The sequence below is a fragment of the Pseudoflavonifractor sp. AF19-9AC genome (genome assembly GCF_003478995.1).
Taxonomy (GTDB): domain Bacteria; phylum Bacillota; class Clostridia; order Oscillospirales; family Oscillospiraceae; genus Lawsonibacter.
In genome coordinates, this window is record NZ_QUGI01000002.1 from 90,276 (window position 1) to 205,618 (window position 115,343).

Annotated in this window: 102 protein-coding genes and 1 other annotated feature (1 of these 103 only partly in view); of the genes, 51 read left to right on the top strand and 51 right to left on the bottom strand. The window is 59.1% G+C overall.

The genetic code is table 11. From position 1 onward, the window contains the following. Positions 1–16: 16 nt before the first annotated feature. Positions 17–763: a phosphoenolpyruvate-utilizing N-terminal domain-containing protein gene (locus tag DWX58_RS03300; RefSeq protein WP_118641586.1), complete on the bottom strand. Its 747-nt coding sequence runs from the start codon at positions 761–763 to the stop codon at positions 17–19. 355 nt (positions 764–1,118) lie between these two features. Here DWX58_RS03300 and DWX58_RS03305 point away from each other — a divergent pair, with 355 nt between their 5' ends. The 3 genes from DWX58_RS03305 to DWX58_RS03315 all read left to right on the top strand — a co-directional run bounded on the left by DWX58_RS03305 (position 1,119) and on the right by DWX58_RS03315 (position 5,178). Next, positions 1,119–2,303: a pyridoxal phosphate-dependent aminotransferase gene (locus DWX58_RS03305; protein ID WP_118641587.1), complete on the top strand. Its 1,185-nt coding sequence runs from the start codon at positions 1,119–1,121 to the stop codon at positions 2,301–2,303. A gap of 182 nt (positions 2,304–2,485) precedes the next feature. After that, positions 2,486–3,910, top strand: coding sequence for a pyruvate kinase (gene pyk / locus DWX58_RS03310; RefSeq protein WP_199648666.1), 1,425 nt, complete (start codon positions 2,486–2,488; stop codon positions 3,908–3,910). A 152-nt stretch (positions 3,911–4,062) separates the two neighbouring features. Further along, on the top strand, positions 4,063–5,178 hold the full coding sequence (locus tag DWX58_RS03315) for an SLC13 family permease (RefSeq protein WP_118641968.1): 1,116 nt from the start codon (positions 4,063–4,065) through the stop codon (positions 5,176–5,178). 74 nt (positions 5,179–5,252) lie between these two features. Here DWX58_RS03315 and DWX58_RS03320 read toward each other — a convergent pair whose 3' ends face one another. Beyond that, entirely contained in the window at positions 5,253–6,560 is a 1,308-nt protein-coding gene (locus DWX58_RS03320) for a Na+/H+ antiporter NhaC family protein (RefSeq protein WP_118641589.1), read from the bottom strand. Between the two features lie 715 nt (positions 6,561–7,275). Here DWX58_RS03320 and nhaC (DWX58_RS03325) point away from each other — a divergent pair. The 4 genes from nhaC (DWX58_RS03325) (at position 7,276) to DWX58_RS03340 (ending at position 12,087) form a co-directional block, all read left to right on the top strand. Continuing rightward, entirely contained in the window at positions 7,276–8,883 is a 1,608-nt protein-coding gene (nhaC, locus tag DWX58_RS03325) for a Na+/H+ antiporter NhaC (RefSeq protein WP_347559147.1), read from the top strand. A gap of 27 nt (positions 8,884–8,910) precedes the next feature. Next, positions 8,911–9,396 carry a hypothetical protein gene (locus tag DWX58_RS03330; RefSeq protein ID WP_118641591.1) on the top strand — a complete coding sequence of 162 codons (486 nt, stop codon included), beginning with the start codon at positions 8,911–8,913 and terminating at the stop codon, positions 9,394–9,396. A 199-nt stretch (positions 9,397–9,595) separates the two neighbouring features. Further along, positions 9,596–11,140, top strand: a complete 1,545-nt coding sequence (locus DWX58_RS03335) for a sodium:solute symporter (protein WP_118641592.1) — start codon at positions 9,596–9,598, stop codon at positions 11,138–11,140. Between the two features lie 95 nt (positions 11,141–11,235). Then, positions 11,236–12,087, top strand: coding sequence for an amidohydrolase family protein (locus DWX58_RS03340; RefSeq protein ID WP_118641593.1), 852 nt, complete (start codon positions 11,236–11,238; stop codon positions 12,085–12,087). A gap of 3 nt (positions 12,088–12,090) precedes the next feature. Here DWX58_RS03340 and DWX58_RS03345 read toward each other — a convergent pair whose 3' ends face one another. Further along, positions 12,091–15,135 carry an AAA family ATPase gene (locus DWX58_RS03345; RefSeq protein ID WP_158579199.1) on the bottom strand — a complete coding sequence of 1,015 codons (3,045 nt, stop codon included), beginning with the start codon at positions 15,133–15,135 and terminating at the stop codon, positions 12,091–12,093. Between the two features lie 290 nt (positions 15,136–15,425). On the opposite strand from DWX58_RS03345, the gene DWX58_RS03350 reads away from it, so the two are divergent. The 6 genes from DWX58_RS03350 (at position 15,426) to DWX58_RS03375 (ending at position 20,986) form a co-directional block, all read left to right on the top strand. Then, complete coding sequence (locus DWX58_RS03350; RefSeq protein WP_158579200.1) at positions 15,426–17,696, top strand: xanthine dehydrogenase family protein molybdopterin-binding subunit; 2,271 nt, start codon at positions 15,426–15,428, stop codon at positions 17,694–17,696. 1 nt (position 17,697) lies between these two features. After that, positions 17,698–18,168, top strand: a complete 471-nt coding sequence (locus tag DWX58_RS03355) for a (2Fe-2S)-binding protein (RefSeq protein WP_118641596.1) — start codon at positions 17,698–17,700, stop codon at positions 18,166–18,168. After that, a complete protein-coding gene (locus DWX58_RS03360; RefSeq protein WP_118641597.1) occupies positions 18,165–19,007 on the top strand; it encodes an FAD binding domain-containing protein in 843 nt (280 codons plus the stop codon). Before DWX58_RS03355 ends, DWX58_RS03360 begins: the two co-directional genes overlap by 4 nt. Before the next feature lie 318 nt (positions 19,008–19,325). Next, a complete protein-coding gene (locus DWX58_RS03365) occupies positions 19,326–19,724 on the top strand; it encodes a helix-turn-helix transcriptional regulator (protein ID WP_158579201.1) in 399 nt (132 codons plus the stop codon). A 22-nt stretch (positions 19,725–19,746) separates the two neighbouring features. Further along, positions 19,747–20,154 (top strand): hypothetical protein, encoded by a 408-nt coding sequence (locus tag DWX58_RS03370; protein ID WP_118641599.1) that lies wholly within the window; start codon positions 19,747–19,749, stop codon positions 20,152–20,154. 58 nt (positions 20,155–20,212) lie between these two features. Beyond that, on the top strand, positions 20,213–20,986 hold the full coding sequence (locus tag DWX58_RS03375) for a hypothetical protein (RefSeq protein ID WP_118641600.1): 774 nt from the start codon (positions 20,213–20,215) through the stop codon (positions 20,984–20,986). Positions 20,987–21,645: 659 nt separating this feature from the next. On the opposite strand, the gene ilvC is transcribed toward DWX58_RS03375, so the two are convergent. The 5 genes from ilvC to ilvB (DWX58_RS03405) all read right to left on the bottom strand — a co-directional run bounded on the left by ilvC (position 21,646) and on the right by ilvB (DWX58_RS03405) (position 27,139). Then, positions 21,646–22,665 (bottom strand): ketol-acid reductoisomerase, encoded by a 1,020-nt coding sequence (gene ilvC, locus DWX58_RS03385; protein ID WP_118641602.1) that lies wholly within the window; start codon positions 22,663–22,665, stop codon positions 21,646–21,648. Beyond that, complete coding sequence (gene ilvN, locus DWX58_RS03390; RefSeq protein ID WP_118641603.1) at positions 22,646–23,212, bottom strand: acetolactate synthase small subunit; 567 nt, start codon at positions 23,210–23,212, stop codon at positions 22,646–22,648. The genes ilvC and ilvN (DWX58_RS03390) overlap by 20 nt, the downstream gene beginning before the upstream one ends. Positions 23,213–23,224: 12 nt before the next feature. Continuing rightward, positions 23,225–24,928, bottom strand: coding sequence for a biosynthetic-type acetolactate synthase large subunit (gene ilvB / locus DWX58_RS03395; RefSeq protein WP_118641604.1), 1,704 nt, complete (start codon positions 24,926–24,928; stop codon positions 23,225–23,227). Between the two features lie 77 nt (positions 24,929–25,005). Continuing rightward, positions 25,006–25,491: an acetolactate synthase small subunit gene (ilvN, locus tag DWX58_RS03400; RefSeq protein ID WP_118641605.1), complete on the bottom strand. Its 486-nt coding sequence runs from the start codon at positions 25,489–25,491 to the stop codon at positions 25,006–25,008. Between the two features lie 16 nt (positions 25,492–25,507). After that, positions 25,508–27,139 carry a biosynthetic-type acetolactate synthase large subunit gene (ilvB, locus tag DWX58_RS03405; protein ID WP_118641606.1) on the bottom strand — a complete coding sequence of 544 codons (1,632 nt, stop codon included), beginning with the start codon at positions 27,137–27,139 and terminating at the stop codon, positions 25,508–25,510. Positions 27,140–27,202: 63 nt separating this feature from the next. After that, positions 27,203–27,434: a binding site (T-box leader), on the bottom strand. 434 nt (positions 27,435–27,868) lie between these two features. Here ilvB (DWX58_RS03405) and DWX58_RS03410 point away from each other — a divergent pair. Then, a complete protein-coding gene (locus DWX58_RS03410) occupies positions 27,869–30,712 on the top strand; it encodes an S-layer homology domain-containing protein (RefSeq protein WP_118641607.1) in 2,844 nt (947 codons plus the stop codon). Between the two features lie 57 nt (positions 30,713–30,769). Here DWX58_RS03410 and DWX58_RS03415 read toward each other — a convergent pair whose 3' ends face one another. Then, positions 30,770–31,219, bottom strand: a complete 450-nt coding sequence (locus tag DWX58_RS03415) for a hypothetical protein (protein WP_118641608.1) — start codon at positions 31,217–31,219, stop codon at positions 30,770–30,772. A 323-nt stretch (positions 31,220–31,542) separates the two neighbouring features. Between DWX58_RS03415 and DWX58_RS03420 the strand changes: the two genes are divergently transcribed. Further along, positions 31,543–32,394, top strand: coding sequence for an aldo/keto reductase (locus tag DWX58_RS03420; RefSeq protein WP_118641609.1), 852 nt, complete (start codon positions 31,543–31,545; stop codon positions 32,392–32,394). 83 nt (positions 32,395–32,477) lie between these two features. On the opposite strand, the gene DWX58_RS03425 is transcribed toward DWX58_RS03420, so the two are convergent. The 4 genes from DWX58_RS03425 to DWX58_RS03445 are packed head-to-tail and all read right to left on the bottom strand — an operon-like array spanning position 32,478 to position 38,808. Beyond that, positions 32,478–35,540: an efflux RND transporter permease subunit gene (locus DWX58_RS03425; protein WP_243093239.1), complete on the bottom strand. Its 3,063-nt coding sequence runs from the start codon at positions 35,538–35,540 to the stop codon at positions 32,478–32,480. 4 nt (positions 35,541–35,544) lie between these two features. Continuing rightward, complete coding sequence (locus tag DWX58_RS03430) at positions 35,545–36,723, bottom strand: efflux RND transporter periplasmic adaptor subunit (protein WP_118641610.1); 1,179 nt, start codon at positions 36,721–36,723, stop codon at positions 35,545–35,547. A gap of 19 nt (positions 36,724–36,742) precedes the next feature. Continuing rightward, on the bottom strand, positions 36,743–38,167 hold the full coding sequence (locus tag DWX58_RS03435) for a TolC family protein (protein WP_147382229.1): 1,425 nt from the start codon (positions 38,165–38,167) through the stop codon (positions 36,743–36,745). After that, positions 38,164–38,808, bottom strand: a complete 645-nt coding sequence (locus DWX58_RS03445) for a TetR/AcrR family transcriptional regulator (RefSeq protein WP_118641612.1) — start codon at positions 38,806–38,808, stop codon at positions 38,164–38,166. Before DWX58_RS03445 ends, DWX58_RS03435 begins: the two co-directional genes overlap by 4 nt. A 231-nt stretch (positions 38,809–39,039) precedes the next feature. Here DWX58_RS03445 and asnS point away from each other — a divergent pair, with 231 nt between their 5' ends. After that, the gene (asnS, locus tag DWX58_RS03450; RefSeq protein ID WP_118641613.1) at positions 39,040–40,434 is read left to right on the top strand and encodes an asparagine--tRNA ligase; all 1,395 of its coding nucleotides are present in this window, start codon (positions 39,040–39,042) and stop codon (positions 40,432–40,434) included. Between the two features lie 436 nt (positions 40,435–40,870). Continuing rightward, positions 40,871–41,107 (top strand): helix-turn-helix transcriptional regulator, encoded by a 237-nt coding sequence (locus DWX58_RS03455; RefSeq protein ID WP_118641614.1) that lies wholly within the window; start codon positions 40,871–40,873, stop codon positions 41,105–41,107. Positions 41,108–41,164: 57 nt separating this feature from the next. On the opposite strand, the gene DWX58_RS03460 is transcribed toward DWX58_RS03455, so the two are convergent. Continuing rightward, the gene (locus DWX58_RS03460) at positions 41,165–42,103 is read right to left on the bottom strand and encodes a D-2-hydroxyacid dehydrogenase (protein WP_118641615.1); all 939 of its coding nucleotides are present in this window, start codon (positions 42,101–42,103) and stop codon (positions 41,165–41,167) included. A 168-nt stretch (positions 42,104–42,271) separates the two neighbouring features. On the opposite strand from DWX58_RS03460, the gene recG reads away from it, so the two are divergent. From recG to mutY, 3 genes are all read left to right on the top strand, one after another. Then, positions 42,272–44,359, top strand: coding sequence for an ATP-dependent DNA helicase RecG (gene recG, locus DWX58_RS03465; protein ID WP_118641616.1), 2,088 nt, complete (start codon positions 42,272–42,274; stop codon positions 44,357–44,359). A 20-nt stretch (positions 44,360–44,379) separates the two neighbouring features. Beyond that, positions 44,380–44,832 (top strand): GNAT family N-acetyltransferase, encoded by a 453-nt coding sequence (locus DWX58_RS03470; protein ID WP_118641617.1) that lies wholly within the window; start codon positions 44,380–44,382, stop codon positions 44,830–44,832. A 435-nt stretch (positions 44,833–45,267) separates the two neighbouring features. Then, a complete protein-coding gene (mutY, locus tag DWX58_RS03475) occupies positions 45,268–46,311 on the top strand; it encodes an A/G-specific adenine glycosylase (RefSeq protein ID WP_118641618.1) in 1,044 nt (347 codons plus the stop codon). A 47-nt stretch (positions 46,312–46,358) separates the two neighbouring features. Here mutY and DWX58_RS03480 read toward each other — a convergent pair whose 3' ends face one another. Continuing rightward, the gene (locus DWX58_RS03480) at positions 46,359–47,276 is read right to left on the bottom strand and encodes a CorA family divalent cation transporter (RefSeq protein ID WP_118641619.1); all 918 of its coding nucleotides are present in this window, start codon (positions 47,274–47,276) and stop codon (positions 46,359–46,361) included. A 157-nt stretch (positions 47,277–47,433) separates the two neighbouring features. Between DWX58_RS03480 and DWX58_RS03485 the strand changes: the two genes are divergently transcribed. The 4 genes from DWX58_RS03485 (at position 47,434) to DWX58_RS03500 (ending at position 52,575) form a co-directional block, all read left to right on the top strand. Further along, positions 47,434–47,994 (top strand): prolyl-tRNA synthetase associated domain-containing protein, encoded by a 561-nt coding sequence (locus DWX58_RS03485; RefSeq protein ID WP_118641620.1) that lies wholly within the window; start codon positions 47,434–47,436, stop codon positions 47,992–47,994. Between the two features lie 31 nt (positions 47,995–48,025). Beyond that, complete coding sequence (locus tag DWX58_RS03490) at positions 48,026–49,864, top strand: RNA polymerase sigma factor (protein ID WP_158579202.1); 1,839 nt, start codon at positions 48,026–48,028, stop codon at positions 49,862–49,864. A 257-nt stretch (positions 49,865–50,121) separates the two neighbouring features. Continuing rightward, a complete protein-coding gene (locus tag DWX58_RS03495; RefSeq protein WP_118641622.1) occupies positions 50,122–51,048 on the top strand; it encodes a hypothetical protein in 927 nt (308 codons plus the stop codon). A 108-nt stretch (positions 51,049–51,156) separates the two neighbouring features. Then, complete coding sequence (locus DWX58_RS03500) at positions 51,157–52,575, top strand: hypothetical protein (RefSeq protein WP_118641623.1); 1,419 nt, start codon at positions 51,157–51,159, stop codon at positions 52,573–52,575. 90 nt (positions 52,576–52,665) lie between these two features. Here the strand turns inward: DWX58_RS03500 and mtaB are convergent, their stop codons facing one another. The 3 genes from mtaB to DWX58_RS03515 are packed head-to-tail and all read right to left on the bottom strand — an operon-like array spanning position 52,666 to position 55,790. Beyond that, a complete protein-coding gene (gene mtaB / locus DWX58_RS03505; protein ID WP_118641624.1) occupies positions 52,666–53,958 on the bottom strand; it encodes a tRNA (N(6)-L-threonylcarbamoyladenosine(37)-C(2))-methylthiotransferase MtaB in 1,293 nt (430 codons plus the stop codon). A gap of 9 nt (positions 53,959–53,967) precedes the next feature. Further along, on the bottom strand, positions 53,968–54,306 hold the full coding sequence (locus DWX58_RS03510; protein WP_118641625.1) for a cupin domain-containing protein: 339 nt from the start codon (positions 54,304–54,306) through the stop codon (positions 53,968–53,970). Next, on the bottom strand, positions 54,303–55,790 hold the full coding sequence (locus DWX58_RS03515) for an AAA family ATPase (protein WP_118641626.1): 1,488 nt from the start codon (positions 55,788–55,790) through the stop codon (positions 54,303–54,305). The genes DWX58_RS03510 and DWX58_RS03515 overlap by 4 nt, the downstream gene beginning before the upstream one ends. 225 nt (positions 55,791–56,015) lie before the next feature. On the opposite strand from DWX58_RS03515, the gene DWX58_RS15835 reads away from it, so the two are divergent. From DWX58_RS15835 to DWX58_RS03530, 3 genes are all read left to right on the top strand, one after another. After that, the gene (locus DWX58_RS15835; protein ID WP_199648667.1) at positions 56,016–57,122 is read left to right on the top strand and encodes an SH3 domain-containing protein; all 1,107 of its coding nucleotides are present in this window, start codon (positions 56,016–56,018) and stop codon (positions 57,120–57,122) included. Positions 57,123–57,292: 170 nt separating this feature from the next. Next, on the top strand, positions 57,293–57,667 hold the full coding sequence (locus DWX58_RS03525; protein ID WP_118641627.1) for a BlaI/MecI/CopY family transcriptional regulator: 375 nt from the start codon (positions 57,293–57,295) through the stop codon (positions 57,665–57,667). A gap of 1 nt (position 57,668) precedes the next feature. Beyond that, positions 57,669–60,152, top strand: coding sequence for a M56 family metallopeptidase (locus tag DWX58_RS03530; protein WP_118641628.1), 2,484 nt, complete (start codon positions 57,669–57,671; stop codon positions 60,150–60,152). Positions 60,153–60,294: 142 nt separating this feature from the next. Here the strand turns inward: DWX58_RS03530 and DWX58_RS03535 are convergent, their stop codons facing one another. Beyond that, positions 60,295–61,092: an SDR family oxidoreductase gene (locus DWX58_RS03535; protein ID WP_118641629.1), complete on the bottom strand. Its 798-nt coding sequence runs from the start codon at positions 61,090–61,092 to the stop codon at positions 60,295–60,297. Between the two features lie 268 nt (positions 61,093–61,360). Between DWX58_RS03535 and DWX58_RS03540 the strand changes: the two genes are divergently transcribed. Beyond that, the gene (locus tag DWX58_RS03540; RefSeq protein ID WP_118641630.1) at positions 61,361–63,280 is read left to right on the top strand and encodes an NAD(+) synthase; all 1,920 of its coding nucleotides are present in this window, start codon (positions 61,361–61,363) and stop codon (positions 63,278–63,280) included. Between the two features lie 108 nt (positions 63,281–63,388). Here DWX58_RS03540 and DWX58_RS03545 read toward each other — a convergent pair whose 3' ends face one another. Continuing rightward, positions 63,389–64,309, bottom strand: a complete 921-nt coding sequence (locus DWX58_RS03545) for a selenium metabolism-associated LysR family transcriptional regulator (protein WP_118641631.1) — start codon at positions 64,307–64,309, stop codon at positions 63,389–63,391. A 432-nt stretch (positions 64,310–64,741) separates the two neighbouring features. Between DWX58_RS03545 and DWX58_RS03550 the strand changes: the two genes are divergently transcribed. The 4 genes from DWX58_RS03550 (at position 64,742) to DWX58_RS03565 (ending at position 70,514) form a co-directional block, all read left to right on the top strand. Then, positions 64,742–65,197, top strand: coding sequence for a hypothetical protein (locus tag DWX58_RS03550; protein ID WP_118641632.1), 456 nt, complete (start codon positions 64,742–64,744; stop codon positions 65,195–65,197). 1 nt (position 65,198) lies between these two features. Then, positions 65,199–65,771: a hypothetical protein gene (locus tag DWX58_RS03555; protein WP_118641633.1), complete on the top strand. Its 573-nt coding sequence runs from the start codon at positions 65,199–65,201 to the stop codon at positions 65,769–65,771. Between the two features lie 157 nt (positions 65,772–65,928). Beyond that, complete coding sequence (gene nhaC / locus DWX58_RS03560; RefSeq protein ID WP_118641634.1) at positions 65,929–67,341, top strand: Na+/H+ antiporter NhaC; 1,413 nt, start codon at positions 65,929–65,931, stop codon at positions 67,339–67,341. Positions 67,342–67,925: 584 nt separating this feature from the next. Further along, on the top strand, positions 67,926–70,514 hold the full coding sequence (locus DWX58_RS03565; RefSeq protein ID WP_158579205.1) for an S-layer homology domain-containing protein: 2,589 nt from the start codon (positions 67,926–67,928) through the stop codon (positions 70,512–70,514). Positions 70,515–70,621: 107 nt separating this feature from the next. On the opposite strand, the gene DWX58_RS03570 is transcribed toward DWX58_RS03565, so the two are convergent. From DWX58_RS03570 to DWX58_RS03615, 10 genes are all read right to left on the bottom strand, one after another. Continuing rightward, the gene (locus tag DWX58_RS03570) at positions 70,622–71,032 is read right to left on the bottom strand and encodes a hypothetical protein (protein WP_118641636.1); all 411 of its coding nucleotides are present in this window, start codon (positions 71,030–71,032) and stop codon (positions 70,622–70,624) included. Positions 71,033–71,400: 368 nt separating this feature from the next. Then, a complete protein-coding gene (locus DWX58_RS03575; protein WP_118641637.1) occupies positions 71,401–73,128 on the bottom strand; it encodes a phospho-sugar mutase in 1,728 nt (575 codons plus the stop codon). 121 nt (positions 73,129–73,249) lie between these two features. Beyond that, the gene (locus DWX58_RS03580) at positions 73,250–73,666 is read right to left on the bottom strand and encodes a hypothetical protein (RefSeq protein ID WP_118641638.1); all 417 of its coding nucleotides are present in this window, start codon (positions 73,664–73,666) and stop codon (positions 73,250–73,252) included. Beyond that, complete coding sequence (locus tag DWX58_RS03585; protein ID WP_118641639.1) at positions 73,663–74,574, bottom strand: RluA family pseudouridine synthase; 912 nt, start codon at positions 74,572–74,574, stop codon at positions 73,663–73,665. The genes DWX58_RS03580 and DWX58_RS03585 overlap by 4 nt, the downstream gene beginning before the upstream one ends. Further along, positions 74,571–75,032, bottom strand: a complete 462-nt coding sequence (locus DWX58_RS03590; RefSeq protein ID WP_118641640.1) for a hypothetical protein — start codon at positions 75,030–75,032, stop codon at positions 74,571–74,573. The genes DWX58_RS03585 and DWX58_RS03590 overlap by 4 nt, the downstream gene beginning before the upstream one ends. A gap of 13 nt (positions 75,033–75,045) precedes the next feature. Further along, the gene (locus DWX58_RS03595; protein ID WP_118641641.1) at positions 75,046–75,471 is read right to left on the bottom strand and encodes a hypothetical protein; all 426 of its coding nucleotides are present in this window, start codon (positions 75,469–75,471) and stop codon (positions 75,046–75,048) included. 29 nt (positions 75,472–75,500) lie between these two features. Continuing rightward, positions 75,501–75,935, bottom strand: a complete 435-nt coding sequence (locus DWX58_RS03600) for a hypothetical protein (RefSeq protein WP_118641642.1) — start codon at positions 75,933–75,935, stop codon at positions 75,501–75,503. A gap of 20 nt (positions 75,936–75,955) precedes the next feature. Beyond that, a complete protein-coding gene (locus tag DWX58_RS03605) occupies positions 75,956–76,372 on the bottom strand; it encodes a hypothetical protein (RefSeq protein WP_118641643.1) in 417 nt (138 codons plus the stop codon). A gap of 71 nt (positions 76,373–76,443) precedes the next feature. After that, entirely contained in the window at positions 76,444–76,872 is a 429-nt protein-coding gene (locus DWX58_RS03610) for a hypothetical protein (protein WP_118641644.1), read from the bottom strand. Beyond that, positions 76,869–77,072, bottom strand: coding sequence for a helix-turn-helix transcriptional regulator (locus DWX58_RS03615; protein WP_118641645.1), 204 nt, complete (start codon positions 77,070–77,072; stop codon positions 76,869–76,871). The genes DWX58_RS03610 and DWX58_RS03615 overlap by 4 nt, the downstream gene beginning before the upstream one ends. A gap of 482 nt (positions 77,073–77,554) precedes the next feature. On the opposite strand from DWX58_RS03615, the gene hemW reads away from it, so the two are divergent. From hemW to rlmH, 4 genes are all read left to right on the top strand, one after another. Continuing rightward, positions 77,555–78,814 (top strand): radical SAM family heme chaperone HemW, encoded by a 1,260-nt coding sequence (gene hemW, locus DWX58_RS03620; RefSeq protein WP_118641646.1) that lies wholly within the window; start codon positions 77,555–77,557, stop codon positions 78,812–78,814. Positions 78,815–79,115: 301 nt separating this feature from the next. After that, positions 79,116–80,411, top strand: coding sequence for a UDP-N-acetylglucosamine 1-carboxyvinyltransferase (locus DWX58_RS03625; RefSeq protein WP_118641647.1), 1,296 nt, complete (start codon positions 79,116–79,118; stop codon positions 80,409–80,411). A gap of 137 nt (positions 80,412–80,548) precedes the next feature. Then, complete coding sequence (locus tag DWX58_RS03630) at positions 80,549–81,388, top strand: MBL fold metallo-hydrolase (protein WP_199648669.1); 840 nt, start codon at positions 80,549–80,551, stop codon at positions 81,386–81,388. Continuing rightward, the gene (gene rlmH, locus DWX58_RS03635) at positions 81,382–81,864 is read left to right on the top strand and encodes a 23S rRNA (pseudouridine(1915)-N(3))-methyltransferase RlmH (RefSeq protein ID WP_118641648.1); all 483 of its coding nucleotides are present in this window, start codon (positions 81,382–81,384) and stop codon (positions 81,862–81,864) included. Before DWX58_RS03630 ends, rlmH begins: the two co-directional genes overlap by 7 nt. Before the next feature lie 29 nt (positions 81,865–81,893). On the opposite strand, the gene DWX58_RS03640 is transcribed toward rlmH, so the two are convergent. From DWX58_RS03640 to DWX58_RS03665, 6 genes are all read right to left on the bottom strand, one after another. After that, on the bottom strand, positions 81,894–82,769 hold the full coding sequence (locus DWX58_RS03640) for a 4Fe-4S cluster-binding domain-containing protein (RefSeq protein WP_118641649.1): 876 nt from the start codon (positions 82,767–82,769) through the stop codon (positions 81,894–81,896). 104 nt (positions 82,770–82,873) lie between these two features. Continuing rightward, positions 82,874–84,232 (bottom strand): PFL family protein, encoded by a 1,359-nt coding sequence (locus tag DWX58_RS03645; protein WP_118641650.1) that lies wholly within the window; start codon positions 84,230–84,232, stop codon positions 82,874–82,876. Positions 84,233–84,486: 254 nt separating this feature from the next. Then, positions 84,487–84,756: an ACT domain-containing protein gene (locus DWX58_RS03650; protein ID WP_118641651.1), complete on the bottom strand. Its 270-nt coding sequence runs from the start codon at positions 84,754–84,756 to the stop codon at positions 84,487–84,489. A 42-nt stretch (positions 84,757–84,798) separates the two neighbouring features. Further along, positions 84,799–85,374 carry a 5'-deoxynucleotidase gene (yfbR, locus tag DWX58_RS03655; RefSeq protein ID WP_118641652.1) on the bottom strand — a complete coding sequence of 192 codons (576 nt, stop codon included), beginning with the start codon at positions 85,372–85,374 and terminating at the stop codon, positions 84,799–84,801. 129 nt (positions 85,375–85,503) lie between these two features. After that, positions 85,504–86,049, bottom strand: coding sequence for a helix-turn-helix transcriptional regulator (locus tag DWX58_RS03660; RefSeq protein ID WP_118641653.1), 546 nt, complete (start codon positions 86,047–86,049; stop codon positions 85,504–85,506). Continuing rightward, on the bottom strand, positions 86,046–86,681 hold the full coding sequence (locus tag DWX58_RS03665) for a helix-turn-helix transcriptional regulator (RefSeq protein WP_243093240.1): 636 nt from the start codon (positions 86,679–86,681) through the stop codon (positions 86,046–86,048). Before DWX58_RS03665 ends, DWX58_RS03660 begins: the two co-directional genes overlap by 4 nt. A 154-nt stretch (positions 86,682–86,835) precedes the next feature. On the opposite strand from DWX58_RS03665, the gene DWX58_RS03670 reads away from it, so the two are divergent. Then, positions 86,836–87,426, top strand: coding sequence for a TetR/AcrR family transcriptional regulator (locus DWX58_RS03670; protein WP_118641970.1), 591 nt, complete (start codon positions 86,836–86,838; stop codon positions 87,424–87,426). A 243-nt stretch (positions 87,427–87,669) separates the two neighbouring features. Further along, a complete protein-coding gene (locus tag DWX58_RS03675; RefSeq protein ID WP_118641655.1) occupies positions 87,670–89,202 on the top strand; it encodes a sodium/proline symporter in 1,533 nt (510 codons plus the stop codon). A gap of 57 nt (positions 89,203–89,259) precedes the next feature. On the opposite strand, the gene DWX58_RS03680 is transcribed toward DWX58_RS03675, so the two are convergent. The 4 genes from DWX58_RS03680 to DWX58_RS03695 are packed head-to-tail and all read right to left on the bottom strand — an operon-like array spanning position 89,260 to position 91,382. Continuing rightward, complete coding sequence (locus DWX58_RS03680; RefSeq protein ID WP_118641656.1) at positions 89,260–89,526, bottom strand: hypothetical protein; 267 nt, start codon at positions 89,524–89,526, stop codon at positions 89,260–89,262. A gap of 10 nt (positions 89,527–89,536) precedes the next feature. Next, entirely contained in the window at positions 89,537–90,301 is a 765-nt protein-coding gene (locus tag DWX58_RS03685) for a hypothetical protein (protein WP_118641657.1), read from the bottom strand. Next, complete coding sequence (locus DWX58_RS03690; protein ID WP_118641658.1) at positions 90,301–91,029, bottom strand: ABC transporter ATP-binding protein; 729 nt, start codon at positions 91,027–91,029, stop codon at positions 90,301–90,303. The genes DWX58_RS03685 and DWX58_RS03690 overlap by 1 nt, the downstream gene beginning before the upstream one ends. Then, positions 91,026–91,382, bottom strand: a complete 357-nt coding sequence (locus DWX58_RS03695; RefSeq protein WP_118641659.1) for a GntR family transcriptional regulator — start codon at positions 91,380–91,382, stop codon at positions 91,026–91,028. The genes DWX58_RS03690 and DWX58_RS03695 overlap by 4 nt, the downstream gene beginning before the upstream one ends. Before the next feature lie 213 nt (positions 91,383–91,595). On the opposite strand from DWX58_RS03695, the gene DWX58_RS03700 reads away from it, so the two are divergent. From DWX58_RS03700 to htpG, 3 genes are all read left to right on the top strand, one after another. Beyond that, a complete protein-coding gene (locus tag DWX58_RS03700) occupies positions 91,596–92,546 on the top strand; it encodes a substrate-binding domain-containing protein (RefSeq protein ID WP_118641660.1) in 951 nt (316 codons plus the stop codon). A 2-nt stretch (positions 92,547–92,548) separates the two neighbouring features. Further along, positions 92,549–93,874, top strand: coding sequence for a hypothetical protein (locus DWX58_RS03705; RefSeq protein ID WP_118641661.1), 1,326 nt, complete (start codon positions 92,549–92,551; stop codon positions 93,872–93,874). A 150-nt stretch (positions 93,875–94,024) separates the two neighbouring features. Next, complete coding sequence (gene htpG, locus DWX58_RS03710) at positions 94,025–95,941, top strand: molecular chaperone HtpG (RefSeq protein WP_118641662.1); 1,917 nt, start codon at positions 94,025–94,027, stop codon at positions 95,939–95,941. A gap of 54 nt (positions 95,942–95,995) precedes the next feature. On the opposite strand, the gene DWX58_RS03715 is transcribed toward htpG, so the two are convergent. Together DWX58_RS03715 and DWX58_RS03720 are read right to left on the bottom strand one after the other, a co-directional pair. Then, positions 95,996–96,436: a DUF3021 family protein gene (locus tag DWX58_RS03715; protein WP_118641663.1), complete on the bottom strand. Its 441-nt coding sequence runs from the start codon at positions 96,434–96,436 to the stop codon at positions 95,996–95,998. Positions 96,437–96,453: 17 nt separating this feature from the next. Next, positions 96,454–96,891: a LytTR family DNA-binding domain-containing protein gene (locus DWX58_RS03720; protein WP_118641664.1), complete on the bottom strand. Its 438-nt coding sequence runs from the start codon at positions 96,889–96,891 to the stop codon at positions 96,454–96,456. A gap of 103 nt (positions 96,892–96,994) precedes the next feature. On the opposite strand from DWX58_RS03720, the gene DWX58_RS03725 reads away from it, so the two are divergent. The 4 genes from DWX58_RS03725 (at position 96,995) to DWX58_RS03740 (ending at position 99,925) form a co-directional block, all read left to right on the top strand. After that, positions 96,995–97,804 carry a glycosyltransferase family 8 protein gene (locus DWX58_RS03725; RefSeq protein ID WP_118641665.1) on the top strand — a complete coding sequence of 270 codons (810 nt, stop codon included), beginning with the start codon at positions 96,995–96,997 and terminating at the stop codon, positions 97,802–97,804. A 112-nt stretch (positions 97,805–97,916) separates the two neighbouring features. Beyond that, positions 97,917–98,723, top strand: a complete 807-nt coding sequence (locus tag DWX58_RS03730) for a PHP domain-containing protein (protein ID WP_118641666.1) — start codon at positions 97,917–97,919, stop codon at positions 98,721–98,723. A 43-nt stretch (positions 98,724–98,766) separates the two neighbouring features. Then, on the top strand, positions 98,767–99,201 hold the full coding sequence (gene rpiB, locus DWX58_RS03735) for a ribose 5-phosphate isomerase B (RefSeq protein WP_118641667.1): 435 nt from the start codon (positions 98,767–98,769) through the stop codon (positions 99,199–99,201). 274 nt (positions 99,202–99,475) lie between these two features. Beyond that, positions 99,476–99,925 carry a hypothetical protein gene (locus DWX58_RS03740; protein ID WP_118641668.1) on the top strand — a complete coding sequence of 150 codons (450 nt, stop codon included), beginning with the start codon at positions 99,476–99,478 and terminating at the stop codon, positions 99,923–99,925. A 45-nt stretch (positions 99,926–99,970) separates the two neighbouring features. Here the strand turns inward: DWX58_RS03740 and DWX58_RS03745 are convergent, their stop codons facing one another. After that, positions 99,971–103,069, bottom strand: coding sequence for an S-layer homology domain-containing protein (locus tag DWX58_RS03745; protein ID WP_158579206.1), 3,099 nt, complete (start codon positions 103,067–103,069; stop codon positions 99,971–99,973). A 406-nt stretch (positions 103,070–103,475) separates the two neighbouring features. Beyond that, positions 103,476–104,417: a D-2-hydroxyacid dehydrogenase gene (locus tag DWX58_RS03750; protein WP_118641670.1), complete on the bottom strand. Its 942-nt coding sequence runs from the start codon at positions 104,415–104,417 to the stop codon at positions 103,476–103,478. Positions 104,418–104,636: 219 nt separating this feature from the next. On the opposite strand from DWX58_RS03750, the gene DWX58_RS03755 reads away from it, so the two are divergent. Beyond that, positions 104,637–105,563, top strand: coding sequence for a LysR family transcriptional regulator (locus DWX58_RS03755; protein WP_158579207.1), 927 nt, complete (start codon positions 104,637–104,639; stop codon positions 105,561–105,563). A gap of 288 nt (positions 105,564–105,851) precedes the next feature. After that, positions 105,852–106,139: a DUF6809 family protein gene (locus DWX58_RS03760; protein ID WP_118641672.1), complete on the top strand. Its 288-nt coding sequence runs from the start codon at positions 105,852–105,854 to the stop codon at positions 106,137–106,139. A 56-nt stretch (positions 106,140–106,195) separates the two neighbouring features. Here DWX58_RS03760 and DWX58_RS03765 read toward each other — a convergent pair whose 3' ends face one another. The 5 genes from DWX58_RS03765 to rsgA all read right to left on the bottom strand — a co-directional run bounded on the left by DWX58_RS03765 (position 106,196) and on the right by rsgA (position 111,620). Further along, positions 106,196–107,167, bottom strand: coding sequence for an S-layer homology domain-containing protein (locus DWX58_RS03765; protein ID WP_118641673.1), 972 nt, complete (start codon positions 107,165–107,167; stop codon positions 106,196–106,198). A 203-nt stretch (positions 107,168–107,370) separates the two neighbouring features. Beyond that, positions 107,371–107,919, bottom strand: a complete 549-nt coding sequence (locus DWX58_RS03770; RefSeq protein WP_118641674.1) for a GNAT family N-acetyltransferase — start codon at positions 107,917–107,919, stop codon at positions 107,371–107,373. Continuing rightward, positions 107,912–109,267: a hemolysin family protein gene (locus DWX58_RS03775; protein ID WP_243093241.1), complete on the bottom strand. Its 1,356-nt coding sequence runs from the start codon at positions 109,265–109,267 to the stop codon at positions 107,912–107,914. Before DWX58_RS03775 ends, DWX58_RS03770 begins: the two co-directional genes overlap by 8 nt. Before the next feature lie 623 nt (positions 109,268–109,890). Next, a complete protein-coding gene (locus DWX58_RS03780) occupies positions 109,891–110,619 on the bottom strand; it encodes an N-acetyltransferase (RefSeq protein ID WP_243093242.1) in 729 nt (242 codons plus the stop codon). Continuing rightward, a complete protein-coding gene (rsgA, locus tag DWX58_RS03785; protein WP_118641972.1) occupies positions 110,541–111,620 on the bottom strand; it encodes a ribosome small subunit-dependent GTPase A in 1,080 nt (359 codons plus the stop codon). The genes DWX58_RS03780 and rsgA overlap by 79 nt, the downstream gene beginning before the upstream one ends. A gap of 262 nt (positions 111,621–111,882) precedes the next feature. On the opposite strand from rsgA, the gene DWX58_RS03790 reads away from it, so the two are divergent. From DWX58_RS03790 to DWX58_RS15310, 4 genes are all read left to right on the top strand, one after another. Beyond that, on the top strand, positions 111,883–112,416 hold the full coding sequence (locus tag DWX58_RS03790) for a GNAT family N-acetyltransferase (RefSeq protein WP_243093243.1): 534 nt from the start codon (positions 111,883–111,885) through the stop codon (positions 112,414–112,416). A 17-nt stretch (positions 112,417–112,433) separates the two neighbouring features. After that, positions 112,434–112,904 (top strand): GNAT family N-acetyltransferase, encoded by a 471-nt coding sequence (locus DWX58_RS03795; RefSeq protein ID WP_118641676.1) that lies wholly within the window; start codon positions 112,434–112,436, stop codon positions 112,902–112,904. After that, the gene (locus DWX58_RS03800; protein ID WP_158579208.1) at positions 112,897–113,598 is read left to right on the top strand and encodes an MBL fold metallo-hydrolase; all 702 of its coding nucleotides are present in this window, start codon (positions 112,897–112,899) and stop codon (positions 113,596–113,598) included. The genes DWX58_RS03795 and DWX58_RS03800 overlap by 8 nt, the downstream gene beginning before the upstream one ends. 69 nt (positions 113,599–113,667) lie before the next feature. Continuing rightward, positions 113,668–113,853, top strand: a complete 186-nt coding sequence (locus tag DWX58_RS15310; RefSeq protein ID WP_243093244.1) for a hypothetical protein — start codon at positions 113,668–113,670, stop codon at positions 113,851–113,853. 8 nt (positions 113,854–113,861) lie between these two features. Here the strand turns inward: DWX58_RS15310 and DWX58_RS03810 are convergent, their stop codons facing one another. Beyond that, entirely contained in the window at positions 113,862–114,734 is an 873-nt protein-coding gene (locus DWX58_RS03810; RefSeq protein WP_118641678.1) for a hypothetical protein, read from the bottom strand. After that, positions 114,724–115,343 carry the 3' end of an RNA dependent RNA polymerase gene (locus DWX58_RS03815; RefSeq protein ID WP_243093245.1) on the bottom strand. The gene runs 2,410 nt beyond the window's last position, so only the last 620 of its 3,030 coding nucleotides appear in the window; its start codon lies beyond the right edge, outside the window — the gene reads right to left on this strand; its stop codon occupies positions 114,724–114,726. The genes DWX58_RS03810 and DWX58_RS03815 overlap by 11 nt, the downstream gene beginning before the upstream one ends.

The window sequence follows — 115,343 nt, forward strand, 5'->3', positions numbered from 1 at the left end:
TTATAGTATCCTTGAATCAGACACATCCCACCGGTTCTCCCCGTTCCTCCGGCAGCAGGCGACGGATTGTCTCCTCATCGGGGTCCAGGTAGAGACGGTGGCGGCTTCCGTCCAACAGCGCGGTATGTCCATCCCAGCGCTCATCCAGATCCACCTCCGCCATGGCGGGAATCCGGCAGGCCTGCAGCAGCTGGGCCGTGTGGCTGTCTACGCTGCCCTTCCGGGCCAAAATGCCCACCACCCGGCTCCGATCCAGCTCCATTACCTCGCTGGGCAGAAATTCCGTGGCCACCAGAATGGCCGGACCGTCCCGCAGGGGATCCAGCAGGTGCTCACCCCGCAGCCGCCAGATGACTCGATAGGTGATATCCCGGAAATCCACCGCCCGGGCCCGCATATAAAGGTTATCCATTTTGGAAAACGCAGCGGCCAGGCGTCCCCCGGTCTCCCACACCGCCCACTCCGCGCAGGTCTTCTCCTGGCGAATAATACGGGCCACCGACTGGACAAAATCGTTATCCTCCAGCATCATGGCATGGATGGCAAAAATGGATGCGGTCTCCTCTCCAATCACTTTGGCGGTTCGGTCGTACAGCGACGCCAGCTCCAGCACGGACAGCCGCTGGGCCTGTTCAAAGCGCTGAATCTCCTCCTCCGGATGGAGGGCAGGAAGGGGCTGGGGGGGCGGCGGAGCCAGACGGCAGAATTTCAGCCGGCCCAACACAGTCTGGTCCAATATGGACTTTCCATGGATCGTCTGCATCCAGTCACCTCCTGCTGTGGTCGCCTCTTTTGGTCCTGCGCATCCATACACCGGGTGCGCGTTGGTTTTTTATGATTATAACGGGCAAAATGAAAAATGTAAACCTTCGATTCTGCATTTTCAGTGAAAACCTGTGTAAAAGTTTTCGTTCCTTTTCCCGGGCCGGGGGTTTGTCTTTACTTCAAAAAAGCACTGTGCTATAATACAATTTGATCCATTCTTCCGGCGGCTTTTCTCCATTACGCCGGATTTTCCAGCGCTTTTTCCGGAACGCACCCGGATTTTATGTGCTTGTCCTGCTCCATGTCTATGCACAGGCGGGCGCTTTCATGACTATTTATGCAGGAGGTTCTTTATGGTTTCTGAACGTATGCTGGGACTGGGCACGGCCCGGTCTGTCATTCGCGAGCTGTTTGAGTACGGCAAGCAGCGCGCTGCCGTGGTGGGCCCTGAGAACGTGTTTGACTTCTCCATCGGCAACCCCAGCGTCCCCGCCCCCGACGCCATCAACGAGACGGCCATCCGGATTCTGAAGGAGCAGCCCGACCTTATCCACTGCTACACCAGCGCCCAGGGCGACGCCGCTGCCCGGCAGCGCTTCGCCGACTCCCTCAATCGCCGCTTTGGCTGTGACTATACCGCCGACAACTTCTACATCACCGTGGGCGCCGCCGCCTCTCTGTGCTGCGTGTTCAACGGTCTCTCCTGCCCCGGGGACGAGTTCATCGTGTTTGCCCCCTACTTTCCGGAATATAAGGTCTTCATTGAGGGCGCAGGCTCCAAGATGGTGCTGATTCCCCCGGAGATCGAGCACTTCCAGATCGACTTTGACGCCTTCGAGAAGGCCATCAGCCCCCACACCAAGGGCGTTGTGGTCAACTCCCCCAACAACCCCTCCGGCGTGGTCTATTCCAAGGAGACCCTGGAGAAGCTGGCCGCCATCCTCACCGCCAAGAGCCAGGAGTACGGTCACCCCATCTACCTCATCTCCGACGAGCCCTACCGGGAGATTGTCTTTGCCGGCTTTGAGGTCTCCTGGATTCCCCACATCTACAAGGATACCATCGTGTGCTACTCCTTCTCCAAGTCCCTGTCCCTGCCCGGCGAGCGTCTGGGCTATGTGCTGGTGCCCAGCTCCGTCACCGACTTCCGTGAGGTCTACGCCGCTGTGGCCGGTGCAGGCCGCTCCCTGGGCTATGTGAACGCCCCCAGCCTGTTCCAGCAGGTCACCTCCCTGTGCTGTGACATGACCAGCGACCTGGCGGTTTACGAGCGCAATTGTCAGCTGTTCACCTCCGCCCTGCGGGAGATGGGCTACCATGTGGCTCAGCCCGGCGGCGCCTTCTACCTCTTCCCCCGCACCCTGGAGCCCGACGACGTGGCCTTCAGCGAGCGGGCCAAGAAGGACTTTGATCTGCTGCTGGTGCCCGGCTCCGGCTTCGGTGCCCCCGGCCACGTGCGCATCGCCTACTGCGTGCAGACCGAGACCATCGAGCGCGCCCTGCCCAAGTTCCGCGCTCTGGCCGAGTCCTATCGGTAAAATCCACATCTGTTTTTTGTAAAAAGTGCGTTCAGGCTTACCTAGACGCACTTTTTTACTGATTTTTTTCGGATTCCGGTTTGATTTTCATGGATTTCACATCTATTCAAACCACCGGTTTTCCTGTATGATATGGCTGTAATGAGAGAAGCTAATACCAATTTCCCATAGGAGGAAATCTGATGATGAGAAAAACTAAGATTATTTGTACTCTGGGCCCCGCCGTCAACAATGAGAAAATGATCCGCAAGCTCATCCTCAACGGCATGAACGCAGCCCGCTTTAATTTTTCCCACGGTGACCATGAGGAGCACCTGGGTCGTCTGAATATGCTCAAGTCCATCCGGGACACTATGGGCTACCCCGTGGCCACCATTCTGGACACCAAGGGGCCCGAAATCCGCATCAAGTCCTTTGGCGTCAAGTCCATCACCCTGGAGGCTGGCGCTCTCTTCACCCTCACCACCCGGGAAGTGGAGGGAACCGGCGAGATCGTCTCCGTCACCTACCCCAAGCTCCACGAGGAGGTGGGCCCCGGCCAGGAGATTCTCATTGACGACGGCCTGGTGGCCATCCGGGTAGAGGAAATTCAGGGCCAGGATATCCTGTGCCGGGTGGAAAACGGAGGCTCCCTGTCCTCCAACAAATCCATCAATATCCCCGGCGTCCACATCCACCTGCCCGCTCTCACGGACAAGGACATCGCCGACATCCAGTTCGGTGTGGAAAATGACTTTGATTTCATTGCCGCCTCCTTTGTCCGCCGGGCAGCCGACGTAGAGGCTGTTCGGGACGTGCTCCACGCCTGCGGCGGCGATGACGTGCGCATCATTGCCAAAATTGAGAACCAGGAGGGCGTGGACAACATCGATGAGATCCTGGCCGCTGCCGACGGCATCATGGTGGCCCGGGGCGACCTGGGCGTGGAAATCCCCGCCGCCCGGGTGCCCATTCTCCAGAAGCAGATGATCCGCAAGGGTCTGCAGTCGGGCAAGCCGGTAATCACCGCCACCCAGATGCTGGACTCCATGATGCGCAACCCCCGTCCCACCCGGGCCGAGGTGTCCGATGTGGCCAATGCCGTCTTTGACGGAACCAGCTGCGTCATGCTCTCCGGCGAGACGGCCAACGGCAAGTACCCCATCGAGGCCCTCACCGCCATGGGCGAGATCGTGGAGGAGGCCGAGGGCTCCATCCACTACTGGCGCCAGTTCCAGAAGCAGCGCGTGGTCCCCGCCTCCAACATCAACGACGCCATCACCCACACCTGCTGCCTCACTGCCAAGGACCTGGACGCCAAGGCCATCCTGGCCGCCACCAACTCCGGCCGCACCGCCCGGAACATCTGCCGCTTCCGTCCCGCCTGCCCGGTGGCCGCCCTCACCATGCACGAGAAGGTGCGCCGCCAGCTGGCCATCAGCTGGGGCGTGGTGCCCTTCCTCACCGGAGAGGTCACCTCCACCGACCGTATCTTCTCCCTGTCCGCTGAGGTGGCCCTGAAAGAGGGCCTGGTGGAGAAGGGAGACACCGTGGTCATTACCGCCGGCGTCCCCCTGGGCAAGAGCGGTTCCACCAACCTCATCAAGGCTCAGATCATCGGCCAGTAAACTCTGGCTCTCCCTGCCCCCTCCGGGGTAACGGAATAAAAATCAGACGGCGGAAGCACTTCACCGTGCTCCCGCCGCTTGGGCGCCGTCTCTGAAGGGACGGCGCCTTAGCTGTGTGTTGTGAAATGAGAATATGGACGGTGTATCACGATATGTCATCCTTTATCCGCTTTCTGAAACAGGAGACGGTGCTGGTGGTAGCTTGGGTGCTGGCCCTGGCCTCCATGGCACTGGTGCCGCCGGACGGCTCTTACCTGGGTTACATAGATTTTGAAACATTGGGCCTGCTCTTCGCCCTCATGGCGGTGATGACCGGCCTGCGAGGGCTGGGCGTGTTCAGCCGGATGGGACGGATGGTGCTCTCCCATACCGGCTCCACCCAACAGCTGGAGAGTGTGCTGGTTTTCCTCCCCTTCTTTACCAGTATGGCAGTGACCAACGACGTGGCCCTCATCACCTTCGTTCCCTTCGCCCTGGAGGTGCTGGACCTGGTGGGCCAGCGGAATCGGATCATCCCCGTGGTCGCCCTTCAGACCATTGCCGCCAACCTGGGCAGCATGGCCACCCCCATCGGCAATCCCCAGAACCTATACCTCTATTCCCACTATGGTCTGCATCCGGCAGACTTTTTTCGCCTCATTTTTCCGCTGACCCTGGCCTCCGCCCTGCTGCTGGCACTCCTCCTCCTGCTGAACAAGTCCCGCCCCCTGGCTGCTGCCCCTCAACTGGAGGAGGAGAACTCCACCGGGCGGCAGTCCCTGCTTTGGGGCTACGGAGCGCTGTTTCTGCTCTGTCTGGGGTCGGTGGGCGGCCTCATCCCCGTGTGGCTTCCCTGTCTGGCCGTTCTGCTGTTTACCGCAGTCCTGGATCGAGGCGTGCTGCCCCGGGTGGACTACGCCCTGCTCTTGACCTTTGTGGGCTTTTTCCTCTTTGTGGGCAATCTGGGCCGCCTCCCCGCGTTCCGGTCCCTTCTTGAGCAGGTTCTTTACCACCACGAGGTGGTCTGCGCCATTCTTGCAAGCCAGGTCATCAGCAACGTTCCCGCCGCTCTGCTCCTCTCCGGCTTCACCGACCAGGGGCAGGCCCTGCTGGTGGGCACCAATCTGGGCGGTCTGGGCACGCTGATCGCCTCCATGGCCAGCCTGATCTCCTATAAATATGTGGTCCGGGCTCTGCCCGGCAAAAAGGGCCGGTATCTTTTGTGGTTCACCGCGGCCAACGTGCTGTTTCTGGTCATTCTGCTCCTACTTTACGGCTTACTGTTCTAATCCTCCAAATATTAAAAAGGGCTGCCCGCAACTTGGGGCAGCCCTTTTTACGCTTGGTTTATTAAAACAACGGCTTACAGGAACTGAGCCGCAACAATAGCAGCAATCATCAGAGGGATGTTGAAGTGCAGGAAGGTGGGCACGCAGGTATCCCAGATGTGATCGTGCTGGCCGTCAGCATTCAGACCGGACGTGGGGCCAAGAGTGGTGTCGGAAGCGGGGGAACCGGCATCGCCCAGAGCAGCAGCGGCGGACATCAGAATGATGGTAGCGGCAGGAGAGAAGCCAATCTGCTCACACAGAGGCACGAACAGAACGGCCAGAACAGGAACGGTACCGAAGGAGGTGCCGATGCCCATGGTAACCAGCAGGCCGATGAGGGTGATTACAGTGGCAGCGATCCACTTGTTGCCGCCCATGGCGTGGATACCGGCCTCAACCAGGGCCTCGACGCCGCCGGTGGCCTTCATAACCTCGGCGTAACCGCCGGCAATCAGCATCACGAAAGCAATGAGGCCCATGAGCTGGACACCGCCGGCCAGCTGGTCGTCAATCTGGTTCCACTTGATGGCGCCGAAGACGATCATGACCATGATGCCGGCCAGAGCGGACAGGGCCAGGTTCTGAGTGATGACCTGAACCACAACCACCACAACAGCGGCGGCCATGGTGATGTAGTGACGGTACTCCAGAGTTTCGCTGATAGCGTCAGCGGCGGAAGTATCGGCCTCCAGCATCTTGTACTCGCGGGGCTTACGGTAAGTAATAAACACAGCGATGAGCAGGCCAACGATCATGGAAGCCGCCAGAATCCAGTTGACGGAAGCAATCTGGTTAATGGTAACAGGCATGCCGTTCTCGGTCAGGTTGTTCATGATGATCTCCTGGAACTGCAGACCGAAACCGAAGGGGATGGCGATGTAGGGGGCCTTGTGGCCGAAGGCCAGACAGCAGGCCGCAGCGCGGCGGTCCAGCTTCATCTGATTCATCATGGCCAGCATGGGGGGAATCAGAATGGGAATGTAAGCGATATGAACAGGAATCAGGTTCTGGGACAGGCAGGCGATGATGGTGATGGCGCCCAGCAGAATCAGCTTCTTGCCGCCGATGATCCGGGAGAGCTTCTTGGAAAGAATCTCAGCCAGGCCGGTGGTGGCAATGGCAGTGGCAAAGGTACCCAGAAGGATGTAAGACAGAGCGGTGGTGGCGTTACCGGAGAAGCCACCGGTCAGGGTTCCCATGATGGTGGGAATGTCCATGCCGCCCACCAGGCCGCCCGCCACACAGGCGATGAGCATGGCCAGCAGCACGTTCAGCTTCAGCAAGCTGAGGACACACAGGACAATAACGGATATGGTTACGGGGTTGGTTAAAATTTCCATAAACTGTTCTCCTCTTCCTTTCTTGTTCTCGGCTTCGTTGGGTGCCCCACGTTTCTCCCTTCTCTTTACCGATACAAAACGGCATGGCCTTTGTCTTTTGGTTTATCGCCTCCAGGAAAAGCCATGTCGTCTCACCAAGCGTTTGTATCATTGTGGGGCTTTCTGTCATTATCATACCACACGTTTTGTCTTATATCAACAAAAATTTTCTTTCCCCCAAGATCTTGTTTGTGCGCTATTGCAACTATTTAACGTTGTGTTAGCACATTGCATCAACAAAGTGACAGTTTTTTTGATCTTTTTTTATTCACTTTTTCATCTAGCTAAATTGCCCATGTTTTATGTCTCTGTTCCTCTGTCTTTCCATCCGTCTGCACATTTTCGCTCCGTTTCATATGGAGAAACCCGGAAGGCACTCCGGTTCCGCCAACCTCTTTCCTGCCGAATGCCGCCCCCTTTCTGACCGAGCCGTCTATGAATTTAATTTCATATTATTCTTTTTTTATTCGTTTCTTGTGATAGTTTGTTAGTGTATCAGAGCGCTAGTTCCATAGATAACATATACAAAATCGGGCTATTTTAGGGCTATATTTTTATTCGATTTTTACAACTGACAGTGCTATAATTTGGTTTAGAACGGATTCCGGCTGGCAAAAACCCTGCCTCGTACCTAACACTTTCCGCCCTGGCGGACCAGCACACCGAGAGGAGAGCGGTGTATGGACAGGGGTTAGGGATCCCACACCTTAGGCTGAGGGAATGTAAAGAAAAGAGGGAATTATTTATGCCAGAAACGAAGAAGCAACGTACCGTCCGACTGCCGAACTTCATTGAAGCCCTGATCCCCATCGCCGTTATGATGGGCCTGATGATTTACGGTCTGAACTTCAGTAATGAGGTCTATTACGACGCTCATATGCCCCTGGTCGTATCCATCGTGGTGGCCTGCATCATCGGCGCCATCTGTGGGCACGATTTCTCCGACATGCTGGCCGGTATGATTGATCGTCTGAACGCCACCATGGAAGCCATCCTCATTCTGTGTACCGTGGGTCTGCTGGTTGCCTCCTTTATTATGTCGGGCACCATTCCGGCCCTCATCTACTACGGCCTGGATCTGCTGAGCCCCAAGCTGTTCCTCCCCGTGGGCTGCATCCTCTGCGCCATCGTCGGCCTGGCCTGCGGCTCCTCCTGGACCGCCACCGCTACCATCGGTATCGCTATGCTGGGTATCGGCGCCGGCCTGGGCATTAACCCCGCCATCACCGCCGGTATGATCATCTCCGGCGCTTACGTGGGCGACAAGTTCTCCCCCCTGTCCGACACCACCAACCTGGCCGCCGCCGTGGCCAAGACCGGTCTGTTTGATCACGTGACCGCCATGGTGTCCACCACCGCCCCCACCTTTGTGATTGCTCTGATCCTTTACACCATCCTGGGTCTGGTCACCGGCAGCGGCAACTACGATCCCACCGTTGCTCTGGAGCTGCAGGCTGCCCTGAAGGAGGGCTTCAACCTCAATCCTCTGGTCCTGATCCCCATCCTGGTGGTTATTGCTGCTTGTATCATTAAGCTGCCTGGTCTGGTCGGCATCGCTCTCTCCGTTGGTACCGGCGTTCTGTTCGCCGTGATCTTCCAGGGCGTGGGCAGCCTGGCTGAGCTGTTCAGCATCCTGCACTACGGCTACTCCTTCGAGAGCACCAACGAGCTGGCCGTCGAGCTGCTCAACCGCGGCGGCATGGACCACACCATGTGGACCATCAACCTCATCCTGCTGGCTGTGGCCTACGGCGGCGCTCTGGAGCGCTGCGGCTGCGTTGAGGCCCTGTTCGGCAAGCTGAAGCACAAGCTGCACTCCGTCGGCAGCCTGATCCTGGCCACCCTGCTCACCTCCCTGTTCTGCGACGCTACCATGTGCGACCAGTTCCTGGGCATCGGTGTTCCCGCTCCCCTGTACGAGGACAAGTACGACGAGATGGGCCTGAGCCGCAACATGCTCTCCCGTACGCTGGAAGACTGCGGCACCCTGTGGGCCGTTATGTTCCCCTGGACCGGCTGCGGCGCTTATCAGCAGGGCGTGCTGGGCATGAGCCCCTTCGTGTATTTCCCCTTCGCTTTCGTGAACCTGCTCAACCCCATCTATGCTGCCATTACCGCTTTCCTGGGCCGCAACATCTTCTGGGCTGACGGCGCCTACACCAACATCTTTGGCAAGACCACTATGCACAAGCCCGCCGCTGCTCCTCAGGAAGCTCACGAGCGCGCTCTGAAGAACCTGGAAGCCATGCGCGCTGCCGGCAAGGCTCCCATCCCCACCAAGTAATCTTTTATCCGGAAAGGAACCGTCACTGTGAGTGTACATCTTCCCTGGGAGTCGGTCTCCGGCCCTATCTATACAGCAAGACCCCTGAAGCCACGTAAAAAATGGGTGACGACGGGCGGCTGGATTTTGTCCGTTGTACTCATTTTGGGCGGCATTGCCACCCCTTATCGCGTGCTGATTCTGTTTGGTGTGCTCTATCTGCTCACCATGCTCGCGGTCAAGGACACCGTGGTCACCAGCCGGGGCGTGGAGATCTTTTATCAGATGCGCATTACCACCCACTACGATTTTATAAGCTGGGATCAAATCGAGTCGGTGGTGCGTAAGAAAGAGGACAGTCCCACGATGGTGTCGCTCTACTTTGCCCACGGTGACCGGGTAAAACGGCTGTTTTTCTTAAAGCCTGACGCAGAAAATATTCTGGCTTTGGCCAAGGAGCAAAATCCCAAGGTCAAGCTTGCGGAAGACGACGGAACCCCCATCGTGATTCCAAAAAAGCCTAAAAAAGCCTGATATCACCTGCCAAAGCGGGTCCGGAGTTTTTCTCCGGGCCCGCTTTTTTATGTGAAAACAGTTCCCCTTCCCCCACTCCATCCCCATTCTTTTTCTGCGGCAAAAATTTTTCTTGACTTTGTCGCTTTTTTGCGTTAAACTTCAACGCATCAAAGCAAAGAAGTTTCGAGAAAGTTTGTTTGTAAAGGACGGGTCAACAATGGGGATGAAACTGGGACTGCTGCTGATCTTTTTTGGCGTCATGGTGGGCATCGGGCTCTATTGCCGCCGCCACACCACCGACGTCAACGGATTTGTACTGGGCGGACGGTCCGTAGGACCGTGGCTCACCGCCTTCGCCTACGGCACCTCCTACTTTTCCGCCGTGGTCTTTGTGGGCTACGCGGGCCAGTTTGGATGGAAATACGGCATTGCCGCCACCTGGGCGGGCATCGGCAACGCCCTCTTGGGCTCCCTGCTGGCCTGGGCGGTACTGGGCCGGCGCACCCGGATCATGACCCAGCACCTGAACAGCGCCACCATGCCTGAGTTTTTCAGTCAGCGCTTTGGAAGTCGCTCCCTGAAAATTGCTGCCTCGGTGATTATCTTCATCTTCCTCATCCCCTACACCGCCAGCCTCTATAACGGCCTCTCCCGCCTCTTCGGCATGGCCTTCCACATTGACTACTCTGTGTGCGTCATTGTTATGGCGGTGCTCACTGGCGTATATGTCATCGCCGGGGGCTACATGGCCACCGCCATCAACGACTTCATCCAGGGCATTATCATGATTGTAGGCATTATCGCCGTGGTGGGCGCCGTCCTGAACAGCCACGGAGGCTTTCTCAGCGCCCTGGAGGAACTGGCCCGGGTGAGCGACCCCTCCGTCTCCAGCACCCCGGGGGTGTTTGCCTCCTTCTTCGGGCCTGACCCTCTGAATCTGCTGGGGGTGGTGCTGCTCACCTCCCTGGGCACCTGGGGTCTGCCTCAGATGGTCCAGAAGTTCTACGCCATCAAGAGCGAGAAGGCCATCGACACCGGCACAGTTATCTCCACCGTCTTTGCCGCCATTGTGGCGGGAGGCTGCTACTTCCTGGGCGGCTTCGGCCGGCTCTACGCCGGTCAGGTGGATGTGGCTGCGGAGGGCTACGACACCATCATCCCCGCCATGCTCTCCGGCCTGCCCGACCTGCTGCTGGCGGTGGTGGTCATCCTGGTTCTGTCCGCCTCCATGTCCACCCTGTCCTCCCTGGTGCTCACCTCCAGCTCCACCCTCACTCTGGACCTGCTGAAAGGCCATGTCATCAAGGAAATGGACCAGAAGCGGCAGATCTTTGTCATGCGCTGCCTCATCGTGGTGTTTATTGCCATCTCTGTGGTGCTGGCCATCATTCAGTACAAGTCCAACGTCACCTTCATCGCCCAGCTCATGGGCGTCAGCTGGGGCGCTCTGGCGGGCGCCTTCCTGGCCCCCTTCCTCTACGGCCTGTACTGGAAAAAGGCCACCAAGGCCGCCTGCTGGACCAGCTTCCTCTTCTCCACCGTGGTCATGCTGGCTAACATCGGCCTGAAGTCCCTGTTCCCCCCCGTTCTCCAGTCCCCCATCAACGCCGGTGCCTTCTGCATGGTAGCGGGGCTCATTCTGGTGCCGCTGGTCTCCCTCGTTACCCCCAAGCCCAATGCCAGGCTGGTGGAGGAGGCCTTCTCCTGCTACGACGAAAAGGTGCTGGTCCGCCAGCGCCAGGCCCTGGGCGACCGGCAGTAAGAGGGGTTCTGCCTTTTAAAAAAGAAAAACCTGTGGTATGCTGTTAAGTACACCACAGGTTTTTTCCATTCTCATTGTGAAAGGTCTTATACAAGATGATTGTTGATATTCACACCCACACATTTCCAGAAAAAATTGCCGCATCCACCCTCCTGAAGCTGCAGAACATGTCCCACACCCGCCCCTTCACTGACGGCACCGAGGCGGGGCTGGCCGCTTCCATGGCCCAGGCGGGCATCGACTACTCCCTGGTCCTCCCCGTAGCCACCGCCCCCCGGCAGGTCTGCCACATCAACGACGCCTCCGCCCGCCTCAACGAGGAGGGCCGCGCCCGGGGCATCCTGTCTCTGGGCTGCATGCACCCGGATTTTGACGGCTGGAAGGAGGAGCTGAGCCGGGTGGCCTCTCTGGGCCTCCGGGGCATCAAGCTCCACCCGGTCTATCAGGACGTGGACTTTGACGACATCCGATACCTGCGTATTCTGGACCGGTGCGGCGAGCTGGGCCTCATGGTCCTCACCCACGCCGGCATGGATGTGGGCTTCCCTGGCAAGGTGAACTGCTCTCCCAAGATGGTCCTCCACGCGGTGGAGCAGGTGGGACCCGTCACCCTGGTGCTGGCCCACATGGGGGGCTGGCGCAACTGGGATGAGGTGGAGCAGCTGCTGCCCCAGACCAGCGTGATGCTGGACACCTCCTTCTCCCTGGGCTCCATGACCCCTCTGGGAGACGGCTACTACGGCCCGGCGGACCTCCGCCTGCTGGACAACGATACCTTCCTGCGCATGGTGTGCACCTTCGGCGCAGAGCGGATCCTCTTCGGCACCGACAGCCCCTGGGGCGGACAGCGGGAGAGCCTGGAGCTGCTGCGCGCCCTGCCCCTCACACCTCAGGAACAGGGCGCCATTCTGGGCGGCAACGCCCAGCGCCTGCTGGGGCTTGCCTAATTCTCAGACCGCGTCCAGCTCCTCCAGGCGGCGGCGCAGCTCCCCGGTCTCCTTCCGGGGGGAAATGCGCTCCAGATAGCTCAACCCCCACTGGCAGTGCTCCCGCTCGCTGGCGGGCCACAGGGCCCGCAGCTGGGGAACCACCTGTCCGGTCTGGTCCAGATAGCTGCGGATCCGCCAGGACAGGTAGATGACGATGCCCTTCCACCAGGGAGAGCCAATGACGTCGCTGATGCGGTGGGCCTCCTTCAACCGGCCCTCGGCCTGGGCAAATTCGCCCCGCTTCACCTCGTACAGGGCCAGATAGCCCAGAGCCAGGGGATAGCCGGAGTACTCGTGGGAGGACTGGTAGATCTCCACCGCGTAGAGGAACAGCTGGTAGGCTGCCTCATACTCCCCCTTCTGGAAGGCACACACCCCATAGTTGGTGTAAAACACCGCCGCCCCCGGATAGTAGCCCCGGCTGCGGTTGTGGATGATGGCCTTGTCGTAGTAGCCGAAGGCCTCCTCGTAGCGCCCCTCCAGCCGGCAGCACTCGGCGATGTAGTTGTAGGCGCCGGCGATGTTGATGGCGTAGCGATCGTTGGAGCTGGGCACCAGGGATTCCAGGGTATGAATGGACCGGTACAGCAGGTCCCGGGCCTCCTGATAGTTGCCCTGCATCTGCTCCAGCAGGCCCTCCAGACGCTGGTAGATGCCGTAGCTCTCCGAGCGCTCCTGTCCCTCCAGCAGGGCCTTTCCCGCCTTCAGATGCTCCTCCATCATGGCCACATCGTAGATCTGAATTCCATAATAGATGTACTGCAGATGGACCTGCACCAGAAGCTGGTTTTCTCCGGTGGCCTGGCACAGGGCGGTCAGCTGCTCTAGGGCGGCCAGTCCCGGCTCATAGAGGCCATTATAGATGCAGTAGCGGCTCTTGGCATGGAGGAGGATCATCTCCAGCTCGTCCAGCTCCTGCTGATCGGCATACAGCTGGCGGAGGGACGCCAGCTCCTGCTCCAGGGTGTGGAAATAGTGGGGCAGGCTGTCTGCGTCGGGCTGGGCGCTCTCCGGCGCGGCGGACAGGGTGGGCAGCAGATCAAAGCACAGCCCGGTGAAAGCGCTGAGGGACAGCACCCGGTAACGCAGCGCCTTCCGGCGGTTGCCCCCCGCCTCGTAGTGGTACACCAGCCGGTCGTAGAAGGCGCTGCCCGTCCGGTTCAGCTGGCTTTCCAAAAACTGGGCCACCCGCAGGTGCAGAATCCGCCGGGCAGATTCCGACTGGCGCTGGGCCAGCACATGGCGAATGAGGTCGTGGGCCAGGGCATAGCCGATGACGCCGTTCCGGGCGGACTCCACAATGAGCTGCCGCTGCTTGAGCTGGCTGCACAGATACATGAGATCCACGGTATCCTTGGTGAGGATGGAGGACAGGGCGTCCATGGAGGCCCAATCGGAGAAGACGGCGATGATATCCAGCACCTGCAGCTCCTCTACTGACAGCTGCGAGAGGCGATAGCGGATGATTCCCTTGAGCATCTGCTCAATATCCAGCTTATCCTCCCCATCCTGCAGGGACTCCATCAGCTGGGTGAGCAGCAGAGCATTGCCCCCGGTGCCCTGGTAAATCTGGTTCAGCTGGCTCTCCGTCAGCTCCTTACCCCGGTAGTGGCACACAAACCGCCTTGTCTCCTCCCGGCTGAAGGCGGAGATGGGATACCGCTCCAGAATCTTGTCCCGCCGCCCCTTCTCCACAAACTCCTTTAAAAAGCCCTGGGTCGGCTCCCGGGAGGAGCAAATGACCGTCACATTCAGGTTGTGCAGCCGCCGGAGAAAGGCGGAAAGCAGCTCCACGCTGGTTCGGTCAATCCAGTGGATGTCCTCAAAGACCAGCAGGAGGGGAATCTGCCGGGCCGCCATGGCCAGAATCAGCAGGGCGCTCTCCTGGGCCACATGATAATTGTGCTGGAGGGGATACTGCTCATCGGAGGCGGTGTAGCCCTCCCCGCACTTCCGGGACAGGCCGGGGAAGAGGTCGGCAGCTGTTTTCAGATAGGTGTCCGGCACATCCAGGCCCCGGGCCTCCAGCTCGGAGAGCAGGCTGAGCATGATGGAGTTCCAGGGGGCCAGAGGCACCCCCGTCTCTGACTGGTAGCAGTTGGTCCGCAGCACCAGCCGGTCGGAGAAATCATAGTGGCCCAGCACGTGGTCCAGCAGATAGGTCTTGCCTACCCCCGCCGCACCCTCCAGCAGGATGCAGGGACAGCCCCGGTCGGACAGAGGCCGGCTGCACACCGACAGCAGGCTGCGCAGGGCCGCCTCCTTGCCGAAAATGGGGTGGTCGGACTGCTCCTCCATGTGGTAGGTGGAGGAGTTCCACTCATCCACAATGCGATAATAGAGAGCCGTGGTCTCCTTCAGCGGGGAGATGCTCAGTTCGGTCTCCAGGCTCTTGCACAGCTGGTGATAGATGCCGATGGCCTTGCGGAACTTTTTCTCCCGGCTGTACAGCTCCATGAGCACCACATAGGCACTCTCCTCCAGGGGGTCCCGGGCGATGTATTCCAGTCCCAACTTCTCCGCCCGGTCCAGCTCCCCCGCCGCGAAGGCCTCCCGCTCCGCCGCCAGCAGCCCCTTCAGGTACTGAGTACGCAGGGTGCTCCGCTGGCCATTCAGCCACTCCTCAAAAGCATTGTTCCCCGGAAGGGCAAAGCCGGAAAGGAAGTCCCCCTGGTAGTACTCCAGCGCCCCGCTCTTCCGAAAGTCCAGCACATCGCAGGCAATGGGAATCTCCGGGTTGAGCTCCAGCACGGTGCGCTGCCCCGGCAGAAACAAATCCATTCCCAGCACCTTTCGCACCGTATAGGCGGCGTGGCGCAGGTTCTTCAAGGCGGTGGAGGAATCCGTGTCCTCCCACAAAAGCTCCACCAGCTCCCGCCGTGGCGCACGCCCCTCCATTACCAGATAGTACAGCAGCGCCTCCGCCTTCCGATAGGGCAGCACCACGCCTTCTCCATCCAGCAGAATAGCGGGCGTGCCGAACATTTTGATGGTCAGCTGCGGCACATGTGCCCCCCCTTTCTTCCCCAACGTTTTTCTTTGCCTCTCTATCATAGTACAGCTGTAAATCCGATGCAAGGAAAACGTGAAAAATGTGTTCCGTCATTCCACGCTTCTTTTCAAGCGTTGAACAATTTCAAATTTTCTCTGGTTTTTGCCGAAAAATTCAACGCTCTTTCAATGGTCTTGTAGTATAATAAAGCTGTATCCTCAGGACGATTTCCTGATTTTTCCCAGTACCCTATGCGGGCCGCCGCCGGCTGCCCGCCGCTTTGATACAAATGAGGAGGGACCAGATGATGAAGGTGATTGGAACCGGCAATCCCATTCACGACGCCAAGGGCAAGGTCACCGGCCGTACTCACTATACGGCTGACCTCACCATGCCCAACATGGCCCACATTGCCATGATCTTCAGCACCATTCCCCACGGCCGCGTGGTATCGGTGGATGCCTCCCGGGCTCTGGCTCTGGAGGGCGTCTACGGCGTGTTCCACTGTCTCAACTCCCCGGATTACTGCTACAACCGCTACCGCAGCCAATTCTCCAACCCCGGCTCCCAGATGCTGCCCAATGAGGAGCACGTCTTCCACTCCTACGTCCGCTTTGTGGGCGACCGGGTGGGCGCCGTGGCCGCCCGGGACGAGGAGACCGCCCGGCGGGCCGCCGCTCTGGTGAAGGTGGAGTACGAGGAGCTGCCCTACGCCCTGAACTTTGAGGATGCCCTGGCCGGCAAGCACTGCCTGGAGGGCGAATCCCCCATTGTGGACGAGGGCACCATCACGGTAGGTGAGCCCCAGCCCGACGAGGCCGAGGGCATTGTAGTCACCTCCCACAGTGAGCTCAGCCGTCTGCACCACGCCGCCATGGAGACCCACGCCTGCGTGGCCCAGTACGACCCCTCCACCGGTATGCTCACCGTGGAAAGCCCCAACCAGGCCGTCTTCGGCATCCGCACCGTCCTGGCTGACATGCTGGGCCTGCCCTACAACCGGGTGCGGGTCATCAAGGCCACCATGGGCGGCTCCTTCGGCGGAAAGCAGGAGTGGATTGTGGAGCCCGTGGCCGCCGTTCTGGCCAAGGAGCTGAACCGCCCGGTGAAGCTGGTATACGACCGCATGGAGACCATGCGCTCGGCCTACTGCCGGGGCGCCATGCGGGGTGATCTGCGGGGCGTGTTCCGCAAGGACGGCACCATTCTCCGCCTGGACATGGACATTCTCTATGACGCCGGCGCCTATATCAGCAGCGGCCGGGACTATATGCGTGCCCCCTTCGGCAAAATGTTCCGCTGCTACCGGGTGCCTTACGGCAACCTCCACGCCCGCCTGGTGTCCACCAACACCACTCCCGGCGGCTCCTTCCGCAGCTGGGGCGTGGCCGAGTACTACACCTTGCTGGAGCACCTGCTGGAAAATGCCGCCAAGGCCCTGAACATGGACCCCGTGGAGCTGCGGCTCAAAAACGTGCTCCACCCCGGGGAGTACGACATCAAGATGAACCTGCCCGTGGAGGACACCCGCATTGAGGAGTGCCTGCTCCGTGGCCGGGAGAAGTTCCGCTGGGCTGAGCGCCTGGAGGAGGACAAGGCCTTCAACGCCGCCAACCACCGCTACAAGCGGGGCTGCGGCGTGGCCTGCGGCGGACACACCAACACCTACTACACCCGCTTCCGGGACTTCGCTCAGGCGGAGCTCCGCATGGGCGATGACGGCACCGTCCAGGCCTGCGCCAGCATCCACGACCACGGCTGCGGCAGCGTCCAGGCTTTTAAGATGATCCTCTCTGAGGTGCTGGAGCTGCCCATGGACCAGATCCGTCTGGAGGAGGCGGACACCGCTGTCACTCCCTACGACTACGGCTGCTACTCCAGCCGCAGTACCTTCATGGTGGGCGGCGTGCTCATGCGCTGCGCCCAGAAGCTGCGCGGAGAGCTGCTCTCCGCCGCCGCTCAGATGTTGGACGCCCCCCAGGAGGAGCTCTACTTCCAGCAGGCGGTCATCCACCGGAAGGACCACCCGGAGGTGGCCCTCACCTACAAGGACGTGTCCCAGTGGTCCATTCTGAACCTGTGCCATGAGATCTTCGCTCGGGAGACCTTTGAGACCCACTCCAACCCCATCACCACCGGCGCCCACTTCGCCCACGTGGAGGTGGACACTTGGACGGGTCTGACCAAGGTACTGGACTACCTGGCTCTCCACGATGTGGGCCAGGCCATCAACCCCGCCATGTGCATTGCCCAGACCCAGGGCGCGGTCCAGATGGGCTGCGGCGCCGCTCTGCGGGAGCAGTACACCTTCTCCCCCGACGGCCGTGGCGTGGCCAGTCTGTCCAAGTATCACCTGATGAATGCCCCCGATCTGCCGGAGATTCAGGTGGAGCTCATCCAGGACGGTCCCTCCAAGGATGGCCCCTTCGGCGCCAAGTCCATCGGCGAGATCGGCATGGTCCCCGTGGCCGCCGCCGTGAGCGGCGCGGTGAACCGGGCACTGGACGCCGATCTGGGCGTGCTGCCCATGGATCCCGACCGTATTCTGGAGTGTATCGCAAGGAGGGAAGCTTAACATGCGCCTGAACTTTTTTGTCAACGGTGAGCCGGTTTCTCTGGACACCGATCCCCAGCGCCGTCTGCTGGATATTTTGCGGGAGGACCTGGGCCTCACCGGCACCAAGGAGGGCTGCTCCGAGGGTGAGTGCGGCGCCTGCACCGTGCTGATGGACGGCGAGGCCGTCCACTCCTGCCTCACCCTGGCCGCCCAGCTGAACGGCCGGCACGTGGAGACCATTGAGGGTCTGGAAAAGAGCGGAGAGCTGGACATCCTCCAGCGCGCCTTTGTGGAGGAGATCGCCGTGCAGTGCGGCTTCTGCACCCCGGGCATGATCATGTCCGCCAAGGCTCTGCTGCTGAAGAACCCCAATCCCACCCCGGAAGAGATTCGTACCGCCCTGTCCGGCAATATCTGCCGCTGCTCGGGCTATGTCCAGATCGTCAACGCGGTCAGCCGGGCCGCCCGGGAGATGGGAGGAGAAGCATGAACACTTGTCTGATTCCCAGAAATCTGGAAGAGCTGGGTGAGGCCCTGGGTCAGCTGACCGGAAAGAGCCTCATTCTGGCCGGAGGCACCGACCTGGTTCTTCAGATGCGCGCCAAGCATCTGGAGCCCGATGTTCTCCTCTCCCTCAGCGACGTGTCCGCCCTGCGTGACATCATCATTACCCCGGAGCGGGCCGTCATCGGCGCCATGGCCACCATGGCCCGGGTGAAGGAGGCCACCGACGGTCTTTCCGACCTGCAGGCCCTGGCCGACGCCGCGGGCGGCGTGGGCTCCCCCCAGATCCGCAACAAGGGCACCATCGGCGGCAACGTGGCCAACGCCTCTCCCGCCGCCGACCTGCCCTCCGTGCTGTGGCTGCTGAACGCCCAGGTGGACATCCTCTGCCCCGGCGGCCTGCGCCGCGTCCTGCCCATCCAGCAGTTCTTCCAGGGCAAGGACGGCCGCAAGACCCAGCTGGAGCTGGGCGAGGTCATTGTCAGCTTCACCATCGACCGCACCGCCCTCCAGGGCTGGCGCTCCGCCTTCCACAAGCTGGGCCACCGCTCCCAGGTGACCATCTCCCGCATCGGCATGGCCATCGCCCTCCGCCTGAACAGCGAGGGCATCATTGAGGACGCCCGGGTGGTGGCGGGGGCCATCAAGCCCATCCCCTTCCAGCTGCCTGCCGCCGAGGACATTCTTCGGGGCAAGCGGCCCGAGCCCACCCCCGGGCTGTGCATCGCCCTGGGGGAGACCTTCAAGGGCAACACCCGCCGGGTCTATAAGGAAAACGCCGCCAAGGGCGTCTTTGAGGACACCCTGAAGCTGTTTGCACGATAACCTCTTTTTCTCTTCCACGAAAGGCGCGCTGCGGAGCAAGCTCCGCAGCGCGCCTCAGTCTGTCAGAAAACCTCGCCGCCGGCGGGGCCTTTTTGATATAATGGAAGGGGCAGAGTGGGATGGGGCAAACGATGCCGCAATCACCGTTTCAGACAAGGCCGCCCCCCGGGCGCATCTGCCGGGAAAAACAGCGCTGGAAGGACACCGCGGCCATGTAAATTCCGGCTTGTATGCGGATTTTTAGAAAAAACAGCCAATGTAAACAAAAGTTGATGGCGATTGAGAGCGAGGCATGTTAGCATGAGCATAGCGAAACGAATGAAACGCGTCCGGAGGGAGCGGGGGCTCTCCCAGGAAAGGCTGGCGGAGCAGCTCAACGTCTCCCGGCAGACGGTCTCCAAATGGGAGAACGGCCTGGCCGTCCCCTCCGGCGACAACCTGAACCAGCTGGGAAAGGCACTGGGCGTGTCGGTGGATTTCCTCCTGAATGGGGAGCGGACGCTGTCAGCCCCGGCGGAGGAGACGCCCGCTCCACAGCCGGGGCGGCGCCTGCCGGCCCTGCTGGCCGCCCTGCTGCTGGCAGGGAGCGTCCTGATTGGGGCGCTGCTCTTTGGGGAATGGGGTGATCGGCCCATCCCAGAATCCAAACTGCAAGGTGAGGTGATAGATCCTTCAACAATAGGAGAAGGTATGCCGCTTCTTCCGCTCGAGGAATGATATTGGGGAGGAGGTGGTAAAAATGTGCCGCAAGCGGTTTGGAATCGTCCTTTTGTCCTGTGTGCTGATGCTCAGTTCTGCGGTGATGTCCGTCGGCGCAGCCGAGCTTCCCAATAACGGCAACGGCGCCGTGGTTATGCGCGCAGCTGGACGGTTGGATTCTAGTATTCCCGCAAAAACTCTTGCGCCCATCAATGTGGAATTCTCTCTGGCAAAAGGCGACATGATAGAGTATGACTGCACCTATACGCCCAAGTCTGCCAGCGTTGATTTCGGCTATATTGCTCCAAATGGCTTGTTTTATTCTATCAACTGTACCAGCGGAAGCTTCAACAAATCGTTTAAAGTCAACCAGACCGGTCAGTACACCCTGGCCATCCGCAACAACGCCTCCTATGCCGTGACCGTAACGGGAACGGTGAGATATTAACTGTTTAGCGAATTATACAATTTTTAAGAACATGTGTAAATATAAAGGAGTTGACAAAATGTTGAAACGCGCATGCAAGGTAGTGTTGTCGTTTATGATGTGTATTCCCTTTATATTTCCTATTTCTGCCACCGAATATACTACAACGACACAAAATGATTATTATGTTACGCAATATACCAACGAAGCAGGTGAAATAATCAGAGTGATGAATCGGACAGCCACAAATAGTCTTTCCACTATGTCACTGGATTATAGTCATACAAAAGAACTACTTCAAGCTATGGGGATGAGCGAAGGAGCCATAAATAATCTATCCGCTGAGGATCTAGCTTTATATGCGAGAACACAGTGGATGTACTCCTCTACGGTATATTACAAAACGGATGCCGATGGTATCGTTACAGTTGTGTCAGAAGATGAAGCCCTCGCAGCATCTATTGCGGAAAAGCAGGCCGCCCGTGGGATTGTAGGTAATGGCGAAGGATCATTACCAAATGATGACTATATGGAATTAACGGTCACTATAGCGGATTCTGGTGCCGGAAATGGTGGGATACGGATTACATGTGACGCTACCTGGAAGAAAATGCCACTCTTTAGAGGCGTTGATGCATTAGGAGCCTGCGCACAGAATATATCGATTACAGAAAATACTTATTCAGGGTATTATCAATATAATATGATTACTCGTGAAAATGATGTGATATTAGCAGAGAAGGATTATGATAGCTCTTGGACATCAATTCCCCAAAGCAAATTCCAATTGGATTCCACCACAAATGGCGACTTTAACGGCGGTGGCATTACATTTTCATTGCCCAAGACCTAACTAGAGGTAATGTTGAAACAAAATATACAGATTTTCATGTCCACATGCGGTATGACGGACACGTACAACAACCTACGCTTCCAACCTACTTTAACGTGGTAGGGTCTTACACCCACGCAAGGATTTCCCTTGATCCTAACCCTTCTCTCAGTATTGATGGCAACGGTATTGCTGGATCAATTGGGTTTGGCCCGCGTATTAACGTTGACCGCAGGAATGCATACTTTGAAGCACATTATCTTCCTTAAATAAGCGCTTTTTATTGGGGGGAGTCCATATGAACAAAAGCTTTTGGGGGCATGTAATTCTTTCAATATTGGTTGTCCTGTTGGCATACGCTCTGTTTTGGTCCTATGGAACGCCTGTTTTCGGCGAGGATATGGCAAACACCCTGTTTCTCAGCATCGAACTCATCGTCTGTACACAGCTGATAATCCATAAGAGGCCGAAAAAATAAGCTTATTTACTGCTTTTTACGCGAACGGAAGCGTGGTCCCTCATTGAAAAGCGCGGAGCCCGGCTATGAAGCTTGATCCGCATATCCCACATATCAGATCTTCTGTATGTCACAGGAAAACGGTAATTTTATTGCCGCAATTCCCGGTTCTTCCCAAGAAAGAGAAGGAGCGCCCCGCGGGGCGCTCCTTTGTTGTTTCATTTTAGTTGGAAGCGGTGTCCAGGTCGGTGTCGCCGCCCCAGATCATGTTCTTGCGCAGCTCAGCGCCCACGGTCTCCATCTGGTGCTTGGCCAGCTGGGCACGCTTGGCGTTGAAGAAGGTACGGCCGTTCTTGTTCTCGGCAATCCACTTGCCGGCGAACACGCCGTCCTGAATGTCCTTCAGGACCGCCTTCATGTTTTTCTTGGTCTCCTCATAGGGCAGGACACGGGGACCGGAGACATACTCGCCGTACTCCGCGGTGTCGGAGATGGAGTAGTTCATGGCAGCCACGCCGCCCTTGTTGATGAGGTCGATAATGAGCTTCATCTCGTGGATGCACTCGAAGTAGGCGTTCTCGGGCTCGTAGCCGGCCTCGACCAGGGTCTCGAAGCCCAGCTTCATCAGCTCCACAACGCCGCCGCACAGAACAGCCTGCTCGCCGAACAGGTCGGTCTCGGTCTCGTCCTGGAAGGTGGTCTCCATCACGCCGCCACGGGCGCCGCCGATGCCGGCGGCATAGGCCAGAGCCAGCTTATAGGCGTCGCCGGTGGCGTTCTGCTCCACGGCGATGAGGCAGGGCACGCCCTTGCCGTTGACATAGGTGGAGCGGACGGTGTGGCCGGGGCCCTTGGGGGCGATCATGGTCACGTCCACGTCGGCGGGAGGCACGATCTGCTTGAAGTGGATGTTGAAGCCGTGGGCGAACATCAGCATGTTGCCGGCCTCCAGGTTGGGGGCGATGTCCTTCTTATAGACGTCGGCCTGAACCTCGTCGTTGATGAGGATCATGACGATGTCGCCCCACTTGGCGGCCTCGGGCACGGTCATCACCTTCAGGCCGGCCTGCTCGGCGTTAGCCCAGTTCTTGGAGCCCTGACGCAGGCCGACGCACACGTCGCAGCCGGAATCCTTCAGGTTCATGGCGTGGGCATGGCCCTGAGAGCCGTAGCCAATGATGGCGATCTTCTTCCCGTTGAGGTAGTTGATGTCGCAATCCTTCTCATAATACATTTTTGCCATAGTTATATTCCTCCTTCAGTTTGTTGTCATCATATATAGTGCTACGCCCTCTTTCGATGGCGAGAGTACCCGTTTTTGCGATTTCCAGAATGCCGAAGTCCTCCAGCAAGGCAATAAGTGCTCCGGTCTTGTCCTTGTCTCCGAAGATGGCCACCGTCAGGGTGTCCCGGCCCACGTCAATGATGTTGGCGCGGAAGAGGTTGGAGATCTGAATGACCTCGTCCCGGGCGTTGCGGTCAGCGGTCTTTACCTTAATCAAGGCAAATTCCCGCTGAATGGACTCGGCCTCTTCCAGAATCTTCACCGCCTGCACCGGAATGAGCTTGCGGCACTGGGCGGCAATCTGGTTGACCATCAGCTCGTCCCCCAGAATGACAATGGTAATCCGGGTGGTACCGGGCTTATCCGTCTCGCCGGAGACGATGGACTCGATGTTGTAGCCCTTCCGGGAAAAGAGCCGGGCCACCTGGCTGAGGACACCCGGGATATCCTGGACCAGAATGGCCAGGGTATAGAGCTTCTTCTGGGTATCAAATTCTTTCTTCATCCCGTCGCCCCCTTACTTCAGCAAAAAGTTGGTGATGTGGGCGCCGCCGGGCACCATGGGCCGGACCATCTCGTCCATATCCAGCCGACAGTCCAGCACACAGCCGCAGCCCGCCTCCAGCGCCGCCTTCATGGCCTCCTCCATCTCCGCCATGTTGGTCACCCGGAAGCCCTTCAGGCCATAGGCCTCGGCCAGCTTCACAAAGTCCGGGCCACGGTCCAGGGTGGTCTCGGAGTAGCGCTGGTGGTAGATGAGGTTCTGCCACTGGCGGACCATGCCCAGGGTTCCATTGTTGAAAATCACCGTGATGATGGGCAGGTGGTAGTGCTCCACGGTGGCCAGCTCGTGGCAGTTCATGCGGAAGCAGCCGTCGCCGGTGGTGTGGATCACCACCTTGTCCGGGTTGCCCATCTTGGCCCCGATGGCGGCCCCCAGGCCGAAGCCCATGGTGCCGAAGCCGCCGGAGGTCAGCAGCTGGCCGGGGTAGTCAAAGTGGAAATGCTGGATGGACCACATCTGATGCTGGCCCACGTCGGTGGCCACGATGGAGTCCTCCGGCGCCAGGCGGTGGATGGTCTCCAGCACCTGCTTGGGGGTCAGGCTCTCGCTCTGGCGGGGAATGGAGGGCTCCCGCAGGGGGAGAATGTGCTCTTTCCACTCGGGATGGCTGTACTGGGGCAGCTTGGGGTTCAGCAGATCCAAGACCGCCTTGGCGTCACCGATGATATGGTGGTCGGTGAGCACGTTCTTGTCGATCTCCGAACGGTCAATGTCGATGTGGACAATCTTGGCCTGGCTGGCAAAGGAGCCGGGATTCAGAGCCACCCGGTCAGAGAACCGGCAGCCCACAGCGATGAGCAGGTCGCACTCGCTGCAGGCCAGGTTGCTGGCCCGGGAACCGTGCATGCCAATCATGCCTGTGGTCAGGGGGTGTCCCCCGGGGAAACCACCGCCGCCCATGACGGTGATGGCTACCGGGGCGTCCAGCTTCTCGGCAAACTCCCGGAACTGCTTGTGGGCCCGGCCCCGGACCACGCCGCCGCCGCAGATGAGCAGCGGGCGCTCCGACTGGGCAATCATGTCCACCAGAATGTCAATGTCCTCGCCGTTGGGCTCGGGATTCTTCAGCTGGTGGCTGTCCGCCAGGGCCTGGATGCTGCTGCAGGAGCGGTTCTCCGTCCAGGGAATAAACTCGTACTCAATCTCCACACTGGGCGCGGTGACATTTTTCAAAAAGTCAATGAGCACCGGGCCGGGCCGGCCGGTGGCCGCCACGGCAAAGGCCTGGCGCATCACGTCGGGGATGGACTGGGGGTCCCGCACCAGATAGGTGGCCTTGGTGATAGGCATGGCGATGCCGGTGATGTCCACCTCCTGGAAGGCATCCTTGCCCAGCACATCCTCCGTCACGTTGCAGGTGATAAAGACCACCGGCGAGGAGTCCATGTAGGCGGTGGCGATGCCCGTGGTCAGGTTGGTGGCCCCGGGTCCGCTGGTGGCAAAGCACACCCCCACCTTTCCGGTGGAGCGGGCGTAGCCGTCCGCGGCGTGGGAGGCTCCCTGCTCGTGGGCAGTCAGTACATGGTGGATCTTATCCTTATAATTATAGAGCTCATCATAGACATTCAGGATGGTTCCGCCGGGATACCCGAAGACGGTGTCCACCCCCTGCTCCAGCAGGCACTCCATGATGGCCTGTGTGGCTCTTACTTTCATAGGTTCAACTCCAGTCAAATTGTTCCTTATGGCAAGATATCACGCTTCACCTACGCTGGGCGCGACGGCTCAGACGCTTAAATCTTTCCTCCGCCCTTCTGCACCGCAATGACGCCGGTGCGAACGACCTCCAAAATGGAGAAGGGGCGCATCATGGCCTGGAAGGTGTCCAGCTGATCCGGTGTGGCGGACAGCTCCATGGTCATGGAGGTGGGAGAGATGTCATCCACCTTGGCCCCCATGATTTCACAGATGGTCATGATGTCCTGGCGGGTCTTGTTGTTGGCGTTTACCTTTAAAATCATCAGTTCCCGGCCAATGAAGGTGTTCTCCTCCAGGGTGCGCACCTTAATGACCTCAACCAGCTTGTTCAGCTGCTTTTCCACCTGCTCCACCACACTGTTGCCGCTGTCCACGATGATGGTGATGCGGGAGATGGTGGGGTCGTCTGTGACACCCACGGCCAGGGACTCAATGTTGAAGGCCCGGCGGGAAAACAGTCCGGTAATTCGGTTCAGAACGCCCGCCCGGTTTTCCACCAGCACGGAAATAGTCTGTTTCATGGTCTCTCCCCCTCCCTCAGTCGTTGGTGCCCACGTCCGGGTGGACCTCACAAATCAGCAGGCAGCAGCCCTTGGCATCCAGGAACTGGTCCAGGGTCTCGTCCAGTTTATCCTCGTCGTTCACCGTCAGGCTGGAAATGCCGTAGGCGGCGGCAATGGTCTCAAAGTCCGGGGAGCCGTCCAGCGCCACGCCGAAGGGGCCGTGGTAGGGGCCGTGGCTCTGAATCTGATGGACCAGGCCCAGAGTGTGGTTGCGGAAGAGGACGATTTTAATGTCCAGGTCCTCGGTCTTAATGGCGGAGAGCTCGTTCATGGCCATCTGGAAGGAGCCGTCTCCGCACACCACCACAGTCTGCCGGCTCCGGTCGGCAATCTTGGCACCGATGGAGGCGGGCAGAGCGTAGCCCATGGTACCCAAGCCGCCGCTGGTGAGCAGCCGCCCCTGCTTCTGGGGCAGGTACTTGCAGGCAAAGATCTGGTTCTGGCCCACGTCCACGCACACCACTGCGTCCTCGCTGAGCTTCCGGCCCAGCTTCCGCAGCACGGTTCCGGGAAATACGTAGCCCTCCCGGCGGGGGAACTGGCGGCTCAGTTCCGCCTTACGGTAGTCCTTCAGCCGCTCCAGCCAGGCGGTGGAGTCGGTCACCGGTGCCTGCCGGTCCAGCAGCTGCCGCAAAATTACCTTCACATCCCCCACCAGGGGGATGGCGGCCTGCATGTTCTTGCCAATCTCCGCCGGATCCACGTCAATGTGGATGGTGGCCATCCGGCGCTGAATCTCCCCCGGGTCCACCATGGCCCGGTCGGCCGCCCGGGTACCCACCATAATGAGGAGGTCCGCCTTGGCCAGAGCCTGATTGGCACAGTGGTTGCCGTGGGCGCCGATCATCCCCATGTTCAGGGGGTGGTCGGTGGGCAGCAGGCCCAGGCCCATCATGGTCTTTACTACAGGGATGGCACAGCCCTCCGCCAGTTCCAGCAGCTCGTCCCGGGCGTTGGCCAGCCACACGCCGCCGCCGGCACAGATGAGTGGCTGCTTGGACCGGGCGATGGCCTCCACCACCCGCTTGATCTGCAGTTCGTTGCCCTTGACGCTGGGCTTATAGCCCCGGATGTTCACCTGTTCGGGGTAGACAAAGGGCCCCTTCAGCTGCTGCTCCTGCACGTCAATGGGAATGTCGATGAGAACGGGACCGGGCCGGCCGGTGGAGGCGATGTGGAAGGCCTCCTTCACCACCTGAGGGATGAGGTTGGCATCCTTCACCAGGTAGCTGTGCTTGGAGAAGGGAGCCACCGCGCCCGTGATGTCCACCTCCTGGAAAATGTCCCGGCCCAGCAGGTGGCTGGGCACCTGGCCGGTGATGGCCACCATGGGAATGGAGTCCATGTAAGCGGTGGCAATGCCGGTAATCAGGTTGGTGGCTCCCGGGCCGGAGGTCACCATGCACACGCCCACCTTACCGGAAATCCGGGCGTAGCCGGAGGCCATATGTCCCGCGTTCTGCTCCGTGCGCACCAGGGTGTACGCAATCTCAGGATGCTCCTTCAGAGCGTCCGCCGCCGGGCAGATGGTAGCGCCGGCGTAGCCGAAAATGTGGTCTACCTGTTCCTGTAATAAGCTCTCAATTAACGCCTGCGCTCCGTTCATGGAACGTCACCTCCAATTGGTCTCTGGTCCGGGAAAAGCAAAAACGGCCCCGTCCTATCCTTCCGATAGGACGAAGCCGAAACTCCGTGGTACCACCTAAATTCACAGCGCTTCCTGCGCCGCGCACTCATTGCCCCTGTAACGGAGGGTATCCGTTCCCGCCTACTGGGGCATCCGCCGGTTCAGTGGGACTGCTCACGGGTGAGGTTCGGTGATAGCCCTTCAGAGGAGCTTACACCAGCCGCTCCCTCTCTGTGCATCCAGGCATGCTTACTATCCCGCTCATCGCTTTTTGATGATTGTCCTATATCATACCCGATTCATTTTCGTTTGTCAATTCCTTTTGCCGGATTTTTCTTTGCTCCATTAAATTGAAAAATAGCTGAATTTTTCTCTTTTCCCCGCTAAGGGTTTTAGAGGGTCTGACGGGACCATGTCTACCAAATGTCTACCAAAAAAGGCGCGGAACCTTTGTGTCCCAAGGGTTCCGCGTTTTTCCATTTTCTGGGTGTCTACCAAATGTCTACCAAGGTAACTTTTTTACGGTAAAAGCGGCTGTTTTGCTGTTTTTCATTTGATTTTTCACACAAAAATTGGAATGCAAGGGGCGTTATACCGGCCTAATCGTCTTAAAAAGTTCCCAAAACCTCAAATTTTGGGGAAAATCCCCGAAAAACGATCCAAAAAGATGAAATCTCGGAGGATCAAAATTTAGAAGGAGGAATTCCAATGAGAAACCTGAAGCGGGCTCTCAGCCTGGCTCTGGCTTCCGTCATGCTCCTGGGCATGATGGTGGTCGGTACCGGCGCCGTGAGCTACACTGACCAGGACAGCGTTTCCAACAAGGAAGCGGTTGAAGTTCTTGCTGCTGCTGGTATTATGACCGGCGACGACAAGGGTAATTTTAACCCCGACCAGATTGTGACTCGCGCTGAAATGGCCGTTATCATCTGCAACATGCTGTACGGCAACAAGCTGAATGTCAGCCAGTTTGCTAATGCCAACGTCTTCACCGACGTGCCCACCTGGGCTCAGGGCTTCGTGAACCTGGCCGCTTCTCTGGGCATCGTGGCCGGTGTGGGCGACGGTAAGTACGCTCCCAACGAGCCTGTTACCACTGCTCAGGCCACCCTGATGCTGACCAAAGCTCTGGGCTATTTCCAGGATGCTGCTGAGTTCGGCAATGACTGGGCTCTGGCCGCTATCACCAGAGGCACTCAGCTGGGTCTGTTTGGCGACATGAAGCTGGCCACCCATGAGGGTCTGACCCGCGACAACGTGGCTCAGCTGACCTTCAACGCCATCACCAAGACCACTCCCGTTAAGTACAACGAGAGTTTCAAGGTCTACTACACCACCAACTGGGTGAGCGGCGTGGCTGACATCGACGAGAATGAGATTGGCGATGCTACCAGCGCTGACTACCAGGCCACCATCGCCTACAAGATCTTTGATCTGACCACCTCCGCTGACAGCGAGAGCTTCGGCCGTCCTGGCGCCTACACCTGGTGCATCGGCAACAAGTCTGTCACCAGCGTGTTCAGCGCTGATGCCGACCTGGCGGCCACCTACACCGCCAAGATGACCTACGGCGACCTGTACACCACCCTGGGCAAGACCGTCGTGGACAACATCCGCGATGTAGATGTCTTTGTGGATGGCAGACCCGTTGTTGTGACCAACAGCACTCACAACGGTTTTACCACTGGTTCCTTTAACGTTTCCAACATTATTCGCAACAGCAAGACCGCTTTTGGCTATGACGCCAATGCGACCACTTGGGTTGCCGACGACACCACTCCCACCGGAAACGGCGTTGTGACCGAGGTCTATGTTCAGTACGACGAGACTTCTCAGAAGTACGACCTGACCTTCGCTATCATCAACACCTATGTGGCTCAGGCTGCCAGCGACTACGACGCCAAGGACCAGGATCTGGTCATCACTGCCAAGACCGGCAGCTACCTGACCACTCTGAAGTCTGAGGATGTGGAGGGCCTGGAGTCCATCAAGGAAGACGACATCCTGATGGTCACTGCCTCCTGGAACGGTTCCAACTATGTTGTTCAGACCGTTAAGGCTCCCAAGCTGATTAGCGATCAGTCCGTGACTGCCTACACCGCCGGTAAGGATGTCACCTTCGGCGGCACCACCTATAAGTACAACCTGATCAGCGAAAGCAATGCTTCTGCCTCCGGTGCCAACACCACCTATGATGTCATTAACAACGGCACCTATGACTTCTATGTGGACGACAACGGCTACGTCCTGTATGTCACCGACTACGCCGGCGTGAGCAACTACGTCTACATTGCTGATCGCGTGGCTGATGGCAACAATGTCGTGGGCAACTACGTCACCGCCAAGGCCGTCTTCACCAACGGCACTTCCACCAACATCCGTATCGACAAGGTAGGCACTGCTGATGCCACCACTGGCAACGTGACTGCCGGTACCTGGTACACCTACAGCCTGAACAGTGACAGCAACTATGAGCTGAAGGCCCTGACCGCCGCTTCCGGCGCTGGCCAGGATGACAAGACCGTGGCTCTGACCGGTAACTTCTCTTCTGCCAACGCCAAGCTGGACACCAACGGCTACGCCATTGCCAACAGCAGCACTGTCTTTGTGATTTACAACAGCACCACCAAGACTTACACCGTGTACACCGGCATTGCCAACCTGCCCACCGTGTCCAGCGCCACCGGCTCTGCCACTGTGGAAAAGGGATATGCCACCTATGTGTATCTGACCGCCACTGCCAACAATATTTCTGCCAGCAGCGACGTGAAGACCGCTTACGTCCTGAAGACCTCCTATGCTCAGGGCTATGACTCCAGCGCTAAGAAGACCACCTACACTTATGATGCCATCGTGGACGGCCAGATCACCAAGCTGACCGTTACCTCCACTCTGGCCAATGTGGGTCTCTACTACTGGAGCGCCACCAGCGACGGCTATCCCTCCGGTCTGGTGCAGGTCAATGATGACATCGCCAACGAGTATGTGGTGCAGACTGTCAACAACCAGGCTGTCAGCTACAGTGACGGCACCTTGGTTGTGGGCGGCCAGTACTATGTGATGAAGGACGGCGTCAAGGTCTTTACCATTGATACTGACGGCACCGCCGAGGAGACCACTCTGTCCTCTGTGGCCAACGACGGCAACTTCACCGGCTACATCACCTTGGTTGACGCCTCCAAGACCGATTCCAGCAAGGTGGCTGTGTACTTCCAGAAGGCCGCTTCTGTTGCCGCCCCCAGCGCCGCTGTGATCGCTACTCAGCCCACCGCCAGTAGCAATCCCTCCGCCAACACCCCCGTTACTCTGACGGTTGCTGCTACCCCGGTTTCCGGTGTGGTCTTTACCTATCAGTGGTACAAGGATACTGATAGCAGCGGCAATGACGGCTCTGCTGTCTCCGGCGCTACTTCTGCCAGCTACACTGTCCCCGGACAGACAGGCACCACTGAGTATTACTACTGTGTAGTTACCGCTCACAGCGCTTACGACTTCAGCGTAACCGCCAGCGGCACCAACTCCAACTACGCCACTATTACTTGGGGAGCATAATTTAATCGCCGCATCAAATCACGAAAAACCGCCTCGGGGGATCCCGAGGCGGTTTCCTTACTTTATAGCAAAATAATGATATACCACACCGGAAACGTTGGTCAAAATATGAACGGAGGTATCAGGGGTGTCCCGATACACGTTAAACCCACTGGAGTAAATGGATAAAACAGTCTTTCCTCCCACCACTAACGAAGAGCCATCCACAGCCAACCCTCCGTAGTGCCACTCATAGGCGGTGTTGGTGATATCCTTAGTGGTTCCGTCGTTCTTGCACACATAAACCGCTTTTGGTCGAAACCCCAGGGAAATAGTACGGCTTGATGCTCCATTGCCTGTATAACTTCCTACCACAAGTTCTGCTTTTAGTGCAACTTCTGCTTTTGTGGACATCTTTCCCAAAGCCTCATCAATTTTTGCGTTGTCCTCATTGAACTCCGTGCAGATTACTTGATCCTCTGCCGCCCATTGATTGAGTCCAAAATTCGCTGTCTGTCCGCTTGCCATAAAATTTCCTCCTTTGTATGTTTACAGATTACCTCTCCATGAGAATCTCCCACGAGCAAAGAGGCGAAGCGCAGCTTCGCAGAAAGTTCTTTGCCAAGCTTTCTTTCAAGAAAGCTTGCAAGAAAGCGCGGCCTTTGTAACTGGCGGGCAGTTGCACAAAATCGTACATCCACATACATTTTCTGGAAATTATCTGGCACTATGCCCTCGCGGCCCTCTTTACCCCGCTCCGGGCAAACCGCTGGCAAACCCTGTTCCGCCGTGCTATAATAAGGCAAACATCAGGTGGCGGACCCCGGTCTGCCCGGAAAGGAGCGCTCCACATGCAGCAGCATACATTCCAACTGCAAAACGGCCTCCGGGTCCCGGCCCTCATTTTCGGGACCTACAAAACGGCGGAGGAACAAAACGAGGATGTCCTCCTCACCGCCATTGAGGCCGGCTACCGGGCCTTTGACACGGCCTCCTTTTACGGCACCGAGTCCTACCTGGGCTCCGCCATCCGGAAAAGCGGTCTGGCCCGGGAGGAGGTTTTCATCACCTCCAAGCTTTGGAAGACAGAGATGGGCTATGAGGGCGCCATGGCCGCCGCCCGCCGGAGCCTGGAGGCGCTGCAAACCGACTATCTGGACCTCTACCTCATCCACTGGCCCCTGCCCGACCCGGACTACGCCGACTGGAAGGCCCTGGACCTGGAGACCTGGCAGGCCCTGGAGGAGCTCTACGACCAGGGCGTGGTGAAGGCCATCGGTGTGAGCAACTTCCACCCCCACCACATCGAAAACCTCCTGGCACACGGCCGGATTGCCCCCATGGTGGACCAGATGGAGTACCACCCCGGGCACGCCCAGGAGGCCGCGGTGGCCTACTGTCAGGCCCGGAACATCCTGGTCCAGGCCTGGAGCCCCCTGGGGAAGCGCCGGGTGCTGGGGGACCCGCTGGTCTGCGCACTGGCGGAGAAATACGGGGTGTCCCCCGCCCAGATCTGCCTGAAATTCGCCCTGCAGCGAGGGATCGTCCCCCTGCCCAAGGCCTCCTCCCTGGAGCGGATGCGCCAGAACCGGGACCTCTTCTCCTTTGAGCTGGAGGAGGAGGACCTCTACCGTCTGACCTGCATGCCCCCGGTGGGCTGGTCGGGGGAGCACCCGGACCGCCCCCGGGTGCGGCTGACCTGAGTCAGGTCCTTTTTGAATCGACCCCAAACAAAAAACGGGAGGCACACTCTTTTGAGTGTGCCTCCCGTTTCACGTTGGGTGACTTACACCGTCTCCTCCTTGGGGGCAGGCTTGGGCTTGCGGCGGAAGATATGGCTGAGGTTATCAATGACGGAGTAGTAGACCGGGGTAAAGATCAGGGTGATGATGGTGGAAATGACCATGCCGCTGATCATGGTGATGCCCATATCAGACATCATCTCGTTGGTGTCGCCGATGCCCAGGGCCATGGGCACCAGGGCCAGGATGGTGGTGAGGGTGGTCATGAGCACGGGCCGGATACGCAGGGGGCAGGCGTGGAGGATGGCCTCCTGGCGGCTCTCGCCCCGCTCCCGGCGCTGACGGATGTAGTCCACCAGGATGATGGAGGCGTTGACCACGGTACCTGCCAGCATGATGAGGGCCACCAGAGAGATCATGGACAGGTCCCGTCCGGTGACCGGCAGGGCAAACAGAGCGCCGCTGAAGGCCACGGGCAGAATCATCATGACGATGACGGGCATGAGGAAGGACTCAAACTGGGAGGCCAGGACGAAGTACACCAGGCCCAGGGCCACAACCAGAGCCAGCAGCAGGTCGGAGAAGCTGTCCATCATGTCGGTGTAGGCGCCGGAAATCTGGGCGGTGTAGCCGTCGGGCAGGGCGTAGCTGTCCAGAATGGCCTGGATCTTGGCAGTCATGGCGGTGGTATCGCCGCTGATGGTGTCGCCCGCCACAGAAATCTGCCGGGCCTGGTTCACACGGGTGATGGTCTGGGGAGCCTGGATAATCTCCACCTGGGCCACCGAGGACAGGGGCACCGTGCCGCCGTAGGCGGTGGTGACAGGCATGGAGCGCAGGGCGTCCAGGTTCTCCCCGGCCACGCCGTCGCCCCGGACCACCACGTCCAGCTCCTTGTTGTCGATGGTGACGGTGGTGGCGGTGGCGCCGGACAGCTCCGAGCGCACCGCCGCGCCGATGGTGGCGGCGGTGAGGCCGTACTGGGAGGCGGCTTCCCGGTTGATGGTGACGGTGACCTGGTCCACCCGCTTGGCGGCGGAGGTGGTCACATCCACGGCGTCCTCCAGCTGGGCAATCTGCTCAGCCAGGTCGCCGGCAATGAGGGTCAGGGTGTTGTAGTCGGTGCCGGTGATGTCTACGCTGATGTCCTGGCCGCCCATGAGCGCGGTCATGTCCGAGGCGGAGACGGTGATCTCACAGCCGGCGATGTCCGCCAGAGCGGTGCGCAGGCCGTTGGCCACCTGCTGGCTGGTGCGGGTGCGCTCACTTTTGTCCACCAGGGTCAGATTCACCGAGGCGGACTCAGGCTGGGTGATATAGTAGACGTTGTCCAGCTCGGGCACCGTCTCCTCCACCACAGCTACCACCCGGTCGGCAATGGCGGTGGTCTGCTCCACCTCCGAACCGATGGGGGTGCTGACGGAGACAGTCACCATGCCCTGGTCCATCTCGGGCATGAGCACCATCTTGGTGGACAGGCAGGAGACGGTGAACAGAACCACCAGGGCCACCGAGGCCAGCATACCCAGGGTCAGATGGCGGGTGAAGAAGGCCAGCACCTTGGTGTACCAGTCCATAAGGGGCAGAGATTTGCGGGTGCTCTTCCGCTGGGCCTTTTTCAGAGCCTGGCGGCGCACCCGGTTCTCATCCAGCAGGAAGTAACACAGCAGGGGCACCAGGGTGACGGCAATGACCAGAGAGCCCAGGATCAGGAAGGCAATGGTGAGGCAGAAGTCCTTGAACAGCATACCGGCAATGCCTCCGCTGAGGCCCAGGGGCAGGAACACGGCCACGGTGGTGAGGGTGGAGGCGGTGAGGGAGGTGAAGACCTCTTTGGTGCCGTCCACGCAGGACTCCATGCGGCTGTGGCCCTCGCCGGCGTAGCGGTAGATGTTCTCCAGCACCACGATGGAGTTGTCCACGATCATGCCCACGCCCATGGCGATGCCGCCCAGGGACATCATGTTCAGGGTGAGGTCAAAGACGTTCATCAGCACGAACACGGTGAGAATACAAACGGGCATGGACACGGCGATGGTGGCGGTGGCGCCCCAGCGGCGCAGGAAGAGGAACACCACAATGGCGGCCAGCACTACGCCCAGAATGATGTTCTGGATGGCGGACTCCACAGAGAGGTTAATGTAGTCGGAGGCCAGATAGGGAATGGCGTAGGCCACCGCGGCGTTTTTCTCCTTTAGCTCCGCCATGGCCTTGGCCACCGCCTGGGCGGTGGCGGCCTCGTTGGCGCCGGACTGCTTGGAGACCTGGAGGATGACGCAGGCGGTGCCGTCCGTCTTGGCCACCGTGTCCGCGTCCAGGTTCTCCAAAGAGATGTCGGCCACCTCCGAGAGGCGCACCGAGCCGCCGGTGGGCAGGGGGAGAATGACGTTGGCCACATCCTCCACAGTGCTCAGCTTGGCGTCGGTGGAAACGGTGAGGTGCTGAGACCCATTTTCCATCTCGCCGGCGGGGTAGAGGAGGTTCTCTGCGGCCAGAATCTGGGCGATGTAGGAGCTGGACAGCCCCAGGCCGGCGGCCCGGGTGTTGTCGATCTCCACGGCCACCTGCTGGCTTACGCCGCCGGAGACGGTGACCTGCGCCACGCCGTCAATGCGCTCCAAAGCGGGGGCCACCGTGTCCTCCGCCAGGGCCTGGACGGAGGCCAGGTCCTCTCCCATGAGGGCGATCATGGCCGAGGGCATCAGGTCGCTGACGTTGATGTTGACGATGACCGGGTCGGTGGCACCGTCGGGCAGGGAGAGCATATCAAACTTCTCCCGCAGCTTGGTGGCGGCAATGTCCAGGTCGGTGCCGTCCACATAGGTGATCTGGACCTGGCTCACTCCGTCGGAGGAGGAGGACTGCACGCCGTCCACGCCGGGCACCGACATGATGGCCGACTCCAGGGGGCGGGTGACCAGCTCCTCCATGTCGCTGGGGTTGGCGCCGTTGTAGTAGCACAGGACCACGGCGGCGGGGGCCTCAATGTCCGGGAGGAGGGACATCTGGAGCTGGGTGGTGAAGACCACACCGAAGATGGAAACCATGATGACCGCCATGAGGGTGGTCACCTTGTGCTTGATGCAGAATTTTGCGATGCTGCTCACAGCCTCAGCCCTCCCCGGACACGACCCGCACCGGATCGCCGTCAGACAGGTAGGCCTGGCCCACCGTCACCAGCTGCTGGCCGGGCTGGAGGCCGGAGGTGATCTCCGTGACGCCGTTGCCGGTGAGGCCGGTGGTGACGGCCACCTGCTTGGCCACGCCCTCTTCCACCACAAAGACGTGCTGCTCCGTGCCGCTGGTGAGGATGGCCTCGGTGGGCACCACCACCGCATTTTCCGAGGCATCGGTGCGGAAGGTGACGTCGGCAAACATGCCGCTGAGCAGTCCGCTCACATCGGCGGGCACGGAGAGGGTGACGGTATAGAGCTTGGTCTGGGCGTTGGCGGTCTGCTCCACCGCACGGATCTGGGCGGTAAAGGTGGTGTCAATGGCGGACACGGTGACTTCCGCCTCGTCCCCGATGGCCAGCTTGGGCACCAGGGCCTCAGACACGGAGACGGACACCTTCATCTGCTCCGGCCCGTCAATGACGGCCACAGGCATGGAGGGGGAGACGAAGGCATTTTCCACCGCGTTGAGGGACACCAGGGTGCCCGCGGTGGGGGCAATCACGTTGCCCTGACTGTCCACATCCTCCAGGAGGGTGGACAGCTGCTCCACGTTGGACTTGGCGCTCTGCATCCCGGCCTCCAGCTGGGCCAGGGTGGAGGTGCGGCCCGCCTCGGCCTGCTGGAGGGACAGCTCTGCCTGATCGATCTCCAGCTGGGAGGCGGCCCCGATTTCAAAGAGGGCCTTCAGGTTGTCCAGGTTGGTCTGGGCCAGCTGGACCTGCTTGTCCAGAATGGCCTTCTGATCCTGGTAGCTCTGGGCGGCGGAGTCATAGCTGATGTTGGCCGCGTTGTAAGAGGAGAGGGTGCTGTCCAGATCCAGGGTGCAGATCTTCTGCCCCGCCTGAACGGTGTCGCCGGCCTCCACGTACACGGCGGTACACTTGACGCTGGAGACCACGAAGATAGAGGTCTCATTGTCGGCGGCAATCTTGCCGGACACCTTGTTTTCGGTGGCGATGTCGTCGGAGGTGACCTCCTGCACCTGGACGGCCACACCGGCGGCGGTCTGGCCGGAGGTATCTGTGCTGGTATCGGAGCTGCTTCCGCAGGCGGTGAGGGAGACGGCCAGGGCGGCGGCCAGGGCCAGGGACACAATTTGTTTTCTTGCCATCATAGTATGTAGGTCCTCCTGCTTAGTTCAAAATGCCGTAATCCACGGCCCAGCGATAGTTGTTGTAGGCGGAGAACAGGTTGCGCCGGGCGGTGTTCACCGTGTCCTGAGCGGTGTCCAGGTCATCCTTGGCGGTGAGCAGGGCGTTTTCGGAGATGGTGCCCTGCTCATATTTCAGCTGGTCCACGGCGTAGTTGTCCTGCTCCACGGCCAGGGCGGTCTGGGCCGCCTGGAGCACCTGCTGATAGTCCTTTACCTGGGCATACAGGGTGCGGAAGGAGAGCTCGAAGTTCTGCACCGCTCCATCATAGGTGTACTGAGCGGCCTGCCAGGCGTGCTGGGCCTGGACAAACTGGTATTTGCTCTCGTTATAATTGTATTTTTTGCCCGCGTCCTTGTAGGTCTCCTCCGCGTCGTCCAGAGTCTTCTTGGCGGCATAGAGGGTGTAGCTGACCTCCTTGGCGGCGGCCAGATCGGCCTCCAGGTCCATGGCCTCCAGCTGCTGGTCGGTGACCTGAGGCAGGGCGGACAGGCGCAGGGTGCCGGTAATCTCGTCGCCTACCATGGACTGCAGATTCATGGTCAGGGTGGAGATGGAGTTCTCCACGGTCTGCTTCTGGCTGACCAGGGTGGTCCGGCCCGACTTGGCCTGCTGGAGGGTGAGGGAGGAGATCTGCCCCAGCTCATAGCGCAGCTCCAGCTCCTCAATCTGTCGGTCCATGGCGTCCAGAGCCCGCTGGAGGGTGGCGTTGGTGGCCTGAAGCTCGCTGAGCTGGACGTACATGCTCTCGGTCAGCAGCACCAGGTTGTTCTGGGTGTCCTCCAGCTGTCGGATGCCGTCGGCGGCCTCCTTCTGGGTGGTGCCGTCCTTGATGGCGTCAAACTGCTCCCGCACCGCGTCGTACTGGGTCTGGAGGGACTGGGCGGCGGAGGAATTGGACATGGAGACCATGCCCTGAAGCACTCCTTCAACAGCCTCCATTCCTGGGGGAAGATCTATCATAGAGCCGCTGGTGATGAGTCCCCACTGCATATTGGCAATGTCGTTGAGGGTGTCCCGCAGCTCTTCCATAAGCTTGTCATAGTCGGTGGCCTCCACCTGGGCGATGGTCTCCTCCAGCACCAGGTAGTTGAGGTTCCCCGCCCGGACCCGGCTGTCCACGTTGGCAAAGGACAGGGAGCCCTCCGGATCGGGGTCAGGCTGGGGCGTCTCCTCGTCGGGGTCCTCCCCGTCCTCTCCCTCCGAATCCTCCGGGGCGCTTGTGTCCTCCCCGCCGGACTCCTCCTGATCCGCCTGGACCTCTGTTTGGGTCGCTTCCTGTTCTTCCTGCTGCTCCACGGCGGAGGGATCCGGCTCCACCGGGTCCGCCGCCAGCACCGCGCCCCCGCACAGGCCCAAAGCCAGGGCTCCGGCCAGCATCAGGGCGGTGAGTTTCTGATTTGTCATGTCCGTCCTCCTTCGTCGCTTTCCCGGTGGAATTCCGGCTCCGCCAGGCTGCCCCGGCGGATAATATCCACCCGCTGCTGCAAAATGTCCCTTTGGGCTTCCCACTGGTCCGGCTTGCGCAGCGTGGTCATCACCGCGCAGATCAGCGCGCCCATGAGCAAAAAGAAAATGTGTTCCAAAAAGCGGTGCTCCCCGCTCTGCAGCCCTTCGGTATCGATGTGCCGGGCCAGCTGGTCGGGCAGTATGGGCCGCTCCTCCCCCGCCATCCACTGCATATCCATGCCCTGGTTGCGCTGCATCACCCGGATGAAGCGGAGCAGCCGTTTGTCCGCGCTGCCCCCCCGGTGGACGAACCGGTCAAAGGCCGCCAGAGGCATGGCAAACAGATCACCCTGGCTCTTCACCAGGACCTCCTCCAGAACCTGGGTGAAGTAGGCCCACATGTCCCCCAGCAGGTAGGCGAACAGTTCATCCTTATCGGTGAAATACTGATAGAAGCTGCCCCGGGAGATTCGGGCCCCCTGAATGATCTTGTTGATGGACGCATCTGCGTAGCGCACCTGGGTAAATTCTCCCCAGGCCGCATCCAGCAGGCGCTGCCGCTTTTCCTCCGGCAATCGGAAAAAGGTACTGGTAGGCATAGCAGACCTCCAAAATATGACAGGTTGTCATTGTGACAGGCTGTCACAAATTATACGCACCCCCCATTTTCCTGTCAAGGCGGCTGGGCGTAAAGATTATGTAAGAATTCCGGCCTGCTCCGGCGGGGAATTCCCGCTGTTCCTCTTGTAAAAGGAGAAAAAAAGCATTATAATGAAAAGACCCGGTCTTTCCGGGCTTATTTGTCTGATCATGATATGGAGAGGAATGCTATGCAGCGTATCACCATCGCTTCTATCTTTGCCGACCAGGACGCTCTGGGCGGCCAGACGGTCACCGTCTGCGGCTGGGCCCGCACCATCCGGGACATGAAGGGCTTCGGCTTTATTGAGCTCAACGACGGCTCCTGCTTCAAGAACCTGCAGGTAGTCATGGACGCCAACGTGCTGGACAATTATAAGGAGATCGCCGCTCAGAACGTGGGCGCCGCCCTCATTGTCACCGGCACCGTGGTCCTCACCCCCACCGCCAAGCAACCCCTGGAGGTAAAGGCCGCCTCCATCGCCGTGGAGGGCCCCTCCGCCCCCGACTACCCCCTGCAGAAGAAGCGCCACAGTGTGGAGTTCCTCCGCACCATCCAGCACCTGCGCCCCCGTACCAACCTCTTTTCCGCCGCCTTCCGGGTGCGCTCCGTGGCTGCCCACGCCATCCACTGCTTCTTCCAGGACCAGGGCTTTGTCTATGTCCACACCCCCATCATCACCGCCTCCGACTGTGAGGGCGCCGGCGAGATGTTCCAGGTGACCACCCTGGATCTCCAGAATGTGCCCAAGAACGAGGACGGCTCTGTGGACTACACCAAGGACTTCTTCGGCAAGAAGGCCAGCCTCACCGTCTCCGGCCAGCTCAACTGCGAGAACTTCGCCATGGCCTTCGGCAACGTCTACACCTTCGGCCCCACCTTCCGCGCCGAGAACTCCAACACCCAGCGTCACGCCGCCGAGTTCTGGATGATCGAGCCTGAGATGGCCTTCGCCGACCTCAATGACTATATGGACACCGCTGAGGCCATGATCAAGTATATTATCAACTATGTCATGGCCAAGTGCCCCGACGAGATGAACTTCTTCAACTCCTTCGTGGACAAGGGACTGAAGGAGCGTCTGGAGCATGTGGCCTCCTCCGACTTCGCCCGGGTGAGCTACACCGAGGCGGTGGAGATTCTGAAGAAGAACAACGACAAGTTTGATTATAAGGTGGAGTGGGGCTGCGACCTGCAGACCGAGCACGAGCGCTACCTCACCGAGCAGGTCTACAAGCGCCCCGTGTTCGTCACCGACTACCCCAAGGAGATCAAGGCCTTCTATATGCGCCTCAACGACGACGGCAAGACCGTGGCCGCCGCCGACTGCCTGGTGCCCGGCATCGGCGAGATCATCGGCGGCTCCCAGCGTGAGGAGCGCATCGACATCCTGGAGGCCCGCATCAAGGAGCTGGGCATGAATCCCGAGGACTACTGGTGGTACTGTGACCTGCGCCGCTACGGCTCCTGCCGCCACGCCGGCTATGGCCTGGGCTTCGAGCGCATGGTCATGTACCTCACCGGCATCAGCAACATCCGCGACGTGGAGCTGCATCCCCGTACGGTGGGCAACGCGGAGTTTTAAGCATCTCTAAGCCCTCGCCGGGCAGGCGTTCTTTTTCTTGCAAGAAAAAGAACCAAAAAGAACTTAAGCGCAAAACTTCGTTTTGCTTCCTGGGAAGAACGAAAACAGGAGGGACGCACAGCGTCCCTCCTGTTTTATATTATAAATGTCAGCATCTGCTGTCTAATCCCCCCGCATCAGCTCTGGGTTCAGATAAATAAATATTCCTGCCCCGGGAAGAATTAGGAACAGACTGTACTCACCTAAAACAGACTGAGCTAGAATGGACAGCACCAGACAAAACAGGACAGCCACAGTTCCAACCAGAAGCCTGACCCACATAGGCCACTTCATCATAGTTTCCCACCACGCAAAATTCGTTATCACGAAACATTATAATATACGAAGTGGATAAACTCAACTCATAAATTCTTTATTGCGAATTATGGGTGAGGCTATGCAAAAGATTCGACCGGATCTGGATATTGGACACAACATTCAGGCGCTGCGCCGCAGAGCAGGTATGACCCAGGACCAGGTAGTGGCGAAACTCCAGCTGATGGGCCTGAGTATTTCCAAAAGCACTTATGCAAAGCTGGAAACCAATCGCATGAACATCAAAGTAAGTGAACTGGTGGCGCTGAAAGAGATTTTTCAGGCGGAATATCAGGACTTTTTTGTTGGATTGGGTTGAGAAACGAAACGAGGAGGGACACTGCGTGTCACTCCTCGTTTTCTTATGTATGAATGATCAGCGTACCCGGTTCATCAAGGGCTCTCCGGCCAGGTAGCGGCGCAGGTTTTCCAGCGCGATTTCGATGCACTTCTTGCGGGTGATCTCCAGCCGCATACCGCCGGCCACATGGGGGGTGATGAGCAGGTTGGGGATGTCCCACAGGGGGCTGTCCTCCGGCAGGGGCTCGGGCACCGTCACGTCCAGAGCCGCTCCCCACAGCTTGCCCTTCTCCATGGCCCGGCCAAGAGCGTCCTGGTCCAGGGCGGAGCCCCGTCCGGCGTTGATAAAGATGGCGTCGTCCTTCATAAGGCCGATGCGCCGCTCGTCCATCAGTCCGGCGCTCTGGGCGTTGTGGGGCAGGCAGAGGGCCACCACATCCGCCTGGGGCAGCAGCTCGTCCAGCTTCTCCAGGGGGAACACCTCATCAAAGCCCTCCACCGGTCCGCGCACTGTCCGCTTGAGACCGATGGTGTGGGCCCCCAGGGCACGGCACATGCCTGCGAAGGTAGAGCCGATGTGTCCCGCACCCACCACCAGCACGGTGCCGCCGTAGATGGTCTTCATGATACCCTCATCCGCCCAGCGGTGCTGCTTTTGGCTGTCCCGGTAGGTGGGCAGGCGGCGGCACAGGGCCATCACGCTGGCCAGCATGTGCTCGGCCACGCTCAGGCTGTTGCTGCCGCTGGAGGAGGACATGATCACCCCCGGAGGCAGGATGCCCTCCCCCTCGTACTCGTCTGTTCCCGCCCACATGGTCTGCAGCCACTTGAGGTTCCGGGCGTAGTGCAGCTCCTCGGCCTTGGGCCAGCCCAAAATGATGGTGGCCTCCTCCAGCTGCTGAGGGGTGACCGATTTCCGCCCGGCGTACACATGGACGGCGTCCGGGGCCAGGGCCTCAAATTTCTCCCGGTCCTCCTCCTTCAGGGGGAGCAGGTTCAAAATATGTTCCGACATGGGGGTGCTCCTTTCGTTTCAAAGCTCTTTGCCCCCATTATACGGGCTCCCTCTCCCTTTGGCAAGGGGCTTTCTTTCGCCTTTACTCCCCGGACAATGTGTGGTAGAATAGCGGAAAGCGGCTGATTTCAGCCGTTTTCACTGCCATTACAGACAGGAGGTGCCCCTATGACCGTGTCGCTGGACACCCCGCTGACCCAGTTCCCCGGCGTGGGGGCGGTGCGGGCCGGCAAGCTCAGCAAGCTGGGCCTGGAGAAGGCAGGAGACCTGCTTCTCCGCTACCCCCGGGACTACGAGGACCGGCGTCAGCTGTACTCCATCCGCCAGGCTCCCCTGGGAACGCGGGTGTGCATCTCCGCCATGGCGGCGGAACACCCCCGCCTCTCCCGCATCCGGAAGGGATTGGAATTGGTCCAGCTCAAGGTGGTGGACCAGACCGGGGTCCTGCACCTCACCTTCTTCAATCAGAGCTATGTCCAGCGGGCCCTCCAGGCGGGGGAGGAGTACATCTTCTTCGGCACCGTGGAGGAGCAGGGCCGCCGCCGCACCATGGTTAATCCCATCTTTGAGCGTGCGGACCGTCCCAATGTCACCGGGCGCATCATGCCCATCTACCACCTCACCGCGGGCATCTCCAACCACCTGCTCGCCTCCCTGACCCAGCAGGCCCTGCCCTGCGCGGGCAGCCTCCCCGAGACGCTGCCCGCCGGTCTTCGCCAGCACTATCAGCTGGCGGAGCTGGAATTTGCGTTAAAAAACATTCACTTCCCCCAGGACGAGGAGGCCCTGGACCTGGCCCGGCGGAGGCTCACCTTTGAGGAGCTCTTCTACCTGTCCGTGGGCCTCACCCTCCTGAAGGACCGGCGGGGGGAGGAGACCGGCTTTCCCGTTCCGCCCCAGCCTCAAGGGGACTTTGAGGCCCTGTTGCCCTTCGCCCCCACCCAGGCCCAGGCCCGGGTCATGGGGGAGATTGCCGCCGACCTCTCCTCGGGACGGCCCATGAACCGCCTGGTCCAGGGGGATGTTGGTTCGGGCAAGACGGCGGTGGCCGCCTTCGCCGCCTGGCTGGCGGCCAGGGGCGGGTATCAGTCCGCCCTCATGGCCCCCACGGAGGTACTGGCCGAACAGCACGCCCGCTCTCTGTCCGCCCTGCTGGCTCCGGCGGGCATCCGGGTGGGTCTGCTCACCGGCTCCCTGCCCGCGGCGGAAAAGCGGAAGATACGGGCGGCATTGGCGGCGGGGGAGATTGACCTGGCCGTGGGCACCCACGCCCTCATCTCCGCCGACGTGTCCTTTGCCCGGCTGGGCCTCATCATTGCCGACGAGCAGCACCGCTTCGGCGTGGCCCAGCGGGCCGCCCTGGCCGCCAAGGGGACGGCGGAGGGAGCTCCCCACGTGCTGGTCATGTCGGCTACCCCCATTCCCCGCACTCTGGCTCTCATCATTTACGGGGATCTGGACGTATCAGTCATTGACCAGCTGCCTCCCGGCCGCACCCCCGTGGAGACCTACATCATCCGGGAGGACAAGCGGGAGCGGATGTACAACTTTGTCCGCCAGCAGGTAGCCCAGGGCCGGCAGGTCTACCTCATCTGTCCGGCGGTGGAGGATAACCCCGACGCCGCCCTCCCCGGGGAGGAACACCCCACCCTGAACCTGAAAGCCGTGACCAGCTACGCCGCCCAGCTGCAGAAGGACGTTTTTCCCGACCTGCGCCTGGGAGTGCTCCACGGCAAGCTGCGCCCCAGGGAAAAGGAAGCGGTGATGGCCGCCTTTGCCAAGGGGGACATCCAGGTACTGGTGGCCACCACCGTGGTGGAGGTGGGGGTGGACGTGCCCAACGCTTCCCTGATGATCATCGAGAATGCCGACCGCTTCGGCCTCAGCCAGCTCCACCAGCTCCGTGGCCGGGTAGGCCGGGGCAAGCACCAGTCCTACTGCGTGCTGGTCACCTCCACCCGAAATCCCGAGTCCATGCAGCGGCTGCGGGTGCTCTCCTCCACCACCGACGGTTTCCGCATTGCCGAGGAGGACTTGAAGCTGCGGGGGCCGGGTGATTTCTTCGGCAGCCGGCAGCACGGCCTGCCCCAGCTGAAGATCGCCGACCTGGCGGGGGACACCCGCCTTCTGACCCAGGCCCAGCAGGCCGCCCGTGACCTGCTGGCGGAGGACCCGGCCCTGCAGCGGCCGGAAAACCGACCTGTGCTTGCCCGGGTGCGGCAGCTCTTTGCCGACACCCCGGATATTTTCAACTAAATGAGAAAAGGAGTTTTATCATGCTCAGCTTCCGCGACATTACCCCTCAGGACCACGACATCATCCTGCCCATGGTGCGGGACTTTTACCAGACCGACGCCGTCCTCCATCCGGTGGACGAGTCCATCCTGGAGCGCACCTTCCGGGATGCCGCCGACGCCACAGAGCCTCTGCTGCGGGGTGTGCTCATCTCCTGGGACGGGCAGCCCGCGGGCTACCTCTATATCACCCTGTGCTACTCCGCCGAGGTGGGCGGCCGGTGCGTCTTCCTGGAGGAGATCTACCTGCTGCCCGAATTCCGGGGGAAGGGGCTGGGACTGGACATCCTGTCCTGGATTGAGCAGAGCTATCCCGGTGCCCGTCGCCTCCGCCTGGAGGTCAACCACGTCAACCAGGGGGCCGTCCACCTGTACGAAAAGGCAGGCTACACCTATCTGCGCTATGAGCAGATGATCATTGACAAGGTGAAGTAAGAAACCCAGCCCTGCCTGGGCAATCGGAGACAGGCTTTGTATCCGGAATTTACCCAGACTGGCGGGACAGCTGTTTTCTCCTCTCCGGTTCATCTGAGAAAACCAGAAAGGGGCACCCCTGCGGGGTGCCCCTTTCTGGTTGATCTGGAAGGATGGATGAAAAAGGAATGATCACGAACAAAGGTTGTCATCTCCGATACACCACAAGAGCGGCAGATGGTATATCGTTAATTTTTTAACTTTTGTTCTGTTAAAACTTTAACATCTCGGTCCCGGAAATACCATTCCCAAATTCATTATGTATATTATAATGAAATAGCTATATACGGGTCCGTATTCCTCCCCCCTTGCGGCGGAGACCGGGGGACAGTATAATAGGGAGGACACCGCCCACCGGAGGATGCAGGGTCCGGGGGCGGACACAAGGAGGATACTATGGATACACCACTTGAGCAGCTGCCCATTCCGCTGCTTCTCTGGTACCGGGAACACGCCCGGACGCTGCCCTGGCGCAGCCATCCCACCGCCTATCGGGTGTGGATTTCGGAAATCATGCTCCAGCAGACCCGGGTGGCGGCGGTGCTGGACTACTACCGCCGTTTCCTGGAGGCGGCCCCCACGGTGGAGGAACTGGCCTTTCTGCCGGAGGATCAACTGATGAAACTGTGGCAGGGGCTGGGCTATTACAGTCGGGCCCGCAACCTGCAGAAGGCCGCCCGGCAGATTGTGGAGGAGCACGGGGGCCTATTTCCCAATACTTATGACGCCATCCGCGCCCTGCCCGGAATTGGGGACTACACCGCCGGGGCTATTTCCTCCATCGCCTTCGGCCTGCCCACTCCGGCGGTGGACGGCAACGTGCTGCGGGTGGCGGCCCGAATCACCGGAGACCCGGGGGACATCTCCACCCCGGCCATGAAGAAAAAGGTCACTGCCGCCCTGGCCCAGCTCATCCCGGTGGAGGCTCCGGGAGACTTCAACCAGGCCATGATGGAGCTGGGTGCCACCGTCTGTCTGCCCAACGGGGCGCCTCTCTGTGACCGCTGTCCCGCGGCAGCCTTCTGCCGAGCGCACCTGGAGGACCGCACCGGTGAGCTGCCGGTGAAGGCGGCCAAGAAGGCCCGGCGGGTGGAGGAGCGCACCGTTTGGCTGGTCTTTCACGGGGACAAGGTGGCTCTGCGCCGCCGCCCCGCCCGAGGGCTGCTGGCCGGGCTGTGGGAGTACCCCAACGAGCTGGCTGACGGCACCGACTGGCTCCAGCACTGGGGCCTTTCCGGCTCCGTGCAGCGAGGCGGCACGGGCAAGCACATTTTCTCTCACATTGAGTGGCACATGACCGCCCAGGTGCTGGAGGCGGAGAGCGACACCCTGCCGGAGGGCTGGGTGTGGGCCGACCGGGCGGCGCTGCGGGAGGTATACGCCGTCCCCAACGCCTTTCAGGCCTTCTCCCATCTGGTGGAGGAGCGGCTGCGCTCATGATCCGAAGAGCAGACCGGCCCCGGGCAATGCCCGGGGCCGGTTCTCATTTACCAGAATTTCTTCTTTTTCATGATCCACAGGGTCAGCAGCACAATGACCACACTGGCGGCAATCACCGCCGGATAGCCGTAGGCCCAGCTCAGCTCGGGCATGCCGGTAAAGTTCATGCCGTACCAGCCGGCCACCAGGGACAGGGGCAGAAAGACGGTGGTGACCACGGTGAGGATCTTCATGATGCGGTTTTGCCGGATGTCCAGCTCCGCCTGAAAGAGCTCACGCACCTGCACACAGTACTCCCGCAGCAGCTGGGCCTCATCCCGCAGGCGCGCCACCCGTTTCTCCAGCATGTGGAACATCCGCTGTTCCTCGGAAGAAAAGAGGCCGATCTCATTGCCCTCCAGCTCACAGGCCACCCCATCCAGCTGGGTGTAGTACCGAAGCCAGCCCAGAATCTGCTTGCGCAGCGGAGAGAGGGCGGCGTTGAAGCCCTCCAGCTTTCCCGCCAGCACCTGGTCCTCCAGCTGCTCCAGCCGGTCCTCCAGCTCCTCCAGGTGGTGGAGGTCCCGGGCCAGCAGCTGTTCCAGAAACTCACAGAAAAACCGTCCCGGGCCGTTCTCCCGCCACCGTTTTTCCTTCCCAAGGCGCTTGAGGATGGCATGGGCCGTCCCGGTGTCGTCGCACAGCACCGCCCGGTCCCCGGTGAGCAGATAGCCAAAGGCGGTCCGCTCTCCCTCCCGGCCCCGGCGGGGGACCACCACCGTACCGCTCATGCAGTCCCGGCGCACCTCCGCCTTGCATACCCGGGCGTCCCGGGCGCTGGGCGTGTGGTGGAGCACCTCCTCCAGCCCGGGCAGCTGGGGATGCCGGTCCAGCTCTTCCGAGGAGAGCACATAGACCGCCGCCGTCCCCGGCGCCGGAGCTCCCTCCAGCAGCGTCAGGCTCTGGCCCAGACCATAGACATACATACCCCCGCCTCCGTTTTCTGCGTTTTCCCCATTGTACCACAGAGCCGCCCCCCGGTCCAAATGTTTTCCCGCCGGCGGGCCGGAGCACATCTGTACAAAAAAGGTTTCTTTGTGCTATGATGGGAGTCGAAATTACTGTGCTGCAAGGAGAATGGCCATGTACATCAATCCCACTGTCTATACCGGCCGCCCCACCGACGACCGCATTCCCCAGGAGCTGGCGGTCTACGACCGGCTGGAAGAACTGAATATCCCTTACCTGCGGGTGGACCACGACCACGCCGACACCATGGAGGCCTGTCTGCAGATCGAATCCCTGCTGGGAGCTAAAATCTGTAAAAACCTCTTTTTGTGCAACCGCCAGCAGACCCAGTTTTATCTTCTCATGATGCCGGGGGACAAGCCCTTCAAGACCAAGTACCTCTCCGCTCAGCTGGGCTGCGCCCGGCTGTCCTTTGCCGACGAGGGGCACATGAAGCAGTACCTCCAGACCATCCCTGGCTCTGTCTCCGCCCTGGAGCTCCTTTTTGACACGGAGCACATGGTGCAGCTGGTCATCGACCGGGCGCTGCTGGCCGACGAATTTATCAGCGGCCACCCGGGGATTTCCACCTCCACCCTGCGTCTGGGACGGGAGGACCTGCTGCGGTATGTGGCCTCCACCGGCCACGAGCCCACCTACATTGACCTGCCCGACCCCCGGGAGGCAGAGGAGTAACCGCCCCGGGCGGAACGAGGGAGAGAAGAAAATGGAGCTGCGAACATTGGTGGAGCGTGCCAAGGCCGGCGACCAGCAGGCCTTGGCACAGTTGTACCAAGAGACCAGTCCCCGTGTCTATGCCCTGGCGCTGCGCCTGACCGGCAACCCGGATCAGGCCATGGACGTGGTGCAGGAGAGCTACCTCTCCGCCCTTCAGAATCTGGAAAGCCTGCGCAATCCCGAGGCCTTTTTGAGCTGGATTTTTCAGATCGCCGCCAACCGCTGCCGGAATGTGCTGCGGCAGGAGGGGCGCTTTGTCTCCCCGGGCGGGGAGGACGAGGAGGAGCAGGACTATTTTGACGCCATCCCAGACCCCAACGAGGCTCTGATTCCCGAAGAAGCTGCAGACATCGGGGAGACCCGGCGGCTGGTGATGGAGCTGGTGAACCAGCTGCCCGAGGCCCAGCGGGAGTGTGTGATCCTCTACTATTTCTCCCAGTGCTCTGTGGAGCAGATCGCCCGCCTTCAGGCGTGCACGGAGGGGACGGTAAAAAGCCGGCTGAACTATGCCCGGAAGAAGCTGAAGGAGGGCGTGCTGGCCCTGGAGGCCCGGGACAACATCCGCCTGCACTCCCTGGCGCCCATCGGACTGCTCTTTGCCTGTGTGGGCAGCGAACTGCCCGCTCCCGGCGCATTTCTTCTCACCTGGCAGAATGTGGCCGCTGGGGTTGGCACAGCCGGCGCAGCAGCCGCTTCCGCCGGGGCCGCTTCTGCCGCGGGCCAGAGCGCTGGGGCTGGTGCCGGAGCGGCTGCCGCGAGCGGCAGCCAGACGGCCAGCGGCGTGGGCGCCGCCGCCAAGGGCATGGCCGGGGCGCTGAAGATGAAGATTGCCGCCGGGGTGGCGGCCGCTGCCGTGCTGGCGGGAGGCGCCGGGGTGGTGCTGCACCAGTCCGCTGTGACCTTCTCTGACCCGGTATTTGAACAGAACGTGCGGATCATACTGGACAAGCCCACCGGGCCCCTCCATGAGAGCGATCTGCAGGAAATTACCGTCCTTTGGATCAGCGATGATGGGATGACAGCGGAGCATCCCCAGGACTTTTTTACTGCTGCAGACGAAGGGACACAGCCGGTAACTTCTCTGGCCGATGTGTCATTGTTCCCCGATTTAGATATGCTCCACTGCTATACCCACGACAGCGGCGCACTGCTGAATACCCTAACAGAGAATGAAACCCTGCATTTTATTGTCAACGGCTTGGCCGGGGAAGAGGGGCTCTGGATTGAGGATCTCTCTTTTGTGGAGCGGCTGCCCAATTTGACCTATCTCTCCCTGTGCACGGCAGCGGACGCCGATCTCACCCCGGTGGAGGAAAAAGAGAGTCTCAGGGAGTTGAATCTCCGCATGGAGGGCGGCGGCACACTGGATGTGTCCCAACTGACCGGTCTTTACCGGCTGACGCTGGAGAGCGAACAGGACACAGAGCTGCGCCTGGAAACCGCCCAGGAACTGCCGGAGCTTCTGATGCTGGAGCTGGGGAACGGAGGAACCCTGGATTTCTCCCTGGAGGTGCTGTCCAATATGCCAGCCCTGGAGCTTTTGGAGCTGGATATGGTAAAAAACCTGGATTTGACGCCGGTTGCCCGCCTCCCCCATTTGAGAGCCCTTGCTCTGGACTATACGGGCTGGGACAACCCGCCTGCCGATCTGACGCCGCTGCTCCAAAGTGAGAGCCTGGAAATCTGCGGAATCTACCGCCTTCCGGAAGGAAGCACGGTTCCATCCCAGCTTCCCGTATCCATCGGAGAGTGGGAGCAATACTGGGCGATTCTGTATGAGGTTCAGGATCGCGTCAACCAAATGATTCGGGAAAACGGACCCGCCTGACGGCGGGTCCGTTTTTCTGTTTGGGCACGCCTATGTCCCGGCCAAAAAATTTTGAAAAATTTTTCAAAAAAGTAAAACCCGGCCCCGGTCTTATGAATCTTACTGGTGTGAGCGGGAGAGCTCATACCGGCGGCGAAGGAGCGGGTACCGAAGAACGCGGGAGGCCCCTGTCCCATGGGACAGCTCCTTCAAATCGTCAGCCCGACCCACCTTTGCCGCCGGAGCCAGTGAGAAATGAGAACAGGGAGGAAACAATTATGTTGGAGCTTTTATTCGGCGCTGCCCAGGAGACCGTCCGGTCCACCCTGGCCATAATCGGTCTATTTTTTGTTATTCCCGGCTTAATTCAGTGCTTTTTCGGCTACCGGGTACTGAAGCTGTTCGCAGCTTTCATGGGCTTCCTGGTGGGCCTGGTGAGCTTTGGCATTATCGGGGTGGTCACGCTGGAGGCGCTGGGTCCCGGGCTGCTGATGGGACTGGCGGGCGGTGTTTTGCTGGCCCTGCTGGCCTTCAAGGCCTATAAGATTGCGGTGTGTCTCATCAACGGGATCAACGTCTTTCTGGCCACGGTGACCTTCGGCTTTTTCTACGGCCTGGAGCAGGCGGTCCGGTATTTTGATCAGGATTATCTGATGCGAAATCTGGCGGCCGGCGGGATGCTGGGTATTATACTGGCTGTCGTAGCAATTCTGCTCACCGCCCTCCTGTTCCGGCCCCTCATCATCCTCTCTTCCGCTCTGGAAGGCGGCCTGCTGCTGGGCGGCGGACTGTGCATGATGCTCTATACCCTGGATATGACATTCCCCGTCTCTCTTCTATGCATCGTGGCCGGAGCGGCTTTTCAGTTCTACAATACCCGGGAGGAGGCTGTAATCCTGAAGCAGGAACGGGAAGAAAAGGTTCAGCGGACACAACAGGCTCAGGGAACGCCGAAACAGGGCAAGTTCATCCGGGCCTCCAAGGGTTTTTATGCGGGGCTGATTGCGGCGGAGCTTCTTGTCCTCTATGTATGGAACAAATGGGACACCGCAGGAATGATTCTGAGCTTTATTGCGGTCACGCTCTTTGCCCGCGGGTACAGATATTTCCTGCTGAAGCGGAACTATCCTCAGCAGATGGCTGAGGTGTCCTTCCTTTGCTATATGGCCAACCCCTTCCGCCAGTATGTCAACCCTTCGGAGTGATCTTCCACTTTTTCCGCTCCGGTCAAACGCCGGGGTGGACAAGGGAAGAAAATTTATTTATCATAACAATAAGATGGGGTTTTGCCAAACCCCAGAGGAGGAACTGAAATGGGAACCATGAAAAAGACACTTTTGATCGCGCTGGCCATGATGCTGCTGCTCACCTCCTGCTCCGGCGGTGGGAAGGGATCGGAGAGCTCCAGCCAGGACACGGAGAGCTCCGCCTCCCAATCCCGGGAGGAGCAGGAAGAGCAGGACCGGCAGGCCGCCCTGCAGGCGCTGGAGGGGATCCCCTACTCCGGGGACCGCAGCCGGTGCCGCATGACGGCGGAGCAGGCCCGGGCCTTTGCCCAGATCATTGCGGATGGAATTTCCGGTAAAATTGCCCCCTTTGATGAATATGGCTCTCCGGAGAGCCAGCTGGTCTTTTGGGAGGAGCCCTACTCCGTCTGGGGCTATGGAGGCCTCTATGAAACCGACCGGGCGCAGGTTTACCTGGCAGACCTGGCCGGGGACGGAGTGCCCTACCTGGTTGTCAGCAGCAGTCTGCTGGACAGCGACTCTTTCGAGATTTACGGCTGGAAGGATGGCAAGGCCTCCCGCATCACCGGAGCCGAGTGCTACGGAGGCCGTCAGTCCGTAGAGCTGTGGAAGGGCAGCGACGGCAAATACTACATCAGCTCAGGTGGCTCGGGCGGCGCCGCCTACCACCTCTCCGAGGACTATGTCTTTACAAACGGGGCCATGGAGCTGGCATACAGCTGGGAAGAGGAATACCTGAACGACGGCCGGGTGCGGCTGGTGGAAAACGGAGTGGAGCGGATTTACACTCTGGAGGACTATGAAGCTCTGCCCAGCAGCAGCCCCCTGCCGGAGCGCGCCTCCGAATCCTCCGACGCGGTGGAGCCCTGCGCCCTGCGGGAGATGCTGGACGGTCTGAACCAGTATGGGGAGCTGATCAGCGGGGGCGCGGCCCAGGCCGTCACCATCCCCGAGCTCACCGAGGCCCAGCAGGCGGCCAAGGCCATGTTGAATGTGTTGAATGAGGCCAATTCCGGCGATCCCTACATGGGGATTCTTCAGACCAAACTGGTGGATCTGGATGGGAACGGCGTGAAGGAGCTGTTTGTCCTCACCATAGAAGGCACCCTCTATTACTGGCAGGACGGAGCCCTCCAGAGTAAATACGTGGGGGCCTATGCCGGCGGGAGCCTGAACTGGTACCTGTGCCGGGACAGCAAAACCGGGGAAATGGGCATCGAATATGAGTCCATCGGCGGCGGGGACTTCTCCGGCGGCAGCAGAGCCTATTATTACCTCTCCCACACGGAGGAGATCAGCGATATGAACGATGCCTTCACCGTGAACGGGGCGGATGCCACCCGGGAGGAGTATGACAAGGTCGTCGCCCTCAACCAGCGGCTGGAGACCGTGGGAGGCGACGAGCTATACGGCCAGGGCGACGGAATGGAGGAAACCGTAGCGGAGCTTCAGGCCGCCTTCGGCCAGTACGACCCCGATCTGTAATCATACATCCACGGAGAAAAGGAGCCGGTGGCAATGCCACCGGCTCCTTTGTTATTTCATTCTGTTTTGGGACGGCTTTCCGGGGGACACTTACCCCTCCAAAGTGCCTACCAGGGCGGTATCCTCCACCCGCTCCACACCCACGGTGCGCAGCTGATTGTGGAGGTTCACCTCGCTGTCCACCCGCACCTCGGTGTAGCGGGTGGTATAGCCCCGCCAGTGTCCGTCCCGCTCCTCCTCAAAGAGAACGGGGAGGGACTGGCCCACCCACTGCTCCAAATAGGCCCGTTCCAGCTCTGCGGCCACCGCCGCGGTCCGGTGGGCCCGCTCCTCCTTCACGGCGTTGGGCACCTGGCCGGACATCTTGGCCGCCGGGGTGCCGGGCCGCTTGGAGTAGGGGAAGATGTGCATGGCGGAGAAGGCGCATTTGCGGAGGAAATCCAGGGTCTCCCCAAATTCCTCCTCCGTCTCTCCGGGGAAGCCCACGATAAGGTCGGTGGTGATGCCCGGGCGGTCAAAATACTGCCGCAGCAGGGAGACGCTCTCATAAAACCGGGCGGTGTCGTACTTCCGGTTCATCCGCTTCAGCACCTTGTCGCAGCCCGACTGCATGGACAGGTGGAAGTGGGGGCACAGGTTGGGGAGGGCCGCTCCCCGACGGCAGAAGTCCTCGGTCACGGTTCGGGGCTCCAGGGAGCCCAGCCGCACCCGGCACTGGGGCGCCGCCTGACACACCGCCTCGATGAGGTCCATGAGTGTGGAGCCGTCCTTAAATTCGTGGCCCCAGGAGGAGATCTCAATGCCGGTGAGCACCAGCTCCCGGTAGCCCTCCGCCGCCAGGGCGGCGGCCTGCTCCCGGGCCTTGTCCAGGGGCAGGGAGCGGATAGCTCCCCGGGCGTAAGGGATGATGCAGTAGGAGCAGAAGTTGACGCAGCCGTCCTCCACTTTCATCATACACCGGGTCCGTCCCTCCAGCCCGCCGGGAGGAAGCACCTCAAAAATGCGGCGGCGGAAGGGGTCGTCCAGCGCGGAAAGGGGCTGGCGCTCCTGCCAGGTGCGCTCCAGCAGCTCCACAAAGCCGGTGCGGTCTCCCGTGCCCGCCACCAGGTCCACCTCCAGCCCCTCCATGTCTCCGGGGTGGGTCTGGGGGTAACAGCCGCACACCGCCACCAGAGCCTCCGGCGCCCGCTTCCGGGCCCGGCGGATCATCTGGCGGGACTTTTTGTCGCTCACCGCGGTGACGGTGCAGGTGTTGATGACGTAGGCGTCCGCCTCCCCCTCAAAGGGGACCAGGGTGTGGCCCCGGGTCTGGGCCAGCTGCTCCAGGGCCTGGGTCTCGTACTGGTTGACCTTGCAGCCCAGGGTGTAAAAGGCAATTCTCATAGTCGTTCCTTACTTGGCGGGGTGCTCAGGGACCACGGCGAAGAAGTTGAGGTCCCCGTCGCTGTCGTTGATGAGGCTGTGGCTGTGGCCCATGGGGCAGTAGTGGCAGTCACCGGCGGCCAGCGTCTCATACTCCCCGTCGTAAAGCACCTTGCCGGTGCCGGACAGGATGTAGATGATCTCGCTGCCCGTGTCGTGGGTGTGAAGGCCGATGGAGCTGCCGGGGGCCAGCCGGCCCCGCATGATCTTGTTGTTCTCGTCGGTGTACATCCGGGCGTTCAGGGCGCCTTCGCCCCCCTTGAACTGGGGCAGGACCTTCTCTTCCATCTGGTCAAACAGAATTTTCATTTGGACGGTTCCTCCTCTGTATCTGATTCCGAAGCCTCGGGCTCCGGGTCTTTCAAATCCTCCGGGCGCAGCTCCATGAGCTGCTCCTTGGTGGGTGCCTCCAGCTGGGCCACCCGGTCGGACTGGCGGGCCACCGCCTTCTCAAAGAGATTGCGCACGTCCCGGGCGTTGCCGAAGTTCTCGTCCCGGTTCTCGTAGAGCTCTTTCAGGTCCTCCCGGACCCAGGTCTCTCCCTCCGCTGACAGCTGGTAGCCATTTTTCCGGCACATGGACTGGAAAATCTCCATGAGCTGGCCGCCGTCGTAGTCCTCGAAGAAGAAATACTTGTTAAACCGGGACTCCAGGCCGGGGTTGGCGTGAATGAATTTCTCCATGGGGCCGGTGTAGCCTGCCACGATGACGATGAGGTCATCCCGGTGGTCCTCCATGTTTTTCAGCAGCACCTCGATGGCCTCGTGGCCGAAGTCGTTGCCGTTCTCCTGGTTCACCAGGGCGTAGGCCTCGTCGATGAACAGCACGCCCCCGATGGCCTTCTGGACCACCTCCTGGGTTTTCAGGGCGGTCTGGCCCACAAAGCCGGCCACCAGGCCGGAGCGGTCCACCTCCACCAGCTGCCCCTTGCTCAAAACGCCGATGCAGCGGTAGATTTTGGCCAGCAGCCGGGCCACAGTGGTCTTTCCGGTGCCCGGATTGCCCAGAAACACCAGGTGCAGAGACATGGGCGGGACGGGCAGGCCCGCCTCCTGGCGGAGCTTGCGCACCTTCACCAGGTTGATGAGGCTCTTTACGTCCTTTTTGACCTTCTCCAGTCCGCACAGACCGTCCAGCTCCGCCAGAACCTCCTCCAGCTTGGGGGGCTCCTCTTCCGCCTGCTTCTCCTCCGCCTTTTGGGGCGCGGTCTCCTCCTTCTTCTTCTGAGGGGCGGCGGGGGCGGTGGGAGCAGAGGGCGGCGTGACAGGCCGGGAGACAAAGTCCCCGGCATTGAGGGCGGGGCGGTCGGGCCGCAGACCGTCCTGATCGCACAGGGCAATGAGGGTATCGCTGCAGGCGTTGACAAAGCCCGCCTCGCTCTCGCTCACCAGATCGTCCACCGCCGCAAAGAGCAGCAGAATGAGGGTCAGTTGGTCGGAAAAGCGCCTTGCCAGGCTGGTGCCCTTCATTCGGTCATACCGGCGCAGGTCCTCAAAGAAGGCAGGGGGCCGGAACAGGTCAAAGGTCGCCACCCCGGTGGCCACCTCCCAGTAGAGGGCGGAGGGCACGGGGTTGCCCGCGGAGTAGATGGCGTTATAGAACTCCACATGCCGCGGGGTGATGGAGCTGGCGTTGTCCGCCTGCCACACTCCCAGCACATACTGGCGCATGTAGCCGTCCACCTGGCGGCTGAAGGTCATGCGCAGAGCCGGGTCGGGAATCAGCTTGCGAAAGGCGGTCACGGCCTCGTTATACTGCTTATGGGCCTCGGTGGCGGTGATAGTCCCCCCCACGGCGTCCCCCTCCTGTCTGTCCGGCGCCTGGAAGCGCCGGGGATTCAGCAGGTATTATTATATGAAAAAACGAGGGGACGGTCAAGCTGAGCCAGAAGTAGACATAAAAATATAAACAATTTGTTATTTCGCCTTTTTTCGTTGACGGAGCGGGAAAATGCTTGTACAATAAAAGTAATCCTGCCCAGGCAGGAGATCAACCAGGTTATAAGCGGAGGTATGGATATGGCAGATAAACGGCAGCCCTCCCGGCGCCTCTCTTCTTCCGGTAAATCGTCCGGCAAAACATCCGGCAAGCAGGCCTCTTCCCAGAAGCAGGCCGCGCCTCGTCAGACTTCTTCGGGCAAAGCGCCCGTTTCTCAGCGGCAGTCTCCCATCCGCCGCCCGGACATGATCCGGTGCGAAAACTGTGGAGAGGATTACTCCAGCACCTATAAGCGCTGTCCCTTCTGTGACGAGCGCCCCGGCCGTACCGGCATCGGTGGCCGTCGGGTGGCCGGCGGCGGGAACGGACAGGTCCACCCGGTGCAGCTGGTGGGTCTGGTCATCTCTCTGGTCCTCATCATTGCAGCGCTGTTCATTGTCTTTACCCGCATCGCCCCCATGTTCCTGGGCGGCAGCAGCGGCGGCGAGGGTTCCTCGGTGAGCACCAGCCAGAGCGCCGGCACCTCCCAGGATGCCAGCGGCTCCGGAATCCCCGACGGCTCCTCGTCCACCGACTCCTCGGCCCCTGACATCTCCTCCGGCAGCGGCGAGGGCACGGGCAGCACCTCTCAGGGAACGGGGACCGCAACCGTCACTTCCATTACCCTGAACAAGACGGACATGACCCTGCAGCCCGGTGAGACCACTCAGCTCACCGCCACCCTGGCTCCCGCCGGCACCACCGCCACCGTCACCTGGTCCAGCAGCGACACCTCTCTGGCCACGGTGGACGAGTACGGCAACGTGAAAAACGTCAACCAGGGCACGGAGAAGAAGAAAGCGGTCATCACTGTCACCAGCGGCGGTGTCACCGCCACCTGCGACGTCCACTGTAAGCCCGCCAACACCTCCTCCGGCTCCGGTTCTGAGGGCTCCGGCGAGACCGGCGGCTCCACCGGCGGAAACACCTCCGGACCCGTGGCCGCCAACACCCCCGGCACCATCACCAACGCCGGAAACGGCCTGAACGTCCGCTCCGGCCCCGGCTCCTCCTATGACAAGATCGCCAGCGTGAAAAACGGCGACAAGATCATCATTCTGGAAGATGCCGGCTCCGGCTGGTACAAGGTGGACATCGGCGGCGGCGTCACCGGCTATGTGTCCAGTGACTATGTCTCGGTGAACTAACCCCACAACCGAATTTTTCCTCTGCACATTGAGCGGCCGTCCAAAAGGACGGCCGCTTTTTTGTCCATTTCGCAGAATGTAAAAAAGTTTTCTTCTCCCTCTTGACCGCTTATTTAGACAATTGTAAAATGCAAATAGATAGACAAACGTCTAAAACGGAGGTGACCCCTATGGCAACTCTGACCCATTTGCCCGACGCGGAGCTGGAGGTGATGCAGGCCCTGTGGGCTCTGGACCACTACCCGGCCCACACAGCGGATATCGCCCAAGGGCTCAGCCGGGACTGGAAGGCGCCCACCCTCATCAAGCTCCTCTCCCGGCTGGAGGAGCGGGGCTTTGTGGAGGGCCGGAAGGAGGGCCGGGCCAACGTCTATACCCCCGTGGTACAGCGGGAGGACTACCTGGCCGCCGAGAGCCGCTCCTTCCTCAACCGGCTCCACGGCGGTTCCCTGTCCAGTCTGGTGGCCGCTCTCTTCCCCAAGGCCCGCCTCACCGGTGAGGACATCCGCCGTCTGGAGGAAATTCTGAAACAGGAGGGCAAGTGACATGATGCAGCTTCTCCCCAATCTGTTTCCCCTCAGCCTCACCTGCGGCGCGGTTATCCTCCTGTTGCTTCTGCTCACCCCTGTTCTGTCCAGACGGTTCACCCCACGGTGGCGGTACTGGGCGTGGCTGTTTGTGGCTGTGCGGTTGGTTGTGCCCTTCTCCCTCTCCTGGCACCCTGTGGAGCTGTCCGCCCCCGCCTCCCTCACCGCCCCGTCCTACGACCCCCAGATGACCCGTGAGGTGGAGCAGGCCAATCCCTACGGCTGGCAGGGCAAGGTAACCGGAGATACCACCTACCAGGTGTGGTACACAGACGATCAGAACACGGAGCACCGTATTGTTGACCTGATGCTGGTTCGGCTGGAGGGGGTTGACGGAGTCTGGTCCACCTCCTTCCGCTGGAACTATATCTGGGCCGCCGGCTGGGCGGTCAGCTTTGCCCTGCTGGTGCTGGGCTACCTGCGTCTGTGCCGCCAGATGGCCCGCCGCCGTCTGCCTGCTTCCCGGGAGGCGCAGGAGGAGCTGGAGCGGCAGCGCCGACTCCTGTCGGTCACTGGGAATGTGCGCCTCTTTCAGGTTCCTGGCCTGGCTTCCCCGCTGCTCATGGGCTTTCTCCGCCCCACGGTGCTGCTCCCCCATGACCTCCCCTCCGCCGCCTTGCCGGTTGCACTGGCCCACGAGCTTCAGCATCTGAAGCGGCAGGACCTGTGGTACAAGCTTCTGCTGTCCCTGGTGGGGTGTATCCACTGGTTCAACCCCCTGGTGAGGATCATGGTTTGCAAGGGAGGACAGGATGTGGAGCTATGCTGCGACTACGACCTACTGAAAACCCGGGATGTGGCGGGCCGGAGGGCCTACGGCCAGGCCATTCTGGATCAGATGACCGCCGGGGACCGGGGCCTCTCCCGGCTGACCACCGGCTTCTCCGGAGACAAGAAGGAGGTCTTTGCCCGGTTCAAGGCCATGATGGACACCGCTCCCAAGCGCCGGGGCCGGATTGCCCTGGCGGCGGCCCTGGTTGTGGTGGTGCTGGCCGGGAGCCTGGTGGGCTGCCAGACCGGGGCCGGCACGCCGGAGGGAGACGGAGCCTGGATTGCGGACATCAACCCGGAGGCGGGCACCGTCACCTACTACCCCCTGTCTCAGGGACTCATTGGAGATGAAGATGCACTGGAGGAGTGGCTCTGGGGGGAGGACGGCATGGCGGCAGAGGAGCCCCGCACCGTCTCCCTCAGCGAGGATATTCAGTTCCGCCACACCTATGATGGGGAAACCTACTCCATTCCCGCCTCTACCATTCAGTTCTCCGTCTCCATGACCCAGACGGGCGCCCTGGGTGAGGTGGAAGTGAAAGGCGGCAAAGCCGTCCGGGTCCAGCTGGCCTCCGCCGCCCATCTGGACCTGTCTGTCCCCAACCTGGACTTCACTGGCTACTGCGGAACGGTGTACGCCGTGGGGATGGGAGGTGCCCGGTTCCAGGATGGAATGGAAAATCTGTCTGTGGATCCCTGCACTGAGACCGGAGCAGACGGTGACCACACCTATTATACCCTGCCCCTGGCCCCGGATGCCGCCATTTCGGAGGAAGATCTTCCCTTCCTCACCGGTCTATCCAGCGCTGCGTACCCCAACTACTGGCAGCTCACCCTGGTGGATGGCCAGGTGACTTCCATCAACCGCCTGTGGGAGGCCTCCATCCGCGCGCTGGAGACCATGTCCACCCTCCGTGCAGAGGATATTGCAACCATCTCTTTCTCTGGCGGCCCGGTGGCCTCCGGTTGGTTGGAACGTTTGGACCGCGAGGAGCTGGCCCAGCTAATCCAGCTGGCCGCCGGTCAGCCCCCGGTGGCGGAGAGGGAATACAGCGACGAAAACGGCCTGGACTACGGCCTTTGGTCGCTGGATCTCCGACTTACAAACGGCGAGATTCTTTCCCTCAACGCCGGACGGGCGGAGGACCAGATCAGCGTCACGGAGCCGGTTTGCCTGGATGGCTGCACCAAGCTGTACCAGCTCATCCGCACCGCCACCGACAGCACCCAGGTCATTTCCGTCACCGATTCGGAGGTCCTCTCTGTGATGAACGAGGTCCTTTCAGACACTCTGGACCTGTGGCACACCCCGGATTACGGCGGAGGCTTTGAGGACTCCTATCTGGAGGCCCAGCTCACCCGTCTGGAGCAGCCAGCCCTTCCCGAAAGCCTGGGGGAGAACGTGGAGCTCTACGTCTACGACTTTGGCTTTGTGGTGGAGGACCTGTTCCACGTGCTTTGGGCGGGCGCTCCCTGGGTGGACAGCCAGCTGCGCTACCACCCCGGCGGCAATTACTATCTGGCCGTGGAGCGGGCGGAGGACGGCTCCATCACCCGCTGGGGTGCCTTCCAGCATGAGTTCTCCCCTCCCTTTGACAACTGGGAGCTGGAAACCTGGGAAGCCTTCTCTGCAAACGTCCAGTCGGCCCTGGCCCGTGGTGGGGTGGAGTAACCCTTCTTTTCAAAAAATGGTCCAGGCCGTTCCGGCACCTTTTTCCCGCTTGTATCCACTTGGACAATTTGACCCGGGCGGACCATGTCAGCAGCATGGTCCGCCCGGGTTTTCGTCTGTTCTATGGATTTGTACCGCTCCCTCAGGCCTCGCCCGGCTGAAACTCCGTCTGAATCCCCGTGCGGCAGCCCAGTCCCATGGATGCGTCGATGTTGGCCCCGTGGAGCAGGGTGGACTCGTCCTTCAGCAGCTCACACAGCCAGTAGGCCACGTCCCTTGGCTGGATGAGCCGGTTTTTAGCCTGATGCCGCGCAAACTGCTCCCGCACCTCCGGCGTCATGTACTGCAGCGTGCTGGCGTAAAACATCCCCGTCTCCATGGAGCCCGGGCTGACGCAGAAAACGTCAATGGGGGTGTACACATTCTCTGCCGCCAGCTGTTTGGCCAGAAAGGCCACCGCCGCCTTGCTCATGCCGTCGCTGAGGGTGAAGTGGGGGAAGGCAGCCACGCCCCCGTCCACCGACGAGAGGAAGATCAGCTTGGTCTTTTCCGTCTTCTGCTCCAGCATGGGCTTCATCTTCTTGTAAATCCACAGAGGACCCAGGGCGTTCACCGTCATCAAGGCCACGTCATTGGCGGCGTCCAGGCAGTCCCCCTGAGGGGCGTAGCTCTTGACCGTGGCCGAGCCCAGGCCGGCATTGAAAATGACGCCGTACCACGGGTGCTCCACCAGAAAGTCCGCCTGCTCCACCTGGGCCAGATCGCCCTGGTCCAGCCTGTGGGCAAAGACCCTGCCCTCATACTGCCGGACCAGCTCCTGGGCCTGTTCCGCGGACTTCCGGTAGGTCAGGTGGACCTCGTACCCCTTCTCCGCCAGCATCATCACCGTCTCCCGGCCCACTCCCTGTGTTCCGCCCGTCACCAGCACCTGTTTCGCCATGTGTTTCGTCCTCCCGACAACCGCGTGTGTCAGCAGCCCTTGCCCCATGGGCGGACTGCTGCGTGAATGTGAGACTATTATAAATTTCTCCCGTCGGATTTGTCACTACCCCGAAGCGGTAAATTTGTCAGATGCCGCACGGGTGCTGTCCTGCGGTTTCCCCGGCACGCCCCTTGTATTTCCCCCAAATTTACGGTATGATAGGTTCCGAAAATAAGCGGTAAACGCCGAATGATGAACCATTCACTTCCAAGGGAGGTTTTCTTACATGCGGGACGGATTTGTCAAAGTGGCCGTAGGCACCCCGGAAATCCGGGTGGCCGACTGTGCCCACAACGCCCAGGCCTGTATTGCCCTTATGCGCCAGGCGGCAGAGCAGGGCGTCAAGGTGCTGTGCCTGCCGGAGCTGTGCCTGACCGGCTACACCTGCGGCGACCTGTTTTTGCAGGACACCCTGCTTCGCGGGGCGGAGGAGGCCCTGGGCCAGGTGCTGGCGGCTACGGAGGAGCTAGACCTCTTCCTGGCGGTTGGCCTGCCCGTGCGGGCCGGGGGCAAGCTCTACAACTGTGCCGCCCTCCTCTGCCATGGGGAGCTGCTGGGTCTGGTGCCCAAGACCCACCTGCCCAACTACGGCGAATTCTATGAGAAACGTTGGTTTGAGCCCGCCCCGGAGGAGGAATTCCTCTGCCTGACCCTCTGCGGCCAGGAGGTTTTCCTGGGCAAGCACCAGCTCTTCCAGTGTGACACGATGCCCGAGCTTGTCATCGGTGTGGAGATCTGCGAGGATCTGTGGGCCCCGGTGCCTCCCTCCGTCTCCCTGGCCACCCACGGGGCTACTCTGATCCTCAACCTGTCCGCCTCCAACGAGACGGTGGGCAAGGCGGACTACCGCCGCGCCCTGGTGGCGGGACAGTCCGGGCGGCTGCTGTGCGGCTACCTCTATGCCGACGCCGGGGAGGGGGAGTCCACCACCGACCTGGTCTTTGCCGGGCACAACATTATCGCGGAAAACGGCGCCGTGCTGGCCGAGGAGCGCTTTGCCTCCGGCCTCACCGTTACCGAGGTGGATGTACAGCGCCTGGCCTTTGAGCGCCGCCGCAACACCACCTTCCCCGCTGCCGGGCAGGAGCGAATGGACTTCAGCACCTTCTCTCTGGAAATGACCGACACCACTCTCACCCGCCCCGTCTCCCAGAACCCCTTCGTCCCCGAGGACGGCGGCCACTTGGACGAGCGCTGCCAGGAGATTCTCACCATTGCCGCCCTGGGCCTCAAGAAGCGGCTGTCCCACGCCCGGGCCAAAACTGCCGTGGTGGGTCTGTCCGGCGGACTGGACTCCACCCTGGCCCTGCTCATCACTGCCCGGGCCATGGCTCTGCTGAACCGTCCCATGACCGACATCATCGCCATCACCATGCCCTGCTTCGGCACCACCGCCCGCACCAAGTCCAACGCCCAGGTGCTGGCCGAGCGCATCGGGACCTCCTTCCGCACCGTGGACATCGGCGAGGCGGTGAAGGTCCACTTCCGGGACATTGGTCAGTCCATGGAGGACCTGTCTGTCACCTTTGAAAACGGACAGGCCCGGGAGCGCACCCAGGTGCTCATGGACATCGCCAACCAGACCGGCGGCATGGTCATCGGCACCGGCGACCTCTCCGAGCTGGCTCTGGGCTGGGCCACTTACAACGGGGACCACATGTCCATGTACGGCGTCAACGCCGGCATCCCCAAGACCCTGGTGCGCCACCTGGTGGCCTACACCGCACGGCAGGCCCAGGACACCGACCCCCAGCTGTCCGCCGTGCTGCTGGACATTTTGGACACCCCCGTCTCCCCTGAGCTGCTTCCCCCCAAGGAGGGGGAGATCGCCCAGAAGACGGAGGATCTGGTGGGTCCCTATCAGCTCCACGACTTCTATCTCTACTACGCAATACGGTGGGGCTTCTCTCCCCGGAAGGTGTACCGGCTGGCCCTGTCCGCCCTGGGCGGCCAGTATGACCGGGCCACCATTCTCAAGTGGCTCAAGAACTTCTACCGCCGCTTCTTTGTCCAGCAGTTCAAGCGCTCCTGCCTGCCCGATGGCCCCAAGGTGGGCTCGGTGTCCCTGTCCCCCCGCGGGGATTGGCGGATGCCCAGCGACGCCGTGTCGGAGTTGTGGCTCAAGGAGCTGGAAGATCTGACCTGAACCACCCAAACTTCAAAACAATGCGCGCAGCCCCGAAGCAGAGGCTGCGCGCATTATTTTATGTCTGACCACGGAGCTACTGCTGCCAGACCCCTTTACGCATCTCGATTAATAATAGATCTCGTCAATATTATAGTGGTGCCGGGCAAAATTGTGGAACTTCCACGCAATCGTCGGCAGAGTAATACTGGAATTGCGCACCAGAAAAACAGGCTGGGGCGGAAAGCGCTTCTCCATCTCTGCAATCAAAATGTCCCCGCACTGAAAGGCCTGTTCTGCCGCGTGGCGAGCCACGATGGCAATCCCAAGTCCCAGGGAAACCAATCGAATGATGGCCTTGGTATCATTACACTCCGCCACGATTTTAAGCTTGTGGGGTAAAATGCCAAATTGTTTGAGCCGATACTCAAAATCCTTGCAGATCACCGAATCCTGTTCCCAGGTGATAAAGTGCTCCCGCTCAATATGCCGCAATGAAAATTCTCTGCTGGTGATAAGGTGCTTGAATCGGTTGTTGTTGGGGGTAATCACCACCCACTCCTCCGTCCCAATCTGGTCGATGTGACACTGAGCGGAGGGAATAAAAAATTCCGTCATTCCAATCTCTACCTTACCCTCGGCCACATCCTGAACGATCTGAGCGCTCTCACTGCTCAGAATCCGAAAGTAGGTATTGTGGTACCGCTTGTGGAAGGCTGAGATGACCTGAGGGAGATAGAACCGCATGGGAAGAGGGGAGGCCGCAATAGATACAATCCCCTGAACCGGATTTTGTATGTCCTGGATGGATTGCATCGCACGTTCCCGCAGATCCAGCAGCTCACAGACGTGTCGGTAAAAAACCAGGCCGTCTTTCGTGGGCACAATCTCTTTTCCAGTGCGCACAAACAGCTTGGTGTCCAGTTCCCGCTCCAGCGCCAGAATCTGGCTGCTCACTGCCGGCTGGCTCAGATAGAGCTGCTCCGCAGCCTTAGAAAAGCTTTTTAATTTCAAGACGGTTCTGAACGTTTCCAACTGGTTAAATTCCAACCCGCTTCGCCCCCTCTAGTTTCCGAGTGTGTTAAATCTGATTGTTTCAGCCCTGATTATACCATATTCCCCGGTTTTATCGGGTAAAACTTTAGTTTTTTCCGGATTGAAAAAATTTATACGTGTTTCCTGGCTATTAAGATTTCTGATAGCAGCTCCCGCGGTTGCACATTTTTTGTAAAGGCAGAAATTTTGTCTTTAAATTCCGGTTTTTTGCAGAATTTTTTTATTTTTTCCTGCAAATAAATATTTGCTCATCCCCATATATATAAGTTAAAGGCCAACATGCGGTGCTTAAATTTCTTTCTCACTAGCGTTTTAAACAGTTGATGTGAGAACATGAAACCTTTACAATCACCCACATACCAGCCAAGCACAAGCTTGACGGCCCCATGGGCCAACCATTCTATTTAGTTAGGGGAAGTGTAACGTATGAGCAAATTAAGATTTACCTTTGCAGACGGAACCTACGCTCTCGGTTCGGTGCTGGAAAAAGAAGAACCGGAGTGCAGCGCAAAAGTCTATGAGCTTCTGGCCAATGGCCCTGTCCGTCTGGCCTGCTACAACACCGTATCCACCGGTGGATTCTTCGCCGGATTTCCCCGTCCCCCCAAGGAGCCTGTTCTGGCCGGTACCCAAGTAGAGGGCATCGGCAACCACAACAAAAAAATCTATGATTTGGAGCCCGGCGAAATTTGCTGGACCGGCTGGAACTTCTGGTTCAGCTATATGCCTAACACAGAACCCGTGGGCATTGGCGGCCCGGTTACGGTCGTTATTGACCCGGAATATATGGATGCGTACATCAAGGCCTGCAACAAAGTGTGGGATAACCAGTACCGTGAGCACGTACTCCCCGTAGTTGTGGTTGAGAAGGAGGACAAGTAAAATGGCAATGGATTGGAGAGACGTCAAGGCTGAAATCGAGGCCGAAATTGATAAGATCTGGTTTGACGAGCCGCTGGAGCTGACCTTATCCAAGCGAGGGATCTTCCCCAGCGGTGCAGGCGCCCACCAGCAGGCCTTTGGCAACTTTGTATTTCTGTTTGCAGACACCCACGCCATCGGCGGCTTTGTCATTGAGGCTCCCATGTATTCCTTTGTTGACAATCCCAGCTTTACTCTGGATCACTGCAAAACCATTTTCACCGCCATCAACATGAACAAGTGCCGGATCATGGGCGCCAATCACGGTCCCGACAGCAAGTGCCCCGCCGCCTGGCTGAACATGCCCAAATTCCAGAAATTCTATCTGGATATTGAGGCCTGCCTGGACACGGTTAAGACCAAGGAGGAGTTCAAGAGCCTTCTGTGGAGCTGGTTCAACTACGTGGATCGCTTCAACAAGTGGGTCTATGTTCTGTTCCCCTGGAGCGCCGTGGGCGACCAGATGCCGTTGATCACCGGCAAGGACATTTCTCCCGCAGATTTGGAGCTGTGCAAAGAGGCCGGACTGTTTTGATTCGCCGGACACACAGCGCATTTCAAGCATAACTTTCGCGGTAGAAGTTTGGAACGCACCAGGAACGGGATGAAAAATCCCGTTCCTGGTGCATTCAGGGCCCGTGGCTGGACCGACTTGTTTGCCGCAAGAAATCTAATAAAGGAAGTGAACGACCATGGAGGCAAAAACAGAATCGCGTGTCCCCCTTTGGCAGGTTATCGTACTGTTTGTTTTCCTGATATGTTCGATTATTGTTTCCGTCCAGCTCTTTAACGAGTCTGCGCATATCCCCATCCTGCTGGCTGCGGTTCTGGCGTCCATCATGGCCGTTCGAGCCGGCATTAAGTACAGCGAACTGGAAGAAAGCATGGCCGAGTGCATCAAGTCGGCTGCTCAGGCAATTTTGATCATGCTGATCATCGGAATTGTAATCGGCATATGGATCCTGGCTGGTATTGTTCCCAGCATGATTTATTACGGTCTGGAGCTTCTGTCGCCCTCCTTTTTCCTGGTGGCAGCCCTGCTTATGTGTTCCGTAGTCTCCATTATGACTGGAAGTTCCTGGAGTACCATCGGAACCATCGGTGTGGCTCTGATCGGGGTTGGGATTGGTCACGGCGTCCCGGCCAGCATGACCGCCGGCGCCATTGTCTCTGGTGCCTATTTCGGCGACAAAATGTCTCCCCTGTCCGAAACCACTAACCTTTCTCCCGCTATGGCCGGTACCGACATCTTTTCCCATATCAAACATATGGCTAAGACTACTACGCCAGCCTATATTATTTCCATTATTGTTTTTACCATTTTAGGTCTGCAGTTCCGGGAGGGCTCCGTTGATGCCAGCACGGTCAACAGCTACCTGGAGTGTCTCAGCGCCAATTTCAACATCTCTCCCATCATGCTCCTACCTCCGGTCTGCGTGGTCCTGATTGTTTTGCTGAAGGTCCCCGCTATCCCCGGCCTGCTGGCTGTGGCCGGTTTGGGCGCCGTTTTTGCCATCGTCTTCCAGGGGGCCAGTCCTGCATCCATTGTGGTTGCCGCTCACTCTGGTTTCAAAATTGAGACAGGTGACGCTGTGATCGACCAGCTGCTGAACCGGGGCGGATTGGGCAGCATGCTGGACACCGTGGCTCTGATTCTAATTGCCCTGGCGTTTGCCGGAATCCTGGACCGGTCCGGTATGATCCGAACCGTGATTGAGGTGCTGCTGAAAAAGGCTAAGACCGACCGGGGCGTACTCATCTCCGCTATGGCTACCGTATTGTTCTGCATCTTTACTACCCAGGCCTATGTGGCCATGGTGGTGCCCGGACGGATGTACCGGGAGGAATTCCGCAAGCGCGGCCTGCATCCCGTAAACCTTTCCCGCATTTTGGAAGACGTGGGTACACTGTGTTGTCCCCTGTGTCCCTGGAGCACGGACGGCGTTTATATTACCGCTACGCTGGGTGTCGCTACGGGAAGCTACTGGATGTTCTGTATTTTAAATTTGGTAAATCCGATCATTTCTCTGTTCTGCTCTTGGACCGGCCTGACTATTAAACATATTACGCCCGAGCAGGCAGAGCAAGATGTTATTTCTTTGTAAGCCCAGCCAATAAGAGAGTTTCTGCGGTCTCCTGGCACTCTCTCCTTGGGCAAAAATACCGGGCCGGAATCCCCCTCAATAAAAGCGACTGCCTAAGGTCTCAAAACAGACCATGTCTACCAAATGTCTACCAAAAAAGGCGCGGAACCCTTGTGGCCCAAGGGTTCCGCTGTTTTTCCATTTTCTGGGTGTCTACCAAATGTCTACCAAGATAACTTTTTGACCGCAAAAGTGGCTGTTTTTCTAGCTTTTCGTTGGATTTTCCTCACAAAATCTTGAGTGCAAGGGGCGTTATACTTTTCTCCGGGAGAAAAGTTGGCTCAACCGCCTGTTTTCGCCTGTTTTTTCACCAAAATGAGCTGGAAAACGGGCTGCAAATTCCGACCCCTTTCGACCCGATTTTCCGGCAGACCGGAGCGCCGCCGACCTTGTTTCAAAGCGGGCATCCTGATGTTCCTTTGACGGTTGGCGCCGGGCGCGGCGGCGCTCCGCTCTGTTCGATGGTGTGGAACTGGGGAGGGATTTTACCTGCGGGTTTTTCCGGCCTAAGGCCGGTGAACCAAAAATTAAAAGGAGGAATTCCAATGAGAAACCTGAAGCGGGCTCTCAGCCTGGCTCTGGCTTCTGTCATGCTCCTGGGCATGATGGTGGTCGGTACCGGCGCGAGCTATGCCGACGTGACTTCCGAGGACAACAAGGAAGCCATCGAGGTACTCCAGACCATTGGCGTCATGGTTGGCGATAACAACGGCAACTTTAACCCCGACGCTATGGTTACCCGTGAGCAGATGGCTGTCATTATGTGCAACCTGCTCGACTACACCGTGTCCACCTACAAGGGCACTACCAAGTTCACCGACGTCTCCGAGTGGGCTCTGCCCTATGTGGAGGCCTGCTATACCAACGGCATCATCGCTGGCTATAGCGAGACTCAGTTCGGCGGCAACGACTCCGTTACCACCTCTCAGGCTGCTCTGATGATCCTGAAGGCTCTGGGCTATTTCCAGGAGGCCGGCGACTTCGGCAGCGACTGGGTTGTTTCCACCATTCGTGTGGGTGCTCAGGCCGCGCTGTTTGATGGCGTGGACAACGGCGCCACCGAGGCCCTGACTCGCAACGACGTGGCTCAGATCGTGCTGAACGCTCTGAAGGCTGAGTGCGTTATGATCGGTTCTCACGACCTGGTTGCCGACGGCAAGGGTGGCTTTACCACCAAGGCTGTTTATGTGCCCCGCACTGGCACTTCCAGCAAGTATAACGCTATCGTCGGCACCCCTGCCAAAACCATCAACCTGGGCGAAGAGCTGTACAACGGCACTCTGACCCAGAACGCCAACACTACCGACGCCTTTGGCCGTCCCGCTACCAAGTGGAGCTATAAGTCCACCACCATCGGCACCTTCGCCGATCAGCCCATCGCTACTTACACTGCCAAGGCCTCCAAGGGCACCCTGTATGACCTGGTGGGCAGCAGCGTAGTCAGCGATCTGGCCATGAAGAAGACCCCTCTGTCCTCCGGCGATCAGGATAAGCTGGTTGTCTATGTGGATGGTGTTCAGGTCACCACTGGCAACAAGAACAACTACTTTGGCCGCAACAGTTCTGATGGTGGTGTGTCCGGCAACGGCGTGCTGACCGAGGTCTATCTGGACAATAACGGCAACGTCACCCTGGTTTATGTCAACACCTACCTGATGCAGGCCACCAACAACTACAGTGAGAGCAAGGGCACCATCAATGTGTCCCTCAAGGGCACCAAGCCCTCTGGCTTGAGCGTCAACGCTCTGGACATCGATGATTTCGATGCCATCGCTGATTTCAAGGCCGACGACTATATCCTGTATACTGCCTCTCAGAAGAGCGGTTCCTGGGAGATTCAGTCCGTGGCCAAGGCTGAGGTTGTGACCGGCACTGTGGAAGCTTTCTCCACCGGCAACTATGGCTATGTCAAGATCGACGGCACTCAGTACGATTATGCGCTGAAGGCTGCTTCCGACTCTTCCAACGGCTATGCGACCGAGTACGTGGTCACTGACACCGCCTCCGTGGTGGTGGACGCCAACGGCTATGTCCTGTACGTGGATAACGCCTCCATCTCTGTTGGCAACTACGTCTTCATCAAGAACTTCGCCGAGGCTTCTTCCCTGGCCACTAAGATCATTGCCGATGCCACCTTTACTGACGGCACCAAGGCTGAGATCACCATCAAGGAAGTATATCATCGTAGTGGCGGCACCCTGAACTCCACTCCCACTACCATTACCGGAAACAACAACACCAAGTGGGGCGGCTGGTACGCTTACACCAAGAACAGTAAGGACGAGTACACTCTGAAGCAGGCTGTGACCACCAGCTATAATACCGGTGTTGCTATCTCCAACGGCAAGGCTACTATTTCCTCCGTTGGTACCGCTAATGCCGATACTATCTTCCTGGTGAAGAAGACCGACGGTGATAAGGCTCTGTCCGTTTACACCGGTATTACCAACGTGCCCAGCATTACCAACGGCACCGTCTGGGCAATTAACGCCAAGGACGATTCCAGCAAGAAGCTGTCCGTTGTCTATGTCGAGGCTACCAAGAACAACATTGATAACGCTATCACTGAGAATGTTCTGTTCCTGCTGAAGCATGACTCCACCTATGTGGATACTGCCGACAATGAGAAGGTCTATGTTTGGAATGCCCTTCTGAACGGAGAGGAAGTCCAGATCAAGTCCAAGACCATTGACAATGTTTCCTATAGCGCTGGCCAGGTGTTCGAGGATTATTCCATCGACAGCGAAGGCTACTACGAGGCCGGCAATCCCTTTGCCAATGGCAACAAGACCGCTGTTGACACTCTGAAGATTGCTAACAATCATGTGATTGCTCTCAGTGGAAATACCCTGACGATCGGCGGCAAGGATTATATTGTCGACGATGACACCATCATCAATCTGGTGATGCTGCCTGCTGCCAATGCCAATGGTAACAAGCTGAAGAACGAGATCATGACTGACGACAATGCCAAGTACGAGACTGGCCTTGGTATTGATGCTGGTGATCTGGAAGGCCGTTTCGATGGTTACAAGGTGACTGGTAAGGTCTATGCCTCTTATGTGGACGACAAGAGCGACACCGACCTTCTGGCTTCCGTTTATGTAGTCATCACCGCTGTTCAGGCTATCTAATCTTCGGCAATAAGTTTCCGAGGATGATGTCAATTTAAAAATCCCTACTAGGATTTTTAGCAGCCTAAGACACCCCGCGCTGTAAAGCGCGGGGTGTCTATTTCTATTTATTTTAATGCTACATAATGAAGCACCTGGTCAGTCAGATTTGAGTACACATTTGTATAGTCTGATCTTTGATAGTAAACCTGAAATCCGCCATCCACGATTGACAGTATGGTGTAAGAGTTGGACGTTGTGGGTTGTCCCTGCAACGCAAGTCCTCCATAGTACCCGTTCCCCGCAGAAGAATATGTATAACCATGTCCATTGCAGACATACACCGCTCTTGGCGTAAAACCCAGATCGATAAACCGGCTTGTTGCCCCGTTCCCCACATAGGTACCCGTGACAATCACAGGGATTGTTGCCAGCGCCGCATCAATTTTTGCGTTGTCTTCATTAAATTCCGTGCGAATTACTTTGTCCTCGGCCGCCCACTGATTTAATCCGTAGTTGCTGGTCTGTCCGCTTGCCATGAAAATTCCTCCTTTTGAGACACATTTGCTGCCGCACTTCGCCGGAGGCCTCCCCTATTAAAGGGAATGTCCGTAAAACGCGAATAGGTTTTGCAGTCACCCCTCAAAAAAGCCTCCCACGGGCAAAGAGGCGAAGCGCAGCTTCGCAGAAAGTTCTTTGCCACGCTTTCTTTCAAGAAAGCGTGCAAGAAAGCGGGGAAGAAAGCGCAGCTCTCGTACCTGGCGGGCAGTTGCACAAAATCGTACACATTCATACAAATATTGGAAATTTTGCCCCACCATGCCCTGGGGCTTCAACCAAAATAAAAAGCAAGGCCCGCCTCCCAAAGGAGGCGGGCCTTGCGGCATTTTCTTCAACGATAAGTGGTTCAGCCCTTGAGGGTCTCGGCCCAGGCGGCGTACTTGGCCACCTTCTCGTCGCAGTCGGCCTTGGAGGTGCCGTTGGCCAGGATATAAACCTTGACCTTGGGCTCGGTGCCGGAGGGACGGACGATGAGGCTGGTGCCGTCGGCCATCTCATAGCGCAGCACGTTGGAGCCGGTGAGCTCCATGGTGGACTTGCTGCCGTCGGCCACGGTGACCACGCTGCCGTCCTGGTAGTCCTTCTGCTGGCGGACCGCCACGCCGGCGATCTCCACCGGGGGCTTCTCCCGCAGGCCGGCCATCAGATCGGCCATCTTCTTCAGGCCATCCAGGCCGGGCATGACCAGGTTCAGGGTCTTCTCACCGTAGTAGCCGTACTTCTCAAAGAGCTGCTGGAGGGCATCGTACAGGGTCAGGCCCTGAGAGGCGTACCAGGCGGCCATCTCGGTGAGCTCCACGCTGGCGGAGACGGCGTCCTTGTCCCGCACGTAGTCGCCCAGCATGTAGCCGTAGGACTCCTCGTAGGACATGATGACCTTGCCCTGGCCGCTCTCCTCCAGCTGGTCCTTCTTCTGGGCCAGGAACTTGAAGCCGGTGAAGGTATCGTAGCACTGCAGGCCATTGACCTCGGCCACCTTCCGGGCCATCTCGGTGGTCACAATGGTCTTGAGGGCCACCGGCTTCTCCGGCATCTTGCCGGTGCGGCGCTTGGCTCCAATCAGGTAGTCCAGCAGCAGCACGCCCGTCTGGTTGCCGGAGATGACCACAAAGTCGTCGTCCTTGGTGCGCACCATGATGCCCACGCGGTCGGCGTCGGGGTCGGAGCCCAGGATAAAGTCGGCGTTGTTCTTCTTGGCCAGATCCACCGCCAGGTAGAAGCCCTCAGGGTTCTCCGGGTTGGGGGAGACCACGGTGGGGAAGTCGCCGTCAATGACCATCTGCTCGGGAACGCAGATGACGTTCTTCATGCCCAGGCGCTTGAGAGCCTCGGGAATGAGCTTGTAGCCGGTGCCGTGAAAGGGGGTGTACACCATCTTAAAGGTATCGGCCACCTGCTCCACCACCGCCTTATCGTTGACCTGCTCCATGACGTTGGCCAGGAACTTCTCGTCGGTCTCGGCGCCCATGAGGACGATCTTGCCCTCGGCCACCGCCTGGTCGTAGTCCATCCGCTTGACGCAGGCGAACACGTCCAACTCCTTCATCTTCTTAGCCACCTCGTCGGCGTGCTTGGGGGGCAGCTGGGCGCCGTCCTCCCAGTACACCTTGTAGCCGTTATACTCCTTGGGGTTGTGGCTGGCGGTGACGTTGATGCCGGCGATGCAGCCGTACTCCCGGACCGCGAAGCTGAGCTCGGGGGTGGGGCGCAGGGACTCGAAAAGACGCACGGGGATGCCGTTGCCCGCCATGACGCAGGCGGCCTCCCGGGCGAAGATGTCCGAATTGTTCCGGCAGTCGAAGCAAACCGCCACACCCCGGGCGGCGGCCAGGGGGCCCTCCTCCAGGATGACCTGGGCAAAGGCCTGGGTGGCGTGACGGATGACATGGACGTTCATCCGATAGAGACCCACACCCATGGTGCCGCGGAGTCCGGCAGTGCCGAAGGCCAACTGATCAAAAAAGCGGGACTCGATCTCCTTGTCGTCATTCTGAATGGCCTCCAGCTCGGCCTTCTCCTGGGCGGAGAGGGCGTGGCTATTCAACCAGGCCTGGTAAGTATCGCGATAGGACATGACAACGACCTCCTATGTTAAAATCTCCCTCGGGCAGCGGCCCAATTATGTGGTTTCATTATAGCATCCCGGCAGAGAGACTTCCAGTGGTTCTTGGAGAACGGAAGGAGAAATTTCGCTGTTAATACTTCTTTTCGCAGTAGCAGTTGGCGCACAGCAGCACCACAAAGAGCACCAGTACCACAGCGAACAGCGTCAGGGCCACCACAATCCAAGAAAAGGACTGGGTAAAGCCGTAGGCCACCAGGGCCAGCAGCGCCCCGGCCAGCAGCAGGCCGTTGAGGATGCGCAGGGTCATGTAGCCGCTCTGGACGGCGATGAACAGGGCCCGCTCGTCTATTTTGCCCGCAATTTCGGTCTCCAAATCTTTTTCAGAGCAGGCAAACCACAGGTTTCCGCCCGCCATGGCGGCCAGCAGCAGGGCGCCGATGAGGTAGCGGAGGGAGGGCCCCTGGATCAGGGTCAGAAAGAGTATGCCGCCGCACAGCGCCAGGCAGAGAAGCCCCGTGAAGAAGGGGCGGTAATGTCGGATTTTCATACAAAATCTCCTTTCCATTGGGGGACAAGGGTCTCCATATCATGGGGCAGAGGAGCTGTAAAGGTGAGCTCCTGTTCGGTAATGGGGTGACGGAAGGTGACCTGCCAGGAGTGGAGAGCGGGGCGGGGAATGAGCTCCGGCGCCTCCCGGCCGTAGAGAAAGTCCCCCAGCAGGGGATGGCCCAGGTGGGCCATGTGGACCCGAATCTGGTGGGTGCGGCCGGTGTCCAGCTCCAGACGCAGCAGAGAACAGGCCCCGTCCGTCCACAGGGTCTCATACCGGGTGCGGGCCGCCTTGCCGTCGGGGCGCACCTCCTGCTCCACCAGGGAGCCCGTTTTGGGGCCCAGGGGGGCGTCGATGAGCCCGGAAGGAGGCTGGGGCGCTCCCTCGCACACCGCCAGATAGGTCCGGCGGAACTGGGGGGTGTGGAGCTGCTCCTTCAGCACCTCCTGGGCGTGGGGATGCTTGGCCACCACCAGCAGGCCGGAGGTGCCCCGATCCAGACGGTGAATGGGGTGAGCGTCCCCCTCAATCCCCTTCAAATCGTAATAATAGAGAAGGAAATTACAAATTGTATCGTCAAAATGGCCCGGACCGGGGTGGACAGGGACGCCGGGGGCCTTGTTCAGTACCAAGAGGTCCTCGTCCTCGTAGACAATATCCAGAGGGCCAGGAGCAGGGACGATGCCGCTGCGCCGCTCGGGGTCCGACAGCCGCACCGACAGCACCTGCCCCTCCCGGGGGCAGAACCGGGTGTTTACCCGCACCCCATCCACCAGAATGCCGTCCTCCAGCCACTTCACCCGCCGCACCACCGTCCCGGACAGGCCCAGGTGCTTTTTCAGCAGGGTGTCCACCTTGATGCCCGCCAGCTCCGCCGTGACGGGCAGCTCCAGCCGGCGGCTCACAGCTTTTTGGACAGCCGCCAGTAGGCCGCCCCGTACAGGAGGGCGTAGAGCACCAGGCAGCCCACCGCCGCCATGGCCAGACGGGTGTCCACGGCGATGAGGACAAAGGATGCTCCCGCCAGTAGGAAAATGAGGGCGTCCCCGGCAAGCCGGGCGGCCTGGGACGTCAGGTATTGGCCCCGCTCGTCCCGCTCCCGGATGCGGGCGGACTTCCAGCGCTCCGGGTGGCGGAGCATCATCTGAGAGCGGAGGACAATACCGCAGGCGGAGATGAGGATGCCAAAGCTGGCACCCCGGTAGAAAGCCCGGGCCATGTCGCTGAGGGGACTTTGGGGCAGCAGGGTGACCGAGACAATAAGCCCCAGCAGACCCAGACCTGCCAGCCACAGGCCAACGCGGCGGCGGGTGCGGAGGACCCGGCCATAGTCATCCCCCGCAGTACAGCGGTTGATTATCATGAAAACTCCCTCCTTACAGGCGACGGTCCCAACGGGCCAGGTTCACAAGGTAAAAGACATTGTGGAGGACAACCGCCCCGGTGGAGAGGATCATCCACAGCAGACTTCCCTGCATCAGGGCCACCACAAAGGGGACCCACAGCAGGCACAGCGTCCAGTAAAAGCTGCTCTGTGCGGCCTTCTCCCGGATGAGCACCACCCGCTCGTCGTACTCCGCCCGCTCCGCCTCCCTGCGCTCCTCCGGGGACATGGAACGCATCAGCAGGGGGATGAGCAGAGCGGTTCCTCCCACGCCGCCCAGAGCGCCGCCGCACCCGCACATGAGGCCAATGATAGAGCCGGGCAGGCGATCGCCCAGCACCAGGGCACACCCTATGAGCAGAAGTCCGGCCAGCAGCCCAAGGGCTCCCAGTACCAATTTTCCGCGCTCGTTTTTCATAGCGATATCCTTTCTGCTGCAAGGCAGCTTCACATCTCACTCTTGAGCCGTACGCCCTTCCACAGGTAGGCGATGAGCTGAACGACGAACACCGCCAGCACCGTGTACTCCCCCACCGTCTGTTCCAGCGTGGACAAAATGAAGTAAGCCGCCGCCAGCACGTAGCAGGACACCTCAAAGCCAAAGGCGGCCGCCTTTTCCTCCATGAGCTGGTTGCGCTCATCCCGCTGGGCCACTTCCATCTCCCGCCGGGTTTGGGGGTCGGCCTTCTGCCAGATTTCCCGATGCAGGCCACTCATGAGGTACAGTACCAAGGCGGCACCGAACAGGCCCTGAAAGGCGTTTTCCACGATGCGGGAGAGGTCTTCGGGCAGCTCCAGCCCCGGCAGAATCAGCCAGCGGGCCGCCATGCTGACCACAATCAGAGCAATTGCCACACGTTCCTTGGTCTTACTCACGTTCACAGCACATTCCTCCCCGCAGTTCAGTATCGCTTCTCATAGAATCGGGTTGCGGCCAGATAAGTAATAAAGCTCAGGAGCAGCACGGCCAGCACCACAATCATCCCCGGGGTACACGCCAGAATATCCATCACAATATAAGCCGCCAGCAAGAAAAACAGGGTGGCCTGCCAGGTAAAATAGGCCGCCTTTCCCCAGATCATCTGGTTGCGCTCGTCCCGCTCGGCCCGCTCCGCCTGCCGCTTCTTTTCTGGATCCCTTCGCTGAATCGCCCAGCCCACCAGACCAGCAGCGGAGCCGGCGGTCACCGCGTTAAGTACAATCCGAAGGGCCCGGTAATAAGGCGCATCCACCAGCCCGGGCAGGACCGCTATCTGAAGGGGCAGCCCAATAAGCAGAAGGACTCCGCAGGTCCAGGGAAACCAGTTTCGCCTCTTCATGGTGTTTCCTCCTCAAATAAGAAGATTTCATCAACGATCAGGCCAAAATATTTGGCAATAGTGGGCGGGCATCAAAATCTTTGATTCAGAACGCGAAGCCGGGCCAGATAGGACAGCATCTGAACACCGAACAGAACCACCACCATCAGCATGCCCGGCACACAATCCAGTGCAGACATGACCACCCCCGCCGCGGCCAAGGAAAAGAGCATGATCTGCCAGGAGAAGCAGGCCGCCTGACCCCACAAAAACTGGTTGCGCTCGTCGGTCTCCGCCCGTTCCAGCTCCCGCCGCTCCTCCGGCGACGCCTTTTCCCATTGCTTTTTCCGGGTGTACCAATAAAACAGATAGACCGCCAGGACCCATCCTGCGGACATCACTCCGGCCTTCATCGGCTGGTACAAGGAAGAGCCCTGCATATTGGGTACTACCGTCACCTTCCAGAAAGCGCACAGCATCAGCGCGCCATAGGCGACCTTCCACTTCCAATCCCCTTTCATGGCTCTTCCTCCTCGAACAAAAAGACTTCCTCAATGGTCAGGCCAAAATATTTGGCAATGCGGTGGGCCAACAGCAGGGAGGCGTTATACCGCCCGCTCTCCAGAGAGATGATGGTCTGCCGGGTGACATCCACCGCGTCGGCCAGCTCCGCCTGGGAGATGCGCCGCTCCTTCCGCAGCTGGGCAATTCGATTGGTCACCGTACCACCTCCATTCCAAGCCAAAAGGTAAAGCTTCCTTTACAACTGGAGTATAGCGCGCTTTACATTTTGTGTCAAGGTCACTTTACATTTTTGGAGCAACAAATTTCTGCCCTCTTTTTTGTGCTCTTTTCCGGTTCTGTTTGCATTGAACCGGGCCAGACGTTATAATAATGTCTGCTGAAGAAACCGAAAATCGGTTTCTTCACGCGGCGGCAGCCGCGCAATTCCATAAAAGCGGCTCCTTTGAGCCGCTTTTATGGAATTCAGTCATTGTTACAATACGTATTTCTGCGGGCGCGTTGAAACGCGCTCGCAGAACGTGCAAGGGGTTTGGACAAAATTGCCCAAACCCCTTGCGCTTGCACAAAGCCATTTTGCCTTGAAAGTCTCGGCTTTCAAGGCTTGTGGCTTTGCGCCGTACGCATTATAATAAAGGCGGGAATGGACCCATTTCAGGGAACACACAAGGAGGATTTCCCATGTTCGGACACAAGAAAAGCCCTGCTTCCCGGGCACCGGAACGGGACAAGCTGGGCATTTATATTCATATTCCCTTCTGCCGCAGCAAGTGCGACTACTGCGACTTTTACTCCCTGGCCGGCCGGGAGGACCGGATGGACGACTACCAGAAGGCGCTGCTGGCCCATCTGGCGGAGACCGCGCCCCTGGCCAAGGGGATTCCCGTGGACACCGTCTATTTCGGCGGCGGCACCCCCAGCTTTTACGGGGACAAACGGCTGCGGGAGCTGCTGGCGGCCATCGAGAAGCTCTTTGAGCTGGAGAAGGGGGCGGAGATCACCCTGGAGGCAAATCCCGACAGCGTGGACTTCAAGGCCCTGAAGCGCCTGCGGAAAGCGGGCTTCAACCGCCTGTCCCTGGGGATGCAGTCGGCCTGCCCGGCGGAGCTGGAGGCAGTCCACCGTCCCCACAGCCCCCGGCAGACGGACGAGGCGGTGGAGGCGGCCAAGAAGGCCAAGTTCAAAAACCTCTCCCTGGACCTCATCTACGGCCTGCCCGGCCAGACCATGGAGGAGTGGAAAGCCTCGGTGGAGCACGCCCTGTCCCTCATTCCCCAGCACCTGTCCTGCTACGGACTGAAGGTGGAGGAGGGCACCCCTCTGCAGAAGCGGGTGGAGGCCGGTGAGGTGCTGCCCGACGACGACCAGCAGGCGGACATGTACCTGTGGACCGTGGGCCGTCTGGAGCGGGCGGGCTACCCCCAGTACGAGATTTCCAACTTCGCAAAGCCCGGCTTTGCCTCCCGGCACAACCTGCGCTACTGGCAGCTGAAGCCCTACATCGGCTTCGGTCCCGGGGCCCACTCCGACTTCGGCGGGCGGCGCTATTCCTGGGTCCGGGACCTGGACGGCTACATCGACGGGGTGCTGAAGGGCGGCACCATTCTGGACAGCGAGGAGCTCATCCCCCAGCGGGAGCGGGGCTATGAGTACCTGATGCTCCGGCTGCGCACCGTGGAGGGCGTTGAGGAGTGGGAGTACCGCAGCGCCTACTTCATGGACTTTGCTCCCCTGGAGGCCCGGCTGGAGGAATTTAAGGCCCAGGGCTGGGCGGAAAAGACCGAGGAGGGCCGCTGGCGGCTCACTCCCCGGGGATTCCTGATCTCCAACCAGCTCATCGGCGATCTTTTGGAGCGGCAGGAGCGAGCCGGGTTTCAGGATCTGCTGCCCCGGGCCCGGGAGCAGTTCAGCCGTCCCAGGGACCAGGGTCCGGCGTCGTAATTTTCCGATACACGGCAGATTTTGGAAGGCCTTTTTTGCAAATGGACAGAGGCCTTTCCTGGTTTTCATAAAACTTCCATAAAAATAAACAATTTATTCTCCTCCGCGCAAAATTCATTGCCACCGGGATATAATAGTGCTATAATAAGTGAGATGCTTATCAGGAAACGAAACGTTTTGCCCGTCTTTGGGCCCCGCCTTCTTCCGGCGGCCGGAGCATGAATTATGGTTTACATACGGCGTTTCACGCTGTATTTTCGATATTCCACATCTTGTGGCGTTTTAAAAGAGGGTGCGTATTTTGACCAAGTATCAAATTCGCGGAGGAAACTCCCTGCACGGTACCATTGAGATCAGCGGCGCCAAGAATGCCGCCGTGGCCATTATTCCCGCCGCCCTGATGGTGGACGGGGTGTGCCGCATTGAAAATATTCCCCAAATCAGCGACGTGACGCTCATCCTCCAGATCCTGCGGGAGCTGGGGGCGGACGTGCGTACCGTCAACCGTACCACCGTGGACGTGGACTGCTCCCACATCCGCAACCGCCAGGTGCCTTACGAGCTGGCCCGGAAGATTCGTGCCAGCTATTACCTTGTGGGCGCCCTCCTGGGCCGGTTCGGCTGGGCGGAGGTTCCCCTGCCCGGCGGCTGCGATCTGGGCGGACGGCCCATCGACCAGCACATCAAGGGCTTTGTGGCCATGGGGGCCGAGGTGGACGTGCGCAACGGCCTCATCTACGCCCAGGTGCCCGGCGGCGGACGGCCCGCTGGCGGACAGGTCTATCTGGACATGGTCTCTGTGGGCGCCACCATGAACATCATGCTCTGTGCCGCCCTGGCCAACGGCATGACCATCATTGAAAATGCCGCCAAGGAGCCCCACATCGTGGATTTGGCCAACTTCCTCAACTCCATGGGGGCCAACATCATGGGCGCGGGCACCGACGTCATCAAGATCCGGGGCGTGGACCGTCTGAAGGGCGGCACCTACTCCATCATCCCCGACCAGATCGAAGCGGGCACCTATATGGCCGCTGTGGCTGCCGCCGGGGGCGAGGTGCTCATCAAGAACGTCATTCCCAAGCACCTGGACTGCATCACCGCCAAGCTGGTGGAGATGGGTGTGGACGTGGAGGAGCAGGACGACGCCGTACTGGTGCGCCGCTCCGGTCCCCTCAGCCGGGTGAATGTAAAGACCATGCCCTACCCCGGCTTCCCCACCGATATGCAGCCCCAGATTGCCGCCGTGCTGTGCACCGCCCGGGGCACCAGCGTCCTCACTGAGGGCGTGTGGGAGAACCGCTACCGCTATGTGGATGAGTTCCGCCGTATGGGCGCCTCCATCCAGGTGGACGGCAAGGTGGCTGTCATTGAAGGGGTGGACAAGCTCACCGGCGCTCCGGTTCACGCCTGCGACCTGCGGGCGGGAGCGGCCATGGTGATTGCCGGTCTGTGCGCCCAGGGTGTCACCGAGATCGACGGCATCTACCACATCGAGCGTGGCTACGAGACCCTGGTGGAGAAGCTCTCCGGCGTGGGAGCTGACATTCGGATCATCAACACCCCCGACGAGGAGGAGCAGTCCCAGGCGGGCTGAATACAACTGGAAATCAGGAGTCAGGAATGAGGAATCCCGCCCATTGGGCGGCGACTCCTGCCCCGTTCCTGACTCCTTCTTTTTTGTGGGCCGGTGCCGGCCCCAATTTTGAATTTCTCTGAGAGGGAGGGCTCCTTTTGCTCACGGTTACCACCCTGGCCAGCGGCTCCAGCGGCAACGCCGCTCTGGTGTCCTGCGGCCGGACTCATATTCTGCTGGACGCAGGCATCTCCGCCCGGCGGATTACCACAGCCCTGAAGGCTCTGGGGGTCCCTCCCCAGGATCTGTCCGCCATTGTCATTACCCACGAGCACCACGACCATGTCAGCGGCCTAGGGGTGCTGTGCAAGCAGATTCCCGCCCCGGTATTGGCTTCTCCGGCCACCTGTCGGTATCTGGGGGACAAGCTGCCCCAGTTCCGGGGACGGCTGCAGGGCCAGGAGCCGGGCACCGGCGTGCAGCTGGGGGAGATCTGGACGGAATCCTTCTCCACCCCCCACGACGCCGCGGGCAGCGTGGGCTACTCCTTTTCTGCTGAGGGGCGGCGGCTGGTGCTGTGTACCGACCTGGGGTATGTCACCCCGGAGGTCAAACGGGCAGCGGAGGGCTGCGACCTCCTTATCTGCGAGACCAACCACGACGAGGACTGGGTGCGCACCGGCCCCTATCCCTACTACTTAAAGCAGCGGGTGCTGGGCGACCGGGGGCACCTGTCCAATGAGGCGGGAGCCGAGCTGGCCGCCCTGGCGGTGGAGAGCGGAGCCCGTACGGTCATTCTGGCCCATCTGTCCTCGGAGAACAACACCCCTGCCCACGCGCGGGCGGCGGTGTGCCGGAGGCTCGCCGCCATGGGCTGCGACCCGGAGCGGGACATCTGTCTGGCGGTGGCACCCCGGAAGGAGACGGGACCGGTGTATCGGCTGGAGGAGGACGGGGCCGCCGTGGCCTTCGCCCTGCGGGGGGCGGCCCTATGCTGAGTATTCATCTCATCTGCGTGGGCAAGCTGAAGGAGAAGTTTTATCTGGAGGCCTCTGCCGAGTATAAAAAGCGGCTGTCCGGCTACTGCTCCTTTACCCTCACCGAGATTCCCGAGGAGCGGCTGCCTGCCGCGCCCTCCCAGGCCCAGATTGACGCCGCCCTGGAGTGGGAGGCATTGGCCATCCGGGCCAAAATCCCCCAAAACAGCCGTCTTGTCTGCCTGTGCGTGGAGGGAAAGCCCCGCTCCAGCCCGGAGCTGGCCAAACTGGTGGAGGACTTTGCCCAGAGCGGCCAGCGGCATCTGGTCTTTGTCATCGGCGGGTCCTACGGAATGGCGGAGAGCCTGAAGCGGGAGGCCTGGCTGAAGCTGTCCATGTCCCCTATGACCTTCCCCCACCATCTGGCCCGTGTGATGGTGCTGGAGCAGATTTACCGGGCCTTCAAAATTAACGAGGGCTCCAGCTATCATAAATAAAAAACGGACTGCATGTGCAGTCCGTTTTTTCATACTCCGGTCAAATCGAAGGGAGGCGTATATTCCTCCTTGGCGCTGGTGCGCTCCTGGGTGAAGCCGTCCAGGCCCAGAGCGGCCATGTAGTCCTGGGCCGCCCGGATCTCTCCCCGGCGGAGCTTCCGGTTGACCTCCGGCACCCGAGACAGGTCACCCCAGGGGGTATATTGGCTCATGAGAGAGAAGAGCACCGTGTGGGGCGGGAAGGTCTCGGCCACCCAGTCCATCACCGCCTTGGCGCCCTGCACCTGCCCGGGGAGAATAAGGTGGCGGATGATGACGCCCCGGGTGAGCAGGCCGTTTTCGTCAAACTGGCAGGGGCCGGTCTGACGGACCATCTCCTGGATGGCGGCGGCCGCCGCCTCCGGGTAGTCCGGGGCCCCGGAGTAGCGCCGGGCGGCAGACGGGTCCAGATACTTGAAGTCGGGGAGGTAAATCTGCACCTTCCCCTCCAGAGTGCAGAGGGTGTCCACCTTCTCGTAGCCCCCGCAGTTGTAGACCACCGGCACGGGCAGGGGCCGCTCCAACAGGGAGGCCAGGACGTGGGTGTAGTGGGTGGGGGTTACGAAGTTGATGTTGTGGGCCCCCTGGGCGATGAGCTCCTGACAGATGTCCCACAGCCGCTCCTCCGTCACCGGCTTTCCAAAGTTCTGGTGGCTGATGTCCCCGTTCTGGCAGAAGACACAGCCCAGGGGACAGCCGGTGAAGAAGACGGTGCCCGAGCCCCGGGTGCCCGAGATGGGGGGCTCCTCCCAGTGGTGGAGGGCCGCCCGGGCCAGCAGCGGGGTCTCCGGCATGCGGCACAGGCCTTGTCCTTCCGTAGCGGTGCGCACAGCCCCGCAGTTCCGGGGGCACAGGCGGCAAATCATGGGTGTGTCTCTCCTTCCGGTGTTGTTCCAGTAAAATCCAAAGGGCGGGCATATGGAGAATATGCCCGCCCCGGTTTTCTCAGCTCTGAACAGGGTACCAAGGTTTAGTTCTTCAAACTCTGCATGGGAGCGGGGATGCGGCCGCCCCGGTCCACAAAGGCCTTTGCGGAGAAGGGGTGGGCGGGCTGTACGGGGGCGGAGCCCAGCAGGCCGCCGAATTCCACGGTATCGCCCACCTTGCAGCCGGGGGCGGGAATGATGCGCACGGCGGTGGTCTTGGAGTTGACCATACCGATGGCGGCCTCGTCGGCGATGATGGCGGACAGGGTCTCGGCGGGGGTATCGCCGGGGACGGCGATCATGTCAAGGCCCACGGAGCACACGCAGGTCATGGCTTCCAGCTTGTCCAGGGTGAGAGCCCCGGAGGCGGCCGCGGCAATCATGCCCTCGTCTTCGCTGACGGGGATAAAGGCGCCGGACAGGCCGCCCACATGGGAGGAGGCCATGACGCCGCCCTTCTTCACCGCATCGTTCAGCAGGGCCAGGGCGGCAGTGGTGCCGTGGGTGCCGCACACCTCCAGGCCCATCTCCTCCAGAATCCGGGCCACGGAGTCGCCGATGGCGGGGGTGGGGGCCAGGGACAGGTCCACAATGCCGAAGGGGGTGTCCAGACGGCGGGAGGCCTCCTGGGCCACCAGCTGACCCATGCGGGTGATGCGGAAGGCGGTCTTCTTCACTGTCTCGGCCACCACGTCAAAGGGCTGGCCCTTCACACTCTGGAGGGCGTGGTACACCACGCCGGGGCCGGAGACGCCCACGTTGATGACCTTCTCCGGCTCGCCCACACCGTGGAAGGCACCGGCCATGAAGGGGTTGTCCTCCACGGCGTTGCAGAACACCACCAGCTTGGCGCAGCCGAAGCCGCCCTTGTCGGCGGTGCGGCCGGCCAGGTCCTTGATGGTCCGGCCCATGAGGGCCACCGCGTCCATATCGATGCCCGCCTTGGTGGAGCCAACGTTGACGCTGGCGCAGACAATGTCGGTGGTGGACAGGGCCTCGGGGATGGAATTGATGAGAATGCGGTCAGCCTCGGTCATGCCCTTCTGCACCAGGGCGGAGAAGCCGCCGATGAAGTTGACCCCGCAGGTCTTGGCAGCCCGGTCCATGGCCTGGGCGAAGGGGGTGTAGTTGTCCGTCTCAGACGCCGCCGCCACCAGGGCGATGGGGGTGACGGAGATGCGCTTGTTCACAATGGGAATGCCGAACTCCTTCTCAATGGCCTCGCCGGTGGCCACCAGGTGCTCGGCGTAGCGGGTGATCTTGTCGTACACCTTGTCACAGGCTGCCTTCACGTCGCTGTGGGCACAGGAGAGCAGCGAGATGCCCATGGTGATGGTGCGCACGTCCAGATGCTGCTGGTCAATCATCTGGATGGTCTGCATAATTTCGTGTTGATTGAGCATGTATGATTCCTCCAAGGATAGTCTCTCACTTCGGTGTTGTCACGCTCCCATTGGGCGCACGGCCGGGTCAATGCGTCGTCGCAAAGTCCGCTTCCCTCCGGACGCCCAAGTATGGGCATCCGTCGTTGCGCTCCCTTGCTCCTCCTTTCCCCACCGAACCCGCTGACGCTGGGCTTCGGCGGGGGCCCCAATCACAGACCCGCGGTCGTCTCTGAGGCTCGTCGTTATCTCCCCTGTGCGCCTATGGGTCACGCTCAGATGCGGTGCATGGCGTTAAAAATATCCTCCCGCTGGATGCGGATGGACAGGTTCTGCTCCTTGCCGGCCTGCTCCAGGAGATCAGACATCTCGCCGATGGACTGCTGGCAGGCGGAGGTGTCCACCAGCATGACCATGGTGAAGAACTCCTGGAGGACGGTCTGGGTGATGTCCAGAATGTTGATGTTGTGCTGGGCCAGCAGGGAACACACGGAGGCGGTGATGCCCACCCGGTCCTTGCCGATGACGGTGACAATAGCCTTCATAAAACAAATTCCTTTCTTTTTGCAGAATGGTTTTTCATTCCATCAGTTCAGTTCATCCAGGGTAAGCTCAAAGCCCGGCAGAAACTCTTCCATAAAGCACCGCAGGGCGGGCAGAGGATTGTCCTGGAGGGCGGCCCAGGTCTGCTCCTTGGCTTTTTTAAACTCGCTGTTGCCCGCCTTCAGCTCCTCCACGCACTTGAGGTAGGCGGACAGCTTGTCCGCCGCCTTCACCAGGGCCCGGATTTCCGGGTCGGGGATGGTGAGAGCCTCATTATAAGCGGGGCGCAGGTCCTCGGGGAGCATGTTCAGCAGCTTCTGCTCCGCCACGGCCTCCACCTGCTTGTAGGCAGACTGAATGTCAGGGTTATCGTATTTGATGGGGGTGGGCATGTCGCCGGTGAGAATCTCGCTGGCGTCGTGATACAGCGCCGCCACCGCCACCGCGCCCGGGTCCACCTGGCCGCCGAAGCGCTCATTCTGCAGCACGGCCAGAGCGTGGGCCAGGACCGCCACCATGTGGGAGTGCTCCTGGATGTTCTCCGGGTCGGTGTTGCGCATGAGCCCCCAGCGGTTGATGTACCGCATCCGGGCAATCATAGGGAAAAAGTGATAGGGCAAGAGAAAATCCCCCTCTGCTTGAAGTCAGTGGTTATTTTATCACAGGTGGAGAGGGATGTAAACGCCGAGGGCCATGGAACGGGAGAAAATGAAAGGACGCCGCAAAAGCGGCGCCCTCTTTGGTGTGTTCTATTTCTTTTTGCCTAGGTCGGGCAGGACCAGGTACAGCGCACCCACAAGAAACAGGCCCACCAGCACCCCCACCAGAAGGGGAGGTACGTGCAGCAGAAGGGCGATGAGCAGGGTGCCGCCCACCACCAACGGCTGGCGTTTCGTCACCAGTACCACCTCAAAGGCCAGAACGGGAAGCCACAGGGCACCCGGAATGTCCAGGACCACGGCCAGGACCGCAGCCAGGATGAGTGCGATGAACACAAAAATCCGGTGCTGGAGGTCCTCCAGCCAGGGGGACAGCAGGTCCCGCCGCCAGAAGGGGATCCGCGCCGGCTCTTGTGCGGATGCTCCCTCCCCCTGTTCCGGCGTGTCCCGTGCCAGCTCATCCAGGGTGACGCCGAAGAGGTCGGCCAGCTTGATGAGTTTATCCAAATCGGGCACCGATTGGCCTGTCTCCCACTTGCTGACGCTCTGGCGGGACACCCCCAGCTGTTCCGCCAACTCCTCCTGGGACAGGCCTCTTTGGGTGCGGAGGGCAAAAATTCGTTCCGCCAGGGTCATGTTGGTTTCCTCCCTTTGTTCCAGGCATGAAAGGAGCCATAGATGAGCCACAAAATCAGCACACCCCGGGTGATCGAGATGAGAATGCCCAGCTGGGTGGACACATACCACTCCTCCGGGGAGAGGATACACATGACAAGCAGTTGAATTCCCCCCAGCAGCCCCCAGGGCATGTAGGCCATGGTGTACGGGTTGAAGATGACCAGGCTCAGTGCCACCGCCAGCCAGCCGAAGATAAGCAGAGGATGGCGCGCAGCCAACAGCAGGGGCAGGCCCAGGACGATCAGCGCCGTGCCAAGAAAGACCAGAAGGTTGCTCTCCCCCACCAGCCCCAGCAGGTCCAGGGCCAGGCCGATGAGCTCCAGGCACACGCCTGCCGTCTGGGTGCCCGTCAGGCTGCGCTTCTCCTTTACATAGACCACCTGGGGCTGGGGCGGCTCCGGGGGCTTGGGCCGTTCCCCCTCCCGCACCAGCTCATCCACGCTGATGCCGAAGAGGTCTGCCAATTTAATGAGTTTATCCAAATCGGGTACCGACTGGCCTGTCTCCCACTTGCTGACGCTCTGGCGGGACACCCCCAGCTTTTCGGCCAGGTCTTCCTGAGACAGGCCCAGTTGGGTACGCAGCGACAAGATTTTTTCCGACAGTGACAAAGAAATCTTCCCCTTTCCATTGGGCTTGGTTGATGTTATGATAAAGGAAACGAAGGAAATTTACAACCAAGTCCCCTTGGAAATGGCCGCAACCAACAGTTGCGGGCCCATTTTTCCCGGAAAGGAGCCCATTATGGCCAAGAAAAACGCCCGCAATACCAAGGGCCGCATCATCCAGGCCGCCTGGCAGCTGTTCTACCGCCAGGGCTACGACGACACCACCGTGGAGGAGATCATCGAGGCCTCAGGTACCTCCCGGGGCTCCTTCTACCACTACTTCGAGGGCAAGGACGCCCTGCTCTCCTCTGTCTCCTTCCTCTTCGATGAGAAGTATGAGGAGCTGATGGAAACCATGGACCCGGAGATGGACCGCTTCGACCAGCTGATGTACTTAAACCGGGAGCTCTTTGCCATGATCGAAAACTCCATCTCCCTGGACCTGCTGGCCCGGCTCTACTCCTCTCAGCTCATCACCCGTGGAGACAAGCACCTGCTGGACCACAACCGCACCTACTATAAGCTGCTGCGGCAGATCGTTCTCCAGGGCCAGGAGCGGGGAGAACTGCGGGGGGACGTGACCGTCAACGAGATGGTGCGGGTGTACGCCCTGTGCGAGCGGGCCCTTATTTACGACTGGTGCCTCTCCGGGGGCGACTATTCCCTGCTCCAGTACGGCCGGACCATGATGCCCATGTTCTTCCAGGGATTTCGCACGGCCCAATGAGATTTTTGTAAGAAAATACAAACGATAAAATGATAAAATGTACAGCTTAAATCCATTGTTTTTCAATGGATTTTTCTTAAAGCAGAGAATTTTGTACAGAATTTATTCTGCACTTGATTCTCTGTTTTATTCTGCTCAAATTTGTGCTATGATGGTCCTACGCGCCGCCCCGGCCTCTGTGGGGAGGCGCAATTGTGTGTGAAATCAGGGCGGCTCAGCCGCCAAAAGGAGAGAACAGCAATTATGACAGCGGCACAAGTCTGTATTATGGCGACGATTATCGTCTACCTCTGTTTTGTAATCTGCACCGGCGTGCTCATCGGCCGCCGGAGCAAGAAGAGCGCCGAGGGCTTTTACCTGGGCGGCCGGGGCATGGGCCCTCTGGTCACCGCCATGAGCGCGGAGGCCAGTGACATGTCCTCCTGGCTGCTGATGGGTCTGCCCGGCGTGGCCTACCTCAGCGGCGTGGCGGACGCCAGCTGGACCGCCATCGGCCTGGCTCTGGGCACCTACCTCAACTTCCTGCTGGTGGCCAAGCGCATCCGCCGGTACAGCGTACAGCTGGATGCCATCACCATCCCCTCCTTCATCTCCAAGCGCTACCAGGAGAAGCGGCCGGTGATCATGTGCATCGCCTCCCTGGTCATCCTCATTTTCTTTGTGCCCTATGTGGCCTCGGGCCTGGCCGCCATCGGCAAGCTCTTCAACAGCCTGTTCGGCTGGAACTATATGCTGGCCGTGGTCATCGGCGCCCTGGTCATCATCAGCTACACCTCCGTGGGCGGCTTCTCCGCCGTGGCCACCATGGACCTCATTCAGTCCATCATCATGACCGTGGCTCTGGCCGTCATCACCATCTTCAGCATCGCCCAGGCCGGCGGCGTAGACGCGGTGGTGGAGAATGCCAAGTCCCTGCCCGGCTACCTGGGCTTTTCCCAGACCTACAATCCCGCCACCGGCACGGCGCAGCCCTACCCCATCATGAACATCTTCTCCATGCTGGCCTGGGGCCTGGGCTACTTCGGCATGCCCCACATTCTGGTGCGCTTCATGGCCATCCGGAATGAGGAGGAGCTGAAGCTGTCCCGGCGCATCGCCTCGGTGTGGGTGGTCATCTCCATGACTGTGGCCGTGTGCATCGGTATGATCGGCAACGCCGTGTCCAAGGCGGGCCGCATCCCCGTGCTGGAGGGCAGCGCCTCTGAGACGGTCATTGTCCAGATCGCCAACCTGCTGTCCACCTTCGGTGTGCTGGCCGGTGTGGTGGCCGGTCTCATTCTGGCGGGCATCCTGGCCGCCACCATGTCCACCGCCGACTCCCAGCTGCTCTCCGCCGCCTCCGCTTTCTCGGAGAACCTGCTTCAGGACGTGTTCGGCATTAAGCTCACCCCCAAGCAGACCATGCTGGTGGCCCGGGGCACCGTCATCTGCATCGCCGTCATCGCGGTCTTCCTGGCCGCTGACCCCGAGAGCAGCGTCTTCGCCATCGTGTCCTTCGCCTGGGCCGGTTTCGGCGCTACCTTCGGCCCCGCCATTCTCTGCGCCCTGTTCTGGAAGCGCAGCAACCGCCAGGGTATTCTGGCCGGTCTGGTGGTGGGCGGCGTGATGGTCTTCGTGTGGAAGTTCCTGGTCCGCCCCATGGGCGGCGCCCTGGGCATCTACGAGCTGCTGCCCGCCTTCCTCAGCGCCCTGGCTGCCATCGTGGTGGTCTCCCTGCTCACCCCCGCCCCCGACGCCTCCATCCAGGAGTCCTTTGAGTCCTACAAGCGCGGCTGAGCCATTTTCTACATACAAAAAGCCCGGAGCACCCATGGTGCTCCGGGCTTTTTTATTCTATTGCCGCTCATCCGGCGGGGTGGACGATTCCCGGCGGCGGTCCCACCACAGCCAGACCAGCAGGCCGACGGGCAGCAGGGAACCGAAGAGAATGATCCGGAGGGCCAGCAGAGGGTCCTCCTCCAGGAACATCCAGGCCACTACCCCGCCATAGAGCAGAGGGACGATCCCGCCCAGGTACCAGTCCGGGGAATTTCTGCGCCCCAGCCAGGCGGAGATCAGCACCCCGGCAAAGGCCAGGGAAAAGACAGTCCAGGAATCCATACCCGCTCCTTTACTCCAGGTTCAGACGGTGCCCCAGAATCCAAATGGTACCGGCGGTGAACAGCAGAATCGGAGGCAGCATCATGGCGGAAAAGCCCAAAAAAGTGGCATGGGTATCAGCGTTAAGAATATGCCCCAGAATCTTCAGCCGGTCCAGGAAATCCAGATACACCGTACCCAGAATATCCAGTCCGATAAAGGCCACCACACTCATGATGATTCTCCGGCGGAACAGATGGCCGATGGCCATGGACAGGTAAGTCATGGTGATAAAGAGAATTAAGGACAGCCCACACACCAGCAGGAACTCCAGCAGGTACACCATGGCGTCGGGGTTGGCCATCAGGCCCTGCCAAAGGTCCTGGAAGAAGGCGATGCGCAGCACCTGGCCCCAGCGGATGGGCACCATGAGGAGGCAGGCCACAAACATGACCGCCAAGCTGACCACTGAGGTGACCACCGCGCAGATGAGCTTGGACAGCACCAGCTGTCCGGGGCCCACAGGCAGGGTGTGCATCAGATAGCCCTCGTCTCCCAGCAGTCCCTTGTAGAAGCGCTGGATGACAAAGATCATCACCGCCACAAACATGGCAAAGAGGACGGACACAAAGGCGATGATCAGGACCACGGCCAGAAGCTCATTTGTCTCCACAACGCCCTCGTCATAGGGCAGGGTGAAGTGGTTGATCAGGGCCAGCACCAGGGCGGCCGGCCAGATGAGGGCAAAGGACTTGCCCATGGAACGAAAATCGTATTTGAGCAGCTTCCACAGCATCAGAACTCGCCTCCTTCCATGGGCTGGGCGCGGAAGATTTCCCGGAACAGGGTGTCCACGCTCTTGCCCTCCTGCTCCCGGATGTTGTCCACTGTCTCATGGAGCATAATCTTTCCCTCTTTCAGGAAAATGGCCTCGTCCAGCACCTTCTCAATGTCGGCAATCAGGTGGGTGGAGATGAGGACGGTGCCCTCCTCGTTGTAGTTGGTCAAAATGGTGCGGAGAATGAAGTCTCGGGCCGCCGGGTCCACCCCGGCGATGGGCTCATCCAGCAGGTAGAGCTGGGCCTTCCGGGCCATGACCAGGGCCAGCTGCACCTTCTCTTTGGTGCCCTTGGACATGGTCTTCAGCCGGTTGCGGGGCTCCACCCCCAGGCTGTGGCACATGGCCACCGCCTTCTCATAGTCGAAGTCTTTATAAAAGTCCCGGAACAGGTCGAAGAGATCCACCGCCCGCATCCAGTTGGCAAAGTACATCCGGTCGGGCAGGTAGCTGATGATGGCCTTGGTCTCCGGCCCCACGCTCTGACCGTTGATGGCCAGCGTGCCCGAGGTGGGCTGCAGCAGGCCGCACAGAATCTTAATGAGGGTGGTCTTGCCGCTGCCGTTGGGCCCCAGCAGACCGATAATCTTGCCCCGGCCAATGGACAGGTCCACCCCGTCCAGGGCAATCTTGCGGCCGTAGGATTTGGTCAATCCCCAGCTCTCAATGAGCATGTCATTCATCATTTCTCCTCCTTCAACAACGCCACAGCCTCTTCCGGGCTGTATCCCAGCTCATTCATGGACTCCAGATAGCGGCGGATGATTCCCTGGGCCTCCGCCCGGCGTGCCGCCTCAATGACCCCCCGGTCCTGGGTAACCAGCCGCCCCGCCGTGCGGTTGGACTCCGCCAGCCCCGCCTGCTCCAGCTGGGCCAGCGCCCGCTGCATGGTGTTGGGGTTGACCCCCGCCTGGGCGGCCAGCTCCCGCACCGGGGGCAGCTTGCTCCCCGGGGGATAGACCCCGATGAGAATCTGCCGGGCAATCTGCTGGCTCAGCTGCTGCCAGATGGGGCGGTCCTCGGTGAACTTCCATTCCATGGAACAGCCTCCTTGTATGATTGTATTAAGTGATTAGTACAATAATACACCTGGGCCGTTTTGTCAAGGGCTCTCCCACTCCTTAATGAAATTTTAATTTTGTGGAACCGGTTTGTTGCCGGTTTGTAGGGAATTTGAGGGAGAAATGTCGTTGCAATGTCCCTGTTTTTCCCATAAAATAGAGGTACCAACCAACCGCGTAAGGAGGTTTTTATGAGACGTACCACTTCCTGGGCCGCCCTGCTGCTGGGCGCTGCCCTTTTGCTGGGGGCGTGCGCCCCTTCCGCCACGTCGGACAGCAGCTCCTCGAGCCAGTCCTCCCAGTCCGCAGGGACGGACAGCAGCCAGACCGCCGATTTCGTCTTCACCCGGGAGAATCTGCCCCGGCTGGACGGCTCCACCTCCACCGTCCCCCTGGCCAAGGCCATGTGCGGCGTACTGCTGGGGGAGGACCCGGAGACCACGGCCGACCTGGTGCAGTTCTCCCGCACCACCCAGTCCTACCGCAACCTGATGGAGGGTACGGTGGACCTGGTGCTGGCGGCGGAGCCCGCTCCGGAGGTTCTGGAGGAGATGAAGGCCCAGGACAAGTGGCTGCTCACCCCCTTCGCCACCGACGCCCTGGTCTTTGTGGTGAACCAGGACAATCCCGTGGATAATTTGACCACGGAGCAGGTGCAGCAGATTTACACCGGGGAGATCACCAACTGGAAGCAGGTGGGTGGCTCCGACCTGGAGATTGTGGCCTTCCAGCGCAATCCCGGGGCCGGAAGCCAGACCCTGATGGAGAAGCTGGTCATGGACGGCAAGGAGATGATGGAGGCCCCCCAGGCCTGGGTACCCGACTCCATGATGGGCCTTATGGATGCGGTGCGGGAGTATGACAACTCCCCCTCTGCCATTGGCTACACCGTCTACTATTACGCCAACGACATGGAGATGGCCCAGGGGCTGAAGGTGCTGTCCATTGACGGGGTGCAGCCCAGCGAGGACACCATTCGCTCCGGGGAGTACCCCTTCCTCAACCCCTACTACGTTTCCATCGCCAAGGACACCCCACAGGACAGCCCCACCCGCATCCTCTATGACTGGGTGCTGGGACCTGACGGCCAGAAGCTGGCCCAGATGGAGGGCTATGTACCGGTGACCGGACAGGAGGGATGACCATGAGACGAGCGCTGCCTGCCCTGCTGCTGTCCGCTGCCCTGCTGGCCGGGTGCTCCGCCCCCGGAGGGAGTGGCCAGAGCTCCTCCAGCCAGGCGGAGGGCTCCCAGAGTTCCTCCTCCGCCCAGGACAGCGGAACCGTTCAGGTCCACACCGACTGGTCCGTGCTGGAAAACGGAGCAGAAACCCTCTCCACCATCTGGAACCGCTGGTATGACGACTATACCGACCACCTCATCCCCCGGAAGGACTACGGCACCCTGCTGCCCTTTGCCGGGGCCCAGGTCGTCCTCCACCCACCGGAGGGGGAAGCGGAGGACTCCAGCTACGTCTCCTCCAACTGCCTCTACGGCCTGATGACCCAGGAGGGCACGGTGGTCATGGACCCCGTTTGTACCTCCATCTACCGGGTCTCCTACCTGGCTGATATGGGGGACACCGTCTCCCTGCCGGTGCTGGTTTTGGAGAAGGGGGACAAGGATCAGGGCGCCGCGGTCAGCGGGACCCTTCTGGCCCTGGCCGCCGCCGATGGGAGCTGGTGCACGGACTTTGCCTACTGGGGCTGTGCCGCCAGTCCCACCGCCATTCTGGCCGGAGGGAAGGACGGCATGGACCTGCTGGCCCCCCAGACGGGGGAAGTGGTGAAGGAGTGGAGCTGGACGGAGCTGGGCATTGAAACGGCCGACTCGGTGCCCTGGTTCACCGGGGACGCCTACTCCTCCGTCCAGTGGATTGGAGACCGGTTCTTCCTGGGCTGCTATGGAGCAAACGGGGACACCGCCCGGTTCCTGGACCCCATGACGGGAGAAGTAACCACCAGCTCCGCCCAGGACTGGTACAATACCCTGGATGAAATGTTCCGGAGTGCCCCCCAAACCTGGTGGGACGCCAAAGCCAACGGCGACGGCACCTACACCCTGACCATGGGTGACGAGTCCCACACCATTCCCGCTCCCCTGGACATGGGGGACGCCCTGCCCTATGTGGCGGGAGGCGACCGGGTGATCTTTGAGGATGGACAGGGGGCCTTTGCCATCACCGATCTGGCCGGCAAGGTCATTCTCCCCAAGCGGGAGGGCACCCTTGCGGTGCTGCAAAATGACTGGGAGGGCAGCGGAGCCTGGCTGGCTGTGCGCCTGGAGGGGGAAACCCTGTGGCTCATCTACAACTGGGATGGCACCCTGGTTTCCAGTGTCCCCGGCGCGACGGACAGCCTGTGCTCCACCAGCGGTTCTCTGGTGGAGGTGCGCTCAGACTCCATGGCCTCCTACTACCGCCCTGAGGACGGCATCTGTGTCCTTCGGGTGTACTTCGGACTGTCTGGATAAGCAGTCTCGGGGCGAAAGTGTAAAAAAATTGTGAATACCCTTGCTTTTTTTCCGGGAGCGCGCTATGATAACGTTAGCACTCAGTTAAATTGAGTGCTAACGTTATTTTTGTTTACAACAACTTTCAAATATATGGAGGCATCAGTAATCATGGCAAAGAAGCAGTTTAAAGCGGAATCCAAACGCCTGCTGGACCTGATGGTCAATTCCATCTACACCCACAAGGAGATCTTCCTGCGGGAGCTCATCTCCAACGCCAGCGATGCAGAGGACAAGCTGGCCTACAAGTCCCTCACCGACGAGAACGTGGACATCAAGCGCAAGGACCTGAAAATCACCATCGTCCCCGACAAGGAGGGGCGGCTGCTCACCGTGTCCGACAACGGCATCGGCATGAGCAAGGAGGACCTGGAGTCCAACCTGGGCACCATTGCCCGCAGCGGCTCTGGCCAGTTCAAGGCCAACCTCTCTGAGGACGACAAGGCCGCCGACAAGATTGACGTCATCGGTCAGTTCGGCGTGGGCTTCTACTCCGCCTTTATGGTGGCCGACCACGTCACCGTCATCTCCAAGGCCTGGGACAGCGACGAGGCATGGGTGTGGCAGTCCGACGGAGCCGACGGCTACACCGTCACCCAGTGTGAGAAGGACGCCCCCGGCACCGACGTCATCATGCACCTGAAGGCAGATGAGGACGGAGAGAATTACAGCAAGTATCTGGAGACCTATGAGCTTCAGGAGCTCATTAAGAAGTACTCCGACTATATCCGCTACCCCATCGTCATGGAGGTGGAGGACTACCGCCAGAAGGAGAAGCCCGCCGACGCCGGCGACGACTACAAGCCCGAGTGGGAGACCGTGAAGGAGTGGAAGACCATCAACTCCATGGTCCCCCTGTGGCAGCGCCAGAAGTCCAAGGTGAAGCCCGAGGAGTATAACGCCTTCTACAAGGAAAAGTTCGGCGACTGGCAGGACCCCCTGGCCGTCATTCACACCAGCGCCGAGGGCGCCGTGACCTACAAGGCCATGCTCTATATCCCCGCCCAGACTCCCTACGACTTCTATACCCGAGAGTACCAGAAGGGCCTGCAGCTCTATTCCTCCGGCGTGATGATCATGGACAAGTGCGCCGACCTGCTGCCTGACTGCTTCCGCTTTGTAAAGGGCGTGGTGGACTCCCCCGACTTCTCCCTGAACATCAGCCGTGAGATTCTCCAGCACGACCGCCAGCTGAAGGTCATCGCCACCGCCCTGGAGAAGAAGATCAAGTCCGAGCTGGTGAAAATGCAGAAGGACGACCGGGAGAAGTACGAGAAGTTCTGGAAGGCCTTCGGCACCCAGATCAAGTACGGCGTGGTGGCCGACTACGGCGCCAAGAAGGAGCTCCTCCAGGACCTGCTGCTGTTCTGGTCCTCCAAGGAGAACGCCTACACCACCCTGGCCGCCTATAAGGACCGTATGCCTGAGGACCAGCCCTATTACTACTACGCCTGCGGCCAGAGCGTGGACAAGATCGCCAAGCTGCCCCAGGTGGAGCGCATCCTGGACAAGGGCTACGAAATTCTCTACTGCACCGAGGACGTGGACGACTTTGTCATGAAGGCCCTGGCCGAGGTGGACGGCAAGAAGTTCAAGTCCGTGGCCGACGAGGACGCTCTGCCCCAGACCGACGAGGAGAAGAAGGCGGCCGCGGAGAAGGCCGAGGCCGGCAAGGGCGTGCTGGAAGCCGTGAAGGAGGCCCTGGGCGACCAGGTGAAGGAGGTCCGCATCTCCTCCATCCTGAAGTCGGGTGCCTGCTGCCTCAGCGCCGACGGCCCCGTCTCCCTGGAGATGGAGCGGTATATGAACAAGCTGGAGGGCGGCGAGCACATGAAGGCCGAGCGCGTGCTGGAGCTGAACCCCGACGCTGCCCCCTTCGCCGCCCTGAAGCGGGCGGTGGACGCCGGAGACAAGGACACCGTGGCCAAGTACGCCAAGGTGCTCTACGGTCAGGCTCTGCTGCTGGCCGACCTGCCTCTGGAGGACCCGGCGGAGTTTGCCCAGCTGGTCAGCTCCCTGATGGTATAAGCGCATCCCAAGTCAAGAACACTAAGAGGGCCGCCCGAACGGGCGGCCCTCTGTTCAAATCCGATTCTGATACTGCTGGAGGCGGCGGTTAAGCTGTCGGGAGTCCTGTTTCAGGGCCACATGGAATCCAAACCACATGGCGGCCAGGCTGGTCTCAAAGGTGAGCAGCAAAATCAGCAGCATCCACCAGGGAGTGGGCGTAAACCACCCCATCACGGCCGCCCCGCCCGGGAAGGCGAGGTGGGCCAACAGAACCCACAGCATGGTGTTTCGTCTCAGGTACGTCTGCTCCCGGTGGCGCGGGAAAAGGGCGCTCTCCACACTGGCGAAGGCCATGCACACCAGAAGCATCTCCATGAGAATCAGGGTGTCCATGGCGAAGCGCCCGGCCACCGCATCGGAGATGGCCTTCATGAACACTAGCCCGGAGAAATAAAGCCCCATGTTGTACTTCATCTCCAGGCCCCAGCGGTAAAAATGAAGAAATCCAGTCATAACCATCTGCTCCTTTCTCACAGCCCCAGCCGCTCCCGCAGCAGGGGCGCATAGTGCCGGGAGACCATGAATTTTTCTCCCGTGACCAGCAAGGCCTCAATCCGCCCGCCGGCCTGACTTCTCAGACTGCGAATCCCATGGAGATTCACCAGAGCGGACTTTCCGCACCGGAAAAAGCCGACCACTCCGTACCGTCCCTCCAGCTCGGCCAGGGACAGGGCGGTCTGATACACGGCGCCGGCCGTATAGACGAAGGTCTTGTCCTCCAGGCTCTCGCAGTAGACCACCTCCCCCGGCGGGAGCAGGGTGGTCTGCCGCTCCTGGTCCCACACCAGCAGCCGCTGCAGCCCGGAGCGCAGCAGGGACAGCACCCACAGCATCTCCTCGTCCAGCTCCGGGCAGCGGAGCACCACCTCGTTTTCCGGGACCGGGACGTGCTCCACCGTTATTTTCATCTCAGCCACCTCCTTCTAAGACTTGCCGCAGGAGCAAGGTGGATTCCCCCAACCGGATATTTTTCGCCCCTAAGATACACCACATTCCAAAAGGAGCCCACATATGGATATTCTTGTCACCATTGACCGCAACTACCTCCATCCCCTGGCCGTTATGCTGAAAAGCCTGGCCGTCCACCACCGGAACCGGCCGGTGCGGGTCTACATTCTGCACCGCTCTCTGCTGCCCGAGGATTTCATTCGCCTGGAAAAGGCGATAAACGCCCCCGAGCTGGAACTCATCAATCTGCCGGCGGGAGACTCCCTCCTGGCCGATGCCCCCACCACGGACCGCTACCCGCTGGAGATCTACGACCGGATTTTCGCCGTCCGCTACCTGCCCCAGGACTTGGAGCGGGTGCTGTACCTGGACCCGGATCTGGTGGTCAACGGGCCGCTGGACGATCTGTGGGAGCTGGATTTGGAGGATAACTGGTTTGGAGCGGCCAGTCATGTGGCCAAGGGCCTGGAGTGGATGAACGCGGTGCGGCTGCAGTCGGAGACACCGGGACCCTATATTAACTCCGGCGTACTGCTCATGAATCTGCCCCTTCTCCGCCGGGAGCAGCAGCTCCAGCCGGTGCTGGACTACGTCCGGGACCACCGGCGCACCCTGTTTCTTCCTGACCAGGACGTCATCAGCGCTCTGTACGGGGACAAGATTCTCCGTCTGAACCCTTACCGCTACAACATGACGGAGCGGCTGTTCACAGCGGCCAGCCTGAGTCCCCGTGGCCCGTTGGAGCTCAGCTGGGTCAGGGAGCACAGCCGCATCATCCACTACTGCGGACGCAACAAGCCCTGGAAGGAGCACTACCTGGGCAAGCTGGACTGCTTTTATTGGGAATATGCCAAAGAAATCGGTCCTTTGTAAATGAAAAGGGAGGCAACAGTTTTCCTTTGCTCTTGCCAATTGGCTGGAAACCCACTACAATAAAGAGGTAAACCCAGAGTCCCTTTGCCCGGCCCTGCCCCAGGAGGTTCCCATGTATCTTGTCGATTACCACACCCACACCTGCTGCTCTCCGGACAGCGAGGCCCGTCTGTCCGACATGGCGCGGGCAGCCCAGCAGGCTGGTGCCCGGGAGCTGTGCACCACCGACCACTGCGATCTGCAGCAGGCGGACGGCACGCCTCTGGCCGCGTGGGACTGGACGCCCATTCTCCGGCAGTATGAGGAGGCGGCGTTTTTCCGGTACCGGGAGGACTTCCGGCTGCAGCTGGGCCTGGAGCTGGGCGGCGGCTATACCGACCCCGCCCGGGCGGAGGAGATTCTCTCCGGCGCGCCCCTGGACTTTGTCATTGGCTCGGTACACAACCAGAGCCCGGAGCTGGGTGGACGGGACCTCTTCTACCTGGACTACCGGGACGAGGCGCTGTGCCGCCAGCTGCTGGAGGACTACATGGCTAACCTGCTCCGGCAGGCGGGCCAGAGCTGCTACGACAGCCTGGGGCACATCATCTATCCCCTGCGGTACATCAACGGCCGGGCGGGCCACCACATGACTCTGGACCCCTGGGAGGACCAGCTGGAAGCCGTGCTGCGCACCGTCGTTGAAACCGGCCATGCCATCGAGGTCAACACCCACGGCGGCCGGGAAGTCACCGACTGGCTGCCCATTCTCCGGCGCTACCGCGCCCTGGGAGGCGAGCTCATCACCCTGGGCTCCGATGCCCACCGGCCCGCCCACGTGGCCAAGGGGCTGGAGCAGGCGGCGCAGCTGCTGCGGGAGACCGGGTTCCGCTGGGTCACTGTCTATCGCCGGCGCGAGCCGGAACAGCGGCGGCTGTGATCGTTCCGCCGCCAAATTGAAACCATATTTGGGAGGAGTTATTATGATCGCCATTGCTTCTGACCACGGAGGTTATCAGCTGAAAGAGCATATCAAGGCCTATCTGGCCGCCAAAGGCATTACCTGCGAGGACTTTGGCACCAACAGCACCGAGAGCTGCGACTACCCCGTCTTCGGCCGGGCCGCCGCCGAGGCTGTGGCCTCCGGCCGCTGCGAGAAGGGCATTGTCATCTGCACCACCGGCATCGGCATTTCTATTGTGGCCAATAAGGTCAAGGGCATCCGCTGCGCTCTGTGCTCTGAGCCTCTGTCCGCTGAGCTGTGCCGCCAGCACAACAACGCCAACATGCTGGCCATGGGTGCCGGCATCGTAGGCCCCAACCTGGCCCAGCGCATTGTGGACACCTTCCTCTCCACCGAGTTTGAGGGTGGCCGCCACGCCCGCCGGGTGGGCCTCATCACCGAGATGGAGCAGTAAGCCCAATTCCATAAAACGCCGCAAGGCCCGCCTTTCAAAAGAGGCGGGCCTTGTTTTTATGCCGTCAGGGCATAGTGCCAGATAATTTCCAGAAAATGTATGTGGATGTACGATTTTGTGCAACTGCCCGCCAGGTACGAAGGCTCCGCTTTCTTGCACGCTTTCTTGAAAGAAAGCTTGGCAAAGAACTTCCTGCGAAGCTGCGCTTCGCTTCTTTGCTCGTGGGAGGTTCCCATGTGGAGGCAATCTGTAAACATACAAAGGAGGAAATTTTATGGCAAGCGGACAGACCAGCAATTACAAACTCAATCAGTGGGCTGCAGAGGATAAAGTGCTCAGGGAAGAGTTTAACCAGGATAACTTTAAAATTGAGACAGCCATTGCAGATAGGGGAAACTGCAAAATCAAAACAGGCACCTATGTTGGCACAGGCACAGCGGGACGAGACACCCCAGTAACCTTGACTTTTGACTTTTATCCTTTGATCGTGTTCCTGAACGGGGCAGAGACACAATCGGAAACAACGAAGTACTACATCGCCCACCGGCATAACACATGCATCTGTTCCCCCACCTATTACCATAGCGCTTCTTATCATTATGGACGGCCCTTATACCTGACCTGGGCAGACAACGGCCTGTCCTTCTATGTGGACATCGATGCCCCAGAAGCACAATTCAATGTTTTAGATCGGACGTACCATTATATTGTAATCGGTATTTAAACAAAAAAGGCCCCCTGCGGAAAATCCGCAGGGGGAAAAGGGTGATTAAACAGCCTCATTCACAGACACAGTGTAAGTACGGGTACTGCCATTAGCAGCAACAACCGTCACAGTGTCAGTGCTCCAAGTGCCGTTATTCTTGGTCAGAGTAACGTCAGCCTTGCTCAGAGTCTGATCAGCCTGACCCTTAGTGAAGGTAACCTTCACGCTATCGCCGTTATCAGCACCGGTAGGATTCACTTTCACAACAATGGTGTTGGTGGTACCGTTGGTAACAGTAGCGGCAGAAGTAACGTTCAGGTCGCTGCCAGGATCGGTAACCTTTACAGCAGCAGCAGAAGCAATGGTATCAACAGTGCTGCGGTACACGTCCTTCACGAAGATGATGGTAGCGCCGTCCTCCTTGATGGACAGGTCCAGAGTAATGGCGTAGCCAGCGTCAGCAGCAGCGTCCATACCATCCAGACCGGTGATGGTACCGGAGTAGGTCTCCTTGCCAGGGTTGGCACCACCGTTGGTGTACTCGTCGTTGTCGGTCTCGTGCAGGTCGATCACAACAGCCTTGGAAGCATCGATGTCGCCCAGCTTATAATCGCTGCTAGTAACATTGTCAATGGTCAGCAGATTGCCGTAGACACTAACAAAGGTGGAACCGATGTCAACGCCAGTCTGAGCGGTGATCTTGCCGTCCCAAACGCCGACGTTAGAGCCAATGCTGATAGCGGTGGCAGCAGACAGAGTATAAACGTTCTTGGAATTTACAGTGTACTTGTAGAAAGCACCCTTGATCACTACACCGCTGGTGTTTCCAGGAGTGGCATAAGGAGCCTTATCGGCCACGATGGACATGGTCTTGCCGTCCTCGGTGTACACGGTGTAGGCATAGCCGCCGTCCACAACACCGTCATAGGACTTGACGTACAGAACGTCCTCAGAAGCACCGGCGCTGTAGGAGGCAACAGGCAGGATCACGTAGGAAGCCACATTGGCGCTGCCGGACTTGGTGTAGATCACGGTAGCGGTAGCAGCAGAACCAGCGTAGCTCAGACCGCCGGTCTTGACAGTAACCTCGATATTGGAACCGCTGCCCTCGATGACAATGTACTTGGTGTCAGCATTGACATAGTAGCTGCCCAGCTTGGTGTCGTCGCTCTTGATGCTGGTCACAGTAGACACGCTGCCAATGTCATAGGTATTGTCAGTGGCATTGGTGTAAGCGGTCAGCTCAGTGTACTTGTCGCTATTCTCCTTCAGGGTGTACAGGCTGCCGATAGCGGCAGAGGCAGAAGCGTTCTTGGTGTAGAAGGGAGTGGTGGTAGCAGAATTGCCGTACAGGGTGTCCCCGGTGGGATAGGTGTCCTGACTGGACACGGCCTTCATGGCACCGGTCTTATCCACATAGAAGTGGGTGGTCTCCAGATCGCCATCACCAGCGATGGTGGCCTTAGTGTAGCCGTAACCAGCAGCATCCAGGCCCTTAATCTCGCCCTTGGTAGTAGTGTAGCCGATGGTGATGGTCTTCACAGCACCGGTCATATCCACGACCTGAGCCTTATAGGTGAGGGTATTCTCGCCGTAGCTGCTGGAGGTGCTGTCGTCAGCCCACATCTTGGACAGGTAAACAGCGTCGGTGGCCACAGAAGAAGCCTCGATCTCGACAATACCGATCAGCAGACCGTTCTTGTCAGTGTAGGCAGCATAGGTGCCGGTGTAGTCACCCTCGGTGTAGTCCTCAACGAACTGGCCGGTAGTGACAGCAGTGTACTTGTTGCCGCCGATGGTGTAGCTATCGTTAGTCTTGTAAGCGGTGACCTGGCCCTGAGCGGCAGGAGTCACAACATAGCTGTCCAGAACCTTGGTGCCGTTGATAGCAGCGGCGATGTAAGCGCCCTTCACATAGGTGCTGGCAGCATAGCCGGCAATATCAGTGTCCTTGAAGGTGCCGATGGTAGTGCCAGCAGCGTTCTTCAGGGTGATATAAGCGGTAACATCGTTCTTGGCGTCGGTGCTGGAAACATTGGTATCCACCTTGTCGATCTTGGCCAGCTTATACTGGGTCACAATGATCTTGTCAATGGTGGTAGCGGTGGTGGCGTTCTCAAAGACCTCCACCTGATCGCCGATAGCAGGAGCATAGGAAGTGTCCTGAACACCATTCACATAAACAACAGAAGATCCAGTGCTCATGCTGGGGATGGTGTAGTTGTCCTTGATCTCCTTCAGCCAAGTGCTCATGGAAGCCTTGGTGCCGGTGGTGCTGTCAATCGCGAAGGTGTGGTCAGCGTCATCAGCATAAGTGCCGACCTTATCACCCTTGTACTCCCAGGTGTGGGCAGGACGCCGCATGTCGTCCACCACGGGGGTGATACCCTGCAGCTTCAGCTTGCCCTTGTACAGCTGCTCACCCAGCTGGACCAGGTCCTTACCGTTGCTGTCGGTCTGGTTGCTGATGGCATCATTGGTGTCGCTGGTACCATTGCTGTTGGTGGTGTAGTCGACGTACTTATACTTGGACACCAGGTTGCCGTTGGCATCCAGGCCGATACCGTCATCCTCAGCCTCGACAACAGTGGCCTTCAGAGCGGTCAGAGCAATCTGAGCCACGTCGTTGCGGGTCATGGCGGCGGAAGCGCCGGTCTCAATGCCCTTAAACAGGTCAATCTTGGAGCCCTGCTTCACGGTGGCCAGCTGCCAATCTCCACCAAAGTCGCTGGTGTACTGGAAGTAGCCCAGAGCCTTCATCACCATCAGAGCCGCCTGGGCAGTGGTGACGGAGTCGTTGAAGCCGAACTGCTTGTCGTTGTAGCCGGCGGCAATGCCGTTGGCCAGGCAGGCGGCCACAAAGCCCTTGCCCCAATCAGGGACATCGGTAAAGGTCAGGGTGCTGCCGGCGTAGTCGTTGACATTCAGACCCAGCAGGTTGGTCATGACCACGGCCATCTCACCGCGGGTGACCTTCTGGTCGGGGTTGAAGTTACCATTGGTGTCACCAACCATGACGCCAATGGCCTGCATGACCTCAATGGCTTCCACATTGTCAGTGGACTCCACATCGGCATAGCTCGCGCCGGTACCAACCACCATCATGCCCAGGAGCATGACGGAAGCCAGAGCCAGGCTGAGAGCCCGCTTCAGGTTTCTCATTGGAATTCCTCCTTCTAATTTTTGATCCTCCAAGATTTCATCTTTTTGGATCATTTTTCGGGGATTTCCCCCAAATTTTGAGGTTTTGGGAACTTTTTAAGACGATTAGGCCGGTATAACGCCCCTTACACTCGAGATTTTGTGAGGAAACTCCAATGAAAAGACAGGAAAATGGCCGCTTTTGCGGCCAAAAAGTTATCTTGGTAGACATTTGGTAGACACCCAGAAAATGGAAAAACGCGAAACCCTTGGGGCACAAGGATTTTACGCCTTTTTGGGTAGACATTTGGTAGACATGGTCCAAAATCCCGGTAGACACAGGGCCCCAAAAACAAAGGTGCGGTACCCGGAATTTCCAGGTACCGCACCTTCGCTCTTATAGGGGAAAAGAGAGGGAATTGTCGAATTAGCCCAGATTCAGGGCCTCCTTGACCTTGGAGATGATGTGAGCGCCGATGTCGCGGGAGGCGTCCACGGTCTGAGCGCCCAGGTGAGGAGTGACGATGAAGTTATCGCACTGGAACAGGGGGGAATCAAAACCCGCACCCTCGGTCAGACCGCCGGCAGCCAGCTCGTTCTCCATAACGTCGGAGGCATAGCCGCCGATCTTGCCAGCCTTCAGGGCCTCGTACATATCCTGCTCGTTGACGATGCCGCCGCGGGCCATGTTCAGAACCACAGCGTCGTCCTTCATCTCAGCGATGGAGTCGGCGTTGAACAGGTTCTTGGTCTCGGGAGTCAGAGGCATGTGGATGGTGACGAAGTCGGCCTGCTTGAGCACTTCCTTCACGTCCAGACCCACAGCGTGCTCCTTCTCAAAGTCCTCGGGCTTGAGGTAGGGGTCATAAGCCACGACGGTCATGCCGAAGGCGCGGCCCAGCTCACCCACGCGGCGGCCGATGCGGCCGAAGCCCAGGATACCCAGGGTCTTGCCGCGCAGCTCGCGGCCCACGAACTTATACTTGTCCCAGTTCTTGTTCACCTTCACGTCGGCGTTGGCGGGGATGGTGTGGCGGGACAGATCCAGCATCTTGGAGATGGTCAGCTCGGCCACGGCGTTGGCGTTCAGGCCGGGAGCGTTGAAGACCTGGATGCCCTTGGCCTTGGCGGCCTCCATGTCGATGTGGTTCAGGCCCACAGAGCACACGCCGATGACCTTCAGGTTCTTGGCAGCGTCCAGAATGGTCTTGTTGATAGCGGGATCGACGCGCATGATCAGCACGTCATAGTCGGGAATCAGAGTGGCCAGCTCCTCCTGGGTGGGGAGCATCTTGGTGTCAACCTGCATATACTTGCCCAGTTCCTCGGCAATGGCGCTGTGAACGACGTCGATGATCAAACACTTCATAACAATCATCCTTCCTCATTAAAAATGATGGTTTCGAGCCTTTCCAATGAAAAAATTAGCTGGTTCAGCTCTCCTACGGATCTTATGGGTACATTATGCCATATTTTCCCCCAAATGGAAAGCACCTTTTTGGTGAGGGTTGCCACAACCATTTAACTGTGGTAAAATGACTTTATCTGGAATCCGGCCCCCAGGGCCATGCGTTTGGAGGAACACAGCTTGAATTTTCTGCATCTGCGCTATTTCCTCATGGTGGCCGAGGAGCTGAACATCACCCGGGCCGCTGAGCGTCTGTACATATCCCAGCAGTCCCTCTCCAACCACATCAGCAACATGGAGCGGGAGCTGGACGTGAAGCTCTTTACCCGTTCCCCCAAGCTGTCCCTGACCTACGCCGGGGACCTGCTGGTCCAGACCGCCACCCAGATTCTGGACCTGTATAGCCAGTACATGACCAAGGTGGGCGACATCAACCGCCACTACCTGGGGGTGCTTCGGGTGGGCATTTCCCACACCTGCGGACTGGCCTTGCTGCCCTCGGTGCTGCCCCAGTTCCGGACGGAGTTTCCCATGGTGGAGTTCTCTCTCTATGAAGGCAACTCCACCCAGCTGGAGGACGCTCTGTCCCACGGGCGGGTGGATCTCATCATCTGCTTCCAGCCCATTATGATTGAGGGCGTCACCACCGTTCCCCTCAACGAGCAGCGCCTGGTGATGGTGGTGCCCAAGCCCTTTACCGACCAGCGCTTCGGCATCCACGCGGAGGAAATTCGGCTTCAATACGCCCAGGGCGCGGACATCAGCGCCTTCCAGCAGTTCCCCTTTGTGCTCATTAAGCGGGGCAACCGAACCCGCAACATCGTGGATCAGTACTTCAGCCGCTACTATTTTAAGCCTCAGCTGATTCTGGAGACGGAAAATACCGTCACTACTCTGGCTATGGCTCAGGCCGGGGTAGGTATTACCATCTGCCCTGAGTTGTTCCTCCGCGCCATTCCCAACGCCCCGGCTGACAGCGCCGGCGTGGATTTCTTTCCCCTCACTGACCCCTCCACCTTCAGTAAGCTGGTGGCCGGTTATCGGCGGGACCGCTATTTGTCCCACTTCGGGGAGCGGTTTATTGATATGGCTCAAAGCGCAATCTGAACAAAATGAAGCGCCTCCCGAAGGGTTAAGCCCCATAGGTACACAACGTGAACCTATGGGGCTTAACGCCGTGTATGGGGAAGATTAGGGCTTGTGGAACACCACAAGCTCTAATTTCTTATTGAGCAGATAACTACTGGCTCTCGCAAAAGTGGTAAGTTTTCTACCCACGGACAGCGGTGTATGGTCTGCAAAACCAATGATAAGGAATTTATTGAAATACAAATATTCCAGTGGCTTTTCACGCTAACTTGTGGTATGTTGTCTTGCTGCAAGGAGGTAGAGCATATGAACAACGCCCTGAAAAAATTCTACTACAGATTTTACACGCCACTGCCTATGGCAGGGTCTGAGCAGGAAATTGAAACTTGCCACCAACAACTCATTGAGAGATTGGAAAAGCCAGAGAGAAAGCTGGTGTTGCGGATCATGGACGCACAGAACCTCATTGCAGAGGAACGCTCTATGCACAGTTTCCTTTGCGGATTCCAATTGGCATGGGAATTGGCATACGAGTTGAATCACTTTGAGACAGACAGGCATCCCTTTCCGGCAGAAGCGGAGAGGGATGCCTGATTCGTATAAAACAACTGTGCAGAACTTTAAGATATAGACATACAGTGATTGGGCGTTTAGTCGGCCATGCCGATTTGCCCAATGGCATAGCGCAGGGCTTTCACGCTGATGGGCGACTGGGGCAGGATTTTCCCGTCCGGCACCAGCAGCTTGTTGGTAATGGAAAATGCAACGGCATCCCGAGCCCAGGGGGAGATCTGACTGGCATCCTTGTACGAATCCAGAACACCCGCATCTGTCACCTTGGGGCTTCCGAACAGTCGATAGATCATCACCATGGCCTGTTCTACGCTCATCATATCCTCCGGCCCAAAGAAACCATTACCGTAGCCGCCCAGATAACCGTTTTGCTCTGCCCAGGCAACTGCCTCAGCGTAAGGAGCATCCCAGGCCACATCCGTAAAGGTTGGGGGTCCCACGGCTTCGTCCCACCGATGGGCATGATCGAACAGCATCTTGACTGCGTCGCCCCGGGTGATGGAGACCGTGGCTGTATTGGCCCAACTGACGGAAATATCATCCAGATAGAAGGAGGTCACCCCTTCAAAGCCGGAGTCGGTGCCGATCACCAGATACGCCGTTCCCGCTTCATCTGTCCGGGCAATTACCTTGGTCTCGATCTCGTTGAACTCATATTCACCGGGGCGGTTGATTTCCTCTTTGGCAAGGTTGCCGACCACGATCATGTCCGATCCGCTGGTGCTCTGACTGCCCTTGTCGATGTTCAGGCAGAAGTGGTTCAGGGAGTCCAGGCTGTTTTCCGGCTCCTTAGAGGCAACACCGCACTTGACGAAGACCGATTCTCCGGGAGCGCCGCCGATGCCGATCATATCATTTTCCACATTGGTGGCCAGCTGAAAGCGGACGGTGAACTGATACTCCGTCTCGGGAACAAGGCCGCTCAGATCCTTGTAATACCCCATAAAGAGATCGTCGCTGTGATTATTGCCGGAGAGAAAAAGGCCCTTTCCGGCCTCTGCAATGGGAACCTCCTCATGGCCGGAGCGAAGCTCATAAAATTCCTCCACCCCCTGCTCGTTGGGGTAGTCGAAAAAATGGGGGTAAACCCGCCGTCATTCTGGTTAAAGTCAAAGGTAAGTCCTGCTGTCGTCTCCTTTGCGGCAGCAGTCCCCGCCAGAATACTCATGCCAATGGCCGCAGCCACACCCAGTGAACAGAATCTTTTGAACCGCATTTGTAATCCTCCTTCGATGTTTTGGCGTTTGCCTGTTCATCTATTTAGATGCGACGAGGATTTCGCTTTGTTGGGATTCTGTCGGAAAATTTGAAAAAAAGAATTCCGGCTACAATGGAGACGATCAGCAGGGTCAACCACACTGTAAACCAGGGAGACAGGGACGGCTCCGTGGAAGGAATGCTGCTGATCCCAAAATCGCCGCCGGGCTCCTGGGAAGGTGTACGGAAATACTGGATTGCCTGGTACGTAAGACCACCGGCAGAAACGATTGCCACGCTGGCCAGAGCGGTGAGGGTCCGCCGCAGGCTTTGCATAACCCTTACCTTGATGCTGCTTGTCAATCAGCAGGCGGTCAAACCAAAGTCTTGTATAGGCGGGCTCCTGAATCATTCCGTACATGGTAAAACCGATCAGGGTGTCGTTGTCATAGATGCACATGGGATGCCACGCCGCCAGCTGATCCGCCTCTTTCATACAGTCCGCAACACTTTCGATAAAACCTGTCTGGTGTGGAAATACCTCCAACTTCTCAGCAGCCCTGCGATTTTTGCCGGTGACAGGCTTTAACGACAGATTACTCATGCTCACCTCTATTATGTTCCTGCTTTTCGGTGTTCTGCGGATTTGCCAGGCAAACCAACGCCGTCACCACTTGATGATTTCGGATCTCGGTGACCCGGATCACCAGGCCGGCGGTTTCCACTTCAATAGTGGCCCCATCCTCGGGGATGGTGGCCATGGCCCCAAAGATCAGTCCGTTAAAGGTATCGAAGTCGTCAAAGGGCAGCGTGACACCAAGTGTTTGGGCAACCTCCTCCAGAGGCGCCTCTCCACGGATCTTCCAGGTGCCAGAGTCCACAGCCTCGATCAGGGGAAGGGCGTTTCGGCATACATCCTCCTCGCCCAGATCTCCCACCAGCTGCTCCACAAGATCGTTGATGGTAACAATGCCCGTCATGCCGCCGTATTCGTCCAGCACCACCGCCAAAGGATGGCAGCCGCCCTTCATGTTACGGAACAGCACATCCGCCTTGACGCTGTCCGGTACCAAATAGGGAGTCTCCACCGCCTGTTCCAGTACGGTCTCACGGCTCCGGTCCGTCAGGCGGAAGTAATCTTTTGCATTGAGGATACCCACCACATCGTCCGCGGATTCTCCGCACACAGGATACCGGGTGTGGCGGCTGTTGTGGATGGTGGCGGCCCACTCCTCCATGCTCTCCTCCAGCCACAGAATGGTCAGGTCGGTTCGGTGGGTGGCAATCTCCCCGGCGGTCAAGTCGTCAAACTCAAAGACGTTTTGGATGAATTGCTTTTCTTCGTGGTCAATGGTACCTTTCTGGCTGCCCACGTCTACCATCATGCGGATCTCCTCCTCACTGACGGTCTCCTCCTCGGCGTTGGGGTCAATACCAAGCAGACGAAGGACAGCATTGGTGGAAGCGGTCAGGAACCACACAATAGGTGCAAACAGCTTGGCGATGGCGGAGATCAGGCCGGAGATACCCAGAGCCAGGGACTCTGCCTTACGCATGGCCACCCGCTTGGGAACCAACTCACCAAAGATCAGGGTAAAGTAGGACAAAACCAGCGTGATGATGACCACGGCGATGGCGTCCAGGGTAGCAGCGGGTACGCCCACACCCAGGCTTACCAGCCAATTGACCAGGCCGTCTGAAAAGTTCTCCGCCGCAAAGGCACTGCCCAGAAAGCCGGACAGGGTGATGGCCACCTGGATTGTGGCGAGAAAGCGGGCCGGTTGGCTGGTCAGACGAGCCAGTCGTACGGCTCGTTTATCTCCCTCCGCCGCCATTCGGGCCAGCTTGGCATCGTTGATAGAAATTACCGCAATCTCCGCACTGGCAAAGACTGCGTTGAGCAGGATCAGAAATACCTGCAGCAAAATCATGAATAAAATAGAATTTTCCAATGTAAATACCTCCTCAGATTAAAACAATTATAGGCAAAAGGACGCAAAAAGACATAGCCCGTCGTACTATTCTCGCAAGCACAGGCCATGTCTCATCCGATTCTGTTCATAATTGTACGAGGGAGGCTTGGCGGAGGCGTTACTGTCACCGTCATCCATAAGTTGCAGACCTTCTCCTTTCATTGTAATGTTCCATATCTTATCAGACAATCTCCCGTTCGTCAACTTGTGAAGTGACTATTATACATACAGATTCTGTTCAGATCATGTCCCTGTCCCAAGTCATGTGGTAGTAAATATTTCTTTTTTGACCCGTCATGCATAACCGGACGAAAGGACGAAGATAGCTGGAATTATGGCTTCAGGTTATGGCTTTACTTAGTAAACAGTACAAATACAACCCGTATCCCGGTGACTGCACACTTTCTCCTAATATCCATCTCTTCCGGTTTGTTCATGAGAAGAGTGTAAAAAATACAAAGAAGAGAACAGCCGGAAATCCTCAGGGATTTCCGGCTTAGTTCATGTATTCCTTTTAAACCTCACATCCGTCTTGTATTTGGAAAGAGCCAGCAGTTCTGCACCCGGACCCATGCCAAGCTCCAAAATGGTTTCAGCGCCTCTTATTCATCCAGCTGTGCACAGGCAATTTCATACTCATGCTGGCAGGAAAGCACCTTCTTTTCCTTTTCCGGGAATGAAGCATCGAAGGCAAGGATATCTGCCTCCTCGGCTTCCAGTACCTCAGAAAATTCGGCATATCCATGAATTCCATCCAGAGCGGTTTTCCGAAGAGGCAGCACCAGAAGACCGGTATAAAACTTTCCGTCCGGCATGGAGATGCCGTATTTTTTTCCGCCTCGGAATCCATAGGGCTCATAGTGGTACGGGTATCCCAAGGTCAGAATGGCGGAGTATCCCATTACTTTTGCTTTTTCAATGGAATGGGTGATCAACTTTCTACCCAATCCCTGACGGTGATATTTGGGAGAAATAAAAACCGGTCCAAAACTGATCGTGGGAAATTCTCCGTCCGGTGTTACGACTTTGGAATGGGTATAGAAAATGGCACCCTCCACAGTGCCGTCCACCTCGATGACAAAGGCAAGCTCCTGGATAAAATCAGGATGTGACCGCATTTTGTGGACCACATAGTGCTCCGCAGCGCCGGGGAAGTACAGATTCCAAAAAGCTTCCCGGGCCACTTCCTCGGTTCTGCGATGGTCTTTGGGTTCTTCGTTGCGAACAATGATATTCATAATTCTGTACCTCCTTATTTCCGTTTCCGCTGTTCTTTGGCAAAGCGTCTGGCGTTCTTCATACCGCCCACTTCTTTGAACATACGCTCGCACTTTTTGACTTCGATCTCCTTGCTGCTGAGTCCATCATAGCTGGTCTCATGCTCCAGCTTGTGATAGCTTTCCAGGCGGCGGCTGTCCAATTCACCGGATTCTACTGCCGCCAGAACGGCGCAGCCGGGTTCACTGGTGTGGGTACAGTCCCGGAAGCGACAGTGCCGGGCCAGTTCTTCGATCTCCGCAAAGGTTTTGGAGAGGTCGGCGCTCTCTGCGCCCATCTCCCGCATACCGGGGGTGTCAATGACCACACCGCCCAGAGGACAGGGAAACATTTCACGGCCTGTTGTGGTATGCCGTCCCTTGTCGCCTCTGCCGATCTCCTGGGTTTCCATCACCGTATTACCCAGCAGTTTGTTGATCAGCGTAGATTTTCCCACGCCGGATGAGCCGATAAAGGCACAGGTCTGATTCTTTTGGAAATAAGGCTGAAACTTCTCACCAATATCCGCATCAAACATGGAGAGGGGGATCGCATCGGAAAAACTGGAAATGTTCTCCACCTGCGAGACCGCCTGGGGCAGATCATCACACAAATCTGATTTTGTCAGAACGATCACCGGCACAGCACCGCTGTCCCAGGCAATGGACAAATACCGCTCCATACGATTCAGACTGAAATTCTGGTTGAGAGACATACACAAAAATACAATGTCCACATTGGCCGCTACCGGCTGTGCCTGCCCCGATACGCCAACTGCCTTTCGGACAAACAGGCTCTTTCGGGTCAGCACACGATGGATCACGGCAAGCTCCGGCTGTATATCCACCATCACACAGTCTCCCACCGCTGGATATTGGGCCAGCTCCTCGGTGTCATACCGAAGTTTACCGGAAATCTCCGCCAGCATCTCGCCCTGCTCCGTTACGATCTTATATTTTCCGCGATACTGTGCGATGACTCTCGCCAGTTGATACTCCGGATATAAGGTTGCTTCTGTGAAAAAACGTTCTGAAACGCCGTAATTGTTTAATTGATTCAATTTGATAACCTCCATATAATATTCCCGAAGGAAGGAGGTTTGGGGCAATTACTTCACCATACCTCCTTCCACCATTACAATCTCCTTTTTATTTGCGTTCATGTTCTTCATAAAAACACGCTCCTTTCATTCAATATTTTTTGATTATATCATTTGTTGGGGCTGATGGGAATAGACAAATCGTAAAGATCGCTGCATAGAACTGTCCCCAAAGGACATCCATAAACACTTGATTTTTTGCGGTAGCTATAGTAGAATCTTAGAAAATATTGTATGCTTGTCTTACTCCCCGGGGTTAGACATCGGAAGCATTGAAACCAGTTCCGTCAGGGCCGCAATTGCGGAAGGAATAGGTTTCAATGCTTATTTTTACATAAGGGGAACAGATATGTTACACATGGAGGTATATCCTGCACTTCCGACAGAGGCCGCATCGATCCGGAAGGAAGTATTTATGGAGGAGCAGGGGTTTGTGGAGGAGTTTGATGAGATCGACCATCAGGCTCGGCATATTGTGGTGTTCAACGGAGAAGTTCCGGTTGGAACCTGCCGCTTTTATTGGGACCAGGAGAGAAACTCTTATGTTCTGGGAAGAGTTGCAGTCCGAAAAGCATTCCGTGGTCAGTCTCTGGGTCTGATGCTTGTCCAGGAATGCGAAAGGCAAGTGATTGCATCAAAGGCAAATAAACTGTTTCTTGCCGCTCAGGTTCGTGTAAAAGAGTTTTACGAAAAGCAAGGATATACAGCAATAGGACGGGAGTTTCTGGAAGAATACTGCCCGCATATATGGATGTATAAAACCTTATCCTAAGGAGGCAATGTGTTGTTATGGAGATCTTAATGCTCAGAGAGCACAGAGAGTGTATCAAAAGAGCTGCCGCATGGTTCCATGCAAAATGGGGTGTTCCCCAAGAGGCGTATGAAGAAAGTATGCTTGCGTGTTTGGAGAAGAATACCGCGATTCCACAATGGTATCTTGCTGTCCACCGGGCAGAAATCATTGGAGGTGTCGGTGTCATAGAAAATGACTTTCATGACAGAAAAGATCTCTCCCCCAACCTGTGTGCATTATTTGTGGAGGAAGCATGGCGGAATCAAGGAATTGCCGGTAAATTGCTTCAATTTATATGCGATGATATGGAGGAATGGAATATCCATACCCTGTATCTGCTGACGGAGCATACTTCGTTTTATGAACGATACGATTGGGAATATATATGCACGGCGAAAAGTGAAGACGGCGAGACCATGCGCATCTATCAGTCCCCAGTTCGGTTAAGGAGTGATGTCATTGGATAAACGATATCAGGTGCTGGACCTATGTTATACTTTTCAGAATATGCAGCAGAATTTGCATCCTGTGGTACTGTTCGGTAACAGGGATGTGGTTTTGGTAGACTGCGGTTATCCCGGTTCTTTGAAGTTGTTACAGAGAGAGCTCTCAAAATACCGTATTCCACCAGAAAGCATCACAAAATTGCTGCTGACGCACCAGGACGATGATCATATTGGAGCTGCGGCAGAGCTAAAAGAGGCTTATCCAACCATTCAAATCATGGCTTCCGGTATCGAACAGCCTTACTTATGCGGGGAAAAGAAAAATCTCCGACTTCAGCAGGCTGAACAGCTTCAGAAACTTTTGCCGCCAGATCAGCAAGAATTTGGCAATCAGTTTTGTCAACGATATCGAGAATTAAAGCCCATTGGGATCGATTCCGTAATCGCACACGGCGAACATTTTGATTGGGGCGGCGGATGTGAGATCGTTGCAACACCCGGTCATACACCGGGTCATGTATCCATTCGCGCATCGGATAACAGCTTTTTCATTACGGGAGACGCTGCGGTTTTGGAAAATGGAAAATTAGCAGTTGCAAATCCCGATTATTGTCTTGATATAGATACTGCAAAGCATTCCCTGGCTCAAATTTTACACTATAAAAGCCATACTTATATTTGCTTCCACGGCGGTGAATGGCAGATAGGTGGTTGAGAGTGTAAGCTACCCATGTAAGAGGCCGAGCAGGAAATCGAAACTTGCCACCAACAGCTTATCGAACGCTTGGAAAAACTCGAGAGGAAGTTAGTTTTACGGAGCATCGACGCGCAGAACCTGATGATAGAGCAACGCTCCGTGGACAGCTTTATCTGCGGATTCCGTCTGGCGTGGGAACTGGCAAACGAACTGAATCATTTTGAAACGAACAGGCATCCATCTCCAGTAGAAGAAGCGGAGATGGATGCCTGATTCTATCCCTACTTAATGACAAGGGTGCCGCCCAGCCGATACCGGCACAGCCCAAACCCTGTTTCGGATCGCTCCAAAATGGCCTCCGGGATCTGCTTGAGATACTTTCGCCCAAAGCTGGTGGTGCCGAAGTATGCATCGAAGTTGGCCACCGGCAGCACCACCCAGTCGGAATCCTCGGGCTTGTTGGCAAGGTAGTAGGACACCAGCGTCTCAACCATCTCCACTGGAACACCCTTGGGCGTGAGGCTGCGAAGTTGCACCACCAATGCGAGTGGAAGTATCGGTTCCTCCGTCCGGAGCGGCCCCAGCTCCAGAGCCTGGGCCAGAAAGCTGTCAAACCGCAGGCCCCACTGCCCCTTGGTGGTGGGGGCGAACAAGGGGATCTGCATCTGGATCACCTTGTCCCGCCAGGCCCGGTCAAAGCCCTTCTCAATGGCGGCACACTTCTTCTGGGCGCTGCTGGATACCTTCCCTGGATTCTCCCGCACAAAAGCCACCACCCGATGCACATGGCGGTGAAACCATCCGCTGCCGTTTTCATCTACAAGACCATGGAATTCCGAATGAAGGTTCCTAAAATCACTGCCGAACTGCCACGCCTCCCGGGGCGTGGCTTTTTTGCTGTCCGGCACACTGCACCAGGCACACAGGCCCCGCTTGGCATAGTCGATGCGTTCCCGGGGTGCTTCGGCGGGGCTGCCATCCTCATTATGAAACGCAAACCCTCTTGCCAGGATGGTCAGCACCCGGTTGAGTCCCTCGAAATCCAAAATGGTGTCGAAGGTAAAGCGGCCCAGGTAGGTGGTGTCCTGCTTGTTCCGGGCGGTGTAGTTTACTGCACCGGTGTAGTCCTGAAATTCCTTCCACTCATTCAGCATGATCCACCTCCAGCACATGTTCCTCAATGTGGTCCGGCAGCAGATCCCACAGCAGGTTCCGCTTACCCAGAGCCACCACATAGGGTACCGCCAGGCTGGGCCGGACGGTCTTATTCAGCAGCTTGCGGCAGACCTTGGACACCACAGCCCGCTCGTTGCCGCTGAAGGGAGCAGACAGATAGGCCTCCATCATCTTCTGGAAGGCCGGGGAGTCCGCCGGGCGGCGGAGCTGCTTCCGTTCCCGGGCTGTCGCCAGATCGTCCATATCACAGACCAAATCTCCCAGCAGACGGAACCCGCCGTGGCGGAAGTCGGTCAGAAGATCATAGTAGTCCGCCGCCTCCGGCAGATGCCCCTGCAGAAATGTTTCTCTCTGTCCTTCTGCCAGCAGGTGCCACTGCTGGTCCACGATGGCCTTTCGCAGAGCGGTGATACGCTCCGGGGAAAGCTGCTGGAAGAAGGCGTACAGCTCGTCGCTGTCGTAGAGCTCCTCTTGTCCTCTGGCGTAGAGGATGCGATCAATGTCCGTTTTTCGCTGCTGTCCCTTGGCAGGGGCGCGGCAGGCCCGGATGCGGGAGAGACAGTGCTCGTAGTCCCACAGCAAGGCAG

What these genes read in the sequence shown, in the direction of transcription:
- DWX58_RS03300 (WP_118641586.1), bottom strand. Translation starts at nt 763, where the DNA reads ATGCAGACGATCCATGGAAAGTCCATATTGGACCAGACTGTGTTGGGC.
- DWX58_RS03305 (WP_118641587.1), top strand. Translation starts at nt 1,119, where the DNA reads ATGGTTTCTGAACGTATGCTGGGACTGGGCACGGCCCGGTCTGTCATT.
- pyk (WP_199648666.1), top strand. Translation starts at nt 2,486, where the DNA reads ATGATGAGAAAAACTAAGATTATTTGTACTCTGGGCCCCGCCGTCAAC.
- DWX58_RS03315 (WP_118641968.1), top strand. Translation starts at nt 4,063, where the DNA reads ATGTCATCCTTTATCCGCTTTCTGAAACAGGAGACGGTGCTGGTGGTA.
- DWX58_RS03320 (WP_118641589.1), bottom strand. Translation starts at nt 6,560, where the DNA reads ATGGAAATTTTAACCAACCCCGTAACCATATCCGTTATTGTCCTGTGT.
- DWX58_RS03335 (WP_118641592.1), top strand. Translation starts at nt 9,596, where the DNA reads ATGGGGATGAAACTGGGACTGCTGCTGATCTTTTTTGGCGTCATGGTG.
- DWX58_RS03340 (WP_118641593.1), top strand. Translation starts at nt 11,236, where the DNA reads ATGATTGTTGATATTCACACCCACACATTTCCAGAAAAAATTGCCGCA.
- DWX58_RS03350 (WP_158579200.1), top strand. Translation starts at nt 15,426, where the DNA reads ATGATGAAGGTGATTGGAACCGGCAATCCCATTCACGACGCCAAGGGC.
- DWX58_RS03355 (WP_118641596.1), top strand. Translation starts at nt 17,698, where the DNA reads ATGCGCCTGAACTTTTTTGTCAACGGTGAGCCGGTTTCTCTGGACACC.
- DWX58_RS03360 (WP_118641597.1), top strand. Translation starts at nt 18,165, where the DNA reads ATGAACACTTGTCTGATTCCCAGAAATCTGGAAGAGCTGGGTGAGGCC.
- DWX58_RS03365 (WP_158579201.1), top strand. Translation starts at nt 19,326, where the DNA reads ATGAAACGCGTCCGGAGGGAGCGGGGGCTCTCCCAGGAAAGGCTGGCG.
- DWX58_RS03370 (WP_118641599.1), top strand. Translation starts at nt 19,747, where the DNA reads ATGTGCCGCAAGCGGTTTGGAATCGTCCTTTTGTCCTGTGTGCTGATG.
- DWX58_RS03375 (WP_118641600.1), top strand. Translation starts at nt 20,213, where the DNA reads ATGTTGAAACGCGCATGCAAGGTAGTGTTGTCGTTTATGATGTGTATT.
- ilvC (WP_118641602.1), bottom strand. Translation starts at nt 22,665, where the DNA reads ATGGCAAAAATGTATTATGAGAAGGATTGCGACATCAACTACCTCAAC.
- ilvN (WP_118641603.1), bottom strand. Translation starts at nt 23,212, where the DNA reads ATGAAGAAAGAATTTGATACCCAGAAGAAGCTCTATACCCTGGCCATT.
- ilvB (WP_118641604.1), bottom strand. Translation starts at nt 24,928, where the DNA reads ATGAAAGTAAGAGCCACACAGGCCATCATGGAGTGCCTGCTGGAGCAG.
- ilvN (WP_118641605.1), bottom strand. Translation starts at nt 25,491, where the DNA reads ATGAAACAGACTATTTCCGTGCTGGTGGAAAACCGGGCGGGCGTTCTG.
- ilvB (WP_118641606.1), bottom strand. Translation starts at nt 27,139, where the DNA reads ATGAACGGAGCGCAGGCGTTAATTGAGAGCTTATTACAGGAACAGGTA.
- DWX58_RS03410 (WP_118641607.1), top strand. Translation starts at nt 27,869, where the DNA reads ATGAGAAACCTGAAGCGGGCTCTCAGCCTGGCTCTGGCTTCCGTCATG.
- DWX58_RS03415 (WP_118641608.1), bottom strand. Translation starts at nt 31,219, where the DNA reads ATGGCAAGCGGACAGACAGCGAATTTTGGACTCAATCAATGGGCGGCA.
- DWX58_RS03420 (WP_118641609.1), top strand. Translation starts at nt 31,543, where the DNA reads ATGCAGCAGCATACATTCCAACTGCAAAACGGCCTCCGGGTCCCGGCC.
- DWX58_RS03430 (WP_118641610.1), bottom strand. Translation starts at nt 36,723, where the DNA reads ATGATGGCAAGAAAACAAATTGTGTCCCTGGCCCTGGCCGCCGCCCTG.
- DWX58_RS03435 (WP_147382229.1), bottom strand. Translation starts at nt 38,167, where the DNA reads ATGACAAATCAGAAACTCACCGCCCTGATGCTGGCCGGAGCCCTGGCT.
- DWX58_RS03445 (WP_118641612.1), bottom strand. Translation starts at nt 38,808, where the DNA reads ATGCCTACCAGTACCTTTTTCCGATTGCCGGAGGAAAAGCGGCAGCGC.
- asnS (WP_118641613.1), top strand. Translation starts at nt 39,040, where the DNA reads ATGCAGCGTATCACCATCGCTTCTATCTTTGCCGACCAGGACGCTCTG.
- DWX58_RS03455 (WP_118641614.1), top strand. Translation starts at nt 40,871, where the DNA reads ATGCAAAAGATTCGACCGGATCTGGATATTGGACACAACATTCAGGCG.
- DWX58_RS03460 (WP_118641615.1), bottom strand. Translation starts at nt 42,103, where the DNA reads ATGTCGGAACATATTTTGAACCTGCTCCCCCTGAAGGAGGAGGACCGG.
- recG (WP_118641616.1), top strand. Translation starts at nt 42,272, where the DNA reads ATGACCGTGTCGCTGGACACCCCGCTGACCCAGTTCCCCGGCGTGGGG.
- DWX58_RS03470 (WP_118641617.1), top strand. Translation starts at nt 44,380, where the DNA reads ATGCTCAGCTTCCGCGACATTACCCCTCAGGACCACGACATCATCCTG.
- mutY (WP_118641618.1), top strand. Translation starts at nt 45,268, where the DNA reads ATGGATACACCACTTGAGCAGCTGCCCATTCCGCTGCTTCTCTGGTAC.
- DWX58_RS03480 (WP_118641619.1), bottom strand. Translation starts at nt 47,276, where the DNA reads ATGTATGTCTATGGTCTGGGCCAGAGCCTGACGCTGCTGGAGGGAGCT.
- DWX58_RS03485 (WP_118641620.1), top strand. Translation starts at nt 47,434, where the DNA reads ATGTACATCAATCCCACTGTCTATACCGGCCGCCCCACCGACGACCGC.
- DWX58_RS03490 (WP_158579202.1), top strand. Translation starts at nt 48,026, where the DNA reads ATGGAGCTGCGAACATTGGTGGAGCGTGCCAAGGCCGGCGACCAGCAG.
- DWX58_RS03495 (WP_118641622.1), top strand. Translation starts at nt 50,122, where the DNA reads ATGTTGGAGCTTTTATTCGGCGCTGCCCAGGAGACCGTCCGGTCCACC.
- DWX58_RS03500 (WP_118641623.1), top strand. Translation starts at nt 51,157, where the DNA reads ATGGGAACCATGAAAAAGACACTTTTGATCGCGCTGGCCATGATGCTG.
- mtaB (WP_118641624.1), bottom strand. Translation starts at nt 53,958, where the DNA reads ATGAGAATTGCCTTTTACACCCTGGGCTGCAAGGTCAACCAGTACGAG.
- DWX58_RS03510 (WP_118641625.1), bottom strand. Translation starts at nt 54,306, where the DNA reads ATGAAAATTCTGTTTGACCAGATGGAAGAGAAGGTCCTGCCCCAGTTC.
- DWX58_RS15835 (WP_199648667.1), top strand. Translation starts at nt 56,016, where the DNA reads ATGGCAGATAAACGGCAGCCCTCCCGGCGCCTCTCTTCTTCCGGTAAA.
- DWX58_RS03525 (WP_118641627.1), top strand. Translation starts at nt 57,293, where the DNA reads ATGGCAACTCTGACCCATTTGCCCGACGCGGAGCTGGAGGTGATGCAG.
- DWX58_RS03530 (WP_118641628.1), top strand. Translation starts at nt 57,669, where the DNA reads ATGATGCAGCTTCTCCCCAATCTGTTTCCCCTCAGCCTCACCTGCGGC.
- DWX58_RS03535 (WP_118641629.1), bottom strand. Translation starts at nt 61,092, where the DNA reads ATGGCGAAACAGGTGCTGGTGACGGGCGGAACACAGGGAGTGGGCCGG.
- DWX58_RS03540 (WP_118641630.1), top strand. Translation starts at nt 61,361, where the DNA reads ATGCGGGACGGATTTGTCAAAGTGGCCGTAGGCACCCCGGAAATCCGG.
- DWX58_RS03550 (WP_118641632.1), top strand. Translation starts at nt 64,742, where the DNA reads ATGAGCAAATTAAGATTTACCTTTGCAGACGGAACCTACGCTCTCGGT.
- DWX58_RS03555 (WP_118641633.1), top strand. Translation starts at nt 65,199, where the DNA reads ATGGCAATGGATTGGAGAGACGTCAAGGCTGAAATCGAGGCCGAAATT.
- nhaC (WP_118641634.1), top strand. Translation starts at nt 65,929, where the DNA reads ATGGAGGCAAAAACAGAATCGCGTGTCCCCCTTTGGCAGGTTATCGTA.
- DWX58_RS03565 (WP_158579205.1), top strand. Translation starts at nt 67,926, where the DNA reads ATGAGAAACCTGAAGCGGGCTCTCAGCCTGGCTCTGGCTTCTGTCATG.
- DWX58_RS03570 (WP_118641636.1), bottom strand. Translation starts at nt 71,032, where the DNA reads ATGGCAAGCGGACAGACCAGCAACTACGGATTAAATCAGTGGGCGGCC.
- DWX58_RS03575 (WP_118641637.1), bottom strand. Translation starts at nt 73,128, where the DNA reads ATGTCCTATCGCGATACTTACCAGGCCTGGTTGAATAGCCACGCCCTC.
- DWX58_RS03580 (WP_118641638.1), bottom strand. Translation starts at nt 73,666, where the DNA reads ATGAAAATCCGACATTACCGCCCCTTCTTCACGGGGCTTCTCTGCCTG.
- DWX58_RS03590 (WP_118641640.1), bottom strand. Translation starts at nt 75,032, where the DNA reads ATGATAATCAACCGCTGTACTGCGGGGGATGACTATGGCCGGGTCCTC.
- DWX58_RS03595 (WP_118641641.1), bottom strand. Translation starts at nt 75,471, where the DNA reads ATGAAAAACGAGCGCGGAAAATTGGTACTGGGAGCCCTTGGGCTGCTG.
- DWX58_RS03605 (WP_118641643.1), bottom strand. Translation starts at nt 76,372, where the DNA reads ATGAAGAGGCGAAACTGGTTTCCCTGGACCTGCGGAGTCCTTCTGCTT.
- DWX58_RS03610 (WP_118641644.1), bottom strand. Translation starts at nt 76,872, where the DNA reads ATGAAAGGGGATTGGAAGTGGAAGGTCGCCTATGGCGCGCTGATGCTG.
- hemW (WP_118641646.1), top strand. Translation starts at nt 77,555, where the DNA reads ATGTTCGGACACAAGAAAAGCCCTGCTTCCCGGGCACCGGAACGGGAC.
- rlmH (WP_118641648.1), top strand. Translation starts at nt 81,382, where the DNA reads ATGCTGAGTATTCATCTCATCTGCGTGGGCAAGCTGAAGGAGAAGTTT.
- DWX58_RS03640 (WP_118641649.1), bottom strand. Translation starts at nt 82,769, where the DNA reads ATGATTTGCCGCCTGTGCCCCCGGAACTGCGGGGCTGTGCGCACCGCT.
- DWX58_RS03645 (WP_118641650.1), bottom strand. Translation starts at nt 84,232, where the DNA reads ATGCTCAATCAACACGAAATTATGCAGACCATCCAGATGATTGACCAG.
- DWX58_RS03650 (WP_118641651.1), bottom strand. Translation starts at nt 84,756, where the DNA reads ATGAAGGCTATTGTCACCGTCATCGGCAAGGACCGGGTGGGCATCACC.
- DWX58_RS03660 (WP_118641653.1), bottom strand. Translation starts at nt 86,049, where the DNA reads ATGACCCTGGCGGAACGAATTTTTGCCCTCCGCACCCAAAGAGGCCTG.
- DWX58_RS03670 (WP_118641970.1), top strand. Translation starts at nt 86,836, where the DNA reads ATGGCCAAGAAAAACGCCCGCAATACCAAGGGCCGCATCATCCAGGCC.
- DWX58_RS03675 (WP_118641655.1), top strand. Translation starts at nt 87,670, where the DNA reads ATGACAGCGGCACAAGTCTGTATTATGGCGACGATTATCGTCTACCTC.
- DWX58_RS03680 (WP_118641656.1), bottom strand. Translation starts at nt 89,526, where the DNA reads ATGGATTCCTGGACTGTCTTTTCCCTGGCCTTTGCCGGGGTGCTGATC.
- DWX58_RS03685 (WP_118641657.1), bottom strand. Translation starts at nt 90,301, where the DNA reads ATGCTGTGGAAGCTGCTCAAATACGATTTTCGTTCCATGGGCAAGTCC.
- DWX58_RS03690 (WP_118641658.1), bottom strand. Translation starts at nt 91,029, where the DNA reads ATGATGAATGACATGCTCATTGAGAGCTGGGGATTGACCAAATCCTAC.
- DWX58_RS03695 (WP_118641659.1), bottom strand. Translation starts at nt 91,382, where the DNA reads ATGGAATGGAAGTTCACCGAGGACCGCCCCATCTGGCAGCAGCTGAGC.
- DWX58_RS03700 (WP_118641660.1), top strand. Translation starts at nt 91,596, where the DNA reads ATGAGACGTACCACTTCCTGGGCCGCCCTGCTGCTGGGCGCTGCCCTT.
- DWX58_RS03705 (WP_118641661.1), top strand. Translation starts at nt 92,549, where the DNA reads ATGAGACGAGCGCTGCCTGCCCTGCTGCTGTCCGCTGCCCTGCTGGCC.
- htpG (WP_118641662.1), top strand. Translation starts at nt 94,025, where the DNA reads ATGGCAAAGAAGCAGTTTAAAGCGGAATCCAAACGCCTGCTGGACCTG.
- DWX58_RS03715 (WP_118641663.1), bottom strand. Translation starts at nt 96,436, where the DNA reads ATGACTGGATTTCTTCATTTTTACCGCTGGGGCCTGGAGATGAAGTAC.
- DWX58_RS03720 (WP_118641664.1), bottom strand. Translation starts at nt 96,891, where the DNA reads ATGAAAATAACGGTGGAGCACGTCCCGGTCCCGGAAAACGAGGTGGTG.
- DWX58_RS03725 (WP_118641665.1), top strand. Translation starts at nt 96,995, where the DNA reads ATGGATATTCTTGTCACCATTGACCGCAACTACCTCCATCCCCTGGCC.
- DWX58_RS03730 (WP_118641666.1), top strand. Translation starts at nt 97,917, where the DNA reads ATGTATCTTGTCGATTACCACACCCACACCTGCTGCTCTCCGGACAGC.
- rpiB (WP_118641667.1), top strand. Translation starts at nt 98,767, where the DNA reads ATGATCGCCATTGCTTCTGACCACGGAGGTTATCAGCTGAAAGAGCAT.
- DWX58_RS03740 (WP_118641668.1), top strand. Translation starts at nt 99,476, where the DNA reads ATGGCAAGCGGACAGACCAGCAATTACAAACTCAATCAGTGGGCTGCA.
- DWX58_RS03745 (WP_158579206.1), bottom strand. Translation starts at nt 103,069, where the DNA reads ATGAGAAACCTGAAGCGGGCTCTCAGCCTGGCTCTGGCTTCCGTCATG.
- DWX58_RS03750 (WP_118641670.1), bottom strand. Translation starts at nt 104,417, where the DNA reads ATGAAGTGTTTGATCATCGACGTCGTTCACAGCGCCATTGCCGAGGAA.
- DWX58_RS03760 (WP_118641672.1), top strand. Translation starts at nt 105,852, where the DNA reads ATGAACAACGCCCTGAAAAAATTCTACTACAGATTTTACACGCCACTG.
- DWX58_RS03770 (WP_118641674.1), bottom strand. Translation starts at nt 107,919, where the DNA reads ATGAGTAATCTGTCGTTAAAGCCTGTCACCGGCAAAAATCGCAGGGCT.
- rsgA (WP_118641972.1), bottom strand. Translation starts at nt 111,620, where the DNA reads ATGGAGGTTATCAAATTGAATCAATTAAACAATTACGGCGTTTCAGAA.
- DWX58_RS03795 (WP_118641676.1), top strand. Translation starts at nt 112,434, where the DNA reads ATGGAGATCTTAATGCTCAGAGAGCACAGAGAGTGTATCAAAAGAGCT.
- DWX58_RS03810 (WP_118641678.1), bottom strand. Translation starts at nt 114,734, where the DNA reads ATGCTGAATGAGTGGAAGGAATTTCAGGACTACACCGGTGCAGTAAAC.